Annotated in this window: 99 protein-coding genes and 1 tRNA gene (1 of these 100 running past the window's edge); 28 read left to right on the top strand and 72 right to left on the bottom strand. The window is 34.8% G+C overall.

Annotated elements, in window-relative coordinates:
• From ACSVH2_RS12170 to ACSVH2_RS12150, 5 genes are all read right to left on the bottom strand, one after another.
• Positions 1-9560 carry the 5' portion of a gliding motility-associated C-terminal domain-containing protein gene (locus ACSVH2_RS12170; RefSeq protein ID WP_438093445.1) on the bottom strand. The gene continues 196 nt to the left of window position 1, outside the view, so 9560 of the gene's 9756 nt are visible here — the first part of the coding sequence; the start codon lies at positions 9558-9560; its stop codon lies off the left edge, out of view.
• A 386-nt stretch (positions 9561-9946) separates the two neighbouring features.
• Entirely contained in the window at positions 9947-10891 is a 945-nt protein-coding gene (locus tag ACSVH2_RS12165) for an NAD(P)H-dependent flavin oxidoreductase (protein ID WP_438093444.1), read from the bottom strand.
• A 23-nt stretch (positions 10892-10914) separates the two neighbouring features.
• Complete coding sequence (locus ACSVH2_RS12160) at positions 10915-12537, bottom strand: S8 family serine peptidase (protein WP_438093443.1); 1623 nt, start codon at positions 12535-12537, stop codon at positions 10915-10917.
• A gap of 26 nt (positions 12538-12563) precedes the next feature.
• A complete protein-coding gene (mnmA, locus tag ACSVH2_RS12155) occupies positions 12564-13751 on the bottom strand; it encodes a tRNA 2-thiouridine(34) synthase MnmA (protein WP_438093442.1) in 1188 nt (395 codons plus the stop codon).
• 41 nt (positions 13752-13792) lie between these two features.
• Positions 13793-14494, bottom strand: coding sequence for a toxin-antitoxin system YwqK family antitoxin (locus ACSVH2_RS12150; protein WP_438093441.1), 702 nt, complete (start codon positions 14492-14494; stop codon positions 13793-13795).
• 203 nt (positions 14495-14697) lie between these two features.
• Between ACSVH2_RS12150 and ACSVH2_RS12145 the strand changes: the two genes are divergently transcribed.
• Positions 14698-15222 (top strand): fasciclin domain-containing protein, encoded by a 525-nt coding sequence (locus tag ACSVH2_RS12145; RefSeq protein ID WP_438093440.1) that lies wholly within the window; start codon positions 14698-14700, stop codon positions 15220-15222.
• 516 nt (positions 15223-15738) lie between these two features.
• On the top strand, positions 15739-16716 hold the full coding sequence (locus ACSVH2_RS12140) for a fasciclin domain-containing protein (protein ID WP_438093439.1): 978 nt from the start codon (positions 15739-15741) through the stop codon (positions 16714-16716).
• A 51-nt stretch (positions 16717-16767) separates the two neighbouring features.
• On the opposite strand, the gene proC is transcribed toward ACSVH2_RS12140, so the two are convergent.
• The 42 genes from proC to rpsL form a co-directional block, all read right to left on the bottom strand.
• Complete coding sequence (gene proC, locus ACSVH2_RS12135; RefSeq protein WP_438093438.1) at positions 16768-17568, bottom strand: pyrroline-5-carboxylate reductase; 801 nt, start codon at positions 17566-17568, stop codon at positions 16768-16770.
• Positions 17569-17643: 75 nt separating this feature from the next.
• Positions 17644-19536: a membrane protein insertase YidC gene (gene yidC, locus ACSVH2_RS12130; protein ID WP_438093437.1), complete on the bottom strand. Its 1893-nt coding sequence runs from the start codon at positions 19534-19536 to the stop codon at positions 17644-17646.
• A gap of 36 nt (positions 19537-19572) precedes the next feature.
• Entirely contained in the window at positions 19573-21183 is a 1611-nt protein-coding gene (locus ACSVH2_RS12125) for a CTP synthase (RefSeq protein WP_438093436.1), read from the bottom strand.
• A 134-nt stretch (positions 21184-21317) separates the two neighbouring features.
• Positions 21318-21545: a DUF3820 family protein gene (locus ACSVH2_RS12120; RefSeq protein ID WP_438093435.1), complete on the bottom strand. Its 228-nt coding sequence runs from the start codon at positions 21543-21545 to the stop codon at positions 21318-21320.
• Positions 21546-21547: 2 nt separating this feature from the next.
• The gene (locus tag ACSVH2_RS12115; protein WP_438093434.1) at positions 21548-21934 is read right to left on the bottom strand and encodes a hypothetical protein; all 387 of its coding nucleotides are present in this window, start codon (positions 21932-21934) and stop codon (positions 21548-21550) included.
• 8 nt (positions 21935-21942) lie between these two features.
• Positions 21943-22353, bottom strand: a complete 411-nt coding sequence (locus ACSVH2_RS12110; protein WP_438093433.1) for an OsmC family protein — start codon at positions 22351-22353, stop codon at positions 21943-21945.
• The gene (locus ACSVH2_RS12105; RefSeq protein ID WP_438093432.1) at positions 22353-24368 is read right to left on the bottom strand and encodes an amino acid ABC transporter substrate-binding protein; all 2016 of its coding nucleotides are present in this window, start codon (positions 24366-24368) and stop codon (positions 22353-22355) included. Before ACSVH2_RS12105 ends, ACSVH2_RS12110 begins: the two co-directional genes overlap by 1 nt.
• Positions 24369-24464: 96 nt before the next feature.
• Entirely contained in the window at positions 24465-25994 is a 1530-nt protein-coding gene (guaA, locus tag ACSVH2_RS12100) for a glutamine-hydrolyzing GMP synthase (RefSeq protein WP_438093431.1), read from the bottom strand.
• Positions 25995-26106: 112 nt separating this feature from the next.
• Entirely contained in the window at positions 26107-27399 is a 1293-nt protein-coding gene (gene eno, locus ACSVH2_RS12095; protein WP_438093430.1) for a phosphopyruvate hydratase, read from the bottom strand.
• Positions 27400-27531: 132 nt separating this feature from the next.
• Positions 27532-28656, bottom strand: coding sequence for a glutamine-hydrolyzing carbamoyl-phosphate synthase small subunit (gene carA, locus ACSVH2_RS12090; protein ID WP_438093429.1), 1125 nt, complete (start codon positions 28654-28656; stop codon positions 27532-27534).
• Positions 28657-28803: 147 nt separating this feature from the next.
• Positions 28804-29403: a 50S ribosomal protein L17 gene (gene rplQ / locus ACSVH2_RS12085; protein WP_438093428.1), complete on the bottom strand. Its 600-nt coding sequence runs from the start codon at positions 29401-29403 to the stop codon at positions 28804-28806.
• A 41-nt stretch (positions 29404-29444) separates the two neighbouring features.
• Positions 29445-30437 carry a DNA-directed RNA polymerase subunit alpha gene (locus ACSVH2_RS12080; protein WP_438093427.1) on the bottom strand — a complete coding sequence of 331 codons (993 nt, stop codon included), beginning with the start codon at positions 30435-30437 and terminating at the stop codon, positions 29445-29447.
• A 21-nt stretch (positions 30438-30458) separates the two neighbouring features.
• Entirely contained in the window at positions 30459-31064 is a 606-nt protein-coding gene (gene rpsD, locus ACSVH2_RS12075) for a 30S ribosomal protein S4 (protein ID WP_121312870.1), read from the bottom strand.
• Positions 31065-31179: 115 nt separating this feature from the next.
• Positions 31180-31563 (bottom strand): 30S ribosomal protein S11, encoded by a 384-nt coding sequence (rpsK, locus tag ACSVH2_RS12070; protein ID WP_131476278.1) that lies wholly within the window; start codon positions 31561-31563, stop codon positions 31180-31182.
• A gap of 8 nt (positions 31564-31571) precedes the next feature.
• Positions 31572-31946 (bottom strand): 30S ribosomal protein S13, encoded by a 375-nt coding sequence (gene rpsM / locus ACSVH2_RS12065; protein WP_133533890.1) that lies wholly within the window; start codon positions 31944-31946, stop codon positions 31572-31574.
• Positions 31947-31948: 2 nt separating this feature from the next.
• The gene (gene ykgO / locus ACSVH2_RS12060; protein ID WP_081932050.1) at positions 31949-32065 is read right to left on the bottom strand and encodes a type B 50S ribosomal protein L36; all 117 of its coding nucleotides are present in this window, start codon (positions 32063-32065) and stop codon (positions 31949-31951) included.
• An 11-nt stretch (positions 32066-32076) separates the two neighbouring features.
• Entirely contained in the window at positions 32077-32292 is a 216-nt protein-coding gene (gene infA / locus ACSVH2_RS12055) for a translation initiation factor IF-1 (protein ID WP_007136545.1), read from the bottom strand.
• A gap of 5 nt (positions 32293-32297) precedes the next feature.
• Positions 32298-33641: a preprotein translocase subunit SecY gene (gene secY, locus ACSVH2_RS12050; RefSeq protein ID WP_438093426.1), complete on the bottom strand. Its 1344-nt coding sequence runs from the start codon at positions 33639-33641 to the stop codon at positions 32298-32300.
• 11 nt (positions 33642-33652) lie between these two features.
• Positions 33653-34105: a 50S ribosomal protein L15 gene (gene rplO, locus ACSVH2_RS12045; protein ID WP_396176561.1), complete on the bottom strand. Its 453-nt coding sequence runs from the start codon at positions 34103-34105 to the stop codon at positions 33653-33655.
• An 11-nt stretch (positions 34106-34116) separates the two neighbouring features.
• Positions 34117-34299, bottom strand: coding sequence for a 50S ribosomal protein L30 (rpmD, locus tag ACSVH2_RS12040; RefSeq protein WP_121312865.1), 183 nt, complete (start codon positions 34297-34299; stop codon positions 34117-34119).
• 12 nt (positions 34300-34311) lie between these two features.
• Positions 34312-34836: a 30S ribosomal protein S5 gene (gene rpsE / locus ACSVH2_RS12035; RefSeq protein WP_438093425.1), complete on the bottom strand. Its 525-nt coding sequence runs from the start codon at positions 34834-34836 to the stop codon at positions 34312-34314.
• A 6-nt stretch (positions 34837-34842) separates the two neighbouring features.
• Complete coding sequence (gene rplR / locus ACSVH2_RS12030) at positions 34843-35196, bottom strand: 50S ribosomal protein L18 (protein WP_438093424.1); 354 nt, start codon at positions 35194-35196, stop codon at positions 34843-34845.
• A gap of 11 nt (positions 35197-35207) precedes the next feature.
• Positions 35208-35750 (bottom strand): 50S ribosomal protein L6, encoded by a 543-nt coding sequence (rplF, locus tag ACSVH2_RS12025; protein WP_121312862.1) that lies wholly within the window; start codon positions 35748-35750, stop codon positions 35208-35210.
• Positions 35751-35766: 16 nt separating this feature from the next.
• Positions 35767-36165, bottom strand: a complete 399-nt coding sequence (gene rpsH, locus ACSVH2_RS12020) for a 30S ribosomal protein S8 (RefSeq protein WP_438093423.1) — start codon at positions 36163-36165, stop codon at positions 35767-35769.
• A gap of 77 nt (positions 36166-36242) precedes the next feature.
• Complete coding sequence (gene rpsN, locus ACSVH2_RS12015) at positions 36243-36512, bottom strand: 30S ribosomal protein S14 (RefSeq protein WP_438093422.1); 270 nt, start codon at positions 36510-36512, stop codon at positions 36243-36245.
• 3 nt (positions 36513-36515) lie between these two features.
• Positions 36516-37067 (bottom strand): 50S ribosomal protein L5, encoded by a 552-nt coding sequence (gene rplE, locus ACSVH2_RS12010; RefSeq protein WP_438093421.1) that lies wholly within the window; start codon positions 37065-37067, stop codon positions 36516-36518.
• Positions 37068-37069: 2 nt separating this feature from the next.
• Positions 37070-37384, bottom strand: coding sequence for a 50S ribosomal protein L24 (rplX, locus tag ACSVH2_RS12005; RefSeq protein WP_438093420.1), 315 nt, complete (start codon positions 37382-37384; stop codon positions 37070-37072).
• A 12-nt stretch (positions 37385-37396) separates the two neighbouring features.
• Positions 37397-37765 (bottom strand): 50S ribosomal protein L14, encoded by a 369-nt coding sequence (gene rplN / locus ACSVH2_RS12000; protein WP_007803649.1) that lies wholly within the window; start codon positions 37763-37765, stop codon positions 37397-37399.
• A gap of 2 nt (positions 37766-37767) precedes the next feature.
• Positions 37768-38028, bottom strand: a complete 261-nt coding sequence (gene rpsQ / locus ACSVH2_RS11995) for a 30S ribosomal protein S17 (RefSeq protein WP_264520627.1) — start codon at positions 38026-38028, stop codon at positions 37768-37770.
• A gap of 16 nt (positions 38029-38044) precedes the next feature.
• Complete coding sequence (gene rpmC / locus ACSVH2_RS11990) at positions 38045-38236, bottom strand: 50S ribosomal protein L29 (protein WP_264520626.1); 192 nt, start codon at positions 38234-38236, stop codon at positions 38045-38047.
• A gap of 13 nt (positions 38237-38249) precedes the next feature.
• Positions 38250-38675, bottom strand: coding sequence for a 50S ribosomal protein L16 (gene rplP, locus ACSVH2_RS11985; protein ID WP_342696829.1), 426 nt, complete (start codon positions 38673-38675; stop codon positions 38250-38252).
• Positions 38676-38694: 19 nt separating this feature from the next.
• Positions 38695-39456 carry a 30S ribosomal protein S3 gene (gene rpsC / locus ACSVH2_RS11980; protein ID WP_438093419.1) on the bottom strand — a complete coding sequence of 254 codons (762 nt, stop codon included), beginning with the start codon at positions 39454-39456 and terminating at the stop codon, positions 38695-38697.
• 8 nt (positions 39457-39464) lie between these two features.
• Positions 39465-39875 (bottom strand): 50S ribosomal protein L22, encoded by a 411-nt coding sequence (rplV, locus tag ACSVH2_RS11975; RefSeq protein WP_438093418.1) that lies wholly within the window; start codon positions 39873-39875, stop codon positions 39465-39467.
• A gap of 6 nt (positions 39876-39881) precedes the next feature.
• A complete protein-coding gene (gene rpsS, locus ACSVH2_RS11970; protein ID WP_007136562.1) occupies positions 39882-40160 on the bottom strand; it encodes a 30S ribosomal protein S19 in 279 nt (92 codons plus the stop codon).
• A 10-nt stretch (positions 40161-40170) separates the two neighbouring features.
• On the bottom strand, positions 40171-40995 hold the full coding sequence (gene rplB / locus ACSVH2_RS11965) for a 50S ribosomal protein L2 (RefSeq protein WP_438093417.1): 825 nt from the start codon (positions 40993-40995) through the stop codon (positions 40171-40173).
• 6 nt (positions 40996-41001) lie between these two features.
• Positions 41002-41292, bottom strand: a complete 291-nt coding sequence (rplW, locus tag ACSVH2_RS11960; RefSeq protein WP_438093416.1) for a 50S ribosomal protein L23 — start codon at positions 41290-41292, stop codon at positions 41002-41004.
• A gap of 6 nt (positions 41293-41298) precedes the next feature.
• The gene (gene rplD, locus ACSVH2_RS11955) at positions 41299-41928 is read right to left on the bottom strand and encodes a 50S ribosomal protein L4 (RefSeq protein ID WP_438093477.1); all 630 of its coding nucleotides are present in this window, start codon (positions 41926-41928) and stop codon (positions 41299-41301) included.
• Positions 41928-42545, bottom strand: a complete 618-nt coding sequence (rplC, locus tag ACSVH2_RS11950; protein WP_396173935.1) for a 50S ribosomal protein L3 — start codon at positions 42543-42545, stop codon at positions 41928-41930. The genes rplD and rplC overlap by 1 nt, the downstream gene beginning before the upstream one ends.
• Before the next feature lie 109 nt (positions 42546-42654).
• Positions 42655-42960 carry a 30S ribosomal protein S10 gene (rpsJ, locus tag ACSVH2_RS11945; RefSeq protein ID WP_026710316.1) on the bottom strand — a complete coding sequence of 102 codons (306 nt, stop codon included), beginning with the start codon at positions 42958-42960 and terminating at the stop codon, positions 42655-42657.
• A gap of 11 nt (positions 42961-42971) precedes the next feature.
• On the bottom strand, positions 42972-45128 hold the full coding sequence (fusA, locus tag ACSVH2_RS11940; protein WP_438093415.1) for an elongation factor G: 2157 nt from the start codon (positions 45126-45128) through the stop codon (positions 42972-42974).
• 10 nt (positions 45129-45138) lie between these two features.
• Positions 45139-45615, bottom strand: coding sequence for a 30S ribosomal protein S7 (rpsG, locus tag ACSVH2_RS11935; protein ID WP_342696836.1), 477 nt, complete (start codon positions 45613-45615; stop codon positions 45139-45141).
• Between the two features lie 23 nt (positions 45616-45638).
• Positions 45639-46022, bottom strand: coding sequence for a 30S ribosomal protein S12 (gene rpsL, locus ACSVH2_RS11930; protein ID WP_293874503.1), 384 nt, complete (start codon positions 46020-46022; stop codon positions 45639-45641).
• A gap of 273 nt (positions 46023-46295) precedes the next feature.
• Here rpsL and ACSVH2_RS11925 point away from each other — a divergent pair, with 273 nt between their 5' ends.
• The 4 genes from ACSVH2_RS11925 (at position 46296) to rlmB (ending at position 53608) form a co-directional block, all read left to right on the top strand.
• On the top strand, positions 46296-47963 hold the full coding sequence (locus ACSVH2_RS11925) for a hypothetical protein (RefSeq protein WP_438093414.1): 1668 nt from the start codon (positions 46296-46298) through the stop codon (positions 47961-47963).
• A gap of 97 nt (positions 47964-48060) precedes the next feature.
• Complete coding sequence (locus ACSVH2_RS11920; RefSeq protein WP_438093413.1) at positions 48061-51330, top strand: SusC/RagA family TonB-linked outer membrane protein; 3270 nt, start codon at positions 48061-48063, stop codon at positions 51328-51330.
• Positions 51331-51341: 11 nt separating this feature from the next.
• Entirely contained in the window at positions 51342-52799 is a 1458-nt protein-coding gene (locus ACSVH2_RS11915) for a SusD/RagB family nutrient-binding outer membrane lipoprotein (protein WP_438093412.1), read from the top strand.
• A gap of 74 nt (positions 52800-52873) precedes the next feature.
• Positions 52874-53608: a 23S rRNA (guanosine(2251)-2'-O)-methyltransferase RlmB gene (gene rlmB / locus ACSVH2_RS11910; RefSeq protein ID WP_438093411.1), complete on the top strand. Its 735-nt coding sequence runs from the start codon at positions 52874-52876 to the stop codon at positions 53606-53608.
• Between the two features lie 70 nt (positions 53609-53678).
• On the opposite strand, the gene ACSVH2_RS11905 is transcribed toward rlmB, so the two are convergent.
• Positions 53679-54440 carry a rhomboid family intramembrane serine protease gene (locus ACSVH2_RS11905; protein WP_438093410.1) on the bottom strand — a complete coding sequence of 254 codons (762 nt, stop codon included), beginning with the start codon at positions 54438-54440 and terminating at the stop codon, positions 53679-53681.
• Positions 54441-54898: 458 nt separating this feature from the next.
• Here ACSVH2_RS11905 and ACSVH2_RS11900 point away from each other — a divergent pair, with 458 nt between their 5' ends.
• Positions 54899-56176 carry a replication-associated recombination protein A gene (locus ACSVH2_RS11900; protein ID WP_438093409.1) on the top strand — a complete coding sequence of 426 codons (1278 nt, stop codon included), beginning with the start codon at positions 54899-54901 and terminating at the stop codon, positions 56174-56176.
• 42 nt (positions 56177-56218) lie between these two features.
• On the opposite strand, the gene ACSVH2_RS11895 is transcribed toward ACSVH2_RS11900, so the two are convergent.
• The 6 genes from ACSVH2_RS11895 to ACSVH2_RS11870 are packed head-to-tail and all read right to left on the bottom strand — an operon-like array spanning position 56219 to position 60729.
• The gene (locus ACSVH2_RS11895) at positions 56219-56956 is read right to left on the bottom strand and encodes a hypothetical protein (protein WP_438093408.1); all 738 of its coding nucleotides are present in this window, start codon (positions 56954-56956) and stop codon (positions 56219-56221) included.
• Positions 56956-57648 carry a YjjG family noncanonical pyrimidine nucleotidase gene (locus ACSVH2_RS11890; RefSeq protein WP_438093407.1) on the bottom strand — a complete coding sequence of 231 codons (693 nt, stop codon included), beginning with the start codon at positions 57646-57648 and terminating at the stop codon, positions 56956-56958. Before ACSVH2_RS11890 ends, ACSVH2_RS11895 begins: the two co-directional genes overlap by 1 nt.
• 8 nt (positions 57649-57656) lie before the next feature.
• On the bottom strand, positions 57657-58115 hold the full coding sequence (locus ACSVH2_RS11885) for an RES family NAD+ phosphorylase (RefSeq protein ID WP_438093406.1): 459 nt from the start codon (positions 58113-58115) through the stop codon (positions 57657-57659).
• Positions 58115-58618, bottom strand: coding sequence for a type II RES/Xre toxin-antitoxin system antitoxin (gene parS / locus ACSVH2_RS11880; RefSeq protein WP_438093405.1), 504 nt, complete (start codon positions 58616-58618; stop codon positions 58115-58117). The genes ACSVH2_RS11885 and parS overlap by 1 nt, the downstream gene beginning before the upstream one ends.
• Positions 58619-58674: 56 nt before the next feature.
• Positions 58675-59364, bottom strand: a complete 690-nt coding sequence (gene radC / locus ACSVH2_RS11875; RefSeq protein ID WP_438093404.1) for a RadC family protein — start codon at positions 59362-59364, stop codon at positions 58675-58677.
• 6 nt (positions 59365-59370) lie between these two features.
• On the bottom strand, positions 59371-60729 hold the full coding sequence (locus ACSVH2_RS11870; RefSeq protein WP_438093403.1) for a UDP-N-acetylmuramate--L-alanine ligase: 1359 nt from the start codon (positions 60727-60729) through the stop codon (positions 59371-59373).
• A gap of 132 nt (positions 60730-60861) precedes the next feature.
• Between ACSVH2_RS11870 and ACSVH2_RS11865 the strand changes: the two genes are divergently transcribed.
• On the top strand, positions 60862-61251 hold the full coding sequence (locus ACSVH2_RS11865) for a hypothetical protein (RefSeq protein ID WP_438093402.1): 390 nt from the start codon (positions 60862-60864) through the stop codon (positions 61249-61251).
• A 42-nt stretch (positions 61252-61293) separates the two neighbouring features.
• Here ACSVH2_RS11865 and ACSVH2_RS11860 read toward each other — a convergent pair whose 3' ends face one another.
• Positions 61294-61986 carry a tetratricopeptide repeat protein gene (locus tag ACSVH2_RS11860; protein WP_438093401.1) on the bottom strand — a complete coding sequence of 231 codons (693 nt, stop codon included), beginning with the start codon at positions 61984-61986 and terminating at the stop codon, positions 61294-61296.
• 339 nt (positions 61987-62325) lie between these two features.
• Between ACSVH2_RS11860 and ACSVH2_RS11855 the strand changes: the two genes are divergently transcribed.
• Both ACSVH2_RS11855 and ACSVH2_RS11850 read left to right on the top strand, forming a co-directional pair.
• The gene (locus ACSVH2_RS11855; protein WP_438093400.1) at positions 62326-71742 is read left to right on the top strand and encodes a PKD-like domain-containing protein; all 9417 of its coding nucleotides are present in this window, start codon (positions 62326-62328) and stop codon (positions 71740-71742) included.
• A 724-nt stretch (positions 71743-72466) separates the two neighbouring features.
• Complete coding sequence (locus tag ACSVH2_RS11850; protein ID WP_438093399.1) at positions 72467-79396, top strand: fibronectin type III domain-containing protein; 6930 nt, start codon at positions 72467-72469, stop codon at positions 79394-79396.
• Between the two features lie 80 nt (positions 79397-79476).
• Here ACSVH2_RS11850 and ACSVH2_RS11845 read toward each other — a convergent pair whose 3' ends face one another.
• The 6 genes from ACSVH2_RS11845 to hpt all read right to left on the bottom strand — a co-directional run bounded on the left by ACSVH2_RS11845 (position 79477) and on the right by hpt (position 86929).
• On the bottom strand, positions 79477-81627 hold the full coding sequence (locus tag ACSVH2_RS11845) for a S46 family peptidase (RefSeq protein ID WP_438093398.1): 2151 nt from the start codon (positions 81625-81627) through the stop codon (positions 79477-79479).
• Positions 81628-81851: 224 nt separating this feature from the next.
• Positions 81852-83168: a zinc-dependent metalloprotease gene (locus ACSVH2_RS11840; protein ID WP_438093397.1), complete on the bottom strand. Its 1317-nt coding sequence runs from the start codon at positions 83166-83168 to the stop codon at positions 81852-81854.
• Between the two features lie 102 nt (positions 83169-83270).
• On the bottom strand, positions 83271-84272 hold the full coding sequence (gene obgE / locus ACSVH2_RS11835; protein ID WP_438093396.1) for a GTPase ObgE: 1002 nt from the start codon (positions 84270-84272) through the stop codon (positions 83271-83273).
• Positions 84273-84370: 98 nt separating this feature from the next.
• Positions 84371-85594 carry a hemolysin family protein gene (locus ACSVH2_RS11830; protein ID WP_438093476.1) on the bottom strand — a complete coding sequence of 408 codons (1224 nt, stop codon included), beginning with the start codon at positions 85592-85594 and terminating at the stop codon, positions 84371-84373.
• 140 nt (positions 85595-85734) lie between these two features.
• Positions 85735-86307, bottom strand: a complete 573-nt coding sequence (locus ACSVH2_RS11825; RefSeq protein WP_438093395.1) for an adenylate kinase — start codon at positions 86305-86307, stop codon at positions 85735-85737.
• A 91-nt stretch (positions 86308-86398) separates the two neighbouring features.
• Complete coding sequence (gene hpt, locus ACSVH2_RS11820) at positions 86399-86929, bottom strand: hypoxanthine phosphoribosyltransferase (RefSeq protein ID WP_438093394.1); 531 nt, start codon at positions 86927-86929, stop codon at positions 86399-86401.
• Between the two features lie 199 nt (positions 86930-87128).
• Between hpt and ACSVH2_RS11815 the strand changes: the two genes are divergently transcribed.
• From ACSVH2_RS11815 to ACSVH2_RS11790, 6 genes are all read left to right on the top strand, one after another.
• Complete coding sequence (locus ACSVH2_RS11815; protein ID WP_438093393.1) at positions 87129-88292, top strand: 5-(carboxyamino)imidazole ribonucleotide synthase; 1164 nt, start codon at positions 87129-87131, stop codon at positions 88290-88292.
• A 66-nt stretch (positions 88293-88358) separates the two neighbouring features.
• A complete protein-coding gene (gene purE / locus ACSVH2_RS11810) occupies positions 88359-88844 on the top strand; it encodes a 5-(carboxyamino)imidazole ribonucleotide mutase (protein WP_438093392.1) in 486 nt (161 codons plus the stop codon).
• A 97-nt stretch (positions 88845-88941) separates the two neighbouring features.
• A complete protein-coding gene (locus tag ACSVH2_RS11805; RefSeq protein ID WP_438093391.1) occupies positions 88942-90978 on the top strand; it encodes a M3 family metallopeptidase in 2037 nt (678 codons plus the stop codon).
• A gap of 174 nt (positions 90979-91152) precedes the next feature.
• Entirely contained in the window at positions 91153-92166 is a 1014-nt protein-coding gene (locus ACSVH2_RS11800; protein ID WP_438093390.1) for a hypothetical protein, read from the top strand.
• Positions 92167-92190: 24 nt separating this feature from the next.
• Positions 92191-93219 carry a hypothetical protein gene (locus ACSVH2_RS11795; protein ID WP_438093389.1) on the top strand — a complete coding sequence of 343 codons (1029 nt, stop codon included), beginning with the start codon at positions 92191-92193 and terminating at the stop codon, positions 93217-93219.
• Positions 93220-93229: 10 nt separating this feature from the next.
• A complete protein-coding gene (locus ACSVH2_RS11790) occupies positions 93230-94660 on the top strand; it encodes a T9SS type A sorting domain-containing protein (RefSeq protein WP_438093388.1) in 1431 nt (476 codons plus the stop codon).
• 40 nt (positions 94661-94700) lie between these two features.
• Here the strand turns inward: ACSVH2_RS11790 and ACSVH2_RS11785 are convergent, their stop codons facing one another.
• Positions 94701-95474 carry a hypothetical protein gene (locus ACSVH2_RS11785; RefSeq protein ID WP_438093387.1) on the bottom strand — a complete coding sequence of 258 codons (774 nt, stop codon included), beginning with the start codon at positions 95472-95474 and terminating at the stop codon, positions 94701-94703.
• Positions 95475-95650: 176 nt separating this feature from the next.
• Between ACSVH2_RS11785 and gcvP the strand changes: the two genes are divergently transcribed.
• From gcvP to ACSVH2_RS11750, 7 genes are all read left to right on the top strand, one after another.
• The gene (gene gcvP, locus ACSVH2_RS11780) at positions 95651-98494 is read left to right on the top strand and encodes an aminomethyl-transferring glycine dehydrogenase (protein ID WP_438093386.1); all 2844 of its coding nucleotides are present in this window, start codon (positions 95651-95653) and stop codon (positions 98492-98494) included.
• Between the two features lie 136 nt (positions 98495-98630).
• The gene (locus ACSVH2_RS11775; protein ID WP_438093385.1) at positions 98631-99008 is read left to right on the top strand and encodes a group III truncated hemoglobin; all 378 of its coding nucleotides are present in this window, start codon (positions 98631-98633) and stop codon (positions 99006-99008) included.
• Between the two features lie 124 nt (positions 99009-99132).
• The gene (locus tag ACSVH2_RS11770) at positions 99133-100191 is read left to right on the top strand and encodes a 3-oxoacyl-ACP synthase III family protein (RefSeq protein WP_438093384.1); all 1059 of its coding nucleotides are present in this window, start codon (positions 99133-99135) and stop codon (positions 100189-100191) included.
• Between the two features lie 97 nt (positions 100192-100288).
• Complete coding sequence (locus ACSVH2_RS11765; RefSeq protein ID WP_438093383.1) at positions 100289-100813, top strand: methyltransferase; 525 nt, start codon at positions 100289-100291, stop codon at positions 100811-100813.
• On the top strand, positions 100813-101661 hold the full coding sequence (locus tag ACSVH2_RS11760) for a glycosyltransferase family 2 protein (RefSeq protein WP_438093382.1): 849 nt from the start codon (positions 100813-100815) through the stop codon (positions 101659-101661). Before ACSVH2_RS11765 ends, ACSVH2_RS11760 begins: the two co-directional genes overlap by 1 nt.
• A gap of 54 nt (positions 101662-101715) precedes the next feature.
• Complete coding sequence (locus tag ACSVH2_RS11755; protein WP_438093381.1) at positions 101716-102462, top strand: MlaE family ABC transporter permease; 747 nt, start codon at positions 101716-101718, stop codon at positions 102460-102462.
• On the top strand, positions 102463-103227 hold the full coding sequence (locus tag ACSVH2_RS11750) for an ABC transporter ATP-binding protein (RefSeq protein WP_438093380.1): 765 nt from the start codon (positions 102463-102465) through the stop codon (positions 103225-103227).
• A 28-nt stretch (positions 103228-103255) separates the two neighbouring features.
• Here the strand turns inward: ACSVH2_RS11750 and ACSVH2_RS11745 are convergent, their stop codons facing one another.
• The 4 genes from ACSVH2_RS11745 to ACSVH2_RS11730 all read right to left on the bottom strand — a co-directional run bounded on the left by ACSVH2_RS11745 (position 103256) and on the right by ACSVH2_RS11730 (position 107309).
• Complete coding sequence (locus ACSVH2_RS11745; protein WP_438093379.1) at positions 103256-104317, bottom strand: mannose-1-phosphate guanylyltransferase; 1062 nt, start codon at positions 104315-104317, stop codon at positions 103256-103258.
• A 457-nt stretch (positions 104318-104774) separates the two neighbouring features.
• Positions 104775-105377: a SprT-like domain-containing protein gene (locus tag ACSVH2_RS11740; protein ID WP_438093378.1), complete on the bottom strand. Its 603-nt coding sequence runs from the start codon at positions 105375-105377 to the stop codon at positions 104775-104777.
• 3 nt (positions 105378-105380) lie between these two features.
• Positions 105381-106058: an SDR family NAD(P)-dependent oxidoreductase gene (locus tag ACSVH2_RS11735; protein ID WP_438093377.1), complete on the bottom strand. Its 678-nt coding sequence runs from the start codon at positions 106056-106058 to the stop codon at positions 105381-105383.
• A 111-nt stretch (positions 106059-106169) separates the two neighbouring features.
• On the bottom strand, positions 106170-107309 hold the full coding sequence (locus tag ACSVH2_RS11730) for an acyl-CoA dehydrogenase family protein (RefSeq protein WP_438093376.1): 1140 nt from the start codon (positions 107307-107309) through the stop codon (positions 106170-106172).
• A gap of 95 nt (positions 107310-107404) precedes the next feature.
• Between ACSVH2_RS11730 and ACSVH2_RS11725 the strand changes: the two genes are divergently transcribed.
• Entirely contained in the window at positions 107405-108475 is a 1071-nt protein-coding gene (locus ACSVH2_RS11725) for an anhydro-N-acetylmuramic acid kinase (RefSeq protein WP_438093375.1), read from the top strand.
• Positions 108476-108553: 78 nt separating this feature from the next.
• Here the strand turns inward: ACSVH2_RS11725 and ACSVH2_RS11720 are convergent, their stop codons facing one another.
• The gene (locus ACSVH2_RS11720) at positions 108554-108946 is read right to left on the bottom strand and encodes a hypothetical protein (RefSeq protein WP_438093374.1); all 393 of its coding nucleotides are present in this window, start codon (positions 108944-108946) and stop codon (positions 108554-108556) included.
• Between the two features lie 317 nt (positions 108947-109263).
• A complete protein-coding gene (locus ACSVH2_RS11715; protein WP_438093373.1) occupies positions 109264-109428 on the bottom strand; it encodes a hypothetical protein in 165 nt (54 codons plus the stop codon).
• A gap of 98 nt (positions 109429-109526) precedes the next feature.
• On the opposite strand from ACSVH2_RS11715, the gene ACSVH2_RS11710 reads away from it, so the two are divergent.
• Positions 109527-110753 carry a Glu/Leu/Phe/Val dehydrogenase dimerization domain-containing protein gene (locus tag ACSVH2_RS11710; RefSeq protein WP_438093372.1) on the top strand — a complete coding sequence of 409 codons (1227 nt, stop codon included), beginning with the start codon at positions 109527-109529 and terminating at the stop codon, positions 110751-110753.
• A 79-nt stretch (positions 110754-110832) separates the two neighbouring features.
• On the top strand, positions 110833-111720 hold the full coding sequence (locus ACSVH2_RS11705; protein WP_438093371.1) for an energy transducer TonB: 888 nt from the start codon (positions 110833-110835) through the stop codon (positions 111718-111720).
• A 41-nt stretch (positions 111721-111761) separates the two neighbouring features.
• Here the strand turns inward: ACSVH2_RS11705 and ACSVH2_RS11700 are convergent, their stop codons facing one another.
• The 3 genes from ACSVH2_RS11700 to ACSVH2_RS11690 are packed head-to-tail and all read right to left on the bottom strand — an operon-like array spanning position 111762 to position 113406.
• A complete protein-coding gene (locus ACSVH2_RS11700) occupies positions 111762-112298 on the bottom strand; it encodes a hypothetical protein (RefSeq protein ID WP_438093370.1) in 537 nt (178 codons plus the stop codon).
• Positions 112299-112316: 18 nt separating this feature from the next.
• Positions 112317-112712, bottom strand: coding sequence for an ExbD/TolR family protein (locus tag ACSVH2_RS11695; protein ID WP_438093369.1), 396 nt, complete (start codon positions 112710-112712; stop codon positions 112317-112319).
• Positions 112693-113406 (bottom strand): MotA/TolQ/ExbB proton channel family protein, encoded by a 714-nt coding sequence (locus tag ACSVH2_RS11690; protein ID WP_438093475.1) that lies wholly within the window; start codon positions 113404-113406, stop codon positions 112693-112695. The genes ACSVH2_RS11695 and ACSVH2_RS11690 overlap by 20 nt, the downstream gene beginning before the upstream one ends.
• Positions 113407-113536: 130 nt before the next feature.
• Between ACSVH2_RS11690 and ACSVH2_RS11685 the strand changes: the two genes are divergently transcribed.
• Both ACSVH2_RS11685 and ACSVH2_RS11680 read left to right on the top strand, forming a co-directional pair.
• Complete coding sequence (locus ACSVH2_RS11685) at positions 113537-114757, top strand: bifunctional folylpolyglutamate synthase/dihydrofolate synthase (RefSeq protein WP_438093368.1); 1221 nt, start codon at positions 113537-113539, stop codon at positions 114755-114757.
• A 59-nt stretch (positions 114758-114816) separates the two neighbouring features.
• Positions 114817-114891: transfer RNA gene (locus ACSVH2_RS11680), tRNA-Val, on the top strand.
• Between the two features lie 97 nt (positions 114892-114988).
• Here the strand turns inward: ACSVH2_RS11680 and ACSVH2_RS11675 are convergent.
• Positions 114989-115343 (bottom strand): T9SS type B sorting domain-containing protein (locus ACSVH2_RS11675; RefSeq protein WP_438093367.1); only part of this gene is annotated, 355 nt, incomplete at its 5' end.

Genomic DNA, 115343 nt, shown 5'->3' with positions numbered 1-115343 from the left:
TTGAAATTTGGATATAATAGTGCCAAGTTTGGTATTTCGAATGTGTCGTTAATTCCATCATTGTTAGGAGAAAATCCATCTGGAATAAATATATCACACACAGTTAAATCAACAGTAACAGCAAGACGAAGGCTTTCACAACCATTAGCAGAAACTACAGCTGCATAATATGTTGTTCCATTGATTAATAAATCAGATGGATTGTATGCTGTTCCTCCTGTTAATGCATCGTACCAAATTACATTCGGAGTTCCAACAATATTTGCTGATAAGTCGGCAATAGTTGGTGCAGGAACATTGGTTCCGCAGAAAAGATTTCCTCTATCATTCAACACTGGCGCTGGGTCTGATACGACATTGAAATTACCTGTAAGTGCACCTGCTCCAGTTATTCCACAAGTATTGCTTGTAGAAGTTAGGGCAGTGATTTGAATTGTTGTTTGTCCATTATTTACTATGCTAACGCCAGGAATAGTAAATGTTGTTCCGCCGTTTGTAAACGTTACCGAAATAGTCGCCGTTCCTGAATTTGCACCTGACAACAAGTATGTTAATGAATAAGTTCCATCAGGTAAATTACTAATTCCGGCTATGGTAACATTACTATCAGAATTAGGACAAGTATCCTGTGCTGAAACTGTGGCTCCTGTTGTACTTGGAATCGGATTAATAGTGAAATTAACGGTTGCATTTTCATTTGAATTGGTACAACCAGTTGTTGCTATAATTCCAATAACTGTTAACGTATAATTTCCTGCAGTAGTAAACACAGAAGAAGGAATTGAAAACTGTCCAACACCTGCTGTTATGGTAACATCTCCTGAATTTCCTGTCGTAGGTGTTGCACCAGGTATGGAATAATTAAATTGATAAACACCATCAGGAAGATTGGTAGCGTTTGTAATATTGACAAGTATATTATTTCCGAAACAAACGGATGGAACACTTAAATTCGTAGCATCAATATCAGCAAGTGGTCTAACTATTATTTGTTTGGCAACATTTACAATTGTATTAGCACAATTACTTACTGTATTAATAATATTAGTAAAAGAAATAACTGTTGTTCCAACATTAGGAAGCGAAGCACTTGGAACTGTAAAACTTCCAATTCCAGCAGCGATAGTTACGGTTACTGATTGACCTGCTAATGTGTTACTACCTGATAAATCATAATTCAAAGTATAAACGCCATCAGCCATTCCATTTAAATTAACAACTGCAGATGAACCAATACAAGCTGGAGATGTTGAAACATTAATCGAAGTTAACTGTGGATTTGGTAAAATTGTAAATTGAACAACCTCTGTATCTGTTCCACAAGAATTTGTAACTGTGTAAGTATAACTGTAGGTTGCTGGTGCAAAACTGATAATTGTTAATGGAGAAGTAACTACCGTAGAGCTGCTATCTGTCCAAACCCCATTAGCATCTTCTCCATTCAATAAAGAATTCAAATCTAAAACTCCCGTTGATGGACAAATAGAAACTATTCCAGAAAATGTTCCAGCATTTGGCAAAGAATTCACAATTACTGTAACCGTTGAAGTGGCATTAGCACATGGTGAAGTTCCTATAACTGTGTATGTAAATTGATAAGTTCCTACTCCAACAGTTGATGGATTGAAAATTGAACCTGATAAAGCGCCAGTTGCATTATTATCATTCCAAGTTCCGATACCTTGCGTACCATCTAATCCAGTTGCCAAATCTAATGAAGTTGTATTTGAACACGTATTCAAAGTTTGTCCAATTCCTCCAGCATTTGGAGCTGGAATTACTGAAACATTTACAGTAGCCGAAACGGAACCACAAGTAGCTGAAGTTACGGTATAAGTATAAGTATTTGAAGTATCAACTGCAGGATTAAATAAACCAGAACCACTAGCTAGTGCAGGTGACCAAGTTCCCCCTGTTTCTGCATTTGGACCTAATAATAAAAACAAATCTTGAGAAGTGTCATTCGAACATAATGTTAAAGTACTGTTGTTTCCTGCATTTGGCAAAGAATTTACAATTACTGTTACCGTTGAAGTAGCATTTGCACATGGTGAAGTTCCTATTACTGTGTATGTAAATTGATACGTTCCAACTCCAACTGCAGATGGATTGAAAATTGAACCTGTCAAAGCACCAGTTGCATTGTTATCATTCCAAGTTCCAATACCTTGCGTACCATCTAATCCAGTTGCCAAATCTAATGCTGTTATATTTGAACACGTATTTAAAGTTTGTCCAATTCCTCCAGCATTTGGCGCTGGAATTACTGAAACATTTACGGTAGCCGAAACAGAACCACAAGTAGCTGAAGTTACAGTATAAGTATAAGTATTTGAAGTATCAACTGCAGGATTAAATAAACCAGAACCACTAGCTAGTGCAGGTGACCAAGTTCCCCCTGTTTCTGCATTTGGACCTAATAATAAAAATAAATCTTGAGAAGAGTCATTCGAACATAACGATAAAGAATTATTGTTTCCTGCATTTGGCAAAGAATTTACAATTACTGTAACCGTCGAAGTAGCATTCGTACATGGTGAAGTTCCAATGACAGTATATGTAAATTGATACGTTCCTACACCAACTGCCGAAGGATTGAAAATTGAACCCGTCAAAGCACCCGTTGCATTATTATCATTCCAAGTTCCGATACCTTGACTTCCGTCTAAGCCTGTAAACAAGTCTAATGCTATTATATTTGAACACGTATCCAAAGTTTGACCTATACCACCCGAACTTGGTGCTGAAGTTATAGAAACAACTACCTCAGCTGTAGCTGTTGAACACAAACCACCACCGATTGTATAAGTATAGGTTTGGGCAATATCTATTGAAGGGTCAAAAACTCCTGTTCCACTTGATAATGCTGGTGACCATGTACCACCTGTTTGTGCATTTGGACCTAATAATAAAAATAAATCTTGTGAAGGACTATTGGAACATAATGTTAATGCACTATCATTTCCTGCATTAGGAATTGGATTTACCACCACAGAAACTACAGCAGAATCGTTATCACAAGGTTGTGATCCTGTTAGCGAATAAGTATAACTTCCCTGTAAATCAACAGCTGGATTAAAGACGCCTGTTCCACTTGCTAAAGCTGGAGACCAAACTCCACCAGGTTGAGCATTTGGTCCTAACAATAAAAATAAATCTTGGCTTGGACTATTAGTACAAAGTGTAATTGAATTATCGGTTCCTGCTTCTGGTCCAGGAATAACTGTAACCGTAATTGTTGCAGTATCATTTATACAAGGTGCAATTCCAGTTACTGTATAAGTATATACTCCTGAAACATCAACTGAAGGATTAAACAAACCTGTTCCACTTGCTAAAGCTGGAGACCATGTACCACCAGTTTGAGGTGTACCTAACAATGAAGCAAATAAGTCTACAGCATTTTGATTAGAACATATATTTAATGTATTGTCATTTCCAGCATCTGGAACTGGATTTAATATAACTTGAACTGATGCTGAAGAAGATAAACATGGAGCTGTACCTGCAATTGTATAGGTATATGTTCCTGAAACATCAACTGCTGGATTAAAAATTCCTGTACCACTGGCTAACGGTGGCGACCATGTTCCTCCAGCTTGAGCGTTTGGTCCTAATAATGAAAACAAATCAACAGATGGACTTAAAACACAAACATTAAGATTTGAGTCTGTCCCTGCGACTGGTGGCTGAATGACTGTTAACGTCACACTACTTGTTTGAGTATTGATACAACTTGGCGAACCCGAAGTGGCTACACTCAGAATATCGATAGTAGTATCAGCTATATAAGTATTTGACAGTGTTGCCGAGCCACTTGAATCTAATAGTATCGTTTGGTTAGCACCACCATTGATGGAATAAGTTACTGTAGCATTCGGTGTACCAGTAAAAGTTAGAGTTGAACTTGTATTGGCACAAATTGTTGCTGGATTGAAACTAGCCGTAGCCGTTGGTTCAATTACTGTTAATGTTACTGTAGTTCCTAATGCTTTGGTACAACTTGGATTGCCCGCAGTAGTTATGCTTACTAAGGTTACTGTAGTATTTGCAGCAAAAGTGCCAACTAAGCTTTCTATTCCCGTTGAATCGAATGTTATGGTTTGTTCTGCACCTCCATCTAAGTTAAAAGTCACTGTGGCATTTGGCGTTCCGGTAAAAGTCAATGTGGAACTTGTGTTAGCACAAATTGTGGCTGGATTGAAACTAGCCGTAGCTGTTGGGTCAAGAACAGTAAGAGTAACTGTAGTTCCTAATACTTTGGTACAACTTGGAGTGCCTGCAGTAGTTATGCTTACTAAAGTTACGGTAGTATTCGCAGCAAAAGTACCAACTAAAGTTTCTATTCCCGTTGAATCAAATGTTATCGTTTGATCTGCACCTCCATCTAAGTTAAAAGTCACTGTGGCATTTGGCGTTCCGGTAAAAGTCAATGTGGAACTTGTATTCGCACAAATTGTTGCTAGATTGAAACTAGCCGTAGCTGTTGGGTCAAGAACAGTAAGAGTAACTGTAGTTCCTAATGCTTTGGTACAACTTGGAGTGCCTGCAGTAGTTATGCTTACTAAAGTTACTGTAGTATTTGCAGCAAAAGTGCCAACTAAGTTTTCTATTCCCGTTGAGTCAAATGTTATTGTTTGTTCTGCACCTCCATCTAAGTTAAAAGTCACTGTGGCATTTGGCGTTCCGGTAAAAGTCAATGTGGAACTTGTGTTAGCACAAATTGTTGCTGGATTGAAACTAGCCGTAGCCGTTGGGTCAATTACTGTTAATGTTACTGTAGTGCCTAATACTTTGGTACAACTTGGATTACCTGCAGTAGTTATGCTTACTAAAGTTACTGTAGTATTTGCAGCAAAAGTGCCAACTAAGCTTTCTATTCCCGTTGAATCGAATGTTATGGTTTGTTCTGCACCTCCATCTAAGTTAAAAGTCACTGTGGCATTTGGCGTTCCCGTAAAAGTTAGTGTGGAACTTGTATTGGCGCAAATTGTTGCAGGATTGAAACTAGCTGTTGCCGTTGGGTCAATTATTGTTAATATTACTGTAGTGTCTAATGCTTTGGTACAACTTGGAGTGCCTGCAGTGGTTACACTTACTAAAGTTACTGTGGTGTTTACTGTATACGTTCCTGCTAATGTCGCTGTACCAGATGCGTTTAAGTTTATGGTTTGGTTTGCTCCACCATTGATAGAATAAGTAACCGTAGCATTTGGTGTTCCTGTAAATGTTAACGTGGAACTTGTATTAGTACAAATCGTTGCAGGATTGAAACTCGCTGTAGCCGTCGGGTCAAGAATCGTAAGGGTAATGGTAGTGCCTAATGCTTTGGTACAACTTGGATTGCCTGCAGTGGTTATACTTACTAAAGTTACTGTAGTGTTTACAGTATACGTTCCTACTAATGTGGCTGTACCAGATGCGTTTAAGGTGATAGTTTGGTTTGCCCCACCATTGATGGAATAAGTTACTGTAGCATTTGGCGTTCCTGTAAAAGTTAACGTGGAACTTGCGTTAGCACAAATCGTTACTGGATTGAAAGCTGCTGTGGCAGTTGGGTCAATTACGGTTAATGTTACTGTAGTGCCTAATAATTTGGTACAACTTGGAGTGCCTGCAGTAGTTACACTTACTAAAGTTACTGTGGTGTTTACTGTATACGTTCCTACTAATGTCGCTGTGCCAGAAGCGTTTAAGGTTATGGTTTGGTTTGCTCCACCGTTTATTGAATAAGTTACTGTAGCATTTGGTGTTCCTGTAAAGGTTAAAGTGGAACTTGTGTCAGCACAAATCGTTGCTGGATTAAAACTCGCTGTAGCTGTTGGATCAATTACCGTAAGGATAACGGTAGTACTTAATACTTTGGTACAACTTGGATTACCTGCAGTAGTTATGCTTACTAAAGTTACTGTCGTGTTTACCGCATACGTTCCTGCTAATGTTGCTGTCCCAGATGCGTTTAAGGTGATGGTTTGGTTTGCTCCACCATTGATGGTATAAGTTACTGTGGCATTTGGGGTTCCAGTAAAGGTTAAAGTAGAACTTGTGTTAGCACAAATCGTTGCTGGATTGAAACTCGCTGTAGCCGTCGGGTCAAGAATGGTAAGATTAACTGTAGTATCTAGCACTTTGGTACAACTTGGAGTGCCTGCAGTAGTTATGCTTACTAAAGTTACTGTAGTGTTTACAGTATACGTTCCTGCTAATGTCGCTGTGCCAGACGCGTTTAAGGTTATGGTTTGGTTTGCTCCACCATTGATGGAATAAGTTACTGTGGCATTTGGTGTGCCGGTAAAGGTTAATGTGGAACTTGTGTTAGCACAAATCGTTGCAGGATTGAAACTCGCTGTAGCCGTTGGGTCAATTACTGTTAATGTTACTGTAGTTCCTAATGCTTTGGTACAACTTGGATTGCCTGCAGTGGTTATACTTACTAAAGTTACTGTCGTGTTTACTATATACGTTCCTGCTAATGTGGCTGTACCTGATGCATTTAAGATGATAGTTTGGTTTGCTCCGCCATTGATGGAATAAGTTACTGTAGCATTTGGCGTTCCCGTAAAGGTTAGCGTGGAACTTGTGTTAGCACAAATCGTTGCAGGATTGAAACTCGCTGTAGCCGTCGGGTCAAGAATGGTAAGAGTAACGGTAGTGCCAAATAATTTAGTACAACTTGGATTACCTGCGGTGGTCACACTTACTAAAGTTACTGTCGTGTTTACTGTATACGTTCCAACTAATGTTGCTGTCCCAGATGCGTTTAAGGTGATAGTTTGGTTTGCTCCACCATTGATGGAATAAGTTACTGTGGCATTTGGCGTACCGGTAAAGGTTAATGTGGAACTTGTGTTGGCACAAATCGTTGCTGGACTGAAACTCGCTGTAGTCGTTGGGTCAAGAATGGTAAGAGTAACGGTAGTTCCTAATAATTTGGTACAACTTGGATTACCTGCAGTGGTTACACTTACTAAAGATACTGTCGTGTTTACTGTATACGTTCCTACTAATGTCGCTGTGCCAGATGCGTTTAAGGTTATGGTTTGGTTTGCTCCACCGTTTATTGAATAAGTTACTGTAGCATTTGGTGTTCCTGTGAAAGTTAACGTGGAACTTGTGTTAGCACAAATCGTTACTGGATTGAAAGCTGCTGTTGCCGTTGGGTCAATTACTGTTAATGCAACTGTGGTTCCTAATAATTTAGTACAACTTGGATTATCTGCGGTGGTTACACTTACTAAAGTTACTGTGGTGTTTACTGTATACGTTCCTGCTAATGTCGCTGTACCAGATGCGTTTAAGTTTATGGTTTGGTTTGCTCCACCGTTTATTGAATAAGTTACTGTAGCATTTGGTGTTCCTGTGAAAGTTAACGTGGAACTTGTGTTAGCACAAATCGTTACTGGATTGAAAGCTGCTGTGGCAGTTGGGTCAATTACTGTTAAAGTTACTGTAGTGCCTAATAATTTGGTACAACTTGGATTGCCTGCAGTGGTTACACTTACTAAAGTTACTGTCGTGTTTACTGTATACGTTCCTACTAATGTGGCTGAACCTGATGCGTTTAAGGTGATTGTTTGGTTTGCTCCACCATTGACAGAATAAGTAACCGTAGCATTTGGTGTTCCTGTAAATGTTAATGTGGAACTTGTATTAGCACAAATTGTTGCTGGATTGAAACTCGCTGTAGCTGTTGGGTCAATTACTGTTAATGTTACTGTAGTGCCTAATGCTTTGGTACAACTTGGAGTGCCTGCAGTAGTTACACTTACTAAAGTTACTGTGGTGTTTACTGTATACGTTCCTGCTAATGTCGCTGTGCCAGAAGCGTTTAAGGTTATGGTTTGGTTTGCTCCACCGTTTATTGAATAAGTTACTGTAGCATTTGGTGTTCCTGTAAAGGTTAAAGTGGAACTTGTGTTAGTACAAATCGTTGCTGGATTAAAACTCGCTGTAGCTGTTGGGTCAATTACAGTTAATGTTACTGTAGTTCCTAATAACCTAGTGCAAGTTGGATTGCCTGCAGTGGTTATGCTTACTAAAGTTACTGTTGTATTTACAGTATACGTTCCCACTAATGTTTCTATACCTGTCGAATCGAATGTTATAGTTTGATTTGCACCTCCATCTAAGTTAAAAGTTAGCGTGGCATTTGGTGTTCCAGTAAAAGTTAGCGTTGAACTTGTATTAGCACAAATTGTTGCAGGACTGAAACTCACCGTAGCAGTTGGCAAAGGTATTACTGTGATAGTTACATTACTTGTTTGGGGATTTGTGCAACTAGGTATAGTTGTACTTTCTATACTTACGATATTAATTGTCGTATTAGCTATATAAGTGTTTGATAGTGTTGCAATTCCTGAGCTATTTAATAGTATTGTCTGGTTTGAACCACCATTAATATTATAGGTAACAGTTGCATTTGGTGTACCAGTAAAAGTTACTGTGGCAGAAGTTCCTGAACAAATTGTTGTTGGACTTACCGATAAAATCACAGTCGGTAATGGGAGAATTGTAATGGTTACAGTAGATGTATCAGTGGCACATAAAGCTGAAGAAACCGTATATGTAAATACATATGGACTTCCTGCCAAAGTCATACTGGAAACATTTAATGTACCTTGAGAACCATTTGTTGTTGGAATTGGACCTGACCAAACTCCTGTGTTATCTGGCGATCCACCTAACAAACCAAACAAATCAAATGGAGCTGTTGATGAAATTTGATTTATACAAATTCCTCTATTACCATCTAATCCAGCATCATTTGGTTCGTATATATTAACTAAAACTTCTAATCTAGTACTACTCTCACATGGTGGATCAACTGTAGTAGCATAATAAAATTGTCCATTTACTAAAGGTATAGAAGGATCTAACGGAATACCAAAAGAAGAGGTTAAATACCAATTATTATTACCCGATGCAACTAAGTCGGCTACAGTTGGTGGGTTTCCTGTATTGTTACAAAATTCTTGAACTGCACTACCTGTTGGCGTAGGAACAAGTCCGACATTTACGAATAAAGTAAATCTTGATGTTTCACAACCTGTACCGGGATTCGTTTGACTAATATAATAAATAGTGTTATCATTCAGTATTGTAGTATTTGGTATAGGAGTACCACCTGTAGGAACAGTATACCACTTCAAGTTATTACCAGATATAACGAACTGAGGATTAAGCGGAGTTGCTAAGTTCAAATTAGTCACACAAACACCTTGAAAGTTTGCACCAGTTGGCGCTGAAAAAATTGTTACAACTACTCTTTGTCTAGAACCACAATTCCCTGTGGTATCATCAGCAAAATAATCTTCTCCATTAACTAGACTTACCGAGTTCAATAAAGCACTTCCACCTGTAGCATTTGCATACCATCTTATTCCTCCACCATTATCAATTGCAACTAAACTCCCAATTGTTGGTGATTGTGTATCACAAAAAGACTGTGCGGAATTTGATACTGTAGGACATTGAGAATAAACAATACTATTCTGCCCTATTAGTGCCAACATTAATACACAACAAAAAAAATATTTTTTGGCAAGAGTAGTTATTCTCATAAGCAGTTTAATTTATTTTAATTTAATTCCACAAAACATCGCCCCTCTTCATCTAAGAAAACAATTAAGCATTAACCTAAAATCTTTCAAAACAATTATAAATTCGTTGAAATAGGTCAAGTGAAATTATCACTACTATATTACTTATAATTTTTAGGATGTATTTTGACTTATTAAATTGTTATAAACAAAATAATAAACATTATTAACATCCTGTGTGCATTATAAATTTTACACAACTAAATGATATTAAATTAATTACAAAATAAATTAATGGAAAATTAAAGTTATTAATACTTTTTAGTATGGTTAGAAAATAAAAAAAATGTTAATAAGTTTGCCCTTAAACACAAACCTATTAACATCAAAATGCAAAATAAAATGAATTAAAAAATACTTTTATAAAATTCTTGTTTTACCATTTCAAATTCCGAAATCACCTCGTCAATGATTTCCTTTACTGATTTAATTTCATGAATTAATCCAGCAATTTGTCCGATTTCTAATTCACCTTCCTCTAAATCTCCTTCGAACATTCCCCGTTTAGCTCTTGCTCGACCTAAGAGTGTTTTCAATTCTTCTGTCGATGGACATTTGGCATACAATTCTTGCAGGTCATTGTAAAATTTATTCTTAATTAATCGAACTGGTGCTAATTCTTTTAAGGTTAACTGAGTATCACCTTCATTTGTATTAATTATGGTTTTTTTAAAATTATCATGTGAAGAACTTTCAAAGGATGCTGCAAAGCGTGATCCCATTTGAACTCCATCGGCTCCAAGAACCATCGCTGCCAACATTCCTCTGCCAGTAGCAATTCCGCCTGCAGCAATAAGCGGAATTTGTATTTGTTCTTTCACCATAGGAATTAAGGTAAAAGTCGTTGTTTCCTCTCTTCCATTATGTCCACCAGCTTCAAATCCTTCGGCTACAATTGCATCTACTCCAGCTTCTTGCGCTTTCAAAGCAAACTTTGAACTACTTACCACGTGAACAACAGTAATCCCTCTTTCTTTTAAATAGCTCGTCCAAGTCTTAGGATTTCCAGCCGAAGTAAAAACTATTTTTACTTCTTCCTCAACTATTATATTGATGATTTCCTCAATATTGGGATACAACATGGGAACATTAACGCCAAAAGGTTTATCAGTGGCTAACTTGCATTTTTGAATGTGTTCTCTCAAAACAGCTGGATACATTGAACCTGCACCGATTAATCCTAAACCTCCAGAATTACTTACAGCACTGGCTAACATATAACCACTATTCCAAATCATTCCTCCTTGAATAATGGGATATTTAATCTTAAAAAGTTGGGTGATTTTATTCATGTAGGCTGAATTGAATTTTAGATTTAATTTTTAATTATTTTTCCTGACTGTATCAGTGAATTACTCTCTATCTTATAAAAGTATATTCCAGAAGTTAAATTTTCCATGGAAATTAAATTACTTGAATTCAATTCCTTTTCGAAAACTTTTTGCCCTATACTATTATACAGTGTGATTTCAGCATTCTCAATACCATTAGGAAAAGAGACATAAAAATAATCATTTGTAGGATTTGGATAAACCATAAACTTTCCTTTTGAATTTGAATTTATGGAAAGTTGAGCCATATTTAAAGCCAATTGAAAATCTGGAATTCCATATCCAAATTGATTGGTTGGATTTGAAAATCTGTCTGCTGATTGTTTTACAAAATCTACAATTTGTTGATTAGTGGCCCAAGGAATTGCCTGCCAAAGACTTGTAACAGCGCCAGCCAAAATTGGACAGGCAAATGAAGTTCCGCTGGCAGTAACAATGCTTCCACTTGTGTTTGATACTGTTGCACTTTGTCCTTTTGCCATTACATCGGGTTTAACTCTTCCATCAAAGCTTGGCCCAATAGAACTAAAAGTTGCGTATGTCTCATCAAATTTTACTGCGCCTACCGCAAGTACGTTTGTAGCTTCTGCAGGAACTCCAATATGTGGTTCTGATGAATTTCCAGAATTTCCTGCACTTGCCACTACAATCATTCCTTTAGAAAAAGCAATGTTGGCACCTCGAGAAGCAAAAGATGTATTTCCTGTCATATCAGAATAAGTGTAACTGTAATTGGGATTATCATATTCAAAATAACCCAATGAAGTAGAAATAACATCAACACCTAACCTATCAGCTTCTTCGGCGCCTTCTACCCAGTAACTTTCTTCAACAGGATTTTCTTCTAAAATATCTTCGGTAATAAATAAATAATACTGAGAGTCAGGAGCAGTACCTACTAATTCTCCCTCAACATAGCCAGCCATACAAGACAATGTCATCGTACCATGGTTGTGTGTAGAAAAGACATCTGTATTTCGCGCCACAAAATTATATCCACCTAAATACAATCCATTATTTAACATTCTTTCAAAAGGAAATATGACATCAACTTCTGAAAATCCCGAGTCTAAAACCGCAATAATTTTTCCTGTACCAGTATAATTAGACTGATGTAATAAGTGAGCATTTAGCATTTGAACTTGATTCCCAGAATTACCATAAGCAAAAGTGGTTGTTACGTCAAGATTTTTGTTGATTCTCTTTATTGATTTAGAACTAGAGTTTCTTTTTATTTTGCCTGAAACATTTAAAGTTCTATCTGCAAATTGGACGTAATCTACAAAGGAAAGTGAAGTCAAATTTTGAATATCAATGACAGCACCACGAACATGAACTGCATTCAACCATTTCGATTTTGCTTTCACAATTATTCCTGTAGAAGCACTAATTTGATTTACATAAGGCTGATGAATTGGAATGTCTTTTATATCCAAAGCAATATTTTGATTAACTCTTCTATCTAAAGAACGCTGCGAAAGCATTTGTAATGGATTGTCAAAATAATATTGAGAATTTGGCTTATCCTTAAAATAAACCCATGCATCTTCTTGAGAAAATCCAGAAAAACTTAAGTGGAAAAACAGAATAAAATAAAGCTTTCTCATAATTTTACATTTTGTAATGCGCTAATTTATGAAATTACTCCTGAACCAACTAATTCATCTCCAATATTCCAAGCTACAAATTGTCCCGCTGTGATGGCAGATTGTGGTTCTTCAAAAGAAACATATAATCCACTTTCAAATTGATACAAAGTGGCTTTTTGTAATGCTTGACGATAGCGAATACGAGCCATAACCTGCATGCTTTCTCCATTTTTCAATGCTAAATCTTCCCTTATCCAATGAAGTTCATCATTAGTTACTTTCAATGTTTTTTTAAATAATCCAGGATGATTTACTCCTTGACCCGTATAAATAACATTCGATTTTACATCAGTGGCAATAATAAAAAGTGCCTCTTTAGTTCCACCAACATTCAACCCTTTTCGTTGTCCAATAGTGAAATAGTGTGCACCTTGGTGTTTGCCAACAATTTTACCGTGTTCTGGTAAATAAGTGATGCCTCTTGACTCATAAGCCAATTTTTCTTCTAAAGTTTTAAATATTGGCTGCTCTACTTTATATATTGAATTGTTTGAGCCTACTTCATAAATCAATCCTTCTTTAGGCTGCAATTGTTGTTGTAAAAATTCGGGCAATCGAACTTTACCTATAAAACATAACCCTTGTGAGTCTTTCTTTTCTGCAGTCACCAAGTCCATTTGCAAAGCTATTTCTCTAACTTCTGGCTTGGTTAATTCTCCAATTGGAAATAATGATTTAGCTAATTGTTCTTGTGATAATTGGCAAAGAAAATAGGATTGATCTTTGTTACTGTCTTTTCCAGCCAAGAGTTGATAAACTGGTTTTCCATCGATTTCAATTTCCCCTTTTCTACAATAATGACCTGTTGCCACATAATCTGCACCAAGACTTAAAGCAATTTTCATAAAAACATCAAACTTAATTTCGCGATTGCATAATACATCAGGATTGGGAGTTCGTCCTTTTTCATATTCGCTGAACATATAGTCAACGATTTTTTCTTTGTATTGTTCGCTTAAATCAACGGTTTGAAATGGAATTCCCAATTTTTCAGCAACAAGAAGTGCGTCGTTACTATCTTCAAGCCAAGGACATTCGTTAGAAATTGTTACCGAGTCGTCGTGCCAATTTTTCATAAAAAGTCCAATCACTTCATAGCCTTGTTCCTTTAACAAATAGGCAGCAACACTAGAATCAACTCCACCAGAAAGTCCAACTACAACTCGTTTCATTTTATAGCAAAAATTTTGCTGTAAAATTACTTGATTAATTATTATTCTTCTAGCGGTTTAACTCTTTTTTGGAATTTCTTACCTTGTTTGTCCATATTAACATTAATCAACTTTCCTTTTTCGAGCAGTTTCCACATCCCAACTTTCTTCCCGTTTTTAAAATTTCCTTGTCCTGTAATTTGATTATCTGGATTTCGAAAAATTGCTAATCCGTCATACTCTCCATTTACATAGATAGTTTCTTCAAGAACGACATCGTTTTCTGCATACTTTTTATAGCCGCCGTTTTTAATCCCATCTTTATAAGTTGTTTCTTCTGCAATCTTTCCACTTTTGTAAAATACTTTTCGTACACCTGTTAACTTTCCGATTTTATAGTGTTCTGTCGTCATAATAGCAGGAGAATCTTCATGATAAAATTTCCATTCTCCTTCAAATTGTTTATTGACAACTTTTCCTTCGCTTACTTTGTTTTTATTTTGATTATAGAATATAGTATAGCAAGAGTTATCTGTTTTATTAAAATCTCTAGTAGCAATTATTGTCCCAGCTTTTGTGTCGTCAAAAAACTTAAATAAGCCTATTTCTTTGCCATGATCAAAAGTTCCTTCGTAGCGCTGTCTCTTTGACTCTTCATAAAACCCTTTCCACAAACCATGCTTCTTACCATCAGAATCAAATTTATTAAAATCTTGGGCTAATAATGAAAATGAGGTGAATAACAAAACAATCAAATATTTCATAAAAAAATAATTAAAAATCACAAAACAAATGTAATGCTAATACCCATAACGAAAAATGCATTTAAATAGTATTTAACTAAAAGCAAATTTTGCTATTGGAGAATACAGATTATCAAAAAATATTTTTTTTCATATTTTATTAGATACTTTATGAAATATTTTTTATTTTTGGAAAAATTAAACTAAACCATATGAAAAATTTTATGAAAAAAATTACGCTAATTGCTTTAGCCTTTGTAGCTTTTTCTTGTTCAACAGACTACGAAGAGAAAAATTTAAAATCAGTTTCGATTGCAGAGATTGCAAAAGCTACTCCTGAATTGAGCACTTTTGTTGAAGCTTTAGAAATTACAGGATTAACTGAAACTTTTGACGCACAAGGTGATTATACAGTATTTGTTCCAGATAATGCTGCATTTTCAAGTTTATTATCTGCACTTGGTGCAACAAGTTTAGCTGATGTTGACCCAGTACTTTTAGCTGATGTTCTTAAATATCATGTTTTAGATTCTAGAGTACTTTCTACTGATTTAACTGATGGAGCTACTGCTACTACATTACTTGGTCAAGATATCACAGTAAATATTGACACTACAGCAGACGAAGTTACTATTACTGACGGAAATACTATTACATCTGACGCAACAGTTATTGCTAGAGATATTAAATGTTCAAATGGAATTATCCACAGAATTGACACAGTTTTGTTACCAAATTTAGGTAGCTAAATAGAAAATTAAATTATCCTAAAGGGTTGACTTTAAAAGTCAGCCCTTTTTTTTTGTAAAAAATAAAAAATAGAATTTCACGTTATGAAATTTAGCATTCTACAAATTAAATTATTTTATGATTAAACTTAAACTAGTTTTAAATTGAGTTTTAAAACTTAAAATTGTATGGCTTTAATATTATAAAATAAGAACATGAAATGATAATACCTTTTATTTCACAATTCATTTTTAAAAATTACATTTAATAATTAATACCATTTGACCATTTAATTCAAAATAAAAAGTTAAAAAAATATAGATTTATTTCATCATTTTGTTTAACTTATTCTGTTTTCAAAAAAGAAAAACACCGCATTAAAGCCTTTAATACATTAATATTCAGTTATTTATTTTTATTTTAACAATTAAACAAAATTGTTAAATTTTATTTAAATATTAGTTTTGTTTAATATTTTTGATTTTTTGTTAGACAATATTTTATAAGTTTGTAGAGAACAATTAAACAAAAAAATTATGAAAAAATTATTTAAAAAAATTGCATTAGTTGCAATATGTATTTCGGTTTTCTCTTGTAATGATGACGACAACAACACAGCACAACCTACTATTGTAGATATCGCTGCTGGAAATCAAGACTTTTCTATTCTAGTTGATGCACTAGAACGCACTGGTTTAGACGCAGTATTAGATGCGCCAGGACAATACACCGTTTTTGCCCCAACCAATGCTGCTTTCACAGCTTTTTTAGCTACAACACCTTATCCAACTATAAATGATGTACCTGTTAGTGCACTAACAAACATTTTACTAAACCACGTTATAGGAGATGAAATTAAAAGTATGGACATTCAAACTGGTTATGCTTCAACATTGTCACCAATCAATTCATCGGCCAATGCACCAACCATCAGTATGTTTATACAATTATCTGGTAGCTCAGTTATTATAAATGGTGGTGCTGCAAACTCTGGTTCAACTGTAACCACAGCTGACATTGATGCTAGTAATGGTGTTATTCATGTAGTTGGGAATGTAATTGCTATCCCAACATTAGTAAATCATGTAGTTGCTAACCCAGATTTCGAAACATTACAAACTGTAGTAACTAGTCCTGCTCAAAGTGCAGTATTAAATACTTTGTTAGGAGTTACAGCAGCTGCACCAGTAACTCTTTTTGCTCCAAATAATACCGCATTTACAACTGCATTAGGAACTGGCGGTTTTGCAAATGGCGCTACCGACGCACAAGTAACAAAAGTATTGCAATATCACGTAACAGCAGCTGGTAATGTTCGTTCAAACCAACTACAAAACAATCAAGTAGTTCCTATGATTACAAGTCCAGTTCAAAACACTACAGTTATATTGGGTGGTGGAAATGTAGATATTAGAGATACAGCTAGTAATCTTTCAAGAGTATTTAGAGCAGATATTCAATGCTCTAATGGAGTAATACACGGTGTAAACAGAGTTTTACAACCTGTACTGTAATTTTAAATTGTTATGAAAAAGAGAAGCGCAACTTTAATAGTTGCGCTTTTTTTATGAACCTAATTCAAGTGCTCTATCATTCGCTGCTTTTACAGCCTCTATAATTGTTTTCTCTAAACTTCCCTTTTCAAAGACTTGCAAAGCTCTTTCCGTTGTACCGCCTTTTGAAGCTACCTTTTTAATCCATTCATTGTTAGACAACGAATAACTGTTTTGAATAGCGACTGAACCCATAAAAGTTTGATTAACCAATAACTCAGCTTCCGATTCATTGAACCCTAATTCAACAGCTGCATTTATCATGGATTGCATGAAGTAAAAAACATAAGCTGGACCACTACCAGAAATAGCCGTTGCAGCATCAATCAATTTTTCGTTTTCTACATAAACCGATTTACCAGTAGTATTAATTAAATTTTGAATAATAAAGAGTTCCTTTCTATCTACATTTGCAGATGCAGTAAAAACGGTCATTCCCATTCCTATTTGGGTTGGAATATTAGGCATGGAACGCACAATTTTTGAACAGGAAAGTTGGGTTGCTAATTTTGACAACGTAATTCCCGCCATTACTGAAAATATAATTTGGCTGTCTCTTAAAAAAGGTTTTATTGATTGTGCTAAAACAGCAAAATCTTGAGGTTTAACCGCTAAAATTACAATGTCGAATTCTCCAATGTTATCCGAAGCTTTCGTTGAAATATTCATTTCGGGAATACCGCTTTCAATTGCTGCAAGGGTATTATTTCTTACTAGCACATGAATATCCTCAGGCTTAATAAATCTCGAACTAATAAAACTATTTGCATAGGTTTTACCCATGTTTCCGTAACCAACAATAAGTACTTTCATAATGTTAAGAATAAAAAACGCTGCTTAAAGATATATAATATTTTTAAGCAGCGTAGTATATTGTAAAGCGAAATCTTATTTCTTTTTATTTTGAATTTGCTTTTGGGCTTCGGCTTGTTCCATCATTTCTCTCATTTTCTTTTGGAACTTACTTTCGGTTTTAGGTTTTGTTTTATTCTCTTGAATTTGGGCATGAATTTTATCACTGTCAATAAAATAACGCTTAATTACAATCATAATTCCAATAGTAATCAAATTGGAAATAAAGTTATACAAACTCAATCCAGAACCATAATTATTAAAAAACAACAACATCATGATAGGAGAAAGATAAATCATTATTTTCATAATTTTCCCCATATCTGGCATTCCTTCTTGCTGTGGTTGTGCCATCATTTGATCTCCAGAAGTCATTTTCATGTAAAAGAAAATGGCTATCGAAGCTAATATTGGAAATAAACTAATGTGATCACCATATACTGGAATGTGAAATGGCAATTTGTATATTTCGTCAAAAGAAGATAAGTCTTCCGCCCAAAGAAATCCTTTTTGTCTTAACTCAATAGCTGATGGAAAGAACTGAAAGGAAGCATACATAAACGGAATTTGTATCAATGCAGGAATACATCCCGCCATAGGATTTACTCCTGCTTTGTTATACAACTTCATTGTTTCTTGTTGTTTTTTCATTGGATCTTTAGCAAACTTTTCCCCAATTTCCATAATTTCTGGTCGTAAGACTTTCATCTTGGCTTGTGACAAGAAAGACTTGAAAGTAATAGGCGACATGGCAATTTTTATCAAAATAGTAAAGATAATAATGGCTATTCCTAATCCCATGAAAGTACTTAAAAACCCAAAAAGCGGAACGAAAATAAATTTATTAATCCATCCGAAAATACCCCAACCTAACGGAACAATGTCTTCTATATTTTTGTTGTACTTGTTTAATACTCTATAATCGGTTGGTCCAAAATACCAATTCATTTTATAATCCAACTCTCCATTTTTGAAGGCTAATGGCATTGTTGATTTGAAGTTTTTGGTAAAAACTGTGTCTATCTTCTCATCATTTACCAAGTTCGTAGAACTCAATTTTACATTTTCAATAGGTGTTTGTGACAAAAGAATTGAACTAAAAAAGTGTTGCTTATAGGCAATGAACGTTGCTTTTTCAAGAATTTCATCTTCTTGTTTTCCTAATCCTGCATAATCAACTTTACCCTCATTTTCAAAATAAATTTCGGCATAACGATTTTCATAAGAAATACTTTTTTCGTTTCGATAGGTTTTCAAATCCCATTGCAAATCTGCCGTTTCTGAATTATTTAAAACCGAATTCAAACCTTGTGAACGCACATCAAAGTCAAGCATATATTCATTTGGTTTTAACACATACTTGTATTCCAAAAATGAATTTTCACCTGCTTTCAATTTCATGGATACTATTTGATTTTCTCCAACTTTTGACACTGTTGGTTCAAAAAACAAATCTTTGGTATTCAATACTCTATTGTCTTTGGTTTGCAATTGCAAATTGAAATTAGCGTTGTTGTTTTTTATCAACTCCACTAACTCCTTTGATTTTTTATCAAATCTTTTATAATTTTTTAAAGTAGCTTCGGTAATGAAACCTCCTTTATTAGCGATTTTCAACTTTACAAGTTCGTTTTCAATAATTGTAAAATCATTTTTCGCCGAAGGCAAAGTAGCCGAATACGCAAAACTTCCTAAAGCTCCTTGAAGTTTTTGAATTTTAACCGAATCCGCAACTGTAGTGTCCGTAATGGTCTTGGCAACATCTTTTGTCGCTTCTTGTTTTACTTTGGCTTCAACCGCTTTTTCTGTTGTTGCCTTTGTTTGTTCTTTAACCTCACTTTCTCGGTTATTATACATCATCCAAAGTATAATCACAAAGATTAAAGCAAAACCTATTATCGAATTTAAATCAAATTTCTTTTGTTCCATATGCTGCTGAACTTGGTTCAGTATCTTTAATTAATATTATTTTTTATGTTTTACCATTGCGGCCACAAAGCTAACAAAAATTGGGTGCGGATTTGCAACAGTACTTTTATATTCGGGATGGTATTGTACTCCTATAAAAAATGGGTGATTTTGAAGTTCTATAATTTCGACTAAACCAGTATCTGGATTAACTCCTGAAGCTATTAAACCAGCATCTTCCAATTGTTTTCTGTATTCATTATTATATTCATAACGATGACGATGACGCTCTTGAATTTGTGTTTTGCCGTAAATTTGATGTGCCAATGTTCCAGCTTTGATATCGCATTTCCAAGCACCAAGACGCATGGTTCCACCTTTATCGGTAATATTTTTTTGCTCTTCCATTATAGAAATTACCGGATGAGGCGTTTGTTCATTCATCTCTGTAGAATTCGCATCTTTTAATCCTAACACGTTTCTGGAATATTCAATAACCGCCATTTGCATTCCTAAACAAATTCCGAAAAATGGAATATTATTTTCACGAGCATAACGAACGGTTTCAATTTTACCTTCAATTCCACGTCCACCAAAACCTGGCGCCACAAGAATTCCATCTAAATCTTGTAATTGTTCGGCAGCATTGGTTTCATCTAAATATTCAGAATGAATGCTAATGATATTTACTTTGGTTTGATTAGCAGCACCAGCATGAATAAATGATTCTAAAATAGATTTATAAGAATCCTGCAATTCCACATATTTCCCAACCAAACCAACATTTACCGTATGTTTCGGATGTTTTAATCGATGCAGAAAAGTATTCCAATTTTTTAAATCGGGTGCGGCTTTCTTTGGTAGATTTAATTTTTTCAGTGCCACAATATCCAATCCTTCTTCCAACATCAAGTTGGGCACTTCATAGATAGTTGACGCATCAATAGATTGTATTACTGCTTCGCGTTTTACGTTGCAAAACAATGCTAATTTTTGACGCAATTCATCCGAAATTTCATGTTCGGTTCTACAAACTAGAATATCCGCTTTGATTCCGCTTTCCATCAAAGTTTTTACAGAATGCTGTGTGGGTTTTGTTTTTAATTCTCCAGCAGCAGCAAGATAAGGAACCAACGTTAAATGAATCACTATTCCGTTTCCTTCTCCTAATTCCCATACTAACTGACGAACAGACTCGATATAAGGCAAAGATTCAATATCTCCAACAGTTCCACCAATTTCTGTAATAACAATATCAAAATCACCCGATTTACCGAGCAATTGCATACGTTCTTTAATTTCGTTGGTGATATGAGGAACAACTTGAACTGTTTTTCCTAAAAATTCGCCTCTTCTTTCCTTTTCAATTACAGAAAGATACACTCTTCCTGTGGTAACATTATTGGCTTGTGAAGTGGGAACATTCAAGAAACGTTCGTAATGACCTAAATCCAAATCGGTTTCAGCACCATCATCAGTAACATAACATTCGCCGTGTTCATAAGGATTCAACGTTCCTGGGTCAACATTGATGTAAGGATCAAATTTTTGGATAGTAGTTCGATAACCTCTTGCTTGTAATAATTTTGCTAAAGATGCAGCGATAATTCCTTTCCCTAAGGAAGAGGTCACACCGCCAGTAACAAAAATGTATTTCGTTTGATTCATTGTGCTGTTTGTTGTAGTTGTGTTGTTGTAAAAAACGAGGCAAAAGTACAATTAATTAGTCAATGTGTCAATGTGAAAATGTAGCAATTTCAAAATAGAATCATTGTTTTATGATTGCGCACTAGATTGAAACCTTATTTTGGGTATTGCTTTTTAATGTTGCGGACTAATTCTTCCAATCCGTTTAATTTGAGTTCGTAAACCAATTGCAATTGCTCACCGAGTTGTCCTTTTGGAAAACCTTTATTGCTGTACCATACTACATAGTATTCGGGCAAATCTATGAGATAATAGCCTTCATATTTACCGAAAGGCATTTTGGTGTGTGCTAGTTTTATCAGAAGTTGTTGTTGGTCGTTCAAATTTATAAAATTTCAATAATTTCGAACCTACCTTCAAAAGATTTCCCTCTTACTGTTGAAATTATATATGCAATTTTACCCTCAATCTTAATAATCTTTACATTCATAACTTCTCCACTTTTAAATGGAAAATCAGGAAGGGTAATTTCGGTCATTTTCATATCATATTCACAATCATTAATCCAATTTAATTCAGATTTAATATAATATTTGCCATTTCTATGATATTCGATATGATAATTGTATTTTATTTCTATGTAAGAAGTTTTATCATCCGAATCTAAATATTTTAGTTTGCAATTTTTTAATATGCCACATTCAGAATTAGATTGTGCAAATGATAAATTAAAAAATAAAATTAAAAGAATAACAAGAGAATTTTTTAACATTATAAAATTTATTTAGTGTTCCAATTAAAAAAAATTTCTCTTTTAATATCGGGATGCAAGCTAAAGTGAACTGGGCAAGTCAACGCAGTTCGTTCCAAAATGGTTTTGGTTTTTTCGTCGGCTTCCAAATTCATATTAAAAGTCACATGAATTTCAGAAATACGTCTTGGTTCTGCTGCCATAACTTTAGTAACTTCGGCTGTGGAACCTGAGAAATCTACATTCATTTCTCTTGCCTTAATTCCCATTACGGTAAACATGCAACTGGCCAAACCATTAGCCACAGTATCCGTTGGAGAAAACGCTTCTCCTTTACCATTATTATCCAGAGGCGCATCCGAAATAATCTCACTTCCCGATTGCAAATGAATAGAAGAAGTTCTTAAATCGCCAAGGTAAGTTACTTTTGATGTTGCCATTATAATGCTTCTTTTATCGTTAAATCGGTGTCGTAATAGAGAATATAAATTCCATGATTTGAATAACCATAGGTTGCATTTTGCACATAATCAAATTTATTTTCTATTTGATTTGTTGAAGCCGTTTGAATTGTTTCTTCAAATGTTTTTTCTTGTGACAAACGAAGCAACGTATCGAAGGTAATATCAAAGCCACGTATGGCATATTCACTTGGCATAATTTTATTGATTTTTTTATACTTTCGGTCAAATTGATTCGCTTCTTCGGTTTCATTTGGTCTAGAGAGCGATGGATATAATAATTTGAGTTTAGTCAACCGAGTCAATGAAATTTCTTCAAAATCTAATGTTTCATTTGGTTCCATAATCACCATCTGAACTTGATACTCCTTTTGAAAAGCCAGCATTGTAGAAGTTGTAGACAAAATCATACCTGTACTTTCTGAAGCTATAATGACATAATTCATTTTATCTTTCAACAAATGAACTTTCAAACTATCAGCTACAAAAGAGTTTTTTATGCTTAACCCAACAAGCTTTGTATCTTTATGATTTTCTTGAATATATTGTTTAATACTTCCTTTTTTCGAATCTACAACGGCAATAATATTTCCACCTTTGCTTCTTATATAATCAAATATAGAGCTACGCAAAAGTTCTATTGAAGGCATAGATTGGTATAAATTAGAATACTTTTTCCCGATTTCTTTTGATAAAGGAGAAATAACTGGTGTTTTAGTTGGCTCAAGTATTTCTGCTAATTTTTCTACATTGGATTGATAAAACGGTCCAATAATTACATCCATAGCTGACAAATTATTCTGTTGAACCAAGTTAGCCACATTGGAAGAATTCTTTGTTTCTTGAGAATCCAAAATTTTAATATCAACTTTCATTCCTAGCACTCGTGCAGAATCGATGGCCATCAAAGCACCCGAATAAAAATCCAATGTCAAATTCAGAAACTTATCTTTCTTTAATCTTGCTTGAGTAGAATTAACCGTGTCACTTTCTATTTTAGTGATATTAAACGGCAAAAGTAATGCGAGTTGTTTCCTCGCATTTGTGTTTAAACTTTTCAATAAATTTCCTTGTTCCTTTTTGGGGACATTGGCTTTTTGTACCATGGGTACACGCAATATCATTCCTAGTTTAATTCCTTTTTTAAGTTCTGGATTCAATTGAATTAATTCCGCTTCCGTTATACCAAAATCATTGGCAATACTTGCAATAGTTTCTTTAGGTTTAACTACATATTCTTGCAAGTATTTCTTAGTACTTTCTGTTGCTGGTTTTACTACAGCTGGATTGACTGTTTCGCTAGTTGATGGAGCATTTCCCGATACTACAAGTTTTAAACCTACAGGGAAATCATTTGCAATTTGAGGATTTAATCGCTCCAATTCTTGAATGGTCATACCATATTTTTTGGAGATACCATACTTGGTTTCCTTTGGCTCAATGATGTGATAAGTAGTATTTCCTTTTGGTGTTTCAGCTTTTGGTTCACTTTTCACCACTACTTTCGGTATCTCTTTTGGTGCAGGAACTGGTTTTTCTAAAGGAGGTTTCTCATAAGTCTCTTGACTTGCAGTAGCAGAAGGAATCTTTATTGTTTGACCAATCTTTAAACCATCTTTTAGCAAATCAGCATTGGCTTCTTTTAGTGCATCAACAGTTACTCCGTATTGTCTTGAAAGACTGAACAAAGTTTCTTTGGGTTGCACCAAATGAGTGGTTGGATTTGATTTTGGAGTAGTTTGTTTTGGGGCATTTGAAGTAACTTCTGCTGTTGATGGTGGAATTAGTAACACGCTATTCAACTGAATTCCGTTTTGAGAATCAGGGTTTAATTTGAAAATATCATAAGGTGTTACTCTATATTTTTGAGCAATACTATTAACTGTTTCTCCACTAGAAACAGTATGCTTAATATATTTCTCTTGCTTTGCCGAAACAGAAAAGGCAAAAGAAAAAACGGTAAGCAATATTGAATAAAGAATACGATTTTTCATGTAGTTACTATTTATTTAACGTATAAAGTTAACAAATCTTTTTAATATCAATAGGTATTGCTACTTTTTTCATTAACTTTTTTATGTTAACAAAAACTATTCCCATTCAATTGTGGCAGGCGGTTTTGAGCTAATGTCATACACTACTCTATTCACACCTTTCACTTTATTGATAATTTCATTAGAAATTTTCATCAAAAAATCATACGGTAAATGTACCCAATCTGCTGTCATTCCATCGGTAGATTCAACCGCACGAAGTGCTACTACTTTTTCATAAGTGCGTTCATCACCCATAACTCCTACGCTATTAACAGGAAGTAAAATCGCTCCAGCTTGCCAAACCGAGTCATACAATCCATGCGTTTTTAATCCTTCAATAAAAATAGAATCTACTTCTTGCAGAATCCTAACTTTCTCCGGAGTAATAGCACCCAAAATTCTTATTGATAATCCTGGACCAGGAAAAGGATGTCTTCCTAAAAGTTCTGGATCAATGCCTAATGTTTTCCCTACTCTACGCACTTCATCTTTGAAAAGCATACGTAAAGGTTCTACAATTTGTAGTTTCATAAAATCAGGTAAACCGCCCACATTGTGATGTGATTTTATAGTGGCCGAAGGTCCTTTTACCGAAACCGACTCAATTACATCAGGATAAATAGTACCTTGAGCTAACCACTTTACATCTTCCAATTGATGTGCTTCGTCATCAAAAACTTCTATAAAAACACGTCCAATTGCTTTTCGTTTAGTTTCTGGATCTTCAATGCCATCCAAAGCCGAAAGAAAACGCTCTGAAGCATCAACGCCTTTCACATTCAACCCCATGTCTTTGTATTGATGCAATACATTTTCGAATTCATTTTTTCGAAGTAAACCATTGTTAACGAAAATACAGTACAAGTTTTTACCAATAGCTTTATGTAATAAAACTGCAGCAACAGTAGAGTCTACACCACCAGAAAGTCCAAGAACCACCTTATCCTCTTTTACTTTTTCTTTCAATGCTGTAACACAGTCTTCTACAAAAGCATTAGGGGTGAAATTTTGTGGCACATGCGCAATCTTAACTAAGAAGTTTTCTAAAATCTGTTTGCCATCAGTTGAATGATATACTTCAGGATGAAACTGAATAGCATAAGTAGTTTCACCTTCAATGCGATAAGCAGCATTTTCAACATCTTTGGTACTAGCAATAAGCACTCCGTTAGTTGGAAGTTTTTTAATCGTATCACTATGACTCATCCAAACCTGACTGTTCAAAGCTACTTCATCCATAAAAGCTTCGTCGTCTTTAATGAATGATAAATTTGCTCTACCATATTCACGAGTATTACTTGGTGCTACTTCTCCACCACTAAAATGCGCTAAATACTGTGCACCATAACACACGGCAAGCAAAGGCATTTTGCTTCGAATTTGTGATAAATCAGGATGAGGAGCATCTTCACCTCTTACGGAATATGGACTCCCTGAAAGGATAACCGCTTTATAAGATGATAAATCATCTGGAAAATGATTGAAAGGAAAAATTTCGCAGAATATGTTTAATTCGCGAACGCGGCGTGCAATAAGTTGTGTGTATTGCGACCCGAAATCTAAAATAAGTACGTTGTGTTGCATGCGCAAAAGTACTATTCTCGATTGAAAAATAAAAACGCATTTTTAGAATAATGAAAATAAAAAAAGCATCCCAATAAAATCAGGATGCTTTGAGTAAGTATTTAAATTTAAATTATTTCTGCTTAAAAGCTCTTACGCCAGGAAAATAAGCAGTATTACCTAATTCTTCTTCTATACGTAGCAATTGGTTGTATTTTGCCATTCTATCAGAACGCGAAGCCGAACCTGTTTTAATCTGTCCGCAGTTTAACGCCACAGCTAAATCAGCAATGGTATTATCTTCTGTTTCACCCGAACGGTGTGACATTACCGAAGTATAACCCGCATTGTGCGCCATGTTTACAGCAGCAATTGTTTCTGTCAAAGTACCAATTTGGTTTACTTTAACTAAGATTGAATTGGCAATACCTTCATTAATTCCACGAGACAGACGCTCCACATTGGTAACAAATAAATCGTCACCAACTAATTGGGTTTTATCACCTATCATATCCGTTAAATGTTTCCATCCTTCCCAATCATTTTCATACATTCCATCTTCAATAGAAATAATTGGATAATTGGTAGCCAATGAAACTAAATATTCTGCTTGTTCTTTTGAAGTTCTTATTTTTCCTGTAGCACCTTCAAATTTGGTATAATCGTATTTTCCATCAACATAAAACTCAGAAGCTGCACAATCAAGAGCAATCATAACTTCATCACCAAATTTATAACCCGCATTTTCAACTGCTTTTTTAATCGTATCCAAAGCATCTTCCGTTCCACCGGCAAGATTTGGAGCAAATCCTCCTTCATCTCCAACTGCAGTAGATAAACCTCTGTCGTGTAACACTTTTTTCAAGTTATGGAAAATCTCTGTTCCCATTTGCATAGCATGAGTAAATGAAGTGGCTTTTACAGGCATAATCATAAACTCTTGAAAAGCAATAGGCGCATCAGAATGCGAACCACCATTGATAATATTCATCATTGGTACAGGTAATGTATTGGCAGAAACACCACCAACATAACGGTATAAAGGTAATCCTAATTCATTTGCAGCAGCTTTGGCAACAGCCAAAGAAACTCCCAAAATAGCATTAGCACCTAAGTTTGATTTGTTTGGAGTTGCATCCAATTCAATCATTAATTGGTCAATATGATTTTGTTCAAAAACAGAAACACCCATCAATTCTGGAGCGATAGTAGCGTTTACATTATGAACCGCTTTTAAAACACCTTTTCCCATGTAGTTTTTTCCACCATCACGAAGCTCAACAACCTCATGTTCGCCTGTGGATGCTCCAGATGGAACTGATGCTCTACCAAGAACGCCATTTTCTGTTACTACATCTACTTCAACTGTTGGATTTCCTCTAGAATCCAAAATTTGTCTTGCGTGAACTTTTATTATTATACTCATTTTTATGATATTAAATTTTTAATATTAAATTTTAGAATTATTACAAATATATTTCATCTTTTTTTATCAATTTGACAATTGAAAAGAATGTTATTAACGCAAACGATTTAGTGATTTTAAATCCATTTGATATTAAAAAGCTTTTTGTAATGCTACTCTATTTTTAATGTTGGCAATAAAATCATCGAAAAGATATTGTGAATCATGTGGACCAGGACTTGCTTCAGGATGGTACTGAACTGAGAAACAATTCTTAGATTTCATTCGCATTCCTGCCACTGTGTTATCATTAATATGATAATGAGTGATTTCCAAATCAGGATGTTTTTCAAGTTGTTCTCTATTGACTGCAAATCCGTGATTTTGTGAAGTGATTTCTCCCTTTCCAGTCAACACATTCATAACTGGATGGTTTATTCCTCTGTGACCGTTAAACATTTTATAAGTCGAAACACCATTGGCCAAAGCTAAAATCTGATGTCCTAAACAAATTCCAAAAACAGGCTTATCTGAAGCTATCATTTCGCGAGCAACACTTTGCACTTCTATTAAAGGATCAGGATCACCTGGACCATTGGACAAAAAGTAACCATCTGGGTTAAATGATTTTAATGTCTCGAAATTTGTATCATAGGGAAATACTTTTATGTAACAATCTCTTATGGCGAGATTTCTCAAAATATTTCTTTTAATACCTAAATCCAAAGCCGAGATTTTATAGGTTGCATTTTCATTACCAAAGAAAAAAGGTGCTGTAGTAGATACTTTTGAAGCTAGTTCTAATCCTTCCATATTTGGAACATTTGACAATAAGACTTTCAATTCTTCAATTGGAGTTCCATCAGTACAAATCACTGCGTTTTGAGCGCCATTATCTCTAATATAACTCACTAAAGCTCGTGTATCAACATCTGAAATACAAATCAGATTTTGGCTTTCAAAATAGTCATAAAGATTACTTTCTGAATTTGGTCTTGAATGATTAAAGCTAAAATTTTTACAAACCAATCCAGAAATCATAATTTTATCGGCTTCTACTTCTTCGGCATTCACTCCGTAGTTTCCAATATGTGGATTAGTAGCAACCATGATTTGTCCAAAATAAGAAGGATCAGTAAATATTTCTTGATAACCTGTCATTCCAGTATTGAAACAAACTTCTCCAAATGTTTTTCCTGAAATGCCAATTGATTTTCCGTAAAAAATGGTTCCGTCTGCAAGTAGTAAAATAGCTTGTTGTCGTGTTGTATATTTCATTGTTGTTGTTGTTAATTGTCACAAGCAATATTATCACTAGTGTCATTGTAGTTAGTTGTATGTTGCAAATTTATGCTTTATAAAGTATTAGGCAAAAAAAAAGGATAAACAAAATGTTTATCCTTTATATTTAAAAAGAAGCAATCATTATGCTTGCTCTTCTTTCGATTCTTCATCTGCTGCTGGAGCTTCTGGTGCTGGAGTTTCCTCAACTTCTGCAACTGGAGATTCTGCAATCGGAGTTTCAACAACTTCTTCAACCACTGCTTCTGGAGTAGCTTCAACAACTGGAGCTTCAACAACTGTAGTATCAGTTTCAGATTTTTTAGCTTTTCCACCACGACGGCTTTTCGCTTTTTTCTCTTCTTTTTTACCACCATTGTATAGTTCGTTGAAATCAACTAACTCAATCATAGCCATATCAGCGTTATCTCCTAAACGGTTACCCATTTTAATGATACGAGTATATCCACCTGGACGATCACCTACTTTAGCTGCAACTTCTCTAAAAAGTTCTGTTACACCATATTTGTTACGTAGATATGCGAAAACTATACGACGATTGTGAGTTGTATCTTCTTTTGATTTTGTTACTAATGGCTCAACAAATTGTTTAAGCGCTTTAGCTTTAGCAACAGTTGTAATAATACGTTTGTGCTCGATAAGAGAACAAGCCATATTAGCTAACATAGATTTTCTATGTCCAGTCTGTCTGCTTAAATGATTAATTTTTTTTCCGTGTCTCATTGCTTTATAAAATTTAATCTCGTTTCAAGAACGGGATTAGATTATTCTTTATCTAATTTATATTTACCTAAATCCATCCCGAAAGTTAAATTTTTATTGGCAACCAATTCATCTAACTCTGTTAGCGATTTTTTACCAAAATTACGGAACTTCATCAAGTCGTTTTTGTTGAAGGATACAAGATCTCCAAGTGTATCAACTTCGGCTGCTTTCAAACAATTTAATGCTCTTACAGATAAATCCATATCAACAAGCTTAGTTTTAAGCAATTGTCTCATGTGTAATGATTCTTCGTCGTAAGATTCTGTTTGAGCAATTTCATCAGCTTCTAAAGTAATTCTCTCATCAGAGAATAACATAAAGTGGTGAATTAAAACTTTAGCAGCTTCAGTTAAAGCATCTTTTGGATTGATTGAACCATCAGTTTTAATTTCAAAAACTAATTTTTCATAATCTGTTTTTTGCTCCACACGGAAGTTTTCAATACCATATTTAACATTTTTTACTGGTGTAAAAATTGAGTCTGTAAAAATAGTACCAATTGCTGCATTTTGTTTTTTGTTCTCCTCAGCAGGAACATAACCACGACCTTTTTCGATGGTTAATTCCATGTTCAAATTTACCTTGCTATCAAGATTACAAATTACAAGTTCTGGATTCAAAACTTGAAAACCAGAGATGAATTTTTGAAAATCACCTGCTGTAATTTGGTCTTTTCCTGAGATAGAAATAGATACTGTTTCATTATCAACATCCTCAATTTGACGTTTGAAACGTACTTGTTTAAGGTTTAGGATAATTTCAGTTACATCTTCTACAACTCCTGAAATAGTTGAAAACTCATGCTCAACACCGTCTATACGAACAGATGTTATCGCATAACCTTCTAACGCAGAAAGTAAAACTCTTCTAAGTGCATTACCAACGGTCAATCCATAACCAGGTTCTAAAGGTCTGAATTCAAACTTACCTTCAAAATCGGTTGAATCGATCATGATAACTTTATCGGGCTTCTGAAAATTAAATATTGCCATAATTTAGACTGATGTCAATTATTATTTGTTGTACAACTCTACGATTAATTGCTCTTTAATATTTTCTGGGATTTGAAGTCTTTGAGGAACAGAAACAAAAGTTCCTTCTTTAGTATCGTTGTTCCAAGTAATCCACTCATAAACATGAGAAGAATTCGCTAATGAACGTTCGATAGCTTCAACAGATTTAGATTTTTCACGAACTGCAACTTTATCACCTGGTTTTAAGTGATAAGATGGAATATTAACCAATTCTCCATTCACAGTGATGTGACGGTGAGAAACGATTTGTCTTGCTGCTCTTCTAGAAGGTGCAATTCCCATTCTGAAAACTACGTTGTCTAATCTAGCTTCACATAATTGCAAAAGGATTTCACCTGTTACACCTTTTGAAGCTGCTGCTTTTTCAAACAGGTTTCTGAATTGTTTTTCTAAAATTCCATAAGAATATTTAGCTTTTTGCTTCTCCATCAATTGGACAGCATATTCAGATTTTTTACCTCTCTTTTTTGCCATACCATGTTGGCCTGGAGGGTAATTTCTTTTTTCGAAGGATTTGTCTTCTCCGAATATTGCTTCGCCAAATTTACGAGCAATTCTTGTACTAGGACCAGTATATCTTGCCATTTTAAATTGTTTTAAGATAGAGATTATGAATTCAGGTCATATCCTTCGATAATCTGATTTCTACCTTTTGTTATACTTAATTATAAATTAGATACTGAGTTAAATTCAGTAAAAATTATACTCTACGTCTTTTAGGTGGACGACATCCATTGTGAGGCATTGGGGTAACGTCAATAATTTCTGTTACTTCAATTCCTGAATTGTGTATAGATCTGATAGCAGATTCTCTTCCGTTACCTGGACCTTTAACATACACTTTTACTTTTTTAAGTCCAGCTTCTAATGCTACTTTTCCACAATCTTCTGCTGCCATTTGAGCTGCATACGGAGTATTCTTTTTAGAACCTCTGAAACCCATTTTACCTGCAGATGACCAAGAAATAACTTCACCTTTTTTGTTTGTTAAAGAAATGATGATGTTGTTAAAAGTTGCATTAATATGCGCTTCGCCCGTTGATTCAACGATAACTTTACGTTTTTTTGTAGTCGCTTTAGCCATATTACTTATTATTTAGTTGCTTTTTTCTTGTTAGCAACAGTTTTTCTTTTGCCTTTTCTTGTTCTAGAGTTGTTCTTAGTTCTTTGTCCTCTCAACGGAAGACCTGATCTATGACGGATACCTCTATAACATCCAATGTCCATTAAACGCTTAATGTGTAGTGAAACTTCTGAACGAAGTTCACCTTCAATTTTGAAATAAGAAACTGCATCACGAATTCCTCCGATTTCGTCATCATTCCAATCTTGAACTTTTTTATCTTGGCTAACTTGAGCTTTTTCTAAAATCTCTATAGCTCTACTTTTACCTATACCGAAAATGTAGGTTAAAGCGATAACTCCTCTTTTGTTTTTTGGGATATCTACCCCTGCTATTCTTGCCATAACTATCCTTGTCTTTGTTTAAATCTAGGATTCTTTTTGTTGATTACGTATAATCTGCCTTTTCTTCGTACAATTTTGCACTCGGCACTTCTTTTTTTAACTGATGTTCTTACTTTCATTTTGAATATCTTTAATATCTATAAGTAATTCTTGCTTTTGACAAATCGTAAGGACTCATTTCTAATTTCACTTTGTCACCAGGTAACAATTTGATGTAATGCATACGCATCTTACCAGAAATATGAGCAATTACAATATGTCCGTTTTCTAACTCAACACGAAACATTGCATTTGATAATGCTTCGATTATTGATCCATCTTGTTCTATTGCTGATTGTTTTGCCATAAAAATTAAGCTACTGCTTTTCTATTTTTACCCGTTTTCATCAATCCGTCATAGTGTTTATTCAGCAAATAAGAATTTATTTGTTGAATAGTATCAATGGCAACTCCAACCATAATGATTAGCGAAGTTCCACCATAGAACATTGCCCAAGATTGTTGCACATCAAGACTAACAACAATAGCTGGGAACACAGCGATTAAAGCAAGAAATAATGAGCCAGGGAATGTTATAAGAGACATGATTCTATCTAAGAAATCTGCTGTATCTATTCCTGGTTTAACACCTGGAATAAAACCACCACTTCTTTTTAAATCATCAGCCATTTTATTTGTTGGAACAGTAATTGCCGTGTAAAAGAAAGTAAAAACTAAAATTAACGTTGCAAATACTAAATTATACCAAAAACCAAACATATTACTAAAAGTTCCAGCAATAGATTGTGATGCTTCAGAATTTGAAAGACCTGCTAAAGCTGCTGGGATGAACATAATTGCTTGCGCAAAAATGATTGGCATTACACCTGCAGAATTTAACTTCAAGGGAATCCATTGCCTGTTTCCACCCATCATATCTTGTTCGAAATCTCCAGTTGTAGTACGACGTGCATACTGAACTGGTATCTTTCTAACTGCCATAACTAATAATACACAAGCGATAATTACTAATAACCAAACAATAATTTCGATTACCAACAACATAGGTCCACCATTATTATTGGTAACTTTTGAAGTAAATTCTTGAATTAATGCTTGAGGTAATCTCGCTAAAATTCCAACCATTATCAAAAGGGAAATTCCATTACCAATTCCTTTGTCTGTAATCTTTTCTCCTAACCACATGGCAAAAACAGTTCCTGTAGTAAGTATTAATACTGAAGAGAATAAGAACTGGAATGAATCAAATCCTAATAGGAATGCATTACCAGGCAAAGTAGAATACAAGTTATAAATATAACCTGGACCTTGAACAAGTGTAATTGCAATGGTTAACCATCTTGTAATTTGGTTTAGTTTTTTTCTACCACTTTCACCATCCTTTTGCAATTTTTGCAAATAAGGAATAGCAATACCCATTAACTGTACAACAATTGAAGCCGATATGTAAGGCATGATACCCAACGCAAATACTGATGCTTTAGAAAAAGCTCCACCAGTAAACATATCAAGTATTGAACCAATACCTTTTTCTGTTTGACCAGCTAAGCTTTGTAATTGTGTAGCATCAATACCTGGAAGCGTAACATGCGCTCCAAAACGGTAAACTAATAACAAACCAAGAGTTATCAAGATTCTGTTTTTCAGTTCTTCTATTTTCCAAACATTATTTAATGATTCAAAAAATTTCTTCATTGTTCTCGTTTTTATAATGTTACTGCTTCTCCACCAGCAGCTTCAATAGCAGCTTTTGCAGTAGCAGTAAATTTATGAGCGGTTACTTTTAATTTTGATTTCAATTCACCTCTACCAAGAATTTTCACAAGTTCATTCTTAGTTGCTAAACGGTTTTCAACTAATACTGAAAAATCTACAGTATCGGTAACAATTCCGTTGTCAACTAATAATTGAAGCGCATCAAGATTTACACCTTGATATTCTTTACGATTGATGTTTGTAAAACCAAACTTAGGTACACGTCTTTGAAGTGGCATTTGTCCACCTTCAAAACCAATTTTTTTAGAATAACCCGAACGAGACTTTGCTCCTTTGTGTCCTCTAGCGGCTGTACCACCTTTACCAGAACCTTCACCTCTACCCAATCTTTTATTTTGATTGTGCGTAGAACCTTCTGCAGGCTGTAAGTTACTTAAATTCATAACTATAATTGTTATTTAACTTCCTCAACGGAAACTAAGTGTTTAACTTTATTTATCATTCCAAGGATAGCTGGATTTGAATCATGCTCCACAACTTGTCCCATTTTACGAAGACCTAAAGCTTCTAATCCTCTTTTTTGTGTAAGAGGACAGTTGATTTTACTTCTAACTTGTTTTACTAATAATTTAGCCATAATTTCCTTGAATTAACCTTTAAATACTTTTTCTAAAGAAATACCTCTTTGTTTTGCAACAGTAACAGCACTTCTCATTTGTAATAAAGCATCAAAAGTTGCTTTTACCACGTTGTGAGGATTTGATGATCCTTGAGATTTTGACAATACATCATGAATACCAACTGACTCAAGTACTGAACGAACAGCACCACCAGCAATAACTCCTGTACCATGAGATGCAGGCATCAAAAACACAGCTGCTCCACCAAATTTTCCTTTTTGTTCGTGAGGTACCGATTGACCACTTAAAGGAATTCTAACTAGATTTTTCTTTGCATCTTCTACTGCTTTTGCAATAGCTTCAGAAACATCTTTTGATTTCCCTAAACCATGTCCAACAACACCGTTTTCATCACCTACTACTACAATTGCAGAAAACCCGAAAGCTCTACCACCTTTTGTAACTTTGGTAACACGATTTACACTTACCAAACGGTCTTTTAATTCAAGACCACTAGGTTTTACTAACTCTACATTTTTGTATCTGTTATACATAATTTCTTAGAATTTAAGTCCAGCCGCTCTTGCGCCTTCCGCTAATGATTTAATACGACCGTGATATAAATAACCTCCTCTATCGAAAGTTACTGTTTCAAATCCGGCTTTTAACGCTTTTTCTGCTACAAGTTTTCCAACTGCAGTAGCAACTTCTACGTTTGTACCTTTAATATCTACTCCTTTATCTTTTGATGAAGCAGCCAATAAAGTAACACCATTCACATCGTCTATTAGCTGTGCATAGATTTCTTTATTACTTCTGAATACAGAAAGTCTTGGATTTGTAGCGGTTCCGCTTACAATCTTTCTGATTCTGAATCTAATTCTTTGTCTTCTTTCAGTTTTTGTTAATGACATAATGTTATTTTTTAAGCTGATTTACCTGCTTTTCTTCTTAATACTTCACCAACAAACTTAACACCTTTTCCTTTGTAAGGTTCAGGTTTACGGAAACCTCTGATTTTAGCAGCGATTTGTCCAATTAACTGTTTGTCGAAAGATGTTAACTTAACTATTGGGTTTTTTCCTTTCTCAGATATTGTTTCTAATTTTACTTCTGGAGCAACTTCCAAAACAATATTATGAGAAAAACCTAATGCTAAATCTAATTTTTGCCCTTGGTTAGAAGCTCTGTAACCTACTCCAACCAATTCTAATTCTTTTGTAAAACCTTCAGATACACCAATAATCATGTTGTTGATTAATGACCTGTATAATCCGTGTTTTGCTCTATGATCTTTACTATCAGATGGTCTTTCTACTACTAGTTGACCTTCTTCAACTTTTACAGTTACGTCAGCGTAATCTTGTGTAAGTTGACCTAATTTTCCTTTAACTGTAATTACTGTTTCACTAACTTCTACAGTTACACCAGCAGGAATTGAAATTGGATTTTTACCTATTCTTGACATTGTTTAACTGTTTTAATTAGTATACGTAGCAAATTACTTCTCCACCAACATTTAATTGCTTAGCTTGTTTTCCTGTCATCAAACCTTTTGATGTAGAAACAATTGCAATTCCTAATCCGTTTAGAATCCTTGGGATTTTTGAAGAACCAGCATATTTACGTAAACCTGGTTTACTAATTCTTTGAATGTCTTTGATAACTGACTCCTTAGTGTCTTTATCATATTTCAAAGCGATTTTGATGGTACCTTGAACAGTATTGTCATCAAACTTGTAACTTAAGATATATCCTTGATCGAATAAAATCTTTGTGATTTCTTTTTTCAAATTAGAAGCTGGGATTTCAACCACTTTATGGTTTGCCATCACTGCATTTCTAACTCTCGTAAGATAATCTGCAATAGGATCTGTATACATATGTATAAATTTGCGGTTATGGTTTTCAAGAAGTACTCACTAAATGAACCTTTAACCAATTGATAATTAATTATTGATTACCAAGAAGCTTTTTTAACTCCCGGGATTAATCCTTGGTTTGCCATTTCGCGAAAAGTAACACGAGATAAACCAAATTGACGCATATAACCTCTAGGTCTTCCTGTTAGTTTACAACGATTGTGCATACGAACCGGTGAAGCATTTTTAGGTAATTTTTGTAGGCCTTCATAATCTTTAGCTTCTAACAAAGCTTTTCTTTTCTCAGCATACTTAGCTACCGTTTTTTCTCTCTTAACCTCACGGGCTTTCATTGATTCTTTAGCCATATCTTAATTCTTTTTAAAAGGTAAACCTAATTCAGCCAATAATGACTTTGCTTCTTTATCTGTGTTTGCCGAAGTAACGAAAGTAATATCCAAACCTGCAATTTTGTTTACTTTATCAATATCAATTTCAGGGAAAATGATTTGTTCAGTAACACCAAGGTTATAATTACCTCTTCCGTCAAAACCAGTAGCTTTGATACCATTAAAATCTCTTACACGTGGTAAAGATGATGTAATAAGTCTATCTAAAAACTCATACATTCTTTCTCCTCTAAGAGTAACTTTAGCTCCAATTGGCATACCTTTTCTCAATTTAAAAGACGCAACGTCTTTCTTAGAAATAGTAGATACTGCTTTTTGTCCAGTAACCTTTGTTAATTCGTCAACAGCATAGTCAACCAATTTTTTATCAGAAACTGCTGCTCCAACTCCACGGCTCAAAACGATTTTTTCCAATTTTGGAACTTGCATTACGTTTTTATAACCGAATTCTTCTTTAAGGGCAGCAATTACTCTGTCCTTATATTCTTGCTTAAGTCTAGGTGTATATGCCATAACTATAATACTTGATTAGATTTTTTTGAAAATCTCACTTTCTTATCTCCTTCTACTTTGATCCCAACTTTAGTTGCAGTTTTTGACTTTGGATCAATTAATGCAAGGTTTGAAATATGAATAGGAGCTTCTTTCTTAACAATTCCTCCTTGAGGGCTTTTGGCACTTGGTTTTGTATGTTTCGAAACCATGTTTACACCTTCAACGATTGCTTTGTTTTTCTCACGGTCAACACGCATAACTTTACCTTCAGAACCTTTATGGTCACCAGCGATAACTTTTACTGTGTCTCCTGATTTTATCTTTAGCTTTATCATCTTACTAACGAATTAAAGCACTTCTGGTGCTAATGATACAATTTTCATGAATTGTTTTTCACGAAGTTCTCTTGCTACTGGACCAAAAACACGAGTTCCTCTCATTTCCCCTGCAGCGTTCAAAAGAACACATGCATTGTCATCGAAACGGATATAAGAACCATCAGCTCTTCTCACTTCTTTTTTGGTACGTACAACAACTGCAGTTGAAACAGCACCTTTTTTAACGTTTCCGTTTGGTGTTGCATCTTTAATTGAAACTACAATTTTATCTCCAACAGAGGCATAACGACGTTTCGTTCCTCCTAATACACGGATAGTCAAAACTTCTTTTGCTCCTGTGTTATCTGCGACTTTTAGTCTTGATTCTTGTTGTACCATAATTATTTAGCTCTTTCAATAATTTCAACTAGTCTCCAACATTTGGTTTTTGATAAAGGTCTTGTTTCCATGATCTTTACTGTATCACCGATGTTACAGTCATTTGTTTCGTCGTGTGCATGAAACTTTTTAGTTTTTAACACGAACTTACCGTATAACGGGTGTTTTACTTTTGTTACTTGAGCAACAACAATGGATTTATCCATTTTGTTACTAGTAACAACACCTATTCTCTCTTTTCTTAAATTTCTTTTATCTTCCATTTTAGCTAGCATACAATTATTGTAACTCTCTTTTAGTTAGCTCTGTTGCTACTCTAGCAACCGCTCTTCTAGCACTTCTAATTTGAAGTGGATTTGCAATTGGAGAAATAGCGTGAGCATTTTTTAGGTCTGAATACGCTTTTCTTAATTGACTAAGTTTTTCTTGTAACTCAGCTGCGGATAGATTTATAATTTCTGATTGTTTCATAATTAATTTTAGATTATGCTTCGAAATCTCTAGCAACGACAAACTTAGTTTTTACCGGAAGTTTTTGTGCTGCAAGACGCAAAGCTTCTTTAGCAACTGATAGAGGAACTCCACCAACTTCAAACATTATTCTTCCTGGTTTTACAATAGCAGCCCAATATTCGACTGCACCTTTTCCTTTACCCATACGTACTTCAAGAGGTTTCTTAGTTATAGGTTTGTCTGGAAAAATATTAATCCATAATTGACCTTCTCTTTTCATATAACGAGTTGCAGCAATACGCGCAGCTTCTATTTGACGAGAAGTTAGGAACATTCCATCCTCATGAACAGATTTTATCCCAAACATTCCACTTGAAAGTTCATGCCCTCTTTGAGCATTTCCTTTCATTCTACCTTTTTGTACCTTACGATACTTTGTTCTTTTAGGCTGTAACATTTTTCTTTAATTTAAAAATTTACTTTCTTTTACGAGCATCTGGTTTACCACCTTTGTTAAAAGGCTTTCTGTCTCCTCTTGGAGAATCTCCACCTTTTCCACCACCAGTACCGGATTGTTTTTTATCCATACCTACAAGTGGAGAAAGATCTCTTTTTCCATATACTTCACCTTTCATGATCCATACTTTGATACCCATTCTACCATAAGTAGTATGCGCTTCAGCCAAAGCATAATCAATATCGGCTCTGAAAGTTGATAGAGGAATTCTTCCTTCTTTGAAACCTTCTGAACGTGCCATCTCTGCACCATTCAAACGACCAGAAATCAAAACTTTGATACCTTCAGCGTTCATACGCATAGAAGCAGCAATAGCCATTTTGATTGCACGTCTGTAAGAAATTCTGCTTTCGATTTGACGACAGATACTTGTTGCAACTAAATAAGCATCAAGTTCAGGTCTTTTGATTTCAAAAATGTTAATTTGAACCTCTTTGTCAGTAACTTTCTTAAGTTCTTCTTTCAACTTGTCTACCTCTTGTCCGCCTTTCCCGATAATAATACCAGGTCTAGCAGTAGTGATAGTAACGGTTACAAGTTTTAAAGTTCTCTCGATGATTACTTTTGATACACTAGCTTTTGATAAACGAGCATGAATATACTTTCTGATTTTATAATCTTCAGCGATTTTGTCACCGTAATCATTTCCACCATACCAGTTTGAATCCCATCCTCTGATGATACCAAGTCTGTTTCCTATTGGATTTGTCTTTTGTCCCATCTTAATTATTAATTTGCTTGTGTGTTATCATTAGCTCCTAACACGATTGTCACGTGGTTTGAACGTTTTCTAATTCTGTGTGCTCTTCCTTGTGGTGCTGGACGAAGTCTTTTTAACATCATTCCACCGTCAACACGGATTTCTTTTATAAATAAGCCTGCTTCAGAAACATTTCCATCTGCATTTTTCTGCTCCCAATTGTTGATTGCAGATAATACTAATTTCTCTAATTTTCTTGAAGCTTCTTTAGTGCTGAATCTTAAAATATTCAACGCTCTTTCCACTTTCTGACCTCTTACCAAGTCCGCAACTAAGCGCATTTTTCTAGGTGAAGTAGGGCAGTTATTTAACTTTGCAAAAGCTATAGACTTATTAGCCTCTTTTCTTGCGTCTGCTGTTTCTCTTTTACGAACTCCCATTGCTTCTTATTTTTTACCTTTATTTTTTGCTCCAGCGTGACCTCTAAAAGATCTTGTTGGTGAAAACTCTCCTAATTTGTGTCCTACCATGTTCTCAGTTACATAAACTGGAACAAATTGACGACCATTGTGTACTGCGATAGTTTGTCCTACGAAATCTGGAGTAATCATTGATGCTCTAGACCAAGTCTTAACAACACCTTTATTTCCACCAGCAATATTTTCCTGAACTTTCTTATCTAATTTATAATGTACAAAAGGTCCTTTTTTTAATGAACGTGCCATGTCTATCTAATTATTTCTTTCTGCGTTCAACAATATACTTATTACTCGGGTTAACTTTAGAACGAGTTCTGTAACCTTTTGCAGGAAGACCTTTTCTAGAACGTGGATGACCTCCAGATGAACGTCCTTCACCACCACCCATTGGGTGATCGACAGGGTTCATAGCTACTGGTCTTGTTCTTGGTCTTCTACCCAACCATCTAGTTCTACCTGCTTTACCAGATACAATTAATTGGTGGTCAGAGTTTGATACTGCTCCGATTGTTGCTGAACAAGTCAACAAGATTAATCTTGTTTCACCTGAAGGCATTTTAATCGTAGCGTATTTTCCATCTCTTGCCATTAATTGAGCAAATGTTCCAGCAGAACGAGCTATTGTAGCTCCTTGACCTGGACGCAATTCAATACAAGAAATTACTGTTCCCAATGGAATTTTACTTAATGGTAAAGTATTTCCAATTTCAGGAGAAGCTGATTCACCTGATAAAAGTGTTTGCCCTACTTGTAAACCGTTTTGAGCAATAATATAAGCTTTCTCTCCATCAGCATACCACAATAATGCGATAAAAGCAGTTCTGTTTGGATCATATTCTATGGATTTAACTGTAGCTGGAATACCAACTTTAGTTCTTTTAAAATCAATGATACGATACCTTTGTTTGTGCCCACCGCCTGTATAACGCATGGTCATTTTTCCTTGACTATTTCTACCACCTGAGTTTTTTATCGGTGCGATCAATGAACGCTCCGGCTTATCAGTCGTGATGGCGTCAAAACCATTCACAACTCTAAAACGCTGACCAGGGGTAATAGGTTTTAATTTTCTAACTGACATTTTCTATTAGATATTATTATAAAAATCTATTGTTTCTCCTTCTTTAACTTGTACAATTGCTTTTTTGTAAGCATTTGTTTTTCCACTAATCAAACCACTTTTTGTATATTTAGTAGTTCTATCAGCTCTATAGTTCATCGTGTTAACAGTAACAACAGAAATTCCATAAGCAGCTTCTACAGCTTTTTTTATTTGAACTTTGTTTGCTTTTTTGTCAACAACAAAACCAAAACGATTGAAAATCTCACCTTCTTTGGTGATTTTTTCTGTTATGATAGGTTTAATTATGATACTCATGATCTGTTATTTGCTTAAATTTTCAACAATTCCCTCTAAAGAACCCTCAGATAAAACTAAATTATTTGCATTTAAAATTGCATAAGTACTTAATTCTGAGCTTGTTACAACGCTAGAGGCTTTCAAATTGCGTGACGACAAATATACATTTTTATTTGATTCACCCAACACAAATAAAGATTTTTTGTTTTCCAACCCTAAAGCTTTCAAAACATTGATGAAATTTTTAGTGTTTGGCGCTTCAAAACTGAAATCTTCAACCACTACTAAATTTGACTCTTTTGCTTTTATAGAGAAAGCGGATTTTCTTGCTAATCTTTTTAAGTTTTTGTTCAGTTTGAAAGAATAGCTTCTTGGTCTTGGACCAAATACTGTTCCTCCACCTTTGAACAATGGACTTTTTTTGCTACCAGCACGTGCTGTACCTGTACCTTTTTGTTTTTTAATCTTACGTGTACTTCCCGCTACTTCAGCTCTTTCTTTTGCTTTGTGCGTCCCTTGTCTTTGATTGGCTAAGTATTGCTTAACATCAAGATATACTGCATGATTATTTGGCTCAATGCCGAATACTGAATCAGAAAGTTGAACTTTTCTTCCAGTATCTTTTCCGTTGATATCTAAAACTTTTGCTTCCATTACTTCTGAATGATTACATAAGAGTTTTTGCATCCAGGAATAGCTCCTTTAACAACAAGTAAGTTCTTTTCAGAAACTACTTTTAAAACTCTAAGATTTTGTATTTTTACATTTTCACCACCCATTCTTCCAGCCATACGCATACCTTTAAATACACGAGATGGATAAGAGGATGCTCCTACAGAACCTGGCGCTCTCAAACGGTTATGTTGACCATGTGTAGCTTGTCCAACACCACCAAAACCGTGACGCTTTACAACACCTTGAAAACCTTTACCTTTTGATACACCTTGTACATCAACAAATTCTCCTTCGCTGAATACTTCCACGGTGATATTATCACCTAATTTGTAATTTTCTTCAAACCCTTGGAATTCAACGACTTTCTTTTTAGCAGAAGTTCCCGCTTTTTTAAAGTGACCTAAGTCAGCTTTAGTAGCGTGTTTTTCTGTTTTGTCATCGAAACCAAGCTGAAGAGCTTCATACCCGTCAACCTCTTTGGTTCTGACTTGGGTAACGACACAAGGTCCAGCTTCGATTACTGTACAAGGAATGTTTTTCCCGTTTTCATCGAAAATGCTAGTCATGCCGATTTTTCTTCCAATTAACCCAGACATAGTAAACTAATTATTAATTAATAAATTTTTGTTATTCAATTATAAAGAATTAAGTATTAGACTATTTTTCAACACTCTAATACTTAAAACTTAAACTTTTAAAGAGTACTTATACTTTAATTTCTACTTCAACACCGCTTGGTAACTCTAATTTCATAAGAGCATCAATAGTTTTTGAAGATGAAGAGTAAATATCTAATAATCTTTTATAAGAACTTACTTCAAACTGTTCTCTTGCTTTTTTATTAACGTGTGGAGAACGTAATACAGTAAATATTTTTTTGTGTGTAGGTAACGGAATAGGACCTGTTACAACAGCACCTGTGCTTTTCACAGTTTTTACGATTTTCTCTGCTGATTTATCAACCAACATATGATCGTAAGACTTTAATTTTATTCTAATTTTTTGACTCATCTTTATAAGAATTAAGCGTTACCTTTTGCTTTTTTGATAACTTCTTCTGAAATATTAGAAGGAGTTTGTTCGTAGTGTGAAAATTCCATTGTTGAAGTTGCTCTACCTGAAGACAATGTTCTCAAAGTAGTAACATATCCAAACATTTCAGAAAGTGGTACATTTGCCTTAATAGTTTTTGCTCCATTTCTGTCACCCATGTCATTAACCTGACCTCTACGACGGTTAATATCACCTACGATATCTCCCATGTTTTCTTCCGGTGTAATAACTTCCATTTTCATGATAGGTTCAAGGATAACTGCTCCAGCTGCTTTGGCAACTTCTCTGTATCCCATTCTAGCAGCCAACTCGAAAGAAAGTGCATCAGAATCTACAGGGTGGAAAGATCCGTCTAATAAAGTAACTTTTAAACTATCAACTTGATATCCAGCTAATGGACCAGTTTTCATAGCTTCTCTGAAACCTTTTTCTACAGATGGAATATATTCTTTAGGAACGTTACCACCTTTTACTTCGTTAACGAATTGTAACCCAACAGGCACTTTTCCATCAACTTCGTCAGCTGGTTCCAATCTAAATACGATATCACCGAATTTACCACGACCACCAGATTGTTTTTTATAAGTTTCTCTGTGTTGAGCCGATTTTGTGAAAGCTTCTTTGTATTCAACTTGAGGTTCACCTTGATTAACCTCAACTTTGAATTCACGTTTCATACGATCTACAAGAATGTCTAAGTGTAACTCACCCATACCTGAGATAATCGTTTGACCAGAAGCTTCGTCTGTTCTAACAGTAAACGTTGGATCTTCTTCAGCTAATTTAGCTAAAGCCATACCCATTTTATCAACATCTGCTTTTGTTTTTGGCTCAATAGCGATACCAATAACTGGCGCAGGGAATTTCATTGACTCAAGAATGATTGGGTGTTTTTCATCACACATAGTGTCTCCAGTCTTGATATCTTTAAATCCAACAGCTGCTCCAATATCTCCTGCCTCGATATAATCGATTGGGTTTTGTTTGTTAGCGTGCATTTGGTATATACGAGAAATTCTTTCTTTATTTCCTGAACGCGTGTTCAAAATATAGGAACCCGCATCTAAACGACCTGAATAAGCACGGAAGAAAGCCAAACGACCAACATATGGGTCAGTAGCAATTTTAAATGCCAAAGCTGCGAACGGCTCTTTTACATCAGGACGACGTAATATTTTCTTTTGATCTTCTTCTAATAATTCAGCATCATCAGGATGAATTCCTTCAATACCTTCTTTATCTAAAGGAGATGGTAAATATTTACAAACTGCATCCAACATGAATTGAACTCCTTTGTTTTTAAAAGAAGAACCTGCAATCATAGGAATGATAGCCATGTCAATTGTTGCTGCTCTTAATGCTGTATTGATTTCTTCTTCAGTGATAGAGTCTGGATCTTCCATATACTTATCAAGAAGGTTTTCGTCATAATCAGCTACTGCTTCGATAAGAATATCTCTGTATTCTTTAACTTCAGCAATCATGTCAGCAGGAATAGGCACTATATCAAAAGTAGCTCCTAACGTTTCATCATGCCATACAATAGCTTGATTTTTAACTAAATCAACTACTCCTCTAAAGTCGTTTTCTTCACCAATTGGCAAAGTAATCGCAACTGCGTTAGACTTTAACATATCTCTAACTTGTTGACAAACTGCCAAGAAGTTTGAACCTTGACGGTCCATTTTGTTTACGAATCCCATACGTGGAACTCTATACTGATCTGCAAGTCTCCAGTTAGTTTCTGATTGTGGTTCAACACCATCAACAGCACTAAATAAGAAAACTAATCCATCCAATACACGTAAAGAACGGTTTACCTCAACGGTAAAGTCAACGTGTCCTGGAGTATCAATAATATTAAAGTGATAATCTTGTGAAGTAGGTAATAGTTTACCTTGTTCTGTTGGAAAGCTCCATTCACAAGTTGTAGCTGCAGAAGTAATCGTAATACCTCTTTCTTGCTCTTGTGCCATCCAGTCCATTGTTGCAGCACCATCGTGTACTTCACCAATTTTATGTGACTTTCCTGTGTAAAATAATATACGCTCAGTTGTTGTTGTTTTACCAGCATCAATGTGAGCCGCAATTCCAATATTTCTTGTAAATTTTAAATCTCTAGCCATTTCTTATGAATTAAAATCTAAAGTGAGAGAATGCTTTGTTAGCTTCTGCCATTTTGTGAGTATCCATTCTTTTCTTAACTGCTGCTCCTTCTTCTTTAGCCGCAGCTAAAATTTCTGAAGCTAATTTACCAGCCATTGATTTTTCATTTCTTCTTCTTGCATAAAGTATCATCCACTTCATAGCCATAGAAATTTTTCTATCTGGTCTAATTTGCATTGGAATTTGAAATGTAGCTCCACCTACTCTACGACTACGTACTTCTACGTGAGGCATAACGTTTGTTAAAGCATCTTTCCATACTTCTAATGATGGTTTCTCATCATTATTCTTTTTTGCTTCTACGATTTCCATGGCATCATAGAATACTTTGAAAGCTGTTGATTTCTTACCATCCCACATCAAGTTGTTCACGAAACGTGTTACTAACTGATCGTTAAATTTAGGATCTGGTAAAAGTGGTCTTTTCTTTGCCGCTCTTTTTCTCATGTCTTTTCTTTAAAAGTTTAAAATTACTTTTTAGCTTCTTTTGGGCGTTTAGCACCGTATTTAGATCTTCTTTGTGTTCTTCCTGCTACACCTGATGTATCAAGTGCACCACGCACAATGTGATATCTAACTCCTGGTAAATCTTTTACCCTTCCGCCTCGCACTAATACTATCGAGTGCTCTTGTAGATTGTGTCCTTCTCCTGGGATGTATGCATTTACTTCATTTCCATTAGTCAAACGTACACGCGCTACTTTACGCATCGCTGAGTTTGGTTTTTTTGGAGTAGTAGTGTAAACACGCGTACAAACACCTCTTCTTTGAGGACAAGAATCTAAAGCAACCGATTTACTCTTCTTAGTGACTTGAGTTCTTCCTGTTCTTACTAATTGTTGAATTGTTGGCATAATTAAATACTAATTTTTCTTTATTTTATTAATTCCCACTTTTTTAGGGGTTGCAAATGTAGTAATTATTTTTAATGAAACAAATCATAAGTAATTAATTTTTTCAAGAACTAATTATTTGTTAATTAAAGAAATACAGAACCGCAATTTTGAACAACTATTTTAGAAATTAAATCATTTCCATTCGGTGTTTCAAACTGTTTGTTTTTAGTTTCGATAAATCATAATAAAAATGTTTTTTTTGCGTTATTTTTATGCAAATATTCAAATCACTTGAAAAAGCTTTTATTCCTTATTTTTAGTTTTACCATCAGCTGGAATGCTTCTTCACAAGAATTCTATTTGAAAATTATTGGGCAAAATGAAAAAGAGACGAATACAATTGATAGTCTAGGCTATATAACAAAACACAAAAACACAAAGTCAGTTCTCGATGAAAACAATTCCTTTTATGATAAACTAACTAAAAAAGGATATGCCGAAGCTCAAATCACAGAGAACTTCAAACAAAATGACAGTACTTTTTGTTTTAAATATAACATCGGGATAAAAGTTGACTTTATACATATATATGTAACTAAAGAATTTCAAGAAAACCTCATCAATACTTATCCTATAAAAAGCGATACCCTAAACATTCCTTATGAAGAAAGTGAAAGTTTTTTAAACACAATTTTAAAAAAATTAGAAAGCAATGGTTTTTCAATGGCAAAAGTAAAACTCATTAACCTTCAAAAGAAAAGAAACTTCATCTCGGCTGATTTATCTATAATTAAAGAGTCCAAAAGACAATTGAATGATATTGTCATTAATGGGTATGACAAATTTCCTGAAGGTCACAAAAAAAACATTATCAGATTGTATCGCAACAAAATTTTTAATCAAAAAAACCTAGACAATCTTTATAATGATTTTGAAAAATTTAGATTCAGCAAACAAAGTAAATATCCCGAAATACTATTCACAAAAGACTCCACTAAAGTATATGTGTATTTGGAAAAAGTAAAATCAAATACATTTGACGGCTATATAGGTTTTACCAATGATGAAAACAGCAATTTGGTTTTTAGTGGTTATCTGGATTTGGTTTTAAACAATATTTTAAACTCTGGGGAAAAATTGGCGTTGTATTGGAAAAGCGATGGTCAAGATCAAAAAACTTTTAATTTCGGCGTTGAACTACCCTATATTTTTAAAAGCCCTATTGGATTAAAAGCCGAACTTAATATTTTCAAACAAGATAGTACTTTTCAAAATACACGTACGGCAATTGATTTAGGTTATTTTTTCAATTACAATAGTCGCCTATATTTGGGATATCAAGCTACCGAATCAAGCGATATTCAAAATGTCAATACCGCAAGCTTGAGTGACTTCAACAATTCATTTTTGACTAGTACTTTTGAGTTTTTAAATTTTAAAAATGATGATTTTCTTTTCCCAGAAAAAACAGCACTAAATTTTAAAATAGGCATTGGAAATAGAGACACCAACGTTGTTTCAGACAGTCAATCATTTGGTAGTGTATTCTTCAAACATAATTTTTATTTAAACGAAAAAAACATCATTAATTTTAGAACACAAAATTTCTATCTACAAAGCGACACCTATATAGTAAATGAATTATACAGATTTGGAGGTATAAATTCAATTAGAGGATTTAAAGAAAACAGTTTACAGGGAAATGCCTTTGGTTCTCTTTTAACCGAGTATCGCTATGTTCTTGCGCCTACTATTTACATCCATTCTATTATCGATTATGGTTTTTTACAAGATAAAACAACCGATAGTCAAGAAAATCTTCTCGGATTGGGCTTTGGATTTGGCATATTATCAAAAAACGGTCTTTTTAATATTGTGTATGCCAATGGAAGCACAAGCAATCAAGCTATAAAATTATCCAATTCCATTATACACATTAGTTTTAAAGCTAATTTTTAATTTGCTAAAATTTTATTTTAAAAATTTTAACTTTTTATTAGGATTCTTGATAAATAATAGTCAGCTTTGGCTTTACTAAATTAAACCAAATTTATTTATGAAAACAAAGTTAAACGGCTTCTTAACGCTGTTCATAGCGTTATTGGTGCAAATCTCTTTTGCACAAGACAGAGTTGTTTCTGGTGTAGTATCAGATAACAGCGGATTACCAATTCCTGGCGTAAATGTTCTTGTAAAAGGAACAAATCTGGGTGTTCAAACTGACATGGATGGAAAATATTCCATCAAAGCAACCTCTAGTCAGACACTAGTATTCAATTTCATTGGAATGAGAACGCAAGAAATTGTGGCTTCTTCCTCATCCATTAATGTTAAAATGGTTGATGATGCAGTTGAATTAGAAGGTGTTGTTGTAACAGCTTTGGGTATTTCAAGAGACAAAAAATCTCTGGGATATGCCACTCAAAAAGTAGAAGGAGAAAATATTGCCGCTGTGAAGAGCGACAATTTTGTAAATGCTCTTTCTGGAAAAGTTTCTGGATTACAAGTAAAAAGAACAACCAACTTTGGTGGTTCAACCAATGTTGTAATTAGAGGTAATGCCTCTTTAACTGGTAACAATCAAGCACTCTTTGTTATTGACGGTGTTCCTGTAAGTAACAACAATTCGAATAGTAGAGCTCAAGAGCAAACTGGTAATGGCTATGATTATGGAAATGCCGCATCCGACATTAATCCTGAGGATATTGAAAGTATAAATGTTTTGAAAGGTTCTGCTGCAAGTGCTTTATACGGTTCAAGAGCTGCCAACGGAGTTGTTATGATTACAACAAAAAAAGGCAGTAAAAAAGCAAAAGGATATTCAATCACTGTCAATTCTAGTTTAACTACGGGTTCTGTTGATAAAAGTACTTTTGTGAAATATCAAAATCAATATGGTGGCGGTTACGGACCCTATTATGGTCCAGATGGAGATTCATATTTAGACCAAATAGACATTGATGGCGATGGAAATTTAGATTTTGTAACTCCTTTAACCGAAGATGCTTCTTACGGTCAAGCTTTTGATCCTAATTTATTGGTTTATCAATGGGATGCTTTTTACCCTGAGTCGCCAAATTATCTTCAAGCAACACCGTGGGTAAATGCTAAAAATGGTCCAATAACCTTTTTTGAAAGCCCAAAGACTTACATGAATTCATTTTCAGTTGACAAAGGTTTTGAAGGTGGCTATTTAAGATTTGGCGCAACTAATCTTAATCAAAATGGATTATTACCAAACAGTAACTTAAAAAGAAATACGTTTACTTTAAATTCTTCTATTTTAATAAATGATAGATTAACTGTAGCTGGATATGCCAATTATACTAAAACAAGTACCATAGGTAGAAACAGCACAGGATATAATGATAATATAGCTGGTAACTTCCGTCAATGGTGGCAAACCAATGTTGATATTAAATCGTTAGCCAATGCTTATTTTGACACAGGCAGAAACGTTACATGGAATCCAAATTCATATACAGATCCTACTCCAATATTTTGGGACAATCCTTATTTTCAACGTTATGAAAACTACCAAACCGATGAAAGAAATAGATTTATTGGAAATGCTTCTTTAAATTATAAAGTGGCAAGTTGGTTAGATATTTACGGTAGAATTTCGGTTGATACCTATGACGAGTTACAAGAAGAAAGACGCGCCGTTGGTAGTGTACCTACTGATTTTGGAATTGGTTCAGGCGGCGGTGACTATAGCACAGGAAGAAATCCAGCTGGGTCAGGTTATTCTAGAAAAAATATATCCTACGGAGAATACAATTATGATTTAATGTTAAATTATAATACAGACCTTACCGAAAAATTAAACCTTAAAGGAGTAGTTGGACTAAATATCCGCAGAAGTACTTACAAGTCTATTTGGGCTGCAACAAACGGTGGGATTTCTATTCCAGGGTTATATTCATTACAAAACACTGCAAGTCCACTTTTGGCTCCTATTGAAAGAGACGAAACCATTGGAGTTGATGGATTATATGGTAGTGCTTCTTTTGGATATGACAACTATTTATTTTTAGAAGGAACTATTAGACAAGATCACTCATCTACACTACCTTCAGCAAATAGTACTTATTACTATCCTTCAGTTTCAACAAGTTTTGTCTTTTCAGAATTTGTTAAACCGAGTTGGTTATCGTTTGGAAAAATTAGACTGAACTATGCCGAAGTTGGAAATAGTCCTGGTTTTGACAGAGTGTTAGATACCTATGCTGTGAATACTGCTTTCGGAGCGGCATCAGCAACTGTAAAAGACACTAAAAACAATCCAAATCTAAAACCTGAAAAAACACAAAGTGTTGAAGCAGGTATAGAAGTTTCTATGTTTAAAAAGAGATTAGGATTTGACGTTTCTGTTTACAATTCAAAATCGTTAGACCAAATTATCCCTTTGCGTGTAACTGCTGCTACTGGTTATTTATACCAACTTATTAATGCTGGTGAAATATCAAACAAAGGAGTTGAAGTTTCCCTAAATGGTACTCCAGTTAAAACACCTAATTTTTCTTGGGACATTAATCTTAACTGGTCACAGAACAAGAGTAAAGTGGTGTCTTTACTAGATGGTATTGATAATTTACAACTAGGTTCATTTCAAGGTGGTGTAACAATCAATGCTCAAGTTGGACAACCTTATGGTGTAATATTTGGAACTGACTATACTTATCTTGATGGCCAACGAGTAGTTGACGACAGCAATGGACAATACATAAAAACAGATACTTCTGATCAAATTATTGGGGATGCAAATCCAGATTGGATTGCTGGACTTAACAACAGATTCAACTATAAAAATGTTAGTTTAGAATTTTTGATTGATGTGCAACAAGGTGGTGATATTTTTTCATTAGATAGATATTATGGATTAGCCACAGGTCTTTATGATGATACTGCTTACATTAACGATTTAGGAAACCCAGTAAGAAATAGTCTAGCTGATGGCGGAGGATTTATTAACCCTGGAGTAAATCCTGATGGAAACGTAAACGACACAAGAATCCGTGCCGATAGATATGGTGCATTCGGTTACAGAAGAGGTTTACCTGACAAAGCATTTGTATATGATGCAAGTTATGTAAAATTAAGACAAGCTTCTATTTCCTATTCACTTAGTGAAAAGGTGTTGAAAAATACTTTCATCAATGGCGTTACTTTTAGTATCATAGGCACAAACCTATGGATTATTAGTAAAAATTTACCCGATGCTGATCCTGAGTCTGGTTTAGGTGCAGGTAACTTACAAGGATATTCAACAGGTTCTTTACCTTCAACAAGAGATGTAACTTTTAACGTTAAATTACAATTCTAAAAAAATAAATCATGAAAAAAATATTTTTAATTTTAATGGCATCAATGTTTATTGCTTCTTGCGATAACCTTGAAGATTTAAATACGAACGTAAAAGATCCATCTGACGTTCCCGGTGAAGCGCTATTCACTAGCGCTCAAAAAGCACTAGTTGATCAAATGGTAAATACCAATGTTAACAATAACATTTTTAGGTTAATAAACCAACATTGGACCGAAGTGACCTATACAGATGAAAGTAACTATGACTTGACCACCAGAACTATTCCAGAACAACACTGGCAGTTTCTTTACAAAGATGTTCTTAAAGATTTAGACCAAGGTGCTATAAACATAGAAAATGCTCCTGTATTAGCAACAGACAATCCATCAGTTAAGCAAAATAAACTTGCCATTATTGAAGTATTGAATGTTTACACCTACTCTATTTTAGTGGAAACTTTTGGAGATGTTCCCTACTCAGAAGCTCTGGATATCAATATTAAAAAACCAAAATATGACGATGGTTTAACAATTTACAGAGATTTAATTAGCAGACTAAATGTTGCTATTTCAAATTTAGACACTTCAGCAGAAAGTTTTGGCGAAAGCGACAGAATTTACTTTGGAGATGTTAATAAATGGGTAAAATTTGCCAATACGTTAAAACTGAAAATGGGTCTTGTGATTGCAGATATTCCAAGTGAAACAGCATTAGCAACAGCCACAGTATCAAGTGCAGCGCCTTTTGTTTTTGCTTCAAATGCTGATAGCGCAAAATTGAAATACTTAACCGCTACACCTAATACAAATCCTTTATATGTAGATTTAGTAGCAAGTGGACGTTCTGATTTTGTTCCTACCAATACTATTGTAGATTATATGAATTCTCAAAACGATCCAAGACGCGCATTGTATTTTGATGATAATATGGATGACCCATCAACTCCTGGAATAGAATATATTGGTGGAGAAAATGGAGTTGAAAATTCTTTCCCTAATTTAAGTCATATCACAAGTACCATTCAAGTGCCTGATTATCCTGGAGCTATTTTAGATTATTCAGAAGCGGAATTTTTATTAGCAGAAGCTGCAGAAAGATCAATGTATGGAACTCCTGCCAATGCTGAAGCACACTACAATGCAGGTGTAACTGCATCAATCCTTGATTGGGGTGGAAGTCTTGCAGATGCTTTAACTTATTTATCACAACCTGCTATTGCTTATACAACAGCTACTGGAACTTGGAGACAAAAAATTGGAATTCAAAGTTGGGTTGCCTTATACAACATTGGTTTTGAAAGTTGGACATCATGGAGAAGATTGGATTTCCCAACATTAATTGCACCACCTGATGCTGTATCAGGAATTCCAGTGCGTTTTACTTATCCAATAATTGAACAAACGCTCAATGCCGCTAGTTATCAAAATGCAAGTACTGCCATTGGTGGGGATTTTGTAGAAACTAAATTGTTTTGGGACATTTTCTAATAACACTTTAACGATCAAATTTTTTATAAAACCATCTCGACAATTTCGGGGTGGTTTTTTTATATCTTTGCGCCATGGAAAAAGAGAACCAAATCTTCGGAATAAGAGCGATAATTGAAGCAATAAACGCTGGAAAGGAAATTGACAAAGTATTTATACAAAGCGATACACAAAGCGAATTGATGCAGGAATTGATGAAAGTGATGAAGAAAAACAGCATCAATTTCTCCTACGTACCTGTTGAAAAATTAAACCGATTAACTCCCAACAACCATCAAGGTGCAGTAGCAACCATTGCTCCTATCACGTTTGTAAAATTAGAAACGTTGGTGGATAGCGTTGTAGCGAGCGGAAAGACACCACTATTCTTAATCCTTGACCAATTAAGCGATGCAAGAAACTTTGGTGCCATCATCAGAACGGCAGAATGTACAGGTGTTGATGGGATTATAGTGCAAAAAACAGGTTCAGCACCAGTAAATGGTGATACGGTAAAAACTTCCGCTGGTGCGGTTTTCAATTTGCCTATTTGCAAAGTGGACCATATTAAAGATGCTATTTTTTACCTTCAAGGAAGTGGCATTAAAACTGTTGCCGCTACCGAAAAAACCGATCAAAACATTTATGATATTTCGTTAAACGAACCAGTTGCCATCATTATGGGAAGCGAAGACCGAGGTATTAATCCTTCGGTGTTGAAAATTGTGGATGAAAAAGCGAAATTACCCATGTTTGGAACTATTGGTTCACTGAATGTTTCTGTAGCTTGTGGTGCTTTTCTTTATGAAGCTGTGAGACAACGTCAATAATTTTTTTTTAAAACAATTAAGAAATTAAGTTTCATTACCCCTTAATTAACTAAATTTCTTAATGGTTTAATTACTCATTTGTTGGAGTAGAATTATTATACTCTTTATACTCATAAACATATTTAATTTCAGTAGAAGGCGTTTCAACAATCTCCTCTTCTTTTGGTGTGTTTACAAAATTACCGTCTTCATCAAAGTGCTTCATAAAAGCATCTTCTTCGGGATTGAAATCGGGTTTTTCCCAAGGGAATTGCGTGGACTTAACATAATCGGGGGTTTTAAAATAAGTGGCAAAAATAAATCCTGTTAGCAATCCTGCCAAATGTCCTTCCCACGAAATCCTTTTATCTACTTCGGGAAAAATATACCAAATCATGCCACCATAAAGCATCACTACAGCTAGAGATAATGCCATCAATCGGTAATATTGTGTCATCATTCCTTTGAAAAAAATAAAAGAAACCAATACATAAATAAGACTACTTGCTCCTATGTGAAAAGAATTTCGTCCAATTACCCAAGTAATTATTCCAGATAACAAAATACCATAGCACAAAACCTTTAGCGAAATATCTCTGTAAAAATAAATGAGTGCTGTGGTGAGAATAAAAAGCGGTATGGAATTATTGGCAATATGATTTAAATCGCCATGCAAAAAAGGACTAAAGAAAACACCTTGCAAGCCTTGAAATGTCCTTGGTAAAATACCATGAGTAGATAAATCAACATTGAAACTGTGCTCAAAAAAGAATATGGCCCAAATCAAAATAAGCAGGAACGATGGAACAATCCAAACAGAAGGTGTAAACTTGAAATGATGGTAATCGTTCATTGGATTGCGAGTTTCGGGTTTTTGCTGTATTGGGTTTTTGCTGTATTGGGTTTCTTTAAAAACTTTTGATTGTAATTCAAAGATAAAGCCAAATTTTAATTAATGCTATATTGGCAGTTTCATTATTTTTTTTCCCGAAAGTTTGTTGCAGTAGTGAGTTAAGGTTACGGAAGTTCCCGAAAGTTTCCTGCAGAGGCGTATGACCTTTTCGGGTTTCCCGAAAGCTTGTCGCACTCGTGTTTGGAGGTTTCGGACTTTCCCGAAAGGGTGTCGCACTAGTGTTTGGAGGTTTCGGGAAAAATTGTTAATAACTCACAAAAGTGCCTAAAAGATGGCTATTTAGCCCCGATAATAGCGGAAATCCTCGAAGAGATTGTAGCGGATAGCGGGAAATGCAAAAGCTGATAAATCCCAAAACATTCGCTACTATAAAAATAAAAAAACTGTATTTTTACAACATGGAAGCACCACTTGCCGAACGCATCAGACCACAGCGATTAGAGGATTATATTAGCCAACTGCATTTAGTGGGCGACAATGGTTCGTTGACACAACAAATTGCCCGTGGTGTGATTCCATCCATGATTTTTTGGGGTTCACCTGGCACAGGAAAAACTACTTTAGCACAAATTATTGCCAAGCAAAGCAACCGTCCTTTTTATGAATTGAGCGCCATCAACAGTGGCGTAAAGGATATTCGTGATGTGATTGAAAAAGCGAAATTGAGTGGTGGTTTATTCACGGCTAAAAATCCAATTTTGTTTATTGATGAGATTCATCGGTTTAGTAAATCGCAACAAGATTCGTTATTAGCTGCAGTGGAAAAAGGTTGGGTAACATTGATTGGCGCTACAACTGAAAATCCAAGTTTTGAAGTTATTCCAGCATTATTGTCACGTTGTCAGGTGTATATTCTCAATCCGTTTTCAAAGGAAGATTTATTGGCTTTGTTGCAGCGAGCGATGAAGGAAGATAAAATCATTTCGACCAAAAAAATAAAATTAAAGGAAACCGAAGCGTTACTTCGACTTTCGGGTGGCGATGGACGCAAACTATTAAATATTTTTGAACTCGTCGTAAATGCAAGTCCTGAAGGTCAAATTGTGATTACCAATCAAAAAGTTTTGGATTTGGTGCAACAAAATACAGTGCTTTACGATAAAACCGGCGAACAACATTATGATATTGTTTCGGCATTTATAAAATCCATTCGTGGTAGCGACCCAAATGGTGCTGTGTATTGGTTAGCTCGAATGATTGAAGGTGGCGAAGATGTGAAATTCATCGCCCGAAGAATGTTGATTTTGTCAAGTGAAGATATTGGTAATGCCAATCCAACGGCTTTTATCATGGCCAATAATACGTTTCAAGCAGTTTCCACCATTGGCTATCCTGAGAGTAGAATTCTACTGAGCCAATGTGCTATTTATTTGGCCACATCTCCTAAAAGTAATGCGAGTTATATGGCTATTGGCGAAGCACAAGCTTTAGTAAAACAAACTGGAGATTTGTCAGTGCCTATTCATTTGCGAAATGCGCCAACCAAATTGATGAAGGAATTGGGTTATGGTGAAGAGTACCAATATTCGCATAATTATGCTAATAATTTTTCGGAACAAGAATACCTTCCAGAGGAAATAAAAAATACTGCTTTCTACAAACCAGGCAACAATGCTCGCGAAAATGAGATGAAGACTTTTTTAAAAAATCGTTGGAAAGATAAGTATGGGTATTGAAAAGTACGAGTTAAGAAATTCTAAGTACGAAGAAAGTTATTTTTAAAATTTCAAATTTATCGCTTCCGAAACCAACTTTCCATTCTCGTAATATTCAAAAACCCATTGATTTTCTTTTGAAAGAACAACGCCATTAATGGTTCCTTTTATTCCTATAAACACATTTTTTTGTGAGGTTGTATATAATTTCATAATTACTTTTGGCTCACTGTCCACCACTTGAAAACCATTCGCAATAGGTTGTGCAAAATAGAATATTTCTGAATTTTTATTATCATTAGGAGAAACATTATCAGTTGGAGTTGGCACTGGTGTTGCAACAGGAACAACCGTAGTAACTGTTGAAATAATGGAACCATTGTACTTGTAATTTAATTTGTCAAATGATTTTGATGCCATTCTCAAAGCTTCATTATAAGCTGGCGCCAACTGTTTGTTGCGACTTGTGCCAAATTCGGTTTCAAACAGTACTTTCTGTTTGCAATCCATAAGTACCAATTTTACTTTAGTCATAAAAGTGGTATTTTTTTCTACCAAAGTCGCTGTTAAATAGGAACATTGATTGTTAATGACTTCAGTAGGAATATCATCTGTACTCAAATAAGCTTTAAAATTATATTTCTGCAACAATAATTTGGTGGTTGTATTCAGGTTGTACTTGTCATTTTCCTTAAAAATATCAAACTTAATGGGAACAATTACATATTGATAATCATTGATACTTTGCGAAAAAGCAGCAAATGAAACAAATAACACCAGACATAAAAGTATTTTCTTCATCACAATATATTTTTTAATTCTAATAAATGATTTATAACTAAAATTTCTTCTTCTGGAGCATGAATTTCTTTTTCGTCAAATAAAATAGCTTTCATTCCAAAGTCCAATGCACCTTTCACATCAGCATCGATGCAATCGCCAATCATAATGGCATTTTCTTTTCGGGTATTAGCCAAAGATAGTGCTAATTCAAATATGTTTTTATGTGGCTTTTTAACACCTGCCATTTCAGAATTGGTAATGGTTTTAAAATAGATATCTAGTCCAGAATAGTTCATTTTTCTTCGTTGTACCTCGGCAAAACCATTGGTAATAATATGCAAATTATATTTAGGAAATAAATACTCTAAAACTTCAATAGCACCATCAAAAAGTTGATTATTATCGGGCAAAAAGTCAATGTAATCAATAGAAATTCTGTCTATTTCTTCATCCGAAATAGCGTAGTTTAACACATCAAATGTTTGCTTCAACCGCTGATACCGCAACTCTTCGTGAGTCATTTTATCCACTTGATATAACTTCCAACACGCTTGATTGATTGGTGCATAAATTTCGATAAATTGATGAATATCTATGGTTTCATGTCTGGCTTTGAAAATTTTTTCAAATGCTTTATGAGAGTTTTTGTCAAAATCCCAAAGGGTATGATCGAGATCAAAAAATATATCGGTGATAGTATTTGGCTGCAACTTATTTTTTATTTAAAAATTCTTTTATCAAAAGGGAAATTTTCATGATGGGTAATTTTTATTCTTTTAAAATCGGGATGATAAGGATTTAATAAATAATTAAAATCTCCTCTAACCACTGCCGATGGAACTTTCATTACACAATACTCTTTTTTTTGAATAAATTCATCACCAATAATCTGTGTGGTGGTATTTTCTGGAAATTCATTCCAACCGATTACTATTTTTTTTTGATTACAAACAATTACCTCAATATCATCAGGAATTTGAATGGTTATCATTAAAAAACTACTTGGTAAAGTAGCCAATGTTAAATGTACTGCAACTTCTGCCATTGCTAAAGCTCTACTTTGAGCAGTGTACACTATTTCGGTTCCTTTTGAATTCCATCTTGCGCCAAATTTTGCAGCTCCAATTCCTGATAATTCTATTGGATGCTTTTTGTTTAGTAACCTATAAACTTCCATTAGAGAAAAATAGCTTGGTCTATTTTATGCAACTCTGTCATGACCATTTCCTTACCATATGAATCTGTCAACAGATCTAATGGTTTTAAATTTCCCAAAGCAAAACTGGGTGTGTTTAACCATAAATAAAACTGCTCTTCATCGTCAAAAATTTCCCTTCCCAAAGCAGTAACTTCTGCCAATTCTAAAATTTTCTCTGAAGGAATTGCATCAAAAAAGAAATCTTTCTTTAACTTATTTCTGTGAAGCGTACGTGTGGAAACACCAAGGAATTTTGCCCATTCTTCCTCTTTAAATGGCGTTCTTTCTTTAATCAAATCGTATAATTCATAAGGAAGTCCTTTTCTAATAGAATGCACAATTAACATTCTGTTGGAAAGAAATTTTTTGTATGTGATATTCTTATCAATTAGTGCTATTTTATAATCTTTCTCTACTTTTGAAACATATAAACGCACAACTTTATCAAGGTGAACATCAGAATTGGAAACTATTTTAGACATATCTTTTGACATTTGTCTGCTAAAATATGACATTTGTCAACATAATCCAAATTTATTTAAAAAATGCCTTCGTCTTGAAAGCTATAATACCCACTTTCTGTAATGATAATGTGGTCTAAAACTTTTATATCCAGTTGTTCGCCAGCGAGTTTTAGTTTTTTGGTAATGTCTTTATCGGCATCACTGGCTTGTAATTTCCCCGATGGATGATTGTGCGTCAAAATTATAGAGGTTGCGCTATTTTCCAAAGCTGTTTTGAAAATCAACCGAACATCAACTACTGTTCCTGTAATTCCGCCTTTGGAAAGTTGTGATTTATAAATTACTTTGTTAGAATTATTGAGATACAGCACCCAAAATTCTTCGTGTGGCAATTCACCTATAATGGGTTGCATGATTTCGAAAACCGCTTTGCTAGATGTGATTTTTTTTAGTTCCAACGTTTCTTCGGCTCTTCGTCGTCGTCCTAATTCTAATGCTGCCGCAATAGAAATAGCTTTTGCCTCTCCTATTCCTTTGAACTCCATCAATTGTTTCAAGGATAATTTCCCCAAAGCATTCAAATTGTTATCAACACTCGATAGAATTCGTTTACTTAATGAAACAGCACTTTCATTTCTACTTCCAGAACCTATAAGAATAGCGACCAACTCGGCATCACTCAAAGCACCTTTGCCTTTCAGCATTAGCTTTTCGCGTGGCTTGTCGTCTTCGGCCCAATTTTTTATGGAGAAATTTTGTTCCAATGGCAATTAGTCTTTAATTAAACTTTTCACCTCATCAAAATTCAATCCGCCATAATTTCCTGAACTCATTAAAAGCAAAGCTGAATTATTCAAATCATAGGCAAATAAAAAATCTTTAAATTCCTGTGGATTGGTATAAATAATCAAATCATCACGTTTGAAGGATTGAGCTATTTGATCATAGGTTACTTCCTCTAATTGTTTAATCTTCACCGCATCGGGCGAATAGAAGACTAATGCTACATCTGCTGCATCAAGCGCACCTTCATATTCTTTTAAAAATTCGGCATTCAAACTACTGTAAGTGTGTAATTCCAAACAAGCTACCAATTTTCTATTTGGATATTGTGCTTTCACGGCTTGGGTTGTTGCCGATACTTTACTTGGTGAATGGGCAAAATCTTTGTAGGCGACTTTTCCTTTGCCTTCGGCAATTTTTTCTAGGCGTTTTGAAGCACCTTTAAAACTGGAAATAGCTTCGTAAAAATCCGCTTCGTCAACGCCCATATTTTGGCAAATCCATTTGGCTCCAGCCAAATTATTTAAATTATGTGCGCCAAAAACTTCAATGGGCATCGGTCCTTCTGGTGTGTCTAACAAGGTTGTTCCATCAACTACAGAATAACTTGGCGTTTGATATGGGATTCTTCTAATGGTATTGGTGGTTTCTTCGGCAACTTTTTTAACCGTTTCGTCTTCTTCGTTATAAACTAGAATTCCTCCTTTGGTAATTTGGTTGACAAATATTTCAAATTGTTCTACATAGTTTTCAAAGGTTGGAAACACATTGATGTGATCCCAAGCAATACCCGAAAGTAATGCAATATTAGGCTGATACAAATGGAATTTTGGTCGTCTATCTATTGGAGAAGACAAATATTCATCGCCTTCCAAAACAATAAAATCATTGTCTTCTGTGAGATGAACCATAGTATCAAAACCTTCTAGTTGTGCGCCAACCATGTAATCGACTTCAATATTATGATAGTGCATCACGTGCAAAATCATGGAAGTAATAGTTGTTTTTCCGTGAGAACCACCAATAACTACTCGTGTTTTATTTTTGGATTGCTCGTAAAGAAACTCAGGATAGGAATAAATTTTCAGACCTAATTCTTTGGCTTTTAATAACTCGGGATTGTCCGCTTTAGCATGCATCCCAAGAATAATAGATTCAATATCAGTGGTTATCTTTTCTGGGAACCAACCCATTTCTTTAGGCAATAATCCTTTCTTCTCCAATCGTGATTTAGATGGTTCAAAGATAGCGTCATCACTTCCTGTAACCTGATATCCTTTATTGTGTAATGCTAATGCTAAGTTGTGCATGGCTGCACCGCCAATGGCTATGAAATGTGTACGCATTTTGTATGGTATAGTAATTTATACTTTTAATTAGCCCAAAAATACACAAAAAAGAAAACATTGAGGCAATAAAAAACCTTTAGAAAAATCTAAAGGTCATTTATAAAAAACATTCTATTAAATTATTCAGCAGTGGCTTCTTTTACAGATTTTGCTCCTGTTTTAGTTGTATTAATAGCTTTATTATTTGAATATTTAGAAGCTTCATCAGCACCTTTTTCTACATCTTTGGCTGTTTTATTGACTTTTTTAACTGTGGAGTTGGATTTTTTCGCGGTATTAACTTCTGTTTTACCAGCGGCTTCTTATTCTTTTGTTGTTGATTGTGTTGTTGCTGTTGTTGCTGATTTTGCTGTTGCTGTAGTAGCTGACTTTGTAGCAGAAGGGGTTGTTGCTTTAGCTTTTGAAACCGATTGTGCGCCTGCTTTAAAACCTACTAATGCAATAGCTAAAAAAAAGATTTTTTTCATCATGTTGAAGTTTAATGTTATAATTCAAATGTATAAAAAAACCAAAGCATGACAAAAAAATATAATTTAATTCCTTGTAATTCAGTTTTCTGAACTATCCTTTACGAGAATAGGTATCCATGACTTCTTTGGCTTTCTCGGGTTGGTTTAATTTATTTTTGTATAAATTAGAGAGTTTTTGGTAAGTGTTTTTAGAACCACCAACAGCGATAGCTTTGGTATAATTTTTTTCGGCTTCTTTGTATCTGTTAAAATATTCCGCAATGTGTCCTTTAGCAAGGTAACCATCTACAGGTGATATTTTAAGCAATTCGTTGGCATAATTCTGGGCTTTTCTTTCACTTCCGCCTACAATTCCAGGTAATTCAAGGTATAATTGGATCAGTGCCCATCGTGCATCTATATGATTTGGATTGAGTGCAATGGCTTTTTCAAACGAAAGCTTAACATCGTCAATCATTCCTAGGGCAGCAAACTTATTAACCTCTTTCGCTTTCATGCCCAGACAACCACCATACTTATAGTAATAGTCTGCTTCCATGGGCTTTAGTTTTTTGAGTTTACCATAGTAAACCATAGCATTGTCCCATGCTTTATAATGACCTTCAATATCACCAAGATATTCCAATGCTTTGAGATGATTAGGATTGTCTTTTATAATGTTTTCAAAGATGGGTTTGGCCAAAGTATACTTTTCTTGTGAAAACAACTTTTCTGCCTTATCAAAATTGGCTTGTGAATTCATCATGATAGGAAACAATAAAAAACTACAGAAAAAATATTTCATTTTTATTTTGTTTAAAAATTTTAATTTATTGTGAAACACAAATATATACTAATATTTTAAACTTATGAAAAAGGATTGTTAATACTAGGAAACTAATTGACTCTTTAATACTGTAGTTTATCGGTTTTTAATGAAGTTGGTCAATTTTTTTTGCTTTATAATCTTACATTTATAAAATTTGCAGAGTTAATTTATTTTATTCTGAAAATGAATGAATTATGTTAAAAAGCCCCATTTACAAAACACAACTTATCAAATAAAAATTATAAAAAGTATTACTCTTTTTTTGTTACTCTTTTTCAAATGATTACTGAGTATCTTTTTAAAAAACGGAATATGATGAAAAAATACTACCCTATAAAACAAACAAAAAGAAGTTCACTTAACAACCACTCTAAATTCATTTTATTTTTGATGATGGTGGTTATGTTTTTCCCTTTACAGAAAACCATTGCACAAGGAACAAATTGTGGAAATGCAACTTCTATAACAATTGGCAGTTGTGCCATAAACGATAATATTGGTGATACTAATCAAAGCTTACCAAATATAGGTAGTTGCACAGGAACATTTAACCGCGAAGGTTGGTATACTTTTACCGTAACTGGTGGGCCATTAAATATAACAATAACAGGAACAACAACAGACAGAAATTTATTTTTACAATTAATTTCACAAACAGGCGCATGTACAGGATTAGCTCAAATTGCATGTGCTAACGATATTAGTGGAAATAGTGCTCAATTCGAAAGTATAAATGCTACACTTAACAATGGAATTTATTATATAAAAGTTGTTAATGTTGGAAGCAATGGTGATATGTTTTTATCAAGTTTGTGTGTAACACAAGTTAACAATGATGTATGTGCTGGAGCAATTGGATTAACATCAAACACATCCTGCACAACAACAACAGGTTCAACCATAGGTGCAACTGACAATAATGAAACAGGTGATTGTACCAATGGTACTGAAAATGCAGTATGGTATCAATTTACGGCTGTTGCAAACACTCATATTATTAATGTAGATGGTATTCCCGGTTTTGACCCTGTTATAGGTGCTATTTCTACTTGCGGTTCGACAACAATACCAACTGGCGGCGGATGTGTAAATGCAACAGGTAACGGTGGAATAGAAACTATGACATTAACGGGATTGACAATAGGACAAAGCTACAAAGTTCAAGTATATGACTCAAATGGTGACCAAACCGCTAATGCCTTTACCATTTGTGTTACTCATGTTGCCCCAACCATTTCTAATTTTACCCCTAATAATGGTTGTGCAAATTCAACTACGGTAATTATAACTGGAACTAATTTCACAGGAGCAACTGCTGTACGATTTGGTGGAACAAATGCGGCTTCGTTTACAGTTAACTCGGCTACACAAATTACGGCTACAGTTGCAGCAGGAACTTCTGGAGCTATTACCGTTACAACACCAGGAGGGATAGCAACTAGTCCAAGTAATTTTACTGTAAACGCAAACGTAGGAACACCAACAGCCATAACAATTGCAGGAGGAACAGAACCTTCTTGCCAATTATCCAATGGAACAACTACTACAACCTATGCTACAACAGCTACAAACAATACTGGATTAAACTGGAGTTTGAGTAACCCTGCAGCAGGAAGTATTAATTCTTCAGGTGTTATGACTTGGTCCAATGGTTTCTCAGGAACTGTAAATATTCAAGTAACTGCCAATGGTTGTAATGGTCCGTCAGCACAGGTGGTTCGAACAGTAACAATAAATACATTACCCACAGCATTTAATGTAACCGGAACAGGATCATATTGCAGTGGAGGTTCAGGATTAGCAGTTGGGATAGACGGTTCTACATTAGGAGTAAATTATCAATTATTCAATGGTGTTACTCCAATAGGCGCTTCAATTGCTGGTACGGGTTCTGCTATTTCTTTTGGTACACAAACAGGAACTACGACTTATACGGTTATTGCTACAAATACAACTACGAGTTGTGTAAAAACAATGACAGGAAGTGCAACAGTAACAGTAATCCCGACCGTTGGAGTTCCAACAACAATAACAATTGCATCAGGGACAGAGCCTACTTGTCAGTTAACAAACTCAACAACTACCACAACCTATGCCACAACTGCTTCAAACAGCACCAGCTTCAACTGGAGTTTGAGCAATCCATCGGCAGGAAGTATTGATGCTACAACTGGAGTGATGACTTGGGCAAATGGATTTTCAGGAACCGTAGATATTCAAGTAACTGCTAATGGTTGTAATGGACCATCATCTCAAGTGATTCGAACTGTAATTATAATCCCGACCGTTGGAGTTCCAACATCAATAACAATTGCAGGAGGAACAGAACCTACTTGCCAATTATCCAATGGAACAACAACTACAACCTATGCTACAACAGCTTCAAACAATACTGGATTAAACTGGAGTTTGAGTAACCCTGCAGCAGGTAGTATTAATTCTTCAGGTGTGATGACATGGTCAAATGGTTTTTCAGGAACCGTAACTATTCAAGTAACTGCTAATGGTTGTAACGGTCCAACTTCACCAGCGGTTATTCGAACCATAATAGTAACCCCAAACAATACAGCAGGCGTAGCATCCAGCACACCAACCTTATGTATCAATACTGCTTTGACGGCCATTACTCATGCTACAACAACCGCAACGGGTATAGCCAATGATGGTGTATCAGGAGCAAACGGTTTACCAGCAGGTGTATCGGCTACTTGGGCTTTAGACACTATCACTATCAGTGGTACACCAACCGTATCGGGTATTTTTAATTATAGCATTCCTTTAACTGGTGGTTGTGGTAGTATCAATGCTACGGGCACAATAACTGTGGAAGATCTAGTAGTGGCTGCAGGAACAATTTCGGGTTCCGCTACCGTTTGTCAGGGACAAAATAATGTTGCTTACTCTGTGCCAGCTATTACCAATGCTACAAGTTACAGCTGGACATTACCTTATGGAGCTTCCATCGCAACGGGTAACAATACCAATTTCATAACTGTGAATTATTCAACCATAGCTCTTTCAGGAGATATTTCCGTAAGTGGTACCAATACTTGTGGCAACGGAACCGTTTCTGCTAATTATTCTATAATAGTAAACCCATTACCTGATGTAGCAAGTACAATCATTGGAACATCAACCGTTTGCCAAGGGCAAAGTGGAGTAATTTACTCTGTTCCTTCTATTGCCAATGCTACAGGTTACATATGGTCTTTACCATCTGGTGCTTCAATAGTATCTGGTGCAAACACTAATTCTATAATTGTAGATTTCAGTGCTTCAGCTACTTCGGGTAACATAACCGTAAGAGGCACCAATGCTTGTGGTACTGGAATTGTTTCAGCTAATTATCCTATAACAGTAAATCCATTGCCAGTGGCCGCTGGAACTATATCTGGAAGTGCAACCGTTTGTCAAGGACAAAATGGAGTAACTTATTCAGTTCCTGCTATAGCAAATGCTTCGGGTTACGTTTGGACTTTACCTTCTGGAGCAACAATAGCATCAGGTAACAATACAAACGCTATAACTGTAGATTTTAACACATCCGCAGTATCAGGAAACATAACTGTTCTAGGAACAAATGCTTGTGGCAATGGAATTATTTCTGCTAATTTTCCTGTTACGATAAATCCATTACCAATAGCAGCAGGAAATATAACTGGAAGTGCAACCGTTTGTCAAGGACAAAATAGTGTTATTTACTCTGTTCCAGCCATAACATATGCAACAGGTTATACATGGGTTTTACCAAGTGGCGCAACAATAACCGCAGGTTCAAATACCAATACCATAACTGTAGCTTTCTCAACCACAGCAGTATCAGGAAATATAACTGTATTAGGAACAAATGGCTGTGGAAATGGAATTGTATCCGCAAATTTTCCTGTAACTGTAAATCCATTACCTGCCAATGCAGGCACAATCTCCGGACCTGCAATAGTTTGTCAAGGCGATATTGGCGTAGTATATTCCGTTCCAGTCATTGCTAATGCTTTGAACTACATTTGGACATTACCTACAGGAGCTACCATCACCTCAGGCAACAATACAGAAACCATAACAGTAAATTATAGCTTGGCGGCAACTTCAGGAATTGTTACCGTAAAAGGAAACAATGCATGTGGAGACGGAATACTATCTGCCAACTATACTGTTACAGTAAACATAACACCATCCATAACATTAAATTACTCACCAACAGTTTGTAGTGGTGAATTAGTAACCATTTCACCAGCCAATGGAGGAGGAAACATTGTCCCACCTGGCACTAGCTATTCTTGGGGATTACCAACAGTTACAGGAGGAATTACTGGTGCTACAGCATTAAGCGGACAAAGTAATTTTAATCAAACATTAACAAACCCAACCAATACAACACAAACCGCTTCTTATAACGTGACTGCTTCCACGGGAGGTTGTTCGGCAACTACATTCTCTGTATTAGTAACGGTTTATCCAAGACCTACAGTATCTGGCTCACCATTGACACAATCTCTATGTTCTGGTGGAGCTATTGGTACTCCAATTACTTTTTCTAATCCGAACGGTATTGCTGGCACAATAGATTACAACTGGACCAGAAATAATACTGGAGTTGTAACTGGAATGGCGCCTTCAGGAAGTGGCGCATCAATTACAGGTAATTTGTCCAATACAACTAATAATCCCCAAACAACTGTGTTTTCTATGATTGCCACTACACAAAATGGCTGTAATTCTTTACCATTTTCTGTTAATGTTGTAGTAAACCCAATACCAACTGTTTTAGCAACTCCAGCAACCAATCAAACTATTTGTTCCGAAGGAAACATTACCCCAATTACTATAAGTAATCCAAATGGGGTAACTGGAACAACCTATAGTTGGACGAGAACTAACACTACAAACATCACAGGAATTCCAGACGGAATCGGTGCAACGATTTCGGGTAGTTTAACCAATACAACTAATATTGTACAAACAACAATTTTCACCATAAAAGCGACTGCCAACGGTTGTGATTCATCAACTACTACTGTTTCTATAACCGTGAACCCAAAACCAACGGTTGCAGTAGGTACAGCTTCACAAACAGTTTGCGGTGGTACAGCCATTGCACCAGTTTCCATTACCAACCCTAATAGTGTTGCTGGAACAACTTATAGTTGGAATAGAGACAATACCACCAACCTGAGTGGAATGCTTAGTGGCGTAGGAACACCAATTTCAGGAACATTAGTCAACAACACCAATAGTAATCAAACCACTAACTTTACGGTTACAGCTACTGCGGGAACTTGTTTTTCAACTACGAATACAACTGTAATTGTAAGACCAACCCCAACGATATTGGTTTCACCTTCATCCCAAACTATTTGTACTGGTCTCGCGATAACTCCAATGAACATTACCAACCCAAATAATGTTACTGGAACTACTTATACATGGACAAGAGATAATCTAACAAACTTAACCGGTATAGCTGCAAGCGGTTCAGGTTCATCAATTACAGGAACATTAACTAATAATAGTACTGCAACCCAAACCACTACTTTTACAATAATTGCGACAGCAGCCAATGGCTGTAGTAGTAGTTTAACAGCTACCGTTACAGTTTATGCTCCATTAGTGGCTCCAGTGATCAGTGCTGCTCAAACAGTTTGTGTATTCTCTACTCCAGCAACACTTACTTCTACATTACCAACAGGTGGTTCAGGTACTTATACCTATCAATGGCAAAGCAGTCCAAATGCTTCAGGAGGACCTTGGACAAATGTTGGAACAAATTCACTTTCTTATTCTCCTCCTTTTATTGTTTCTAGTGCTAATGATCTATATTACCAACTTGTAGTAACTAATTTATGTGGTTCAGTAACTAGTAATACTGTTTGGGTTGAAGTTATTACAAATATTGGTTTTACTTTTAATGTATCAAATATTCCTTCTGGTATCTTATGTCCTAATTCATCATTTACACCAAATATTAGTGCAATACACCTACCAACTTCATACGTTCGTTATATATGGATTGCAAATTCAGCCTATATTACCCCTTCTACTGGAGGACCTGTTGGAACAACATCTTTTGGAATTATTTCTTCAGCTAGTATTGGCTCTTTAACTACAATAAATAATACAAATGCAACAGTTGTTACTCCAATTACAATAACACCTAATGTTTATAATAGTTCTAACAATAATTTTATTTGTAGCGCTTCACCAACCGTTCTTAATGTAAGCATTTATCCACGTCCTACAGCAACTGCAACGGTTCCAAGTGCAACTATTTGTAGTGGTACGAATGCTGGCATTGTTATAAGAGGGAATATTACCGATGCTACTACCACTTTGACATGGACAAGAAGTGCGAATGCCAACTTAATAAGTACTTTGGGATCAGGAAGTAATACACCAGTAGCTTTTGCTGGAACCTATACCATTCCTGATGTACTGACCAATACATCATTAACTTCACAAACCGTAACGTATACTATAACACCTAGTTCAAATGGCTGTTCAGGAACACCAATAACAGTTACAATAACTGTAGCACCAGCAGTTAATCCTGGAACTATAGCTACCAATCAAACCATATGTAGTGGTGGAAATCCTGTAGCTTTTACACAAACTGCGGCTACAGGAGCAGGAACGATAAGCTATCAATGGCAAAGTAGCACAACAGGACCTGCAGGACCATACTCTCCTATTTCTGGAGCCACTTCTCCAACCTATACACCAATAGGAGTAACAGTAAACACTTGGTATATTAGAACCGCTACTTCCTTGTCAAGCGGTGCAACTCCACCAGTAGTAACTGGAGTAACCTATACTACCAATAGTGCTAGTTGTTCCCAAAATACAACTCCTATAAGTGTAACCATAAATACTATAAATCCAGGAAGTATTGCTGGAACTCAAACTATTTGTTCTGGAGGAGATCCAATTGCCTTTACTAGTGTGGCTGCAACAGGAGCAGGAATCATAACCTACCAATGGGAAAGCAGCACAATAGACTGTAACTCTGGATTTAGTGATATTACTGTAAACGGAACATCAGCAACTTATGATATTCCTTCAGGATTAACCGTAACCACCTATTTTAGAAGAAAAGCCATTTCAACATTAACTATTGCTTGTTTTGATTATAGTAATTGTGTAACTGTATTTGTAAACAATGTCACTGCAGGAACGGTAGGAAGTGATCAAACCATTTGTGGCAACAATCCAGACGCCTTTTCAGTGATTACTCCAGCTACTGGTTCGGGAACACTTTCGTATCAATGGGAAAGTAATACAACAGGTTGTGGAGGAACATGGAACGCAATCTCAGGAGCAATAGGCGCCACATATGATCCACCACCAGGATTAACAGTAACCACCTATTATAGAAGAATTACAACTTCAACCCTAAATGGAATTCCATGTACTGCTATAGGCAATTGTATTACCGTAACAGCCAATAGTGTAACTGCAGGTGTCATTAGCGGAAATAGAACCGTTTGTTCTGGTGGTGATCCAGCTGCATTTACAGAGACTACAGCTGCTACAGGCATTGGATTAACTTACCAATGGCAGTATAGTTTGACTAGTGGTGCTGGACCATGGACTGATATATCTGGTGCGACAAGTGCCACTTATGATGCACCAGGACCAATTACACAAAATACCTTTTATCAAAGAGTGGTAAAAGCTACTGTAAACGGAACCGATTGTTTTGCTATTTCAAATTTCATAACCGTTTTTGTTAATAATGTAACCCCATCAACCGTTGCAGGAAATCAATCGTTATGTAGTAATTTGGATCCAGCTGCGTTTACGGTTACTACCGCTGCAACAGGCTCGGGAACAGTAAGCTATCAATGGCAAAGCAATACTACAGGATGTGGAGGAAGCTGGGCTGATATTTCGGGAGCAACTAGTGCAACCTATAATCCTCCAGCTGTAACACAAACAACTTATTTTCAAGTGAGAGTTACCTCAACGCTGAATGGCCAAAGCTGTTCTACCACCAGTAACTGTATAGAAGTTACTTCATTTGGAAAAATTTGGAATGGTGCTGTAAATTCAGATTGGAGCAATGCAGCAAACTGGACTCCAACTGGTGTTCCTGATGCAACACATTGTGTAACTATACCTAACGTAACAAACGACCCAGAAATAAATAGCAATGCCTTTGCCTATTCTGTATCAATATTAAATGGAGGAGATCTTGAAATAGAACCCAATAATTCGTTAACTGTAACCGATGTTATTTCCGTTAATGCTGGAGGTTTATTTACTATAGAAAATAATGGAAGTTTGATTCAAATCAATAATGTAGTCAATACTGGTACTATTACTTATACTAGAACTGCACAACAGAAACGCCTTGATTATGTTTATTGGTCATCACCAGTTGAAAATTTTAACATCAACAGTCATCCTTCTAATGGGTATAAATACAGCTGGAATACGACTTTTTCAAACGCTAATGGAACTCAAGGTAATTGGCAAACAGCTTCAGGCATAATGAATGCTGGTCAAGGGTATATTGTAGGTGGACCAAGCTGGTTTAACAATACCGCCAATCAAAATTTACAAGTTACCTTTACTGGAATCCCTAGAAATGGTAATATCTCCATTCCTATTTATCGTGGATCAAATAATAGTGGTTCTACTTACACGCTACCAAGTGGAGCACAAGTTACCACTTTAGACGACAACTGGAATTTATTAGGAAACCCTTATCCGTCAGCTATTAGTACCAGAGATTTTTTAACATTAAATTCAAGTGTTTTAACGGGTGCATTATACATTTGGACACATGGTAATCTTCCATCAACGTTTATAGGAAATCCATTTTATGACAACTTTGTATCAAATTATAATCCAATTGATTATATTCCATTTAACCTGACTGGAAATTTGCTCAGTCCTAATCCCGATTATTACATTGGCGCTTGTCAAGGTTTCTTTGTGACTATGATTGATGGTCCTGCAGCATCTGCAACCGTAAATTTCAACAATAGTCTAAGAAATAATACTTATGGCAATAGTACTGGAGCCAATTTTTTAAGAACCCAAAACACCACAACTACTGAAAATCCTGAATTCAACAGAATATGGCTTGAGCTCAATAGTAGTAATCAAGCTGTCAGAACATTGGTTGGCTATGTGAGTGGTGCTACAATGGAAAAGGACAACTTGTATGATGCCATTTCTAAAAAAGATAATAGTTTGAAATTATTTTCTTTGACCGATGAAGACAAATTTATCATCCAAGGTCGTTCCTTACCTTTTAATGATTTGGATCAAGTAAAAATGGGTGTTGACATATACGAAAGCGGTCAATATAGTATAGCATTAGCAATGGTAGATGGATTGTTTTTAAATACAGCTCAAAATATCTTTTTAGAAGATAAATTATTAAATACTATTCATAATTTAAGACAAGCACCTTATAATTTTACTGCAACAACAGGAACATATACAGAACGATTTGTATTGCGATATAATGATACTACTTTAAGTAATCTAACACAAGAAATGGATACTACCTTAGCCTATATTACTGACGATAAACTTAAAATTCAATCAACAGAAGGTATCGAAGAAATTGCCATTTATGATATTTCAGGTAAGCTATTTAAAACCTATACATTAGATACTATAAGCAATCATTTTGAAGAAGAGTTTCCTTATGCTAATGGAGTTTATATAGCAACTATTAAACTAAGTAATGGCATAGTAGTTAGCAAAAAATTGGTTCATTAAAGCACTTTTCTATAATCAATCAACTCCCATTCCGAAGTATCAAGATGGGAGTTTTTTTTTAACTAACCTTTGCAGTTCAAACGCATTGCTATGCAAAAACACACTAACTATCCATTGCTAATATGTAAAGTGTCTGTTTCCTTTCTTCATTTCATAATACAATAATCCTATTTTGTCAGTATAATTTTTATAAAAGATGTACGTTATTTTGGGATTTACTTGAAACCCTATTAAACCCTTCACTCAAATTTCATGATGTTTCAATGTAAATTATACCATGTTAGTAATATGGATAACAATTTGCCATTAAATACAAAACATAGGAAATTGCTATTTTTTTGAGATTTTTTTACGAATTTCATAAAACCACTCAAAAAACTGTATTTCAACGATTAAGACAGTAGTTTAACGATAGAATATTACATGTTTTACTATTTACAATATATTTGATTTTAAATAAATTGTTATATCATAAAATAAAATTTATATTATATTTTGTCGATATTATTTGCATTTAGACTTGTTTTTAAGTGAATTTTTGATGAAAATTAACTTTATATGTTATTATGATACAAACACTACAAAAGTGTTAACAATATACATAATAAGTAATGTATTTTGTCAATGTTTGTATACCAATAGGGAATAATTTTATATAAAATATATTATAAATAGTAAATTAATTATGGGGAAAAAATACTTTAATTACATCTGTTTTTCTTTTTTGAATAAACTTTACATTGGTAATATTTTACTATTATTAGTTTTTTTTACAACTATTTCAACAAATGGACAAGGCACAACATGTGCTACCGCAATACCAATAACAATAAATGGTGCATGTGGCAGTGGAACAATTATCGATACTTCCCCAGATTTACCTGCCTTGGCAACATGTGCAACAGGCACCTTTAGAAGAGAAGGATGGTATAAATTTACTGTTACAGGCGGACCATTGAATTTAACAATTACTGGTAATGCATCAAATAGAAATTTATTTCTTCAATTAATATCCGAAGCTACAGCTTGTGGTACTCTAACTCAAATAGGATGTGCAAATAGTGATACTAATGGAAATACTGCACAAACTGAAACAATTACAGTAACTAATTTAGCTAACGGAACCTATTACATAAAAGTTGCAAATGTTGGCAACAACAACGACATGACTTTAACGAGTTTATGTGTATCAACAACTCCGTTGAATGATACTTGTGGAGGAGCATCTACTATAACTTCAAACACTAGTTGTGTTAACACAACTGGCTCAACACTTGGCGCTACATTTGATACTGGAACTGGTGTCTGTACAACAGGGACCGAAAATGCAGTTTGGTATCAATTTCAAGCTGTAGCAACTACTCATGTCGTGACAGTAGATGGAGCAGCTGGTTTTGATCCAGTTTTAAATGTAATTAGTAATTGTGGTTCTGCTGTTATTCCTTCAGGTGGTGGCTGCATTGATGCAACAGCTGACGACGGTATAGAAACTCGAACATTAACTGGATTGACTATTGGTGCTTTTTACAAAATTCAAGTACATGACTATTGGGGCGATTTAACAGCAAATGGTTTTACTATATGTGTTACTCATACTCCTATATGCACAACACCAACGGCGCAACCCACAAGTTTAGTTTTTGGAGCAACTACTGACACTTCAATAACTGGTTCTTTTACTGCTGCAAGCCCAGCACCTAATAAATATCTGATCGTAAGAAGCACAAGTGCCTCGGCACCAAGCCCTGGACCAGTAGATGGAATAATATATCTTGTTAATGGTTCTGTTGGCGGTGGTACTATTGTTTCTAATACTAACGCAACTAGCTTTACTGCTACAGGTTTAACTCCTGGCACACAATATTATTTCTATGTTTATTCTTTTAATGATACAGCCTGTAGTAGTGGTCCTGTATATTTAACCACATCTATTTTATCTGGTACTAGAACAACACTTTGCGCCACAGGCACAACTGTTGCATCCAATACTATCACAACAACTTCTGCCAATATCACTTGGACTGGAACTGGAAATTACATTGTCGAATATGGGTTGACTGGTTTTACTCCAGGAACTGGGGCAACTGCAGGTGTTGGCGGGACTATAGCTTCTTCAACAGCAACTTCTCCCTATGCATTAACGGGTTTGACAGCAACCACAACCTATCAAGTATATGTAAGACAAGTATGTGCGCTTGGAGGTTATAGTGCTAATTCAACCGTTCATGCATTTACAACGGCTTGTGCTACACCAACGGCACAACCCACAAGTTTAGTTTTTGGAACTACTACTGACACTTCCATAGCTGGATCGTTCACAGCTGCTAGTCCTGCACCAAATAAATACTTGGTTGTTAGAAGCACAAGTGCAACTGCTCCAAGCCCAGGACCAGTCAACGGTACAACCTATCTTGTTAATGGTGTTTTTAGTGGCGCTACTGTAGTATCAAATACTAACGCGACTAGTTTTACTGCAACAGGTTTAACTCCTGGCACACAATATTATTTCTATGTTTATTCCTTTAATGATACAGCATGTAGTGGTGGTCCTGTATATTTAACCACATCTATTTTATCTGGTACTAGAACAACACTTTGCGCCACAGGAACTACTGTTGCATCCAATACAATCACAACAACTTCTGCCAATATCACTTGGACTGGAACTGGAAATTACATTGTCGAATATGGGTTGACTGGTTTTACTCCAGGAACTGGGGCAACTGCAGGTGTTGGCGGGACTATAGCTTCTTCATCAGCAACTTCTCCCTATGCATTAACGGGTTTGACAGCAACCACAACCTATCAAGTATATGTAAGACAAGTATGTACGCTTGGTGGCTATAGTGCTAATTCTACCGTACATATATTTACAACGTCTTGCACTACTCCAACGGCGCAACCCACAAGTTTAGTCTTTGGAGCAATTACTAGCACAACTATTGCTGGTTCTTTTACTGCTGCTAGTCCTGCACCAAATAAATACTTGGTTGTTAGAAGCACTAGTGCAACTGCTCCAAGTCCAGGACCAGTAAACGGTACAACCTACCTTGTTAATGGTGTTTTTAGTGGCGCTACTGTAGTATCAAATACTAACGCGACTAGTTTTACTGCTTCTGGTTTGTCTGGAAACACAAGATATTATTTTTACGTTTATTCTTTTAATGACACCTCTTGTTCTGGCGGACCAGCATACAACACATTAACCCCGTTAACAAACAATTCCGTTACTTGTGTAGCTGTTCCAAATACAGTATCGACTGCAAGTATTGGTCAAAATGATTTTATACTTAATTGGACAACTCCTACAGGAGGAAGTGAATTTGCAATAACATATACTGTTCAAGTGACCACAGACCCAGCTTTTACAAACAATGTTATTGACTCACCATTCACAGTAGTTGATCCAACAACTACTCTATATATTGACACACTTTTGAGTAATACAACCTATTATTATAGAATTTTGGCAAATAATGGATGCTCTAGTGCTTATGTAAATGGAACTATAACTACATTACCAAATCCTTGTGCACCACCTTTATCACAGGCATTTAATTTTGTTTCTGGAACCATTACAGATACCTCAATTGCCGCTAGCTTTTCAGGCACAGCAGATGGATATTTAGTAATTCGTTCAACAAGTGCAACTCCTCCTTCGCAACCTATTAATGGTACTACGTATAATGCAGGTAATATAGGAACACTTGGAAGTGGTCTAACATTTGTTCAATCAAGCAGTTTATATACTTTCAACAACACTGGCTTACTTTCAAATACAAGGTATTATTATTATATTTATGCGTTTAATGGCTCGATATATTGTAGTGGTGGACCAGTTTATAATTCCGCTGGTGCATTGACAGGTACTGCAGTTACTTGTGCAGGAATACCAACAGGAGTAGCTTCTGCAAGTATAACTACTAATTCATTTGTATTTAATTGGGTTGCACCAGTAGGAGGAAGTGCATCAAGTATAACCTATACATTACAAGTTACAACAAATCCAACCTACACCACTAATGTTATTGGCTCACCATTTACTGTAACAAATCCTACGACTACTCAAAGTGTGACTGGACTTAGTCCAGGTACAACGTATTATTATAGAATATTAGCTAGTAATGGCTGTCAAAGCGCTTATGTTTTAGGCACTGCAACAACCAGCGTAATTAATGATGAATGTGTAAATGCTATTCCATTAACTGTTAATCCGTCTTCTGTATGTGTAACTTCAACAGTAGGAACTACAATTGGCGCTACACAATCAACTCCTGGTTGTAGTGGAACTGCTGATGATGATGTATGGTATAGCTTTACTGCTACGACTACTTCACATACAATAACGGTAACACCATCAACATTATATGATGCTGTTTTTCAGCTTTATATAGGGAATTGTGCAACCCCAGCAAATTGCATCGACAATGGTTCAGTTTTTTTACCATATGATCCCGAAACTGTAACGTTTACGGGATTAAATATTGGCACTGTATATTATATTAGGGTTTATAGTTATTATTCGACTGCACCAGATAGAGGTGACTTTAGTATTTGTATTACAACACCAGTTGCACCAACAAATGATGATTGTGCCGGCGCAACTCCACTTACTGTCAATCCAACAACTACTTGTGCCACTAGTACAAATGGAAATACACAATATGCTACTCAATCACAAGTAGGTTGCACGGGAAATGCAGATGATGATGTTTGGTATAGTTTTGTTGCAACTGGAACAAGGCATACAGTTACTGTAAATCCAATTACCTTAAACAACGTAGTTTTTGAAGTTTTTAGTGGAAATTGTTTAGGTTTAACAAGTTTACAATGTGTAAATAATACAAACGGGGCAAATTTTGAAACTACAACCCTAACAGGATTAAGTATTGGAACTATTTATCTTGTAAGAGTATATAGTAATGGTAACGCAGGAAATGCGGGGACCTTTTCGATTTGTGTAACTACCCCTTGTAGCGCTGGTCCTGGCACTGGGACAAGTTCCACTAGTTGTCCAAATTTATTGGTAGGTGCGGCTAGTTTGAATGGTGTAAACCCGCCAACAATAGCATGTACTGCTCCAAACAACTGTGTAAATCTTGAAGCAGTGTACCCTGACTTTAACCAAACAACCAGTTACAGTGTAACCTCTATACCATATGCACCGCCTTATCAGTTTAACTGTTTGGCAAATCCTATAAGTGTAAATATTGATGATGTGTGGTCAAACATTGTAACGCTTCCTTTTAATTTTTGCTTTTATGGAAACAATTACAATCAAGTATTAATAGGTTCAAATGGAGTGATTACATTTAACACTTCCACATACACTCCTGGAGGAGGAACTGGATATACAATAGCTAATAACTTACCGAGTCCTTCATTAGCACTAAACAGTATTTTTGGAGTACATCATGATATTGACCCAAGCAAAGGAGGACAAGTAGGATGGGAATTAGTAACTTTAAGTAGTGGATGTAGAGCACTTGTTGCAAGTTGGAGTGATATTCCTATGTTCTCTTCTGTATGTAATAATATACTGTATAGTGGTATGATGGTGTTACATGAAAACAGTAATATTATTGATGTTTTTGTAAAAGAAAAAAATGTTTGTCCTTCCTGGAATGGAGGTAATGCTATAATTGGTATCCAAAATTCAACTGGAACAATAGCAACAGTAGCACCTAACAGAAATTCATTAGATACTGATTGGACCGTATTACAAGAGGCATGGAGATTTACTCCTGCTGGAGCTTCTATAGCTAGTGTTAAATGGTTTCAAGGCGTTGGAATTGGTGGAACTCAAGTTGGAACAGGTAACAATATAACTGTTTGTCCATCATCAAGCACTACCTATACTGCCGAAATAACTTATGCATTTTGCAATGGTGTTACAACAAAAATTACTGGTCAAACTAATGTTACTATTTCTACAGGTAAAATTTGGACAGGTAGTGTCGATACTAATTGGAACGTTGCCAATAACTGGTCGCCATCAGGGGTTCCCACAAATATGGACTGTATAACCATCCCAAATGTGACTAATAAACCTATAATTTCTGGAACATCATATAACGCATTTTGCCATAATCTTACCATAAATAATGGAGCTTCACTTACGGTTCAATCAAGCAACACTATCACAGTAACCGATTTTGTAAATGTGAATACTGGAGGTATATTTGATATTAAAAATAGCGCAAGTTTAGTTCAAGTTAACAATACTGCTACTAATACTGGGAATATCACAATGGACAGAACAACGAATGTTAAAAAATACGACTATGTCTATTGGAGTAGTCCTGTAAGAACATTTAATTCAGGAAGTATTATTCCATCAGCTCCTACTGGCTATATATTTAAATGGAATACCACTATTTCTAATGGTAATGGAGGACAAGGAAATTGGGTCTCAGGCCTTGAGAATATGGCTGTGGGCAAAGGATATATAGGAATGGTTCCATTTTCATATAGTGCAAGTGCTGTTGCGCCTATGACTGCTACATTTAATGGTATTGCTAATAATGGTATCAAACGTGTTCCTATTTTTAGAGGATCACATACTGGTGCAAATTATGCTGGCACGAATGGAATTACCATTACTAATTTAGATGATAATTGGAATTTACTCGGAAATCCTTATCCATCTGCTATTGATGCCAAAGATTTTTTATTGTTAAACACTAACATTAATGGTAATGTTAGACTTTGGACGCATGGTTCACCAATTAGCTCAGGTAATGCCAATCCATTCTATGGAAGTTTTAATCTTAATTACAACGTAAATGACTATGTTAGCTTCAACGGTGTGGGATCAACGCCACCTGGATTTAACGGAAAAATTGGAGCTGGACAAAGTTTCTTTGTTATAATGAACGATGGAACCGCTTCATCTGGCATCGTTACATTTAACAATAGCTTGCGAAGTAATACTTATAATAACAGTCAGTTTTACAGACAAAATAATATAGCTGAAACTGAACCCGAAAAAGATAGATTTTGGATAAGTTTGGTTAGACCAGATAATTTAGCAGCAACTACTCTTATTGGTTATGTTGAAGACGCAACTTATGGTGAAGACAGACTGTTTGATGCGGTTTACAAACCGGTTTCAGAAGTAGGTATATATTCTATACTGAATGATAAAACAACTATTATTCAAGGTAGACAACTTCCTTTTGACGATAATGATTTTATTCCTCTTGGCATTACCATTCCTAATAATGGTGTTTATACCATAGGCATCAGTCAAGCAGAAGGATTATTCATGAATGATAATCAAAATATTTTTTTAGAAGATACTTATACAAATGTTATTCATGATCTAAGATTAGCGCCATATACCTTCCAGATTAACACAGGAAGATATGATAATAGATTTATTTTACGCTATAAAAACGAGTCACTTGGCAATCCCTCAATTAATGAAAATGAAACATTTGCCTATATAAACAACCATATAGTAAAAGTCCAATCAAAAGAAAACATCAAAGAAATCAAAATATTTGACATGACTGGGAAGTTAATTACAACTTACAAACCCGACATAATGCAAAATAACTTTGAGGAAAATTTTCCTTATGCAAATGGCGTTTACTTAGCGATTATCAAACTTGATAATGATAGTGTTGTAAAACGTAAACTATTGAATTAAATAGCAAAATTTCAAATAAAAAAAAAGTCCCGATATGAAAATTCATATCGGGACGTTTTATAATTTAAAGCATTTGGAAGTTACTTCACCAGTGTCATTTCATCAACAATGTGTTTTGCTCCTGAGAAATTTTCAATTACCCATAGAACGTAACGTATATCTACGTTGATTGTTCTTTGTAATTTGTTATCAAAAATAACATCACCAGCCATAGCTTCGATGTTTCCGTCAAATGCTAATCCTATTAATTCCCCTTTTCCGTTTAATACTGGCGAACCTGAGTTTCCTCCAGTAATATCATTATCTGTCAAGAAATTTACGTGTAATGAACCGTCTTTATCAGCATAACGACCGAAATCTTTATTTTTTTGCATCTCAAGTACTTTGGTTGGCAAATCAAATTCTTGATCTCCTTTTTTATATTTTTTTACTTGACCAACTAAAGTAGTGTAGTTATTAATAGTAGCATCATTTCTTTTATCAGCAGGAAGCGAACGAACTTTTCCGTAAGTTAAACGCAAAGTTGAGTTAGCATCTGGATATTTAATAGCTCCAATTTTAGACTCTCTTAAACCCTCAACTAACAATCGGAATGAAGAAGCGTAATCATTTTGAGCTTTGATAATTTCTTCTGAACGATTTGAAAAATGTGTCGTCATATCATTAGACAAAGTATACAAAGGATCGTTTGACAATAACCCTTCACTAGGTAATTGTAAAAAAGCTTTAATGCGATCTACAGAAGTAAATATACTCAAGTCGAATGCTGCGTTTACATAATTAGTAAAATTGTTATTGTTCTCATCGCCTATTTTTTTAACAAGTGGCGCAATAGCATATCCAGTTGATTTAGTTGCATAGACATTTAATTGTGCTGCTAATAAATCTTTTTCAGCTGGAATATACAATTCTTTATACATTTCTGTGGCCATCTCAGTTATAGCAGGAGCCATTTGAGCACGTTTAGTAGCATCAGCCTTAACATACATATCCAATTGTCTTCCTAAATTTCTTGAAATAGTTCCGAATGCAGTAGTTCTAAACAATTGTTGTAAATAATTGTCGTGACGGGATTTTTCATTGGTCAATGCATAGAACTTATTAATATTAGTAATTACATTACCATATTTTGCCTTATTTGCAGGTTTGTTTGCCCATTTATCAAACTTAGCTTCTTGAGCTGCTTTTGATTTTGCAGTTCCAAATTTGGTCAAAGCATCTATCATTCCTTGACGATTTTTCCAATAGTTAGCTGTAGAAGCATATTTTGAAGCGTACACTAAATTCAAAGCATCACTCTGATTCATGTATTTCTTCATATTGTCCATACCGGTTTTAGCACCTTCAACCCATGCAGGATAAGCAAATTTTACATTTTGCTCAATTCCAGCTGCTGGCATCCAACGATTAGTTCTTCCTGGATATCCTAAAATCATCGCAAAATCATTTTCTTTTACTCCGTTTAAACTAACAGGTAAATAATGTTTTGGTTTTAATGGCACATTGCTTTCTGAATAATCCGCTGGATTTCCATTAGCATCAGCATATACTCTAAACATTGAGAAATCGGCAGTATGACGTGGCCATTCCCAGTTGTCTGTATCACCACCAAATTTTCCTAAACTTTCTGGTGGCGTTCCTACTAAACGAACATCTTTATAGTCTTGGTAAACAAAATAGTAAAATTCATTTCCTTGAAAAAATGGACGAACAGAAACGGTATATTTTCCACCTTCGTTGTTTTCTTTTTCAATTAGAGCAATTTCTTGGTTGATTGCTTTTTCTCTCTCCGCTTCGGTCATTGAAGCATTTACTTTAGCTAAAATACGTTTGGTACAGTCATCCATTCTAACGAAGAAACGTACGAACAAACTAGAAGGTTTAATTTCTGCTTTTCTGTTTTCAGCCCAAAAACCGTCTTTCAACAAGTTTTTCTCTGCAGTAGAAAGTTCTGCAATCGCATCATATCCACAGTGGTGATTAGTTAAAACCAATCCGTCTTTTGAGACAATTTCTGCTGTACAACCTCCGTTGAATTGTACAATAGCATCTTTCAAACTGTGGTTGTTAATACTGTAAATCTCTTCGGCTGTCAATTGTAAGCCCATTTTTTGCATGTCGCGGTGGTTTAATCGTTCAATGAACATTAAAAACCACATTCCCTCATCCGCTTTCATGCTCATTGGCATAAGCATAATTCCTGCGATTAGGGATAGAATAATTTTTTTCATATTTATAATAATTTGTTTTTCAGTGTGCGAATATACTTTTTTTTGATAATTAAGCAGGCAAACAACCCATAAAAACTATATCGATTTAGTAAATTTTAACGTATTATTTAGAAAAATAAAAAACTTCAGTATGAGAATATATATTTTTCAGAAAAAGAGAAACAACTGAAAATAAAAAAACCTTTCAGCAGCACTGAAAGGTTTAGAATACGATTTAAAAAAAATTATTCTACAATAATCTTATTCGTAATGATGCTATTACCACTCTTGATGTTAACAAAATAAACACCTGAAGTTGGATTTTGAATAACAATATTTTGTAAAAGTTCAGAGTTTTGATTGTACGTTTTTTCAAAAACTACTCTTCCTGTAACATCAAACACCTCAACAGCATAGTCGGCCAATAATTCCTTGAATTGAATAGTAAATTCTCCTTTATTTGGATTAGGGTATATTGAAAAGTTGTTTTTAACAAAAGCATCATTACTCAATGAATTTTGTTTAATTTGGCTTCTAACAGTATTCAACCATGCAGTCATTCTAGTAGCTTGACCTGCAGTAAACAAATACATACAAGCATCATCAACATAATCCATATAATTCATAGTTTGCACTAAATCTCCAACACAATTTGCATCATATGTTGAATCTGCAGCAGGACATCCATATGTTGGTGTTGATGTTGTTGGAGTATCACAAACACGGTCACCAGAAGTAGCACAATTAGTACCATCACAAGAAACGAATGTATGGTCTAATCTAAAATAATGTCCCATTTCATGGGTTAAAGTTCTACCTTTATTGAAAGGCGAAGTAGGATTAATTCCACCAGAACCTGTTCCTGTACATCCAGTTCCGGAAGAAAAAGAATTATTATCAATCGTTACACCGTATCCAGACAACTGTGGTCCTAGAGGTGAAAAACCTAAAGTTCCACCACCTAAGTTTCTAATAATAATATTAAAATAACCCGCCCAATTAGCATCTAAATTTTGTCCAGAACCAAAATTATAACCAAATGTTACAGCCGGTTGACCTTCTACTAATCCAGAACCAGCAGGATGATTTTGTGTGGCTAATTCAAATTGAATATCCATATTACCTACAGTAACATCAGGAAAGTATTGACTAGCGCCTGTCGAAGGATCAGTCCATAAAACTAAATCCGAATTATTGGCATTGTAATCAGCATTTAATATATTAATTTGGGTTTGAGCTAATGCAATTAAACAATTTCTCAAGACTAAATTCACACCCGATGTTGCAGTAGCAAGATCAGCAGAACTTGTAGTGTAGTGAACCGCAATTGGTATTCTTGTTACTTCATTTGTTGAGTTAATAGCATTACCATTTCTATTAAAATTGGTTAACAAACGCTGATATTCTTCTTCAAAACGAGCTTGACCTTCTAGATAAGCAGCTCTTTGAATTGGGTCATTCATTATTAATTGCATAGCTTGATCTACTCCACATGTTCTTTGTTGAGCAAAAAATACTTGAGAAGCAAGCGTAAAGAGAACTAAAAGTAATTTTGTTTTCATTTTCATTTTTTTGTACAATTTATTTTTTTCAAAAATACATTTTTTTCAACACATTACATACTAGAGATAAAACGTAATGATTTGATGATAAATATCTATTGACTAAGCATTAAGCATTTCCCATAATTTGTCTTTCAACTCTGTCAATCCTTGATTGGCTACTGATGAAATAAACAAGTAAGGTGTTCCTTTGAAATCTTTGTCCAATTGTGATTTGAGTTCTGATTTAAGTTCTTCATCCAGCATATCACATTTAGAAACTACAATTAGTCTGTCTTTATCCAACATTTCAGGATTATAACGACGCAACTCATCGAGTAAAATTTCATATTCTTTTTTGATATCATCGGCATCGGCAGGTACTAAAAACAATAACGTTGAATTTCGCTCAATGTGTCTTAAAAAATAGTGTCCCAAACCTTTTCCTTCGGCTGCACCTTCAATAATTCCTGGAATATCAGCCATGATAAACGACTTGAATTCTCGGTAGGCAACAATTCCCAAATTAGGTTTTAAAGTAGTAAAGGGATAATCGGCAATTTTTGGTTTAGCAGAAGTTAAAACCGAAAGTAATGTAGATTTTCCCGCATTAGGAAAACCAACTAATCCCACATCAGCTAAGACTTTTAATTCCAGAGTAACATCCATTTCTTCGGATGGCATTCCTGGTTGGGCATATCTTGGCGTTTGATTGGTAGAGCTTCTAAAGTTCCAGTTTCCTAAACCGCCTTTACCACCTTTAAGTAAGATTTTCTCTTCGCCATGTTCTGTAATTTCGAATAAAATTTCGTCTGTTTCTTTATCTCGAACTACTGTTCCTAGCGGCACTTCTATTGTTTTATCTTCACCATCGTGACCGGTACTTCTTGAACTTCCACCATCGCCACCATGACCAGCTTTGACATGACGAGCAAATTTCAAGTGAAATAAGGTCCAAAGACTTTTATTTCCTTTTAAAATAATATGACCTCCACGTCCACCATCACCACCATCAGGCCCACCTTTTTCAATAAATTTTTCGCGGTGTAAATGCGAAGATCCTTTCCCTCCTTTTCCGGAAGAAACATATATTTTAACGTAATCTACAAAATTTCCCTCTGTCATAATTTCAGTGTTCAGTCTCAGTGTTCAGTCTCAGTGTTCAGTTTTTAATTTTTTACTATAAAAGTTAGTGTAAACTGTGACTGCGACTGTAAACTAATTTATTCTTTTATCGCTTTCACAAGCACTTTATCAATCTTTACGCCATCCATATCTATGACTTCCATTTCAAATTTATTCCAAATCAGTTTTTCACCTGTTTTGGGAATATTTCCTAATTCGGTCATAATTAATCCGCTTACTGTAGTCACTTCATAATCATTGGTCAACTCATCCATATCAAAATAAGTCAAGAAATCGTGTAAAGAATACAAACCATCAACTAGCCATGTTCCATCTTCTCTTGCTATCAATTGGTATTCATCTTCATCAAAATCGGACGCATCACCCACCAAAGCTTCCAAGATATCGTTCAAAGTAATAATTCCTTGAAAAACTCCATATTCATCCGTAACCAAAGCATAATGTACTTTTGATTTTTTAAAATTCTCCAATGCTTTGTAAACCGATGTATGTTCAATAAAATAAACCGGCTCTTTTGTAATCGATTTTAAATCAAATGGTCCTGTTTCAAAACTTCTAAACAAGTCTTTTAGTAAAACAATACCAACTACATCGTCCATATTTTCGTTACAAACAGGATAAACCGAATGTAATTCTTCCAGAACTTTTCCTTTTAATTCTTCAATTGTGTCTTCTAAAGAAAGGTAAATGATAGATTGACGGTGAGTCATTAATGAGTTGACTTTTCTGTCACCAATATGAAAAACGCGCTCTACAATATCTTGCTCAATTTCTTGCACTTCACCACCTTCTGTTCCTTCTTTAATGATGGCTTTGATTTCTTCTTCGGTTACTTTTCCATCGGCAGTTGGTTTTATTTTAAGTACTTTTAAAATAAAATCTGTTGAAATAGTCAACAACCAAATGAATGGCATCGTGATTATTGAAACCATTTTCATAGGAACGGCGACTCCTTTTGCAATAGCTTCAGGATAATTTAGCCCAATTCTTTTTGGTAATAATTCGCCCAAAACTAAAGAGAAAAAAGTCAAAACTACTAACACTATAACCACAGCAAGGGTATCTGAATAAGGTTTTAAAGCAGCAAATCCTTCGATAAAAAACTTAACATCATGAGTGATTTTCTCGCCAGAATAAATACCCGTTAAAATTCCAATTAATGTAATTCCAATTTGAACCGTGGACAGAAATTTATTAGGTGAATTAGCTAAATCTAAAGCGACTTTTGCATTGTTATTTCCTTTTTTTGCTGCAGTTTCTAGGCGATTTTTACGTGCAGAAATCAAAGCGATTTCCGACATTGAGAAAACCCCATTGAGAAGAATTAAAAAAAGAATAATTAGTATTTCCATTTTTCAGTTAGGAGCTATAAGTTATGACCCGAGCCAAGGGCGATTTGAGCAAAGCTAGTTATGAATATAACTTTAACTAAAAATTTCAATTATAAATTGTCTATTACTCCGCTTAATCGTAGAGTCACTTCTGCAACATAGCCAATTCCATTAACAGCGTGAAATTTACCTTGTGTATTATAATAATCCATCAAAGGTGCTGTTTTTTCGTTGTACTCTTGGTAACGGTTTCGAATTTTTTCTTCGTCTTGATCATCAGGTCTACCCGATGTTTTTCCTCTTTCTAATAATCTTTGTACTAAAATTTCATCATCAGCTTCTAAAGCTACTGTTGCTGTTATACTTTGACCTTTACTCTCTAGAAAAGCGTCCAAAGCTGCAGCTTGCGCTAACGTTCTTGGGAAACCATCAAATAAAAAACCAGCTGATTGTGGATTTTTATCCACTTCGCTTTCCAGCATTTTTATGGTCACTTCATCAGGAACTAAATCTCCTTTGTCCATAAATGTCTTAGCTAATTTCCCTAATTCGGTATCATTTTTTATATTGTATCTAAAAATATCTCCGGTGGAAAGATGTGTTAGATTGTATTTTTCTTTTAAAAATTCAGCTTGTGTGCCTTTTCCTGCACCTGGTTTTCCGAAAAGAACGATGTTAATCATAATGATTTTTAATTTTTGATTTTTGATTTTTGATTTTTGATTTTTTAACTTCCAAAATCAAAATTCGTTAATCTTCAATCGTTAATTTTTTTTATTGTGCTAATTGGTATACGTCTGGCAAATTTCTTCCTAATCCATCGTAGTCTAAACCATATCCAACAATGAATTTATTAGGAATTCTAATCCCAACATAATCTATTTTGATATCTTTTTTATAAGCCTCAGGTTTGAAAAATAAAGTAGCAATTTTCAAATGTTTTACTTTTTTCTCTTTGAAAATAGCTTTTAATTCTTCTACGGTGTTTCCTGTATCAACAATATCTTCAACAACTACAACCGTTCTTCCTTCTAAATCTTGGTTCAACCCAATCAATTGTTTTACTTCATGGGTAGTTTCAGTTCCTTCGTAAGACGCTAGTTTCACAAAACTCACTTCACACATGCCTCGATATTGTTTCATCAAATCGGCCAAAACCATAAAAGCGCCATTCAAAACACCAATAAAAACGGGAACATCATCAAAAAAATCATCATCCATTTGTTTGGCCATATTTTTAATAGCAAAATCAATTTCATCAGATGAAATAAAAGGTTCAAAAGTTTTATCGTGTAAGTGTATCATTTTATCATTTTTTTATTGAAGGTGCAAATTTACACAAGTATTGAGTATCAATACTAAAGTATTTGGACTTTTTTACAAATTTGATATAATTACGAAATAAAATTATAGTTAGAGTGATTATATTTGCACCAACAACTACGGCAACATGACGTAAGCGAAGCGATTGCATGAAACCTTTAAAAAACAATAACAACGACGAATGAATTATTTCTCTTCTGATTTTAAATTAGGCATTCTTGGCGGTGGACAATTGGGCAAAATGCTATTGGCTGAAACCCGAAAATTCGACATACAAACCTATATTTTAGATCCTAGCAGTGAAGCACCTTCACAATTTGGCGCTACAAAATTCTTTCAAGGAAGTCTAATGGATTTTGATACTGTGTATGATTTTGGTAAAAAAGTTAATGTATTAAGTATTGAAATTGAAAACGTTAATCTTGACGCTTTAGATAAATTAGAAGAAGAAGGATTGCCTGTTTATCCATCACCAAAAACATTACGATTAATTCAAAACAAAGGAAGACAAAAGGATTTTTATGTTGAAAATAACATTCCAACTTCAACCCATAAAAGATTTGAAAATCTTGAAAATCTAAAATCTGATCTCACATCGAAAGCAGTCGAAATGCCATTCGTATGGAAATGTGCACAATTTGGCTACGATGGGAATGGCGTTAAAATTGTACGTTCCTTAGCTGACTTAGAGAATTTACCAAATGTGGAATGTATTGCCGAACAAATGGTTCCGTTCAAAAACGAATTGGCTGTAATTGTGACTCGTTCTGTTTCAGGTGAAGTAAAAACCTACCCTGTAGTAGAAATGGAATTTCATCCCGAAGCCAATCAAGTAGAATATGTAATTTGTCCTGCAAGAATTGAGAGTAAAGTGGCTCAAAAAGCACAAGAAATTGCCTTAAAAGTTTCCAAAGCTTTCCATCACGTTGGTTTATTAGCAGTTGAAATGTTTCAAACTGAAGACGATGACATTTTAGTCAACGAAGTGGCACCAAGACCACATAATTCGGGACATTATTCGATTGAAGCGAGTTATACATCGCAATTTGAAAATCATTTGCGCGCCATTTTAGATTTACCTTTGGGAAATACCGCTAGTAAAGTTGCCGGAATTATGGTAAATTTGGTTGGTGCAGAAGGTTATTCAGGACCAGTAATCTACGAAAACATCTCCAACATAATGGCAATTGATGGCGTAATACCACATATTTACGGAAAAAGAGAAACAAGACCTTTCAGAAAAATGGGACACGTTACCATTGTAAATGAAGATATGGTGGAAGCAAGAAAAATTGCGGAAGAAGTGAAGAATAGTATAAGAGTGATTAGTGATCAGTCGCAGTAATCAGTCGCAGTTGGCAGTTTTAAAACCAAATTAACTTGAAACCTTAAACTTGAAACAAAAAAACAAATGAGCAAAGTAGCCATCATAATGGGAAGCATTTCGGATATGCCTGTAATGCAAGAAGCCATCGACATCTTAAAAGGATTTGACATCGAAACCGAAGTAGATATTGTTTCGGCTCACAGAACTCCCGAAAAATTATTTGATTTCAGTAAAAATGCCCACACTCGAGGCATTTCAGTAATTATTGCTGGTGCTGGTGGTGCGGCTCATTTACCCGGAATGGTCGCTTCCATGTCGCCATTGCCTGTGATTGGTGTTCCTGTAAAATCGAGTAATTCTATCGATGGTTGGGATTCGGTTTTGTCAATTTTGCAAATGCCTGGTGGTGTTCCTGTGGCAACAGTGGCTTTAAACGGAGCCAAAAATGCCGGAATTCTGGCCGCGCAAATCATCGGCAGTCATGATAAATGTGTACTTGATAAAATAATTTTCTATAAAGAAAGCTTGGCTGCAGCCGTAAACAAAGCTTCTAATGAATTGAAAAAATAAAAAAATTACACAAAGTTAACTAAGTCAATCACAAAGTTACTCAAAGTCCTTTGTGAAACTCTGTGAACAAACTTTGTGAAACTCTGTGAAACTAAAAATGAAAACACTTACCTCAACATTCAATACCAAACACAACACCGCACCTTTTTCACAAATAAAACTGGAAGATTTCAAACCTGCTTTTATCGAAAATATCGCTACAGCAAGAGCCGAAATTGATGCAATAACTAACAATCCTGATGAACCAACTTTTGAAAATACCATCGTTGCTTTAGATTTTGCTGGTGAACAATTAGATAGATTATCATCTATTTTCTTCAATTTGAATTCAGCGGAAACGTGTGACGAAATGCAAAAAATTGCTCAAGAAGTTTCTCCTTTGTTAACTGCTTTTGGTAATGATATTTCATTGAATGAAGATTTATTCAAACGTGTAAAAGCAGTTCATGACCAAAAAGACACTTTAACTTTAACGCCAGAACAAGCAACTTTATTAGACAAGAAATTCAAAGGATTTTCCAGAAATGGAGCCTTACTTTCGGAAGATGACAAGTTGATATTACGTGAAATCGATACCGAATTAGCCAAAATCAAATTGACGTATGGCGAAAATGTTTTGGCAGAAACCAACAACTATCAATTACATATTACCAACGAAGAAGATTTGAAAGGCTTACCTGATGGTGCCAAAGAAATGGCAGCAAGTTTGGCATCCCGAAGCGTCGGGACAAAAAAATTAGAAGGTTGGGTTTTTACATTGGATTTTCCAAGTTATTTGCCTTTCGTTACTTATGTTGACAATCGTGAATTGCGCAAGGAAATGGCTATTGCAGCTGGAAAAAAATCATTTCATGACAACGAATTTGACAACAAAGAAAATGTAAAACGCATTGTTGAATTGCGTCATAAACGAGCTAATTTATTAGGTTACGAGTCACATTCGCATTTTGTTTTGGAAGAACGAATGGCTCAAAATCCGATAAAAGTACACTCGTTTTTGAATGATTTATTGGAAAAAGCCAAGCCGGCGGCACAAGAAGAATTTACCCAACTAACCGCTTTCGCCAAAGAGCTTGACGGAATAGACCAATTAGAAAAATGGGACGGTTTGTATTATTCCGAAAAATTGAAACAAAAATTATTCAGTTTGGATGATGAATTGTTGAAACCTTATTTCAAATTAGAAAATGTGTTGAATGGAGCATTTACAATTGCTGAAAAGTTATTCGGAATTACCTTTAAAGAAGTTTTTGATATTGACAAATACCACGATGATGTACAAACTTTTGAAGTGTTGGACTTTGAAAATAATTTAGTTGCTGTTTTCTATTCCGATTTTTTTCCAAGAAAAGGAAAACGAAATGGCGCTTGGATGACATCATACAAACCACAATTTATCAAAAACGGAGTAAATGAAAGACCACATGTTTCTATCGTTTGTAATTTCACTCCGCCAACAGAAACAAAGCCTTCACTCCTAACCTTTAATGAAGTAACAACACTGTTCCATGAATTTGGTCATGCATTACATGGAATGTTAGCCAACACGACTTATCCAAGTTTATCTGGAACTTCGGTCTATTGGGATTTTGTAGAATTACCAAGTCAAGTGATTGAAAACTGGTGTTACGAAGCCGAAGCCTTGGCATTGTTTGCCAAACATTACGAAACGGGTGAAATTATTCCGCAGATTTATGTTGAAAAAATAAAAGAAAGCGCGAGTTTCTTAGAAGGAATGGCAACTTTACGCCAATTGAGTTTCGGAATTTTAGACATGGCTTATCATGGAAAATCTCAAAAAATTACTGATGTAAAAGTGTTTGAAAAAGTAGCTTTTGAAGGCACTTCTTTGTATCCTGATGTAGAAGAGAACTGCATGAGTACATCATTTTCACACATCTTTCAAGGTGGCTATTCTTCGGGATATTACAGTTACAAGTGGGCAGAAGTATTGGATGCCGATGCGTTTGCCTATTTTCAAGAAAAAGGTATTTTCAATAAAGAAGTAGCTACTAAATTTAAAGATAATGTACTTTCGAAAGGCGGAACAGAATTGCCTATGGAATTGTATAAACGCTTCCGTGGACAAGAACCAAAACCAGAAGCATTATTAAAAAGAGCTGGATTGATTTAGTTTTTTAGGCCACTTAAATAATATAAGGAACCGAAGTATTGCTTCGGTTTTTTTATTTAAAAATCATTAAATACATGACATATATCATAGAATTAATAAGTAATTAGTAATAAATTTATGGATAATTTAACACTGATTTACAGTGTTTTAAAGAATAATTTAAATTTATTTATTATGAAAAATTCTATCTTATTCCTAATGTTATTTTTATTAGGTTTTGTTGGGTTTTCTCAACAAAAAGTAGCGCTTCATCATGGTAGTGAAGTTACCATTTTTGGAGGTGGAGATCCTTTTACGGATGCATATAATGCTGCTGTAAATGGTGATGTAATTTATCTTCCTGGAGGCAGTTTACCTTATCCTTCATTCATAGATAAAAGTCTGGTTATAATTGGAGCAGGTCATTATCCTGCAGCGACAGTAGCAACAAATAGAACAGTACTTAATGGAAGTTTGACTATTGGCGAAAATGCCGATAACTTAAAATTAGAAGGTATTGAAATTGCTTCCACTCTAAGTTTCTTCAACAATCATAAAGTTGATGGCGTTGTAATTAAACGTTGCAGAATAAATATTATTGGATATGGTGGCGATGGCACTACTCCGTGTTTAAACAATACGATACGTGAATGTGTTATAAATGCTTATATCGATTTTAGCAATGCTAAATCTTTATCATTTTCTAATAATATTATAGGTGGATACATTGTAAATGGAACCGAAATGGGAGTTTCAAACAATATATTTTTATTAAATACCTCTTCTTATGTTTTTAATAATGTTGACAATTCAAGTATTTCAAATAATATTGTTTTACAACAATATTCAGGGGTAAACTATATTCATGCTAGTTGCGAACTTAGCACTTTCTCTAATAATATTTTTTCAGGAACTCCTAATGTTGGTTCTAACACTTTTGTAAACAATTATAACAATGTAGCCATGACAGGCTTATTTGTAAACCAAACCAGCAATGCTTTTAGTTATGCAGATGACTATCATTTGGTTAATCCTGCTACCTATCTAGGGACAGATGGCATTCAAGTGGGAATTTACGGCGGTCTTTTCCCATATAAAGAATTGGCAATACCCGTAAATCCAAACATAATTTCTAAAACAATTGCGCCTCAAACTAATACTAGTGGTGAACTCAATATTCAAGTTCAAGTGAAAGCACAAAATAATTAATGTTTAATTTTAAAAATAAAAATCATGAAAACAATTATGAAATCCTTATTTGTTGGACTCTTTTTGATTTGTTTATCATTAAATGCACAACAAAAAGTAGCGTTGCATCATAATGGAACAACTACCATGTATAGCGGTTCAAATCCATTAATTGATGCCTACACAGCAGCTGTAACAAATGACACTATCTATTTACCTGGTGGAACTTTTGCTTCTCCATCTAATATTGACAAAGGAATTGCGGTTTTTGGAGCAGGACATTACGAAAGTACCACATCAGCAACAGGAAAAACATTCATTAATGGAAATCTTGCTTTACAAGGTAATGCTGATAATTTTTATATGGAAGGAGTAGAAGTAAATGGAAACTTTTATTTTTCTGACAACGAGTCAGTTAACCAAGTGGTATTAAAAAGATGTAAAATTAATGGAACATTGAATTTTTTAGGAAATTTATCAATTCCATCAAACAATTTTGGTTTGTTTGGATCGGTCATTGTTGGCAATATTGATTTGACTAATGCTCAAAATGTATTATTCTCCAATTCCATAATTCAAGGAAGAGTATTTAATTCGATTGGAAATGCGTTTAACAACAATATTTTTTTGGATGAATATGTTAATTACGGCAATGAAGCCCCTATAAATGGTGACAATAATCAAGTAAATAATAACATTTTTACAAAAGCTAATTATGGAAACTTGATTAATGGAAATGGCAATGTAGCCAAAAACAATCTTTGTACGTTTGCAGCACCTAGTTTTGGAATTTTACCAACTACCTCTGGAAACTATTTTGGCATTGCTCAAAACGCAATTTTTATAAATCTAACAGGTAGTGTTTTTACATACTCTCAAGACTATCATCTTCAAAACCCAAGTTCCTATTTAGGATTAGATGGCACTCAAGTAGGGATTTATGGTGGTTTATTCCCATACAAAGAAGGAGCGATTCCATCAAATCCTCATATTGAATCTAAAACAATTGCACCCCAAACAAATGCAACTGGACAACTTAACATTCAAGTTTTAGTGAAAGCACAAACTAATTAAAATCATAGAAATGAAACGTTTATTCTCCTTTATAATGTTCTTTGTCCTTGCTTGGACTTATGGACAGAATTCTATTGTGGGTTACGAATATTGGTTTGACAATAATTACAATGAAAAAGTAAACACAGTTGTTGCTCCAGTTTCTATTCTCACAATAAATTCTAGTGTGGCAACTTCTAATCTAGTGTCTGGGATTCATACTTTCAATATTCGCTCATGGGATACGAATGGATTATTTAGTAGTACTTTGAGTAGCTTTTTTTATAAAGTTCCAACTCAATCGACTTTAAATAGAACTATTATGAATTACGAATATTGGTTTGATAATGATTTTGCCAATAAAGTTTCGGTAGCGGCAAATAATCAAGAAACATTTACCTTGAATACCAATGTTGTTCCCTCCACACTTGCTGGTGGAATCCATACATTCAATATTCGATTCAAAGACAACACTGGATTAACAAGCAGTACTTTGAGTAGCTTTTTTTATAAAGTTCCAGCACAATCGACTTTAAATAGAACTATTGAGAATTATGAATATTGGTTTGATAATGATTATGCCAATAAAGTGTTGGTGGCGGCAAATAATCAAGAAACATTTACCTTGAATACCAATGCTGTTCCCTCCGCACTTGCTTTTGGAATCCATATATTCAATATTCGATTCAAAGACAACACAGGATTAACAAGCAGTACTTTGAGTAGCTTTTTTTACAAAGTTCCAGACCAATCAACTTTTGATAGAAAAATTGTGACTTACGAATATTGGTTTGATAATGATTATGCTAATAAAGTTTCGGAAACGGCAAACAATCAAGAAACTTTTACCTTGAACACCAATGTTATTCCCACTACTCTTCCAAATGGAATTCATACATTCAACATTCGATTTAAAGATAGTACAACTTTGTCAAGCAGTACTTTAAGTAGTTTTTTCTATAAAAATCAAAATGGAAGTTTAGTATTAAAAAATATTGTTGAATATGAATATTGGTTCAATGACGATTATTCAAATAAAATAGCCATTGCAATAACACCGTCACAAACGGTGAATATTAATACATTTATCATTCCAGAAAATTCAGGTTTAGGTATTGGTACACATCAACTTAATATACGATTTAAAGACGACTCAAACCTTTGGAGTAGCATATCTACAAGTGAATTTAACATGAGCACATTAGATATAGCAGACAATAATTTACTAAAAAACATTGTGCTTTATCCTAATCCCACTGATGGATATTTAAATATTGAACTTAAACAAGTTTATACCGAAATAAATATCAAAGTATTTGATATTAGAGGAATAGAAGTCTACCATCAAAATAATCAAAACACAGATAAAACAGAAATTCATCTTGATTTTGCTAGCGGAATGTATTTTGTAAATATTACCGCCGATGGAAAAACTTGTACAAAAAAGATACTTAGAAAATAAAAAAATAATTTTAATAAACCGAAGCTTACACTTCGGTTTTTTATTGAAATAAAATTAAAAGAATCAACCAAAAAATCGGCACACTTTCCACCCAAAAAGAAGTAAAATATTTGTTTCTATACAAAGTAGTAAAATGAATAAATAGTACTGTGACCATGCCTATGATTAAACTCAAATAACTTGGGCTATGCTTTAAAAATTCCAAAACCATAAACGGAATTACTAACAATATACCAAAGAGTTTGGCTTGAGTAATTCCAAAAAGTTGTGGCAAGGTATTTAAAGCATTTGCATCGGTTTTGCTATCCATAATTTCAAATGGAATGAGCAAACTAGTCAGAATTAAAAATCGCTGTAATAAATCGGCATAGAAATCGAGTGGCAACCACTTTATAGTTTGATAAGGAATATAAACCGTGACATAAGTCACAACAAAACTCACTAAAAATAATTTTAACCAACCGTATTTTCTCAAAAAAGGATAGAGTAACACAAATAATCCAGAAATTAAAATGTGGATTTGAACACTTCTTTGTAACCAAAAAAAACAAAATAAGAACCCAATTCCAGCCAAAAAACTAACTCCCAAAATTCTGTAATAGGTATTGGAATGGAAATTCTTACTTCTAAATACTTCAAAATATTTCAAAAAATTATAGCTCAATATTGTTCCAAAAAAAACACAACTTGGATACACAATGTGTTTAGATAAATCATTAGAAAACACCGTGACATAAACCAATGATACTACCGCCAAACCAACGTGTAGCGAAGATTGAATGTAAAAGTCGATAAGTCGTCTAAAATTCTGCATTCAACAAAACTAATCAAACTGTTAATAACAACCATTTTTAGTTGAAAAAATCACGAAATTTGACAGCTAATTAACCAAACATTAAGAGTTTAATAATTACTTTTGTTGACGTTAAAAACAACACCGATATTCATCGGTACAAGCACAACTAAACACACTAAAGAATTTACTATTTAATGAGAACAGACGCATTTGCATTACGCCACATAGGTCCAAGTGAAAACGACCTACAACACTTGTTGAAAACTATAGGTGCTAAAACAATGGAGCAACTTATATTTGAAACGCTACCAGATGATATTCGCTTAAAATCAGATTTGGATTTAGAACCTGCCATGACCGAATATGAGTTTGCAAACCATATAAAAAAGTTAGGTGATAAAAATAAAATGTTCCAATCCTATATCGGTTTGGGCTACAACCAAGCTATTATTCCTGCGGTAATTCAAAGAAATGTTTTTGAAAATCCGGGTTGGTACACTGCTTACACACCGTATCAAGCAGAAATTGCACAAGGTCGTTTAGAGGCAATTCTAAATTTTCAAACGATGGTTATCGAACTAACCGGAATGGAAATTGCAAATGCATCACTTCTTGACGAAGGAACTGCCGCTGCAGAAGCTATGGCGTTACTTTTTGATGTTCGTTCTCGTGATCAAAAGAAAAATAATGTGAATAAATTCTTTGTTTCAGAAGAAATTTTACCTCAAACTTTATCTGTTTTACAAACGCGTTCAACTCCTATTGGTGTTGAATTAGTAATAGGAAATCATGAAGAATTTGATTTTTCAAATGAGTTTTATGGAGCAATCCTTCAATATCCAGGGAAATATGGACAAGTTCATGATTATGCTGGATTTATTGCCAAAGCAAAAAACAACGAAATTAAAGTTGCCGTGGCAGCGGATATTTTAAGTTTAGTGAAATTAACACCTCCAGGAGAAATGGGTGCTGATGTAGTTTTAGGTACTACACAACGTTTCGGAATTCCATTAGGTTATGGTGGACCACATGCAGCCTATTTTGCTACAAAAGAAGAATACAAGCGTTCCATGCCAGGAAGGATTATCGGTGTAACGGTTGACACTGACGGAAATCGTGCATTACGTATGGCGTTACAAACTCGTGAACAACACATTAAACGTGATAAAGCAACTTCAAATATTTGTACCGCGCAGGTTTTATTATCTGTTATGGCAGGAATGTATGCGGTTTATCATGGTCCAAAAGGGTTGAAATATATTGCCAATAAAGTACATGCTTCTGCAGCCACTTTAGCAAATGAATTAGAGAAACTTGGTTTATATCAAACAAATACGGCCTATTTCGATACTATTGTTATCAAAACAGCTTCTAAAAAAGTAAAAGAAATTGCAGAAAGAAATGAAGTTAACTTTTATTACGTTGATGAAAATACGGTTTCCATTTCGTTGAATGAAACTACCAGTATTGCTGATTTAAATAAAATAGTTTCGATTTTTGCTGAAGCAAATGGAAAACAAGTTTCTAAAATTTCTGAATTACTAAACGAAAATCAAATTCCTGCTAGTTTAGAAAGAACATCAACCTTTTTACAACATGATGTTTTCAATAAATACCATTCAGAAACGGCTTTAATGCGCTACATCAAAATGTTAGAGCGTAAAGATTTAGCGTTAAATCATTCGATGATTTCATTGGGTTCATGTACGATGAAGTTAAATGCTGCTGCAGAAATGTTGCCTTTAAGCATGGCACAATGGAACAATATTCATCCATTTGCACCATTAGATCAAGCACAAGGTTATCAAGAAATGTTGACTAAATTAGAACAGCAACTTAATGTAATCACTGGCTTTGCAGGAACCACTTTACAACCTAATTCTGGCGCACAAGGTGAATATGCAGGATTAATGGTTATTCGTGCATATCATCAATCTCGTGGCGATCACCACAGAAATATTGCCTTAATTCCATCATCGGCACACGGAACAAACCCGGCTTCGGCTGCCATGGCTGGAATGCAAGTGGTGGTTACAAAAACATTAGAAAACGGAAATATTGACGTAGAAGATTTGCGTGAAAAAGCCATTTTACACAAAGACAATCTTTCTTGTTTGATGGTAACGTATCCATCAACTCATGGTGTTTTTGAAAGTGCTATCAAAGAAATTACACAAATTATTCACGATAACGGTGGACAAGTTTACATGGATGGTGCGAATATGAATGCCCAAGTGGGTTTGACCAATCCAGCTACAATTGGTGCAGACGTTTGTCACTTAAATTTACATAAAACCTTTGCCATTCCTCATGGTGGTGGTGGTCCAGGAGTTGGTCCTATTTGCGTTGCGCCACAATTAGTTCCGTTTTTACCAACAAATCCTGTTATTCCAACAGGTGGAAATGATGCTATTACTGCAATCTCTGCTGCACCTTGGGGTTCAGCTTTGGTTTGCTTAATTTCTTACGGATATATTTGTATGTTGGGTGCAGAAGGTTTGAAAAAATCTACTGAATATGCTATTTTGAATGCCAATTATATCAAAGAAAAATTAAACGGTCATTACGACACCTTATATTCTGGAGAAATGGGTCGTGCTGCACACGAAATGATTTTGGAATGTCGCCCTTTTAAAGAAAAAGGAATTGAAGTAACGGACATTGCAAAGAGATTAATGGATTACGGATTTCACGCACCAACTGTTTCTTTCCCAGTGGCTGGAACTTTAATGATTGAACCTACAGAAAGCGAAAACTTAGAAGAATTAGATCGTTTTTGTGATGCGATGATATCCATTAGAAAGGAAATAGAATCGGCTACCATTGAAAACCCAAACAATGTTTTGAAAAATGCACCACATACATTGATGATGGTTACTACTGATAATTGGATTTATCCTTATACTCGTGAACAAGCAGCTTTCCCATTGGATTATGTTGCGGATAATAAGTTCTGGCCAACTGTTCGTCGTGCCGATGAAGCGTATGGTGACAGAAATTTAGTTTGCAGTTGTGCTCCAATTGAAGCTTATATATAATATAAAAAATTTAAGTATACTTTATAAGATAAAAGGTTTCAAGTTTTATAATTTGAAACCTTTTCATTTAAAAGATGATTTTAATCAGGAATTTTAAATAGACAAAATAGTATTTTTGCCCCTAATAAGCCAATCAATGAAAGACATTCAAAACCAAGAGGACTTATATTTACTCGTTGATGAGTTTTATAAAAAACTCTTATCGGACGATGCTATCAGTTATATTTTTACGGATGTAGTTAAAATTAAAATCGAAGAACATTTACCTATTTTAGTTACGTTTTGGTCGCAAGCTATACTGGGAACTGGCGGTTATATAAAAAACTTAACTCAAATTCATTTAGACATCAATGCTAAAGAATATTTATCTCCCGAATTATTTAAAATATGGCTCAATCATTTCAACAATGCAGTTGATGAAAACTTTCAAGGCGAAAAAGCTGAACAAATCAAAACACAAGCTTTAAGCATTGCAACGATAATGCAAATAAAAATTATTCAAGAAAAAGACTAAAAAATGTGATTTTCATAATTTTTATGTCGATTCCATAGAATATTGATAAATCATTGTTGATTGTTCCTTTTTTAGCACTATTTAAATACTTTTATTTATAATTTTACAATATAATTCACAAATAATGAATATAAAAATAACTGGTTCAGGATGCTATATCCCAACAGAAATAGTTACCAATAAAGATTTCACAAAACATATTTTCCTAAATGATGATGGCTCGCCTTTTCCTTTGCCAAATGAAGTCATTACTGAAAAATTTTATGATATAACAGGTATTGAAGAACGCCGTTATGTGTCTGATGAATTACAAACTTCAGACATTGCCACTATTGCTGCAAAAAGAGCTATTGAAGATTCCAAAATTGATTCTGAAACTTTAGATTACATCATATTTGCTCACAACTTTGGAGATGTAAAAAAACATGCTATACAAGGTGATATGTTGCCGAGTTTAGCTTCTAAAGTAAAACATAACCTACGAATTAAAAACCCAAAATGTGTGGCTTATGACATGCTTTTTGGTTGTCCTGGATGGGTTGAAGGTGTTATTCAGGCAACTGCTTTTATCAAAGCTGGAATGGCAAAAAAATGTTTAGTTATTGGTGCCGAAACTTTATCTAGAGTTGTCGATCCACATGATAGAGATTCTATGATTTATTCTGACGGCGCTGGAGCAACCATCATTGAAGCTACTTCGGATGAAGGTGGAATTCTTGCTCACGAGTCGGCTACATTTGCTTTTGATGAGGCTCATTATTTATTCTTTGGTGGTTCTTTCAACAAAGAAAATAATCAAGACATTCGGTACATAAAAATGTATGGCAGAAAAATATATGAATTTGCATTAAGCAATGTTCCAAAAGCTATGAAGGAATGTCTTGAAAATAGTGGAATTGATATCAGCCAACTGAAAAAAATATTAATTCATCAGGCCAATGAAAAAATGGACGAAGCTATCGTTCAAAGATTCTACAAACTTTACGACCAAAAAATGCCAGAAGGAATTATGCCCATGAGTATTCATAAACTTGGAAACTCAAGTGTAGCAACTGTTCCCACTTTATATGATATGCTTGTGAGAGGAGAACTTGAAAATCAATCTATTCAAAAAGGAGATATTATTCTTTTTGCCTCAGTAGGTGCTGGCATGAATGTAAACGCAATTGTTTATAAAATGTAATTTTTGTTTCAAGTTTGAGGTTACAAGTTTCAAGTTAAATCACTAGTTTTACCAACCGTTTTCAACATGAAACTTGAAACTTGAAACAATTTTTATAATGTACGAGAAGACTTATCCAAGCAAACGCTTCAACATTACTTTAGATTTTCTAAAAAAACATATTTCCACTTCTGAAACTATTTTTGATTTAGGTGTTCCTAACCCATTTTCCAAAATCATGGAAGAAAATGGGTATTCTGTTAAAAATACTAAAGGAGAAGATTTAGATAATGACCAAACGGCGTTACAAAATGAAACTTATTCAGTGTTTACCGCCTTTGAAATTTTTGAACATTTATTGAACCCATACACCGTTTTAGAAAACGTAAAATGCGATAAGTTATTAATTTCTATTCCATTGCGTTTGTGGTTTTCATCTGCCTACAGAAGTAAAACCGATAAATGGGACAGACATTATCACGAATTTGAAGATTGGCAATTGGATTGGCTTTTGGAAAAAACAGGTTGGAAAATAATTGACAGAGTAAAATTTACACATCCAGTTAAGAAATTTGGTTTCCGTCCGCTACTTCGTTATTTCACCCCGAGATATTACATTGTTTATGCTGAAAAAGTAAAGTAATGGAGTATTACATTGTCATTCCTACTTATAACGAAGAAAAATTCATTCCGATGACTTTACAATCTTTAGTAGGGCAAACGATTTTACCCAAAAAAATTGTTGTTGTAAATGATGGTTCTACTGATAACACGGAAGCAATAATACAATCCTTTTGTTATAAGTATTCTTTTATTAATTTGGTCAACAAAACCTCAGATGCTATTCATTTACCTGGAAGCAAAGTGATACAGGCATTTCAAAAAGGATTAGAAACACTAGATGAAAATTATGATTTCATTGTAAAAGCCGATGCCGATTTGATTTTTCCATCCAATTATTTTGAAACCATTGCTAAACATTTTCAATCGGATGACAAAATTGGAATGGTTGGCGGATTTGCTTATATCGAAAAAAATGGTGATTGGATACTAGAAAACCTAACAGACAAAGACCATATTCGCGGTGCTTTTAAAGCCTACAGAATGGAAACTTTTAAACAAATTGGCGGATTAAAACCGGCTATGGGTTGGGACACGGTTGACGAATTACTTTGTAAATTTTATAATTGGAAAGTAGTAACCGATGAAAGTCTGAAAGTCAAACACCTCAAACCAACGGGAGCAAACTACAATAAAACAGCCAGATACAAGCAAGGTGAAGCATTTTATACTTTGGGCTATGGCTTTTTAATTACTACAATTGCTTCAGCTAAACTAGCGATGCTAAAAAAGAAACCTTCATTATTTTTAGATTATCTCAAAGGTTTCTGGAAAGCAAAATCAGAAAAAAAACCACTTTTGGTTACGGCAGAACAAGCTAAATTCATTCGGAATTACAGATTGCAAAAGATGAAAGAAAAATTGTTTTAAAGTAAAAACACATAACTCACAACTTATAACTATTTTTACCAATATTTAAAATCTATGATGCTATTGCGCTATTTATCGCAAATTGGGAAATACTTCTTGATGTTGAAAGAAGTCTTTAACAAGCCTACAAAATGGTCGGCGATGAGAAAATTAATTTTCAAAGAAGTTGATGATTTAATCATAGACTCTCTTGGGATTGTAGCATTCATCTCTTTCTTTGTTGGCGGTGTAGTTTCTATTCAAACAGCCTTAAATCTTACTAATCCATTAATTCCAAAATACCTTATTGGATTTGCCACAAGACAATCTGTGATTTTAGAATTTGCACCAACTTTTATTTCGATAATTATGGCTGGTAAAATGGGTTCTTTCATAACCTCAAGTATAGGAACCATGCGCGTTACTGAGCAAATTGATGCTTTGGAAGTTATGGGTGTAAATTCATTGAATTATTTGGTTTTCCCAAAAATAATTGCACTAATACTGTATCCTTTTGTAATTGGAATTAGTATGTTTCTAGGGATTTTTGGTGGTTGGGTAGCCGCAGTTTATGGTGGATTTGGTTCTAGTGGTGACTTTGTACAAGGTTTACAACAAGAATTCATTCCGTTTCACGTTGCCTACGCTTTTATTAAAACCTTTCTTTTCGGGATGCTATTAGCTACTATTCCTTCTTTTCATGGTTTTTACATGAAAGGCGGAGCACTCGAAGTGGGAAAAGCAAGTACCGTTTCCTTTGTTTGGACATCTGTAACCATTATTTTGGTAAACTACATATTAACCCAATTACTCTTAACCTAAATGATAGAAGTAAAAGACATAGAAAAATCCTTTGGGAATTCAAAAGTGTTAAAAGGAATTTCTACCATTTTTGACACAGGAAAAACCAATTTAATCATTGGACAAAGTGGTTCCGGAAAAACGGTTTTATTAAAAAGTTTGTTGGGAATTCATTCACCTGATAAAGGTACAATTTCCTTTGATGGAAGAATTTATGCCAATTTAAAACCTGATGAAAAGAGAACATTACGAACAGAAATAGGTATGGTTTTTCAAGGAAGTGCCCTTTTTGACAGCATGACTGTAGAAGAAAATGTAGGTTTCCCATTAACCCTGTTTACAAATAAATCCGCAGAAGAAATTAGAGAGCGTGTGAATTTTGTCATTAAGCGTGTGAATTTGCTTAATGCGAATTACAAAAAACCCTCTGAAATTTCAGGTGGAATGCAAAAACGTGTGGCGATAGCTCGAGCTATAGTAAACAACCCAAAATATCTTTTTTGTGACGAACCCAACTCAGGATTGGATCCAAAAACCGCCATTTTAATTGACAATCTTATTCATGAAATTACAGTCGAATATAATATTACCACTGTGGTAAATACGCACGATATGAACTCGGTGATGGAAATTGGCGATAAAATTATTTTTCTAAAAGAAGGAATTTTAGCTTGGGAAGGTTCCAAAAAAGAAATTTTCAAAACCGATAATGAAGCCATTGTTGATTTTGTGTATTCTTCCAATCTTTTCAAAAAAATTAGGAAAGCACAGAATAAAGGAGAATAAAAAAGGAGCAAAATTTGCTCCTTTACTTTTATAACTTATTTGCCATTGCAGTAATTCGTTTAATATCTTGCTCTTTACTTTTTGGGTAAATCATCAAAACATCGTCCTTATCAACAATAATAAAATCGTCTAAACCATCAATGATGATGAGTTTTTTTCCATCAGCTCTAATGATGTTATTGGAAGCGTTTTCGAGAATTACTGTTGCATTTACCACAGCATTGTTTTGGTCATCTTTATCTAGTTTTTCGTGAAGTGAACCCCAAGTTCCTAAATCGTTCCAATCAAAAGTAGCTGGCAACACATAAACATTTTTCGCATTTTCCATCACGGCATAATCAATTGAAATGTTTTCGGCTTTGGCGTAATTCTCCTCAATGAATTGTGTTTCATTTTGAGTATTGTAGCTATTCATTCCTTGCTGAAACAAGGCATTCATTTGGGGTTGAAATTTTTCGAAAGCTTCGGTAATGGCTTTTACACTCCAAATAAAAATACCTCCATTCCAAAGAAAATTACCCGCATCAATAAATGATTTTGCTGTTTCATAATTGGGTTTTTCCCGAAACTGATTTACTTTTTTTATTGGATTAGTATCACTTTTATCAAACTCGATATACCCAAAACCAGTATTGGGGAAAGTAGGTTGAATGCCCAATGTCATCAACGCATTTTCTTTTTGACAGAAATCAAAACATTGTTGCAAGTTTCTTGAAAATTCGTCTTCATCTTCTATCCAGTGATCGCTTGGCGCAACGACCATAACGGCATCGGGATTTTGTTTTTGGATTTTTAACGAAGCATATAAAATACAAGGTGCTGTATTGCGCATGGCTGGTTCTAACAATACTTGCTCTTGTTTCACCATGGGCAATTGCTCGAGAACCAAACCATTGTATCGTTCATTAGTTAAAATCAAAATGTTTTCTACTGGAATTAATTTTGACAAACGACTGAATGTTTTTTGTATCAAAGTATCTCCCGAACCCAACATGTCGTGAAACTGTTTCGGAAAATCGGTGGTACTTACTGGCCAAAAGCGTGAACCCACACCGCCAGCCATTAATATGGCGTAATAATTTTTATTCATTGTCATTGCGAGGCACGAAGCAATCTCATTTTTATAATTAGTGAAACAAATATATTTATAATAAACAGAATTTGAAGGAATATTATAACTAACAAATTTATACTCATTCGTAAATTGTAATCTGTTGGATTTAATAATTCTTCAACACTTTTGGGATGAGTGACTATTGCGTTTTTATAACTAAAATAGAGAAGTGACAAAAGCATAATTAATGTTCCATAAATATGTATTTTGGAAATCAGAGTAATGAATTGAAACTTTAGCTTATCGAGTCCCCAATATATAAAACAACCGAGAAGAAGTAATACTGAAAATAACTTATAAAGATGATTGTCCGTTATCACAAAGTATGTGTCTCCAAAATTAATACTGTTAATACTATTTTTGAAAAAAGAACCTATCAAAAATAGAATTGAGACTATAAAAAACAATAAATAAGGCTTTTTCTTTATCATAATTAACTCGGTAAAATTTCCACCTCAGCATTGGCATTAAACAAATACAATCTTCCCGTTTTCACTTCTAGGCATTCATAGCGTTTTACCCGAAGTCCTTTTTTCTGGAAAATTCTACCGTTTTTTATTCGGAATAAATTTCCGCTTGGCACTTCGTGAATGAAATGAATATCGGGTTTTCGTTCGTCAAATTGTTTCAAAGCAAAAGCCAATCGAGCATCGGTATCACTACTAGCTGTTGGGTTTCTAAAATGATTGGCCACCAAAGGCAAAACCGAATGAGGAAAAATCTCGGGACGAATGAATGGAACCATCAATCGTTGAAAAGTGTGCTTCCACTCGTTGCCATGAGGTTTTATTATTCGACCATATTTTTCATAGGCAACCAAATGGGCGATTTCGTGAACCAACGTTATCAAGAATCGGTATTTATTCAAATTAGCATTTACAGTGATTTCATGCTTTCCTCCTATTGCTCTTCGATAATCTCCATGACGGGTTTGCCGCTCGTTGACGATTTTCAAATGCACATTATTGCTTTTGATTAATTCAAAGCAAGAATGAACGGAATGTTCTGGAAGGTATTTTGAAAGTACTTCGCTCAAAGATTATGGCGTTGAAGATGAAACCTGAATTATTTTTCCGTTATGATATTTATTTCCAGTGAGAGCGAAATTAAAAATATAATCCGCCATTTCAGTGGCAGAAATTGGCGCTTCGTATCCTGGAAAAGCTTCTTGAAGCATTTCGGTATTGACTGCTCCAAGCGCTAAAACATTGAAAGCAATACCTTGTTCCTTATATTCTTCGGCTAACAGTTCTGATAATGTAATTACTGCGCCTTTACTGGAACTGTATGCTGAAAGTCCGGCGAATTTCATACTGCCTTGAATTCCTCCCATAGAACTAATGGAAACCACATGACTTCCTTTTTTCAAATAAGGCAAACATACTCGAGTAAGGTTGGCAACTCCAAAAACATTGACTTTATACACACTTTCAAAATCTTCTTGTGTGGTTTGCGCAAAGGGTTTGTTCAATAAACTTCCTGCATTGTGAATAATAACATCAACTCTTTTCCAAGTATGTGAAAGGAAGTTTTCAACCTCAGCTAAAGCTGATTCATTTCCTAAATCAACTGAAAGACAAGTGATGTTTTCGTTTTCAATTAAAACTTGAGGAATTTTTCTGGAAATGGCTAACACTTGATGGCCTGCATTGGCGAATTGTAATGCTAATTCGTACCCTATTCCTCTTGATGTTCCTGTGATGATGATATTTTTCATGTATTTTTTTTCTGAATGCTAAGATAATAACAAAACCCTTTTAGTTTCCTAAAAGGGTTTGCAAAATAGTTTCAATTTGTTTAAAATAACAAATTTTAAATATCTTAATGTCTAAGAAACCAATCCTCTTGAGATTACAATTCTTTGAATTTCTGAAGTTCCTTCATAAATCTGAGTGATTTTAGAATCTCTCATCATACGTTCCACATGGAATTCTGCTACGTAACCGTTTCCACCATGGATTTGAACAGCTTCGTTAGCTACTTCTAGAGCAATTTCTGAAGCGTATAGTTTTGCCATAGCACCAGAGTGTGCAATGTCTTTGCCTTCGTCCTTTTCGCAAGCGGCTTTCATGATTAATAGTTTAGCAGCCGTAATTTTAACATACATATCGGCTAATTTGAAAGCTATGGCTTGGTGTTTGAAAATCTCCTTGCCAAACGCTTTTCTTTCTTGTGAATATTTTAATGCCAATTCATAAGCACCTGTTGCAATTCCTAATGCTTGTGAAGCAATACCGATTCTTCCACCGTTCAATACATTCATAGCAAAGTTAAATCCGAAACCGTCTGCTCCTATTCTGTTTTCTTTTGGCACTTTTACATCAGTGAACATCAAAGAATGTGTATCGCTTCCACGAATTCCCATTTTCTTTTCTTTTGGACCAATTTCAAAACCTGCCCATCCTTTTTCAACGATAAAGGCATTGATTCCTTTGTGTCCTTTTTCGACATCGGTTTGTGCCATTACTAAATAGGTTGACGCTGTTCCTCCATTAGTTATCCAGTTTTTGGTTCCGTTTAGCAAATAGTAATCACCCATGTCTTTGGCAGTCGTTTTTTGCGAACTTGCATCACTTCCCGCTTCTGGTTCTGATAAACAGAAGGCACCGATTACTTCTCCTTTTGCTAATGGTACTAGGTATTTCATTTTTTGTTCTTCTGAACAGTATCTTTCCATTCCAGCACATACTAATGAATTATTCACCGACATAATAACTGCCGCTGAAGCATCAATTTTTGCAATTTCGGTCATTGCCAAAACATAGGAAATACTGTCCAAACCTGAACCACCATATTTTGGGTCAACCATCATTCCCATGAAACCTAGCTCAGCCATCATTTTGACTTGTTCAGTAGGGAATTTTGAGTGTTCGTCTCTTTCAATTACGCCAGGCAACAATTCGGCAACTGCAAAATCTCGCGCTGCTTGTTGAATCATTAAATGTTCTTCGGTTAAATTAAAATCCATTAGATGTTGTGATTATGTTTGATGTTTGGTTACTTTTGGTGTGCAAAAATAGGATATAAAACTTAAAATTTCAAACGTTTTCGTTAATTTAGATAATGTTTAAACAAACTTATAATATTATTGGAGTTATGTCAGGCACTTCGCTTGATGGTATTGACTTGGCTCATATCCATTTCAGTATTACTGACGGGAAATGGGACTATAAAATTTTGGAATGTGACACCATTGAATATGATTTGCTTTGGTTAAACAATTTGAAAACTGCCGTTGACTTTTCTACTGAAAAATTGGTTCAACTCAATGAAGATTACACTGTCCTTTTAGGGAATATCATCAAAACGTTTATCGATAAACACCAAATAAAAAATCTTGATGCCGTTTGTAGTCATGGTCACACTATTTTGCACCAACCACAAAATGGGTTCACGTTACAAATAGGTAATCTTCCTGAAATAGCAAAAATTGTAAATGAAACAGTAGTTTGTGATTTTAGAGTACAAGATGTGCAATTGGGTGGACAAGGTGCGCCTTTGGTTCCTATTGGTGATAGAATTCTTTTTTCTGATTATGATTATTGTTTGAACCTTGGTGGTTTTTCAAATGTTTCGTTTGAGCAAGCTGGCAAGCGTATTGCTTTTGATATTTCACCTGTAAATACGGTTTTGAATTATTATGCGAATCAATTGGGTTTTGCCTATGATGATAAAGGTGCTATAGCTCGTTCGGGAGAAACAGATATGGGTTTAATGGAAGAACTCGACAACTTATACTATTACCAAAAACCATATCCAAAATCATTAGGTTTTGAATTTGTCAAAACTATGGTACTTCCGTTAATGGATAGTTATGATATTCCTATTGCAGATAAAATGCACACTTTTGTCAAACATATTGCCAAACAAACTGCCTTTGCGTTACCCGAAAGAAAAGGAAAAATGCTGGTTACCGGTGGCGGAGCTTACAACACTTTTTTGTTGGAGTGCATGGAAGATTATTTACCTGAACTAACTCTTGTTATTCCTGATGAAAAAACATTGGAATATAAAGAGGCATTGATTTTTGGACTGCTCGGTATATTAAAATTAAGAAACGAGATTAATGTTCTAAGCAGTGTTACTGGTGCTGTTAGGGATCACAGTAGTGGTGTGGTTTATGGTTTGAATTAAAGAATATGATTCAATTGTTGGCGGAGCAATCCTAAGCCACATGATTGTTACAAAAAGATTATTAGTAATAGTGTTTTTTTATTCAATCTCCATATTCCACAAATTAAATGTGGCAATTGTTCCAATTTTCATTTCTTCTAGTAGCACAACCATTTTTTTTACACCTTTATTTCGCCAAGTCATTTTTTTGATTTTAATTTTCACATACCAATTTGGTCCATCAATCATAAACTTTTCTGTTACTTTTCCACTAAGTATAAAATCTGTTTCTGGATTGAATTTTCTATTATCATCAAAGTTACCAGCGCATTCAAAATCACCAAAATTCCTCACTTGCATATACACTTTTACATAATCCCCGACTTTGAGTTTTTCATACTTAGCTTTTGCCAAATTCATTTCGGTTTTTGTTTGGGCATTTACTAAAGTAGCAATTACAAGCAAGATCATTGTGTAAATTCTATTTTTCATATTGAACTAGCTTATATTTATAATTGTATCATACTGCATTAATATTACAAACATATCAAAATCTTAGTTATAATTTATAGCAAAGTATTAACTATTTCATACTCAAAAAAATTATTTTGGTAATGCTTTAGATTATTTTCAGTCTGAAACTTGGAATTTCCGTCGTAACGATTGCCATTTCTTAGTGAAGAGAGACCGTTTCCGCTCTGATTCTTGTCATTTCCGCCATCACAATTGTCATTTCCGATGTGATTCTTTTCATTTCCTTTGTCACGATTGCCATTTCTTTGTTCAGAGAAACCGTTTCCGATGTGTGTTTAGTCATTTCCGCTGTGATTCTTTTCATTTCCGTCGTCACAATTGCAATTTCTTAGTGAAGAGAAACCATTTCCGATGTGAGTCTTATCATTTCCGTCATCACGATTGCCATTTCTGATGTGATTCTTTCCATTTCCGACCAATGTGTGACCATTTCCTACCAATCTAAATTCAATTAAAAAAATATCAAAACATAACTAATTTGTAATTCCCAATTCATAATTCGTATTTCCTATATTTGCACCACAAATAATTAAATATAATGAAAGAATTATTAAAAAAATTCGAGAATAAAGAACCCGAAATAGTTTTCAACTGGAAAGATGCAGAAACGGAAGCCGAAGGCTGGACGGTAATCAATAGTCTTCGTGGCGGTGCTGCCGGCGGAGGAACAAGAATGAGAAAAGGATTGGACATGAACGAAGTGCTTTCGCTTGCTAAGACTATGGAAGTGAAATTTTCTGTTTCTGGTCCTGCAATTGGTGGTGCAAAATCTGGGATTAACTTTGACCCAAATGATCCAAGAAAAAAAGGCGTTTTGCAACGTTGGTACAAAGCGGTTTCGCCTTTGTTAAAAAGTTATTATGGTACTGGTGGTGATTTGAATGTGGATGAAATTCACGAAGTTATTCCGTTTACAGAGGAATGTGGTGTATGGCATCCGCAAGAAGGCGTTTTCAACGGTCACTTCAAACCAACAGAAGCTGATAAAATCAACAGAATTGGCCAATTGCGTCAAGGTGTTATCAAGGTAATTGAAAACCCGAAATTCTCTCCAGATGTTTTACGTAAATATACTGTTGCCGATATGATTACTGGTTATGGTGTTGCCGAAGCAGTGCGCCATTACTATCATATTTATGGTGGCGATGTGCAAGGCAAAAAAGCGATTGTGCAAGGGTTTGGGAATGTAGGTTCGGCTGCTGCTTTTTATTTGGCAGAAATGGGTGCGAAAGTTATTGGTATTATTGACCGCGATGGTGGAATCATTAACGAAGAAGGATTTTCTTTTGACGAAATCAAAAGATTGTTCTTGAATAAAGATGGTAACAAATTGGTAGCCGAAAACATGATACCGTTTGAAACTATCAACGAGAAAATTTGGACATTGGGTGCTGATATTTTTACACCTTGTGCCGCTTCAAGATTGGTTACTAAAGACCAAATCGATAATTTAATTGCCAATGGATTGGAAGTGATTTCGTGTGGTGCGAATGTTCCTTTTGCTGACAAAGAAATCTTTTTCGGTAGCATCATGGAAGAAACCGATAGCAAAGTGAGTTTGATTCCTGATTTTATTTCCAACTGTGGTATGGCAAGAGTTTTTGCTTACTTCATGGAGAAAAAAGTGCAGATGACAGACGAGGCTATTTTTTATGATATTTCGGAAACGATTAAAAGAGCTTTAGAAAAGGCACACAATTTGCATGCTAATAAAAAGAATATTAGTGCGACAGCTTTTGAAATTGCTTTGAGCCAATTGGTTTAGGATAAAAAATCAATTGAGTTTAAACAATATTTATTACTTTTAAACGTTATTATCATACAGAACAAACAACAGCATTGCTATGAGTTTTGAAATTTCAAATGACGAAAAGAAATCTTTGGGATTAACCATTTTGGTTTATGCCTTACTCTTGTTTTTACTTTTCCTAGCTCGTTTTTGGCCTCCATCAAATATGAAACTTATGGGCGGTGGTGGCGGTGGTGGCATCGAAATGAATTTTGGCGATAGTGATTATGGCATGGGCGATAATTATAAAAGCGAAGTTTTGAATGTGAAAGACCAAGCCAAAGTTACTCCTACAGCTACTTCTGCAGATGAGGATATTATTTCGGATGATAATGCCGATAATGATGTTGTTATTCCGAAGAAAGAGAATGTAAAGAAAGCACCTGTTGAAGTCAAAAAAGACGTTAAACCTGTAGTTGAAAAACCAAAAGTTTCTAAAAGTGCTGACGATGCTTTATCAAGTATTTTAAGTGGCAACAAAGGCGGTGATGGAAATGATACAAAAGGCGGAAATAAAGGTAGTGCCAATGGGAATTTAAATTCCAATGGCTATTATGGCAGTGGAAGCGGAACAGGTTCTGGCGGTGGAAATGGCACAGGAAGTGGAACAGGAAGTGGTAGCGGTACAGGTTCAGGAAACGGCAGTGGAAACGGTAATGGCAATGGAAGTGGTTCTGGTTATTCGTTAGGAAACCGAAAAGCTCTAAACAAACCCCAACCCGATTATACTTGTCAAGAACAAGGACGAGTGGCTGTGCAAGTTTCTGTAGATAGAAATGGAAACACCATTAGTGTTACGGCTGGTGTGCAAGGTACAACAAACACAGCAAAGTGTTTACTTGACCAAGCAAAAATAGCTGCGATGAATACCAAATGGCAAGCCGATAGTAATGCGCCAGAAAAGCAAGTAGGAAAGATTATTTATACTTTTAGTTTAAACTAAATAGAAAAGCATCCTTTTGGATGCTTTTTTTATGGGGTGCTTTACCAGTTTTCTGCTTTTTTCTTTTTATCCATGAAGAGAATGAGATTTTTATTCAAGTCATTGAAAAGAGTTTCATACGCTACTGGAACATCGTCTTTGTATTTTTTCAAGGAACCATCTTTATCATAATACTCAGAAAAATCATCAAGATTATGAATAATAGTAGTAGTTGAGTTATTTGGCTTTTCACTTAAACCAATCGCTGCAAATTTATATTTCCCTTCTTTGAACGATATTTCAATAGTAAAAGTTGCATAGGTACAAACAATTGTTCCTCCTGCTTTACTACAAATAAAATTTTCCTTTCCTCCTTCTATTGTCATTTTTTCATTCTCTACAGCCGAAACAACTTTATATCCTTTTTTGCTGTTTTCTTTTACCCAAGCTAATGCTCTGTTGTAAGTGTCTTTAGCAGAACCATCATAAGTAGTCACAATAAAATCGGTTAAGCCGTCTTTCGAGAATTTGAATTCAGTTTCTTGTGCGAATGTTGATGTCGATAGAAACGCCATCAAAAGTACTATTTGTAGTTTCATCTTTTAATGAATTAATTATTATTTTGGACTTGTAGCAATAACGAACTTCAGCTTGTTCTTCACTCCTATTTGCAAAACATCAACTAAGTCTTGCACTTGCATAGTTGCCGGAATTCTAATCACAACAGTTAAGTCTTTTGCTGGATTCATTTTGGATAATAACTTGGCTTCTAATTGGTCAAAACCTACTTCTTCTTTATCTACAAAAAATCGTTTTTCTTCAGTAACCGACAAGGTAATTAACTGTTTATTGGTCTTTTCATTAGTTTTCGATTTTGGCAATGTCATTCTGATCACATTTGGGTTTGCCAACGTAGAAATGATTAGGAAAAACAACAATAAGAAAAACATAATGTCGCTCAAAGAGGATGTGGCGACTTCTGCATGAAATCGTTTATTTCGCTTTATTGCCATTTGGTCTTTGAATTATATTGATAAATTCTAATACTTGTTTTTGGATAGCCAATGAAAAGGCATCAATTCTTCCATTGAATAAGTGGTAAGCACTATAGGCAATAATTCCTACTATCAAACCAGCACCACTACTAATCATTTTTTCATACAATCCACCAGAAATATTTCCGATACTGATATCTTCTGTCACCGAAATACTGTAGAAAATTTTAATAACTCCCGAAATCGTTCCAATGAAACCAAGCGTTGGCGCAATACCAGCAATAAGCCCTAATTGGCCAAGATGTTTTTCCATATAGCCAATTTCGATATTGGCAGCGCGATCCATATTAGATTCTATTTCATTGATGTGTCTCCCAATAGTAAGTACGCCTTCTTTTAAAATATTTCCTTGAGATGAACCACTTCTTTCCGCAGCATTTACTGCCATGTCAATATTGGCGTTATTCAAATGATTGCGGACATCATTCATTAAATGATTATCAATCTTGGCGGCTTTGCTTATATACAAGTATCTTTCAAAAACGAGATATAAAGTGTAAAATAATAGAATAGCAATGGGTATTAAAAAAATACCACCTTTGAAAATAAATTCTAAAACAGAAACCTCATTGGTTAAAGGATTATTTGTAGTATCCACTGAAGGTATAGCTTGAGCCAATGTATCAACTTGTAACTGTAAAAATGTACTGATCATATTTATTTATTTTTTGACTATTAATTCTGAAAATAATATCAATTTTGCACTTGTTGAATGCGTGCCACAATATAAACGAAAAAATATATATTAAAGTATATCGACAGTTTAATTTTTTCATGAAATTATGAACTACAAAGAAACTTTAGATTGGATGTTTAACAAATTGCCTTTGTATCAAATGCAAGGCGCAAGTGCCTATCGAAAAGACATTACCAATACTGTTTTGTTAGCCAAACATTTAGGAAATCCTGAACAACATTTGAAATGTATTCATGTCGCTGGAACCAATGGTAAAGGTTCCACTTCTCACCTATTGGCTTCGGTTTTACAAGAAGCAGGATATAAAGTGGGTTTATATACATCTCCACATTTAAAAGATTATAGAGAACGAATTCTAATTAATGGGCAACCTATTTCAGAAGATTATGTATGCGAATTTATCAACAAGAACAAGTCGTTTTTTGAAGCGAATGAGTTGAGTTTTTTTGAGATGAGTGTTGGATTGGCTTTTGAGTATTTTGTGAAAGAGAAAACAGATATCAATATTATTGAAGTGGGCATGGGTGGAAGATTGGATTCCACTAATATTATCACTCCGTTGATTTCTGTCATTACTAATATTGGATTAGACCACACACAGTTTTTAGGCAATACATTAGAAGCTATCGCATTTGAAAAAGCGGGAATTATTAAACCAAACATTCCTGTCGTGATAGGTGAATATACAAAAGAAACCATGCCAGTTTTTTTATCAAAAGCAACTACAACACATTCTGAAATATATTTTGCAGCTGATTTAATTCACGAAACCTATCCATCGGCATTATTGGGCGATTATCAAATTCACAATAAAAAAACAGTATTGCAAACTATTAAAGTGCTGCAAGAAAAACAACTTTTGACTATTACCGAAGAAGATATTGAGAAAGGCTTTTTGAATGTCATTAAAAATACCCATCTTCAAGGAAGATGGCAAAAACTAGGAAGCAATCCAAAAGTGATATGTGATACTGCCCACAATGCTCATGGTCTTTCTATTGTCTTGAATCAATTAAAAAAAGAACAGTTTGAAAAACTGCATATTGTTCTAGGGGTTGTAAATGATAAAAACTTGGAAGAAATTTTGCCCTTATTTCCAAAAACTGGTATTTATTATTTCTGTAAACCCAATATTCCTCGAGGACTTGATGCAGCAATCTTAAGTACAAAAGCTGCTGAATATAATCTTAGTGGTGAAATATATAATTCAGTTTCAATTGCTTATCAAAAAGCCAAGGAAAATGCATCTTCAAAAGACTTGATATACATAGGTGGTAGTACTTTTGTAGTTGCAGAAATTTTATAATTTTTATTGATTTTTATTTGTAGAATTAAAAAAGTAGTCTATATTTGCACTCGCATTCAGGGCGATTAGCTCAGTTGGTTCAGAGCATCTCGTTTACACCGAGAGGGTCGGGGGTTCGAATCCCTCATCGCCCACAAAAACTCCACTAGAAATAGTGGAGTTTTTTTATTTACACCCAATAAAAAAGCCACTCCTCCGAGTGGCTTTTTTAATTTGCTTATTTTTTATTCTTTATCTCTTCAATGAGAAATGGGCTTTAAACTGTTTGGCAACGTTTTGTTCTAGATAATCTACACTAAACCAGTAATCCGTTGAAGGTAGTAGTTGGCCGTTGTAGGTTCCATCCCATCCAGTTCCTGTGGAACTAAGCTGTTTGATTAGTTTTCCGTAGCGGTCAAAGATGTAAATCTTAGCTGACGGTTGTCCTGCTAGTCCAACAATATTCCAAGTATCGTGTATGCCATCTCCATTCGGGGTGAAGTAATGCGGGTAATCGATGATTTGAACGTCTTGGATAATCAGTTCTTCACAGCTGTAAATGCCGCCTTCGGTATCCCAAACATGGATGACATGACTGCCTAACGAT

The organism is Flavobacterium sp. RSB2_4_14 (genome assembly GCF_051547085.1).
In the GTDB taxonomy this organism is placed as follows: Bacteria; Bacteroidota; Bacteroidia; order Flavobacteriales; family Flavobacteriaceae; genus Flavobacterium.
The sequence above is the reverse complement of the archived record's forward strand: the minus strand, read 5'-3'. Positions and strand labels throughout refer to the sequence as shown.

Bases quoted from the DNA above. Each gene is read 5' to 3' on its own strand.
- ACSVH2_RS12165 (WP_438093444.1), bottom strand. From the start codon at position 10,891: ATGAATAAAATCACCCAACTTTTTAAGATTAAATATCCCATTATTCAA.
- ACSVH2_RS12160 (WP_438093443.1), bottom strand. From the start codon at position 12,537: ATGAGAAAGCTTTATTTTATTCTGTTTTTCCACTTAAGTTTTTCTGGA.
- mnmA (WP_438093442.1), bottom strand. From the start codon at position 13,751: ATGAAACGAGTTGTAGTTGGACTTTCTGGTGGAGTTGATTCTAGTGTT.
- ACSVH2_RS12150 (WP_438093441.1), bottom strand. From the start codon at position 14,494: ATGAAATATTTGATTGTTTTGTTATTCACCTCATTTTCATTATTAGCC.
- ACSVH2_RS12145 (WP_438093440.1), top strand. From the start codon at position 14,698: ATGAAAAAAATTACGCTAATTGCTTTAGCCTTTGTAGCTTTTTCTTGT.
- ACSVH2_RS12140 (WP_438093439.1), top strand. From the start codon at position 15,739: ATGAAAAAATTATTTAAAAAAATTGCATTAGTTGCAATATGTATTTCG.
- proC (WP_438093438.1), bottom strand. From the start codon at position 17,568: ATGAAAGTACTTATTGTTGGTTACGGAAACATGGGTAAAACCTATGCA.
- yidC (WP_438093437.1), bottom strand. From the start codon at position 19,536: ATGGAACAAAAGAAATTTGATTTAAATTCGATAATAGGTTTTGCTTTA.
- ACSVH2_RS12125 (WP_438093436.1), bottom strand. From the start codon at position 21,183: ATGAATCAAACGAAATACATTTTTGTTACTGGCGGTGTGACCTCTTCC.
- ACSVH2_RS12115 (WP_438093434.1), bottom strand. From the start codon at position 21,934: ATGTTAAAAAATTCTCTTGTTATTCTTTTAATTTTATTTTTTAATTTA.
- ACSVH2_RS12110 (WP_438093433.1), bottom strand. From the start codon at position 22,353: ATGGCAACATCAAAAGTAACTTACCTTGGCGATTTAAGAACTTCTTCT.
- ACSVH2_RS12105 (WP_438093432.1), bottom strand. From the start codon at position 24,368: ATGAAAAATCGTATTCTTTATTCAATATTGCTTACCGTTTTTTCTTTT.
- guaA (WP_438093431.1), bottom strand. From the start codon at position 25,994: ATGCAACACAACGTACTTATTTTAGATTTCGGGTCGCAATACACACAA.
- eno (WP_438093430.1), bottom strand. From the start codon at position 27,399: ATGAGTATAATAATAAAAGTTCACGCAAGACAAATTTTGGATTCTAGA.
- carA (WP_438093429.1), bottom strand. From the start codon at position 28,656: ATGAAATATACAACACGACAACAAGCTATTTTACTACTTGCAGACGGA.
- rplQ (WP_438093428.1), bottom strand. From the start codon at position 29,403: ATGAGACACGGAAAAAAAATTAATCATTTAAGCAGACAGACTGGACAT.
- ACSVH2_RS12080 (WP_438093427.1), bottom strand. From the start codon at position 30,437: ATGGCAATATTTAATTTTCAGAAGCCCGATAAAGTTATCATGATCGAT.
- rpsD (WP_121312870.1), bottom strand. From the start codon at position 31,064: ATGGCAAGATATACTGGTCCTAGTACAAGAATTGCTCGTAAATTTGGC.
- rpsK (WP_131476278.1), bottom strand. From the start codon at position 31,563: ATGGCTAAAGCGACTACAAAAAAACGTAAAGTTATCGTTGAATCAACG.
- rpsM (WP_133533890.1), bottom strand. From the start codon at position 31,946: ATGGCAAGAATAGCAGGGGTAGATATCCCAAAAAACAAAAGAGGAGTT.
- ykgO (WP_081932050.1), bottom strand. From the start codon at position 32,065: ATGAAAGTAAGAACATCAGTTAAAAAAAGAAGTGCCGAGTGCAAAATT.
- infA (WP_007136545.1), bottom strand. From the start codon at position 32,292: ATGGCAAAACAATCAGCAATAGAACAAGATGGATCAATAATCGAAGCA.
- secY (WP_438093426.1), bottom strand. From the start codon at position 33,641: ATGAAGAAATTTTTTGAATCATTAAATAATGTTTGGAAAATAGAAGAA.
- rplO (WP_396176561.1), bottom strand. From the start codon at position 34,105: ATGAATTTAAGTAACTTACAGCCTGCAGAAGGTTCTACGCACAATCAA.
- rpmD (WP_121312865.1), bottom strand. From the start codon at position 34,299: ATGGCTAAATTATTAGTAAAACAAGTTAGAAGTAAAATCAACTGTCCT.
- rpsE (WP_438093425.1), bottom strand. From the start codon at position 34,836: ATGTATAACAGATACAAAAATGTAGAGTTAGTAAAACCTAGTGGTCTT.
- rplR (WP_438093424.1), bottom strand. From the start codon at position 35,196: ATGTCATTAACAAAAACTGAAAGAAGACAAAGAATTAGATTCAGAATC.
- rplF (WP_121312862.1), bottom strand. From the start codon at position 35,750: ATGTCAAGAATAGGTAAAAATCCAATTTCAATTCCTGCTGGTGTAACT.
- rpsH (WP_438093423.1), bottom strand. From the start codon at position 36,165: ATGTATACAGATCCTATTGCAGATTATCTTACGAGAGTTAGAAATGCA.
- rpsN (WP_438093422.1), bottom strand. From the start codon at position 36,512: ATGGCTAAAGAATCAATGAAAGCCCGTGAGGTTAAGAGAGAAAAAACG.
- rplE (WP_438093421.1), bottom strand. From the start codon at position 37,067: ATGGCATATACACCTAGACTTAAGCAAGAATATAAGGACAGAGTAATT.
- rplX (WP_438093420.1), bottom strand. From the start codon at position 37,384: ATGATAAAGCTAAAGATAAAATCAGGAGACACAGTAAAAGTTATCGCT.
- rplN (WP_007803649.1), bottom strand. From the start codon at position 37,765: ATGGTACAACAAGAATCAAGACTAAAAGTCGCAGATAACACAGGAGCA.
- rpsQ (WP_264520627.1), bottom strand. From the start codon at position 38,028: ATGGAAGATAAAAGAAATTTAAGAAAAGAGAGAATAGGTGTTGTTACT.
- rpmC (WP_264520626.1), bottom strand. From the start codon at position 38,236: ATGAAACAATCAGAAATTATAAATCTATCCGCAGCTGAGTTACAAGAA.
- rplP (WP_342696829.1), bottom strand. From the start codon at position 38,675: ATGTTACAGCCTAAAAGAACAAAGTATCGTAAGGTACAAAAAGGTAGA.
- rpsC (WP_438093419.1), bottom strand. From the start codon at position 39,456: ATGGGACAAAAGACAAATCCAATAGGAAACAGACTTGGTATCATCAGA.
- rplV (WP_438093418.1), bottom strand. From the start codon at position 39,875: ATGGGAGTTCGTAAAAGAGAAACAGCAGACGCAAGAAAAGAGGCTAAT.
- rpsS (WP_007136562.1), bottom strand. From the start codon at position 40,160: ATGGCACGTTCATTAAAAAAAGGACCTTTTGTACATTATAAATTAGAT.
- rplB (WP_438093417.1), bottom strand. From the start codon at position 40,995: ATGTCAGTTAGAAAATTAAAACCTATTACCCCTGGTCAGCGTTTTAGA.
- rplW (WP_438093416.1), bottom strand. From the start codon at position 41,292: ATGAGTATCATAATTAAACCTATCATAACAGAAAAAATCACCAAAGAA.
- rplD (WP_438093477.1), bottom strand. From the start codon at position 41,928: ATGGAAGCAAAAGTTTTAGATATCAACGGAAAAGATACTGGAAGAAAA.
- rplC (WP_396173935.1), bottom strand. From the start codon at position 42,545: ATGTCTGGGTTAATTGGAAGAAAAATCGGCATGACTAGCATTTTCGAT.
- rpsJ (WP_026710316.1), bottom strand. From the start codon at position 42,960: ATGAGTCAAAAAATTAGAATAAAATTAAAGTCTTACGATCATATGTTG.
- fusA (WP_438093415.1), bottom strand. From the start codon at position 45,128: ATGGCTAGAGATTTAAAATTTACAAGAAATATTGGAATTGCGGCTCAC.
- rpsG (WP_342696836.1), bottom strand. From the start codon at position 45,615: ATGAGAAAAAGAGCGGCAAAGAAAAGACCACTTTTACCAGATCCTAAA.
- rpsL (WP_293874503.1), bottom strand. From the start codon at position 46,022: ATGCCAACAATTCAACAATTAGTAAGAACAGGAAGAACTCAAGTCACT.
- ACSVH2_RS11920 (WP_438093413.1), top strand. From the start codon at position 48,061: ATGAAAACAAAGTTAAACGGCTTCTTAACGCTGTTCATAGCGTTATTG.
- ACSVH2_RS11915 (WP_438093412.1), top strand. From the start codon at position 51,342: ATGAAAAAAATATTTTTAATTTTAATGGCATCAATGTTTATTGCTTCT.
- rlmB (WP_438093411.1), top strand. From the start codon at position 52,874: ATGGAAAAAGAGAACCAAATCTTCGGAATAAGAGCGATAATTGAAGCA.
- ACSVH2_RS11905 (WP_438093410.1), bottom strand. From the start codon at position 54,440: ATGAACGATTACCATCATTTCAAGTTTACACCTTCTGTTTGGATTGTT.
- ACSVH2_RS11900 (WP_438093409.1), top strand. From the start codon at position 54,899: ATGGAAGCACCACTTGCCGAACGCATCAGACCACAGCGATTAGAGGAT.
- ACSVH2_RS11895 (WP_438093408.1), bottom strand. From the start codon at position 56,956: ATGAAGAAAATACTTTTATGTCTGGTGTTATTTGTTTCATTTGCTGCT.
- ACSVH2_RS11885 (WP_438093406.1), bottom strand. From the start codon at position 58,115: ATGGAAGTTTATAGGTTACTAAACAAAAAGCATCCAATAGAATTATCA.
- parS (WP_438093405.1), bottom strand. From the start codon at position 58,618: ATGTCTAAAATAGTTTCCAATTCTGATGTTCACCTTGATAAAGTTGTG.
- ACSVH2_RS11870 (WP_438093403.1), bottom strand. From the start codon at position 60,729: ATGCGTACACATTTCATAGCCATTGGCGGTGCAGCCATGCACAACTTA.
- ACSVH2_RS11860 (WP_438093401.1), bottom strand. From the start codon at position 61,986: ATGAAATATTTTTTCTGTAGTTTTTTATTGTTTCCTATCATGATGAAT.
- ACSVH2_RS11855 (WP_438093400.1), top strand. From the start codon at position 62,326: ATGAAAAAATACTACCCTATAAAACAAACAAAAAGAAGTTCACTTAAC.
- ACSVH2_RS11845 (WP_438093398.1), bottom strand. From the start codon at position 81,627: ATGAAAAAAATTATTCTATCCCTAATCGCAGGAATTATGCTTATGCCA.
- ACSVH2_RS11840 (WP_438093397.1), bottom strand. From the start codon at position 83,168: ATGAAAACAAAATTACTTTTAGTTCTCTTTACGCTTGCTTCTCAAGTA.
- obgE (WP_438093396.1), bottom strand. From the start codon at position 84,272: ATGACAGAGGGAAATTTTGTAGATTACGTTAAAATATATGTTTCTTCC.
- ACSVH2_RS11830 (WP_438093476.1), bottom strand. From the start codon at position 85,594: ATGTCGGAAATCGCTTTGATTTCTGCACGTAAAAATCGCCTAGAAACT.
- ACSVH2_RS11825 (WP_438093395.1), bottom strand. From the start codon at position 86,307: ATGATTAACATCGTTCTTTTCGGAAAACCAGGTGCAGGAAAAGGCACA.
- hpt (WP_438093394.1), bottom strand. From the start codon at position 86,929: ATGATACACTTACACGATAAAACTTTTGAACCTTTTATTTCATCTGAT.
- ACSVH2_RS11815 (WP_438093393.1), top strand. From the start codon at position 87,129: ATGAATTATTTCTCTTCTGATTTTAAATTAGGCATTCTTGGCGGTGGA.
- purE (WP_438093392.1), top strand. From the start codon at position 88,359: ATGAGCAAAGTAGCCATCATAATGGGAAGCATTTCGGATATGCCTGTA.
- ACSVH2_RS11805 (WP_438093391.1), top strand. From the start codon at position 88,942: ATGAAAACACTTACCTCAACATTCAATACCAAACACAACACCGCACCT.
- ACSVH2_RS11800 (WP_438093390.1), top strand. From the start codon at position 91,153: ATGAAAAATTCTATCTTATTCCTAATGTTATTTTTATTAGGTTTTGTT.
- ACSVH2_RS11795 (WP_438093389.1), top strand. From the start codon at position 92,191: ATGAAAACAATTATGAAATCCTTATTTGTTGGACTCTTTTTGATTTGT.
- ACSVH2_RS11790 (WP_438093388.1), top strand. From the start codon at position 93,230: ATGAAACGTTTATTCTCCTTTATAATGTTCTTTGTCCTTGCTTGGACT.
- ACSVH2_RS11785 (WP_438093387.1), bottom strand. From the start codon at position 95,474: ATGCAGAATTTTAGACGACTTATCGACTTTTACATTCAATCTTCGCTA.
- gcvP (WP_438093386.1), top strand. From the start codon at position 95,651: ATGAGAACAGACGCATTTGCATTACGCCACATAGGTCCAAGTGAAAAC.
- ACSVH2_RS11775 (WP_438093385.1), top strand. From the start codon at position 98,631: ATGAAAGACATTCAAAACCAAGAGGACTTATATTTACTCGTTGATGAG.
- ACSVH2_RS11770 (WP_438093384.1), top strand. From the start codon at position 99,133: ATGAATATAAAAATAACTGGTTCAGGATGCTATATCCCAACAGAAATA.
- ACSVH2_RS11765 (WP_438093383.1), top strand. From the start codon at position 100,289: ATGTACGAGAAGACTTATCCAAGCAAACGCTTCAACATTACTTTAGAT.
- ACSVH2_RS11760 (WP_438093382.1), top strand. From the start codon at position 100,813: ATGGAGTATTACATTGTCATTCCTACTTATAACGAAGAAAAATTCATT.
- ACSVH2_RS11755 (WP_438093381.1), top strand. From the start codon at position 101,716: ATGATGCTATTGCGCTATTTATCGCAAATTGGGAAATACTTCTTGATG.
- ACSVH2_RS11750 (WP_438093380.1), top strand. From the start codon at position 102,463: ATGATAGAAGTAAAAGACATAGAAAAATCCTTTGGGAATTCAAAAGTG.
- ACSVH2_RS11745 (WP_438093379.1), bottom strand. From the start codon at position 104,317: ATGAATAAAAATTATTACGCCATATTAATGGCTGGCGGTGTGGGTTCA.
- ACSVH2_RS11735 (WP_438093377.1), bottom strand. From the start codon at position 106,058: ATGAAAAATATCATCATCACAGGAACATCAAGAGGAATAGGGTACGAA.
- ACSVH2_RS11730 (WP_438093376.1), bottom strand. From the start codon at position 107,309: ATGGATTTTAATTTAACCGAAGAACATTTAATGATTCAACAAGCAGCG.
- ACSVH2_RS11725 (WP_438093375.1), top strand. From the start codon at position 107,405: ATGTTTAAACAAACTTATAATATTATTGGAGTTATGTCAGGCACTTCG.
- ACSVH2_RS11720 (WP_438093374.1), bottom strand. From the start codon at position 108,946: ATGAAAAATAGAATTTACACAATGATCTTGCTTGTAATTGCTACTTTA.
- ACSVH2_RS11710 (WP_438093372.1), top strand. From the start codon at position 109,527: ATGAAAGAATTATTAAAAAAATTCGAGAATAAAGAACCCGAAATAGTT.
- ACSVH2_RS11705 (WP_438093371.1), top strand. From the start codon at position 110,833: ATGAGTTTTGAAATTTCAAATGACGAAAAGAAATCTTTGGGATTAACC.
- ACSVH2_RS11700 (WP_438093370.1), bottom strand. From the start codon at position 112,298: ATGAAACTACAAATAGTACTTTTGATGGCGTTTCTATCGACATCAACA.
- ACSVH2_RS11695 (WP_438093369.1), bottom strand. From the start codon at position 112,712: ATGGCAATAAAGCGAAATAAACGATTTCATGCAGAAGTCGCCACATCC.
- ACSVH2_RS11685 (WP_438093368.1), top strand. From the start codon at position 113,537: ATGAACTACAAAGAAACTTTAGATTGGATGTTTAACAAATTGCCTTTG.